The organism is Mesorhizobium sp. B1-1-6 (genome assembly GCF_006443035.1).
In the GTDB taxonomy this organism is placed as follows: Bacteria; Pseudomonadota; Alphaproteobacteria; order Rhizobiales; family Rhizobiaceae; genus Mesorhizobium.
Genome location: NZ_VFWR01000010.1, coordinates 1 through 115,343, shown reverse-complemented (window position 1 = coordinate 115,343; position 115,343 = coordinate 1). Strand labels below are relative to the sequence as shown.

Sequence of the window (115,343 nt, the reverse complement as noted above, 5' to 3'; positions counted from 1 at the left end):
AGGTGGGAAGCGTCGAAATATGGGTCGTTAGATCGAGGAAAGGTACCTTCCTCAGTCAGACGTTCGATAGTAGGGCCGCGGCATCGGAGGCGCTCGGCGAAGATGACAAGATCGTTGATGATAACTCCGGTCGAGAGAACGACGAGACAACCGGGGGTTTTGGTCTTGAGGCAGACAAGCCTTGGGTCGTGATCGAATTTTCACGGGGGAAGACGTCTGTCTATGCCGTGTATGATAGGGATGCAGATGAATTCGGCGAGGAAGGCTCTTTCGATAGACCACAGTCTCAGGAAGTCGCTATCCAATTGAACGAGGAACGTTCCCGCGCTCGGCCATAGCAGCCTTGATCTTCTCCACTTGCTTCGCAGCGGCGACGTAGACGGGGTGCTCCCTGTCTAGCAGGCTGCCCTTGCCATGCTCTCGTTCATATTCATGTGCCCAGAGAAGCCAGCGCTCATAGTCCTCTAGGGACGCTGCGACCCTGTGTGCGTCCGGTCGGCCTTTCACGATTTCGATCAAGCGCCCCACATGCGACACGCGGCCGATCCCGCGCTTGACTTCCAGCCCGACCATTAGATCGTCCAGATCGATCTCTTTTGCCATTCTAGCCTCCAGCCTTCTACCATGGTCCCTGACGCGAGGGTCGACAGCGCAATAGAAAGCAACAAACTCGTTGCCGGCCTTCTCGCACAAGTGAGCAGCGCTGCGACCGGAAGCTTCGCATAGGATTCCGGCGCGAGGCAGCAGGCGGAGCAGGCTGGCGCCGATGCGTTGGCCCGCGCCGTGGCCGAGAAAGCGCGCGACAACGAGACAGTGCGTCAGCAGTAGGCTGAGCAGGGGCGAATGGGTATGGAGCTAAAGCAGCGGGTTCGCGATCTGGAAGAGTACCGTCGCCGCGCCAACACGGGCAGAAGGGTGCCACCGACACTACCCTACGCAACCAATCCAAGCGATATTTCACGACCTTGCACCGAGGAATCACATGCCTGCTTCGAACCAGCCGCCGATTTTCCTGGACCGTTTCCGAGATATTCTAAGGAGCCGAGGCGAGACTGCCGCGCAGTCACCCGAAACCAGTCTTACAAGAATAGGCGGCGATGAACTCTTCTACACGCCGTTCGAGCATGTGAATCCGAATGCCAGTCTCGCCGTGGTCGGCATTACTCCCGGCCCAGAGCAACTGAGGCTTGCCTACCGAATGTTTGGCAGCCGTCTGAAAGTCGGACAAGCGGACGAGCAGATTCGGTTGGAAGCTAAAAAGCAGGCTGCGTTTGGCGGTGCCTCAATGCGTCCGAATCTCCTGAAGATGATGAGGCATTTCGGCTTGGCCGGAATTCTGGGAATCCGTGATGAAGAACAGCTGTGGGGAGACGCGACCGACCTGTTCCATGCGACCTCGGTCATTCCGCACGCGGCCTTCAGGAACGGCCAGATGTTCGCCGGAAGCTTCGACAACGTTCTTCGGTCGGAGGTGTTTCGTGAGGGGTTCGAGCGAGACTTCGTTTCTTCGCTGCGGCTTATGTCGGACCGGACCCTGTACATCGGCTTGGGTCCGACGCCTCTCGCCGCTCTGGACTGGTGCGCGAAGGAGGGGCTGATCCGCGGCGACCAGGTTCTCGGCGCCTTTGCCCATCCTTCAACAAGCGCGGGCAGTCAGGTCGACGTGTACTTAGGACTGAAATCGCCGGACGACCTGAGCGCGGGCGATCCCGTCCGGAAACGGATTCGGTTTCTCCTTCCGGCTTACGCTCGGATGAGAGCGGCGACAGATGCACTCCGCGGGAAACATAGCCTCGCGTCGGCATTATCGTGAGATTTGACCCATAAGTTCCACAAAAGATGATTTTTGACGCATAAGTTAGGTAATTCTTTGTAGGATTGGGTCGGGGATTTCTCAGCAGCGCTTGCCGTTCTCGCTGGGAAGGCTGAAATAGGTCGGCCGCAGGGAATCATCTTGCAGTGTCGCAGTCCGAGCCTTGCGGCGAAGCCGCCCTGATGCGACCCTGCTGGAAGGGAATCCGTTAAAGGGCAAGGGGGGAGTGCTGACATGCCGCTCGACGAAGCATTCCTTCGTCGCCTCTCGGCGGCCTCCGACAAGACGCTCGAGATCTTCGTGCACCATCTGGTCTCGCTCGAGACTCAGATCTATCCCGACCATGAAATCTACGCAGGCTCCGGCGACAAGGGACGCGACGTAGCGGGTTTCCTGACCAACCGCCGGCACGAGGGCGAGTGGCACAATTTCCAGTGCAAGCAGTACCGTCGGCCGCTTGGGCCGGACTACATCCTCCTCGAACTCGGCAAGATGTTTTATCACGCCTCCGAGGACGCGTTCATCCTACCGTCCAGATATGTGTTCGTGGTGCCAGGAAATCTGTCGGGACCTGCGCGGGCGCTTTTCGACCAGAAGAGCCGCATGAAACTGGCTCTCGTCGAGGGGTGGGACACACAGTGTTCCAGGAAGATCGTCAAGGGCGTGGAGATACCTCTCGGTGACGGCATCCGGACGTTCATCGAGTCTTTTGACTTCAACTGCGTGGAGGCTTGGGAGAGCGGCAAGATCATGACGCTGCCAAACGTGGTCTACGCGGCGGCAAAGGCTTTCGACGACGATCCCGGCGACGCTCCGCTCGGCATGGTTCCTGACATGGTCGACCTGCGGTCCGAGCATTACGGCGAGCAGCTCAGGATGGTCTATTCCGAGCACGACGGATGCGTCTATGCGGATGCGGCGGCGATCCTTGCCCACGATGAGCACGGCGAGGATTTCCAGATGCACCGTCGACGCTATTTCGACGCCGTGGAATTTGAAAGGTTCTTCAGCGGCAAGGTTGGGCACGAGGTGGTGGGCGAGTACCAGGACAATCTCCGTTCGGCAGTTCATGAAGCGTACCGCTCTGGCGTGGGCCTGTCTCGAGTTAGGGCTGTGATGGATGCGGCCGGCAGCGCTAGAATCGGGGGACTGTTCGACAGGCATAGTCGCGTAACGACACGCGTCAGGCAGGGTACCTGCCACGTGTTTGCAAATGAGCGATCGATGCCTTGGTGGAAAAAGAAATGAGCGCTTCGCCGTCCCAAGACCTTTTTAACGGCGTCCTCGAAACGGGGATGCGTTCGGTTGTCGTTTTGAACGAATTCAGCCCGATGGAGCTTGATCGAGAACAACTCGGGCTGCTCGACTATTTCGTTGTCCATTCTTCGCAGGCGGGCGGGCCTGAAGACATGCATCCGACCTACAAGTCGAGTTTCACGGAGTATCACGTCCGACGCCGCCGGATCGACGACAGCGTCAAGATGCTGATCCGGCTTCGGTTGATCGAGGTCGTGGCCGACCCGAAGCGAGGGGTTTGTTTTCGCGCGGGCGACGACGCGCCCGGCTTCGTCGACCTGCTCAGCTCTCCGTATAACCGGGAACTGGTCGACCGCGCGCGTTGGCTGCGCTCCCGTCACCAAGAGGATTCCGGCTTTCTCGCTGGGCTAAGGCAGAAGATCGAGCGTTGGGTCGTCGAATTCCAGCAGCGTGAAGCGCCGGGATCAGCTCAGTGACTTCCGCTCCCGCCATGCGCCTGACCCGCCTCAGCTTCACAGGGAAGGGCAAGGAGGTAGCGGCCGTCGATTTCGCGCGCGCCGTGTCACTGTTTTATGGCAGCTCCAACGCGGGAAAGTCGTTCATCCTTAAGGCCGTCGACTACATGCTGGGAAGCGGAGATCCCTTTCCCGGCATCGAGCAGTCAGCGGGATACGAACACGTCTTCCTTTCGTTCGTGCTAGAACCGGTGGGACGGCCCGTCACCCTGCGGCGTTCCACGCGCGGCGGCGATATCGAATGGGTCGAAGGAGCATCGGACGAGGTTTCTGCGGCGTCGATGCCGTCCGAAGCATTGGGTACAAGACACGGCAAGGCCCGCAAAGGGTCCACCTCGCTTTCCGAGAAGCTTCTCGGGCATCTTGGAGTCCATGACGCCAAGATCGCGGTCACCCAGGCAGGGAAGAAGGACACGTTCAGCATCCGTAGTTTCATGCCGTATCTGCTTGTCGACGAAACGAGCATGCTCGGAGACGAAAGTCCGTTGAGACAGCACTCGCGGTCGATGCCCGGCGCCGACAAGAACCTGTTCCGGTTCATCATGACGGGTATGGACGACTCCTCGATCGTCAGGGTGCAGAATTCGAACGAGGCGAAGACCTCCAAGGCAGCCAAGGCCGAACTTCTAGAAACCATGATCGCGGAAGCCGAGGCCCGCATCGCCAGGTTTCCCGAGAATTCTCCGATCGATTTGGCCGACGGCGAAGGATCGGACGATGGCGAGTACGAAGTCCTTTCGTCGCTAGGCGACACTTTCGCGGAAGCGCAGACGGAACTCGACAGGCTGCGCGTGGACCGCAGGAACCTGATGATCGACATCGACGACGTTCGGGACGAAGCGAGCGAAATCGACACGTCCCTGATGCGTTACGGCGACCTGGAGAAAACGTTCATATCCGACATCCGGCGGCTCAAGGCGATCGAGGAAGGAGGCTATTTCCTGCTTCGCTTCGACGACCAGCCGTGCCCGGTCTGCGGAGCCGACCCCGGCCACCAGCACCGGCCTCACGAACAGGGTGAACTGGAGCGGCAGCATCAAGCCTCGGTCGTCGAGATCGCGAAGATCGAACGCGACATCAAGGACCTTCGGGAGTTGATCGTCTCCCTGACGGCGCAGCTCGAGCGGCTGCGCGGGCGGGAACGCCGCCTGAAGGAAGCGCTTGACGATATCGACGCCCAGATAAAGGCGGCGGTGCCGCAGGAAGCATCGTTGCGACGCGGCTACCTGGAACTTCAGTCGAAGTTCAATCAAGCGCGTCTCAGGAACGAAGCCGTCGCCGCCCGTGACGCGCTGCAGCGCCAGCTGGACGACGTGAAGAAGCTGAAGACCTCGCGCGGTCGCGCCGAAGGCATCACAATGGGAATAGCCACCACCGTCGGGCACGAGCTGTCAATGGTGGTCGCCGACGTGCTTCGGAAGTGGGAGTACCCCCGTGTCGACGGCGTGGTCTGGAATAACGATACTGACGATATTCAGGTCAACGGCCATCAGAGACGGCAGAACGGCAAAGGCGTGAGGGCTATCTATCACTCCGCGCTCAAGGTCGCTGTGCTGATCTACTGCCGCCAGAAATCCCTTCCGCATCCGGGCTTCGTGTTCCTGGATTCTCCGTTGCTGACCTACCGAGGACCGTTGCTCTACGAAAAGTACGGCGAACTGGATTCCTACGAAAAGCAACTGGCCGCGACGCCGCTCAGCCGGCGGTTCTACGAACACCTGTCGTCGCTAGCTGACATCGGACAATTCATCGTCGTTGAGAACACTGATCCGCCATCCGGCATCGAGTCTCTGGCAAGGGTCCAGGCATTCGCTGGCGAGAACGGGGACGGGCGACAGGGTCTGTTCCCGTCGCTGAGGTGATCACTGGGCATTGGAAGGACAATGTGGAGAGCCATCGCGGCGCTTGATCGATGGCGGGACGAGGCGCGCCACCGAGACCTGTCGGCTCGAGCAGCGCCCGAAGGCCATCATTGACTTGGTCTGCGAACGAGCTGCGCTCTAGCTGTTCCAGTTCTTGAGTAAGCCTCTTACAGCCGCGCAGCCTTCAAATATGAGCGGGCGATCCGGAACGGCCCTCGCTAAAGCCTTCTTCGACCCCTTTCGTCGTGCCTTTTCTGGTCATGCCGACGCCTTCTGGCGGGGGATGGCTGCAAGTTCGTCCGGGCGTGACCGACGACGGCAAAGGCATCAGCTTCGACCCCCTTCCACCACGGGTCTCCCCTGCTCGACAGTCTTGCCACATCCTCCACAGTGAGTCCCACCACCGAAAGGTTGAAGCCAAGCGCTTCACCATGGGGGCGCAGCCCCTCCCGGATTTCTTGGAGCGCGCTTTCCAGCTTTTCGGAAGATGAAACCACAGCGATGTCGAGATCGCTGTCTGGGCGGTCCTCGCCCCTCGCCACGCTGCCGTAAATCCAGGCCGCGAGTACGTTCGGACGAACTGCGGAGACCACGTCAGCGATTACGGTGAGAATGTTGGAGTACCCAAGCCCCTCCTGCTCAAAGAGGGCTTCCAGTGATGCCCCCAGTGGATGCTTATGGTTGAACCGATAGAGGCGTGCTCTACCAGTCCCCTCTGACGATACGATGCCGATCCCTTTTAAGGTTCCAAGAGCAGACCAGACGCTCGCCCTTGCAAGCCCGCTGCGGTTATCTAAACCGACGTCTTGTTATCTAAGCATAACTGTTGCTGCGCTCAAAAAAATGATCGTGGCCTCTCGGTGAGCTGCGCCGAGGTCCGGCACAGTGACCACCGCAGCCGAAGGGAGACGACAGAGGCCGGAGATTCTGAAATCATGAACGTCAGAGGCGCTCGAAGCCGTTATCAGTCAGTTTGAGGAACTTGCCGCCGTCGAAAGTCAGATAGCCTTCTTGGATCAGGCCGTTGATGGCGCCACCGTATTCTGTCCCACGGACGCCGTGTTTCGAACCGAGCTGGATTTGCAGTTCCGTTGCGTTGGCTGCGATTTCGCCGGAACGGACGCCAGGATTTTTCTCGCGGATATGGTCAAAAATCCATTCCTGGATTTCTTTCACTGTCGGCTCTTTCGCTCGATGGGCCTTCGCACCCAGCTTAAGAAACTTGCCACCGTCCCACGCGAGAACCTCTGCTTCGACGAGCGCCTTCACCGCCTTGATGTATTCGTCGGCGCGGGCGCCGAATTCCCTCGCGGTACGCAGCTGCAGGCTCGTGATGTCGGTAACGATCTCGCCGGGCCGGACAGCCGAATGATTGTTGCGGATGTATTCCTGGATATAGATCTGAATCTCTTCCGTAGTCGGCACCTTGGCCATTGGTAATTCCTCCGTTCAAAAAGTGAAAGGTTATCAAATGCAATCAGCAGGTAGCGTTCGTCGCCGCCGCTTTCAAGATCCGGTTTCCCTTGCTTGGCCTGCGTGTCGCCGCTTGCAGGGCACACGGCCGCGAGGCGCAAGGGAGGAGGCGTCGGCCAACCGAGCCTCCGGCTTCGCGATGATCCACGGCGTGACGCTCCAGGGCCAAAGCCCAATCACTAGGTAGACATTTTGGCGATCGCGATCGCCGATTCAAATCGCTCTCGAGTAGCAGCCCGAATGCGTTGCAAGCCGAACTGCTCGGCTAGCTTTTCAATGACCTGATCGTCGGAGAGCCTGACGCGCAGATACGGCGACGCCAAGCTGGCAAGTTCGGCAAGTGGCGTGTCGCCATGGGATCGGCTTCCATCAGCCGAAACCCGGAAGGGCACCGGGCGATCCGTTACGGATCCTTCTGGCCAGAACACGTCCCGTTCCTCCTCACGAGATCGGGGAAAGCGCGGGTCTACGGCGTCGGTCACCATCTTCTGTATGATTGAACCCGTCCGCTCCATGCCATGTGCTCTCGCGATCCGGATGGCGAGAATATCGCCGTACAGCGGACCCTCGGTCTGAATGACAAGCGCAATCAGCTGTCGAAGCATTGGGCGATAGCTTGCCTCGTAAAAGCGGTCATGATCCGGCCTCAGCCCAGCAACACCGAAATCGGTGACGCTATAAACCCCTTCCGTTTTATTGGCTGGTGACTTGGAAGTCGCAACCTTCACATCGCGTGACATCGCCGGGAAGGATGGCGAGGACTGCACCGAGGGCTTCTGCCCGACCGACGCGCCGATGCGATCGATTACGCTGCAGATGCGATCCAAGTACTGTCTCTTTTCCATCGGGTCGGTACCGGACCTCTGGTAGTGCGGGACGCGAGTGAACCAGTCGTCAGGATCGGTAATCCTTTGGTGGACGAATGTTTCGATCATGGCTTCGCGAAGGATGGAACGATGCGGCTCCCAATTGGAGGCCGACGGCCGGATGATCTTTTCCCTAAATGACGCCAAGGCTTCGTACGCCTGGTCAGCAGTCAAACTACCGCTCCCCTCTAACGGGTCGGCGCGATCGTCTGTTTCGGCCTGCACGTCCGAAATCGCGTGCTCCGCTATGGAGTCAAATAGGGCTTGGCCATCAGTGTCATCGTCGGTTTCTGTTTCTGACAGCTCCGCGATTGTGACCTCGATCGCTGGCAAATATGTGGGGCCAAGTCGATAGTCCTGAAACGCCGACATTGGCTTAGTCCGCAACTCCTCAAGCCGCTTGAGGAGCTTTTCCGTCTGAGCGTCCGGGCTGTCAAACCAATCGGTCGACCAGACCCGAAGGATGTTCCAGCCCAGGCCCCTCAGAACCTCTTCGCGCAACCTGTCGCGGTCGCGCGCACTCTTGCTCGAGTGATACTGAGCTCCGTCGCATTCAATGCCTGCGAGGAACATTTCTGGGTGATCCGGATGCCGTATTCCCAAGTCAATCTTGAATCCGGAAACTCCTACCTGCATGTCCACAGTATGGCCACGAGCGCGAAGTCGGTTGGCCACCTCAGTCTCAAATTCACTGTCGGCCTCGCCGCCAATCAACTGGACCGCAGCACGTCCCTCGGTTTCAGTATATTCGAGATATCGTTTCAAAACATGGACGCCGTCTTTGCTGGTCTCCGTCGGTCTGACGTCTTCGGAGCCAAACGAAGCGAAAAGACCAATGCGGATTCGAGCCCGCGAAAATAGTACGTTGAGACGACGATGACCCTGCTTGCTGTTAATCGGGCCGAAGCGCTGCCGCATGACAGTCGCGCCAGCTTCCTTGCCGTAGGTCATCGATATGAAGATGAAGTCGCGTTCGTCGCCCTGAACGTTCTCCAAGTTCTTCACGAACAAAGGTTCGCCCTTCTTCCCAGCTTTCTCCCTATACGTCTCGACGAGTTCGTCATCGCCCGACATCCGTCGCAGGGTTTCCTCAATGAGGTCTCTCTGGTCCGTGTTGAGCGCGACAATACCCAACGTGGGAAGCGAATCCTCATCGCTGTTCGAGAAGTGCCGCATGAACTCTATCGCCTCTTCAGCGACGCGCTCGGCTTCGGCGACATTCCGCCTAGCCTTGTATTCCCCATTGACGCGAAGCAGGTCGATAGAGAAAGAGCCAGGTTTTGCGGCAGGGAACGTGACGAGGCTGCCCTCGTAAAAGTTGTCGTTTGAGAACCGGATTAGGCTCTCACAACGGCTGCGATAATGCCATTTCAGGCGCCTGACCTCACCGAATACCTTCTGGCATCGTTCAAGGATCGACTCGTCATCGATCTCGTCCGCATCTTCGTCATCAGTGGCCGGATTGTCGCTCGAACGTTCAAAAAAGCTCGTCGGCGGAAGCTGTTTCGGGTCGCCGACCACTACGATCTGCCGCGCACGCAACATGGCGCCCAACGCATCCTCCGGCTTCATTTGGGACGCCTCGTCAATGACGAGCAGGTCAAATTCAAATCTGCCTTGCGGGAGAAACTTTGAAAGCGAGAGGGGCGACATCATGAAACAGGGCTTCAGAGCCCTGACAGCTTCGCCAGCCCTTCCCATTAGACCGCGAACTGGTGTGAAGCGCTTTTGCTTCGGAAACTCGTTCGCCAGAAGGCTCATTTGCGTCCATGTCTTCACCGATCCGTTGCGGAGGCCGTTCGGCGGCTGTCTTGTCAGCAAACGCGCCCGGACAGTCTCGCGGTCACCAAGGATCTTCTGCCTGTCACGCTCGGCAAACGTCTTTCGTTTCGCATCGAGTTCGTTGCCAGTCCGGTTAGCCAATGACGAAGAGAGACGCCGGGCAGCCTTCGCACGAAGTCGGGAAACGACCGCGTCAAATACCGCCGGAAGTCGCGAAGGAGGGACCAGCAGCCCATCTGTCTTGAAAAGGAATTCGACGAGGCCTGCTCCCTCGAGTTCGGCTCGGGAACTGCGGAGGGAGATAAATTCTGAAAGTTCTTCTCTATGGTCCAGGAGGCTTTCAAGATGCGGGATCATGGACCGCAGATCGAAGGCCTCCATGCCACGAACCCCGAATTCATCAAGACGCTTCGCCGAGTGGCTGAGCTGGCCTGTAACGCGGTCATATGACTCCGCCACCTCGCGAAGTCTGTCGCGCCATGCCCGGGCATCAGCCGAGAGAAGTCCTTCAAGGATCGGCCCGGGCAGTCGCGCCGACTTGACCGACCGCACATATCCAATGGCGTCTTTAGTTTGCGCGACCCCGTCGTTGTCAGGCGCCAGCGAGCGCACCGCGACGGCGAATGGAGATCTGTCGACCGCGATCAGCGCTTGCGACGAGCGTGTCCTGGCGGCATCGATCTCGGCAAGGGTCGAGAGCGAAAGCGTGGAAGACGAGAGCCGGTCATCCGGGTCCAGTCCGAGAATGCGTTCGAAAGCCTCCAGATCCTTCGTGCACTGTTCCGCAGCGTCCCCGATCGGGCGCCCGTCAATCAATTCATCGAACCGTGCGCGTCCGGCTCTATACGGATCTGCCGTTCGCGAAAGCTTTGCGAATGCGGAGATAGAACCTGCGGTCAATCCGACTATGGCTTTGGCAACGCTGTTTCCGTCGGAAAGCCCAATGAGCTTATGCTCCACGGCTTCGCGCAGCTTGATCCCTTGATCGATAGCCACGAACGGCGTTGCCATCCCAGCCCAGGCTTTGCCAATCGCGGCTCCCGCGTCGCCATGGGGCGCGAACGCCTCGACCGACCGGACATGTTTGGAGATTCGGGCAAGCATGTCGACGGAGTTTGGTTCTGCCGGAAGCCGGAGCCGCTCCAACATTGCGCTCGCGGCTTTGACGTCTCCGCGTATCGCGCTGAAGAGCCTGCCGATCCCGGTTTTTCGCAATGCAGCGCCGGCCTCGTCAAGCTCCCGCGCGTCCGGCCATTTGGGTTCGTTGAATCCTCTCACCGCTTGGCGAAGTTCCAGCTCTTCGCGAGAAAGTGCGTTCCATTGATCAAATAGCTGGCCGAAAAGAGAGGTATCAATTTGGACAGCGCCGACCCATTGCAGATGCTCAGGGTGAGCGCTCTCGGTGACCTCGAGAGCAGCGGCAACAGCGTCGAGAGCGTGAACGGGGGCGGAGCCTCCCAAGCCTAGCAATTCCATTGCTTGGCCCATCGATTCAAGCGCGTCGAGGAACCCCTTGTTCCGGTGGATCGTGCGGTAGGCATGTGCCCGCAGGCCGACAGGGCTAAGCTCGGCAAGGCCTTGAGCCGGCAGCGCTGACACGATCGCCCGGGCCCGATCAAGAGTCGGCGCGTCGAGATCTCCCGCTGACGGCAAGTCGTCGACTGCTTGAACTGCCGAAAGGTGCGAGGATTGGAGGGACAGCCCATGCTGCAGGCCATCGAGATCGATGGCGGCGATGGTGGCTATCTTCGAAGGGTTCGATGGCTCCGGTATGATCTTGTCGGCGGCCGACACCGCATCTCCATCTTCGTCGGAAAGAAAGCCGAGACCCTCGTGGCGAGCCATGAATTTCGCCAATTCCGCCGCTGCATCTCGAAGGCTTTGGATCGCCGCAAGAAACTGATCGCGCTCGTACGCCGGCAGGTGCCCCGGAGGGGTCGCACTCCATGGTGACGCCGACGGGTGTCCAAAGGAATCATGGAACGCCTGCGCGCTCGCCGCGAAGATCTCTAATTTACCTCTGACGTCCCGCAGGTTGCGTGGGTCGCCTAGCAGATCGTCCGGCATATGGACGTCGTTGAAAAAGTCTCCAAGATCGGCGTTTACCGAACGTCCTCGGATCGACTTCCAAATCAGTTCGAACGGAGTCGCTCCATCTTCGGCTTCGGAGTGCAGATCGTTCAGATATTCAGAGATTTGGGCCCGTGCGAAGGTCCACGTCGTGTCCTCCTGTGCCGTAGCTGCCCTAGCGGACCGCCCGACGCCGATTTCGTATCGGCGGGCGAGGCTTTGGACCACAGCTTTGGGAGACGATCTGTCGGAGTGCAGCTCCAGGCAGAACTCGCCAACTCCGGACTTGTCGAGCCGCCGTTTGACAACGTCGAGGGCTGCCTGTTTCTCAGCCAGGAAAAGTACTGTCTTCCCAGCAGCCAGGGCATTTGCGATGATGTTCGTGATGGTCTGGGACTTCCCAGTCCCCGGGGGTCCTTGGATCACCAAATTCTTTTGCCGCATCACGTCCACGAGAGCGCTGTGTTGCGAGGCGTCGGCGTCTTGGATCAGGATCGGGGCGGACTTCTCGATCTCTGGATCGTCGATAAGGTAATCTTCGGGAGAATGGAACGAGGGCCCGTCACCATCGGCGCCCTGCTCGAAGCCGCTTAGGAGCGACCCGACAAGTGGATGTGCGGCAGGGTGGTTCTGCCACTTCTCCGGCTTGGTGTCCTCGTAGATTGCTATGCGGCTGAAGGCGAAATGGCCGAGCACTAGCCAACGCCGAATCCGCCATCTTTTCAATCCTTCGATGCTTGCCTCGACCTTGGCCAGATAGCTCTCGACGGATCCCCCATCATCGGCGTCGCCGAAATCCGGAAGGTCTCTGCCAAATTTTGTCTCCAGGAATTTCTGAAGGCTGATGTTGGTTTCGGCCGCGCCTTCACGGGCCGCCACCTCGTAGACGTGCTTTCCTCGCACCTTCTGCCGTTCGATCTTGACAGGGAGAAGGAGGAGGGGCGCGTAGATCGGCTTGTCGGAGGCATCACTGTCATACCATTCCAGGAAACCGAAAGCCAAAAAGAGCGTGGACAGGCCCGCTTCCTGTTCGGCGAGCCGGGCCTCAGCGGAGATTTTCTCCATTAGGGCCTCGAGCTCGTCAGGATATTTCAACGTCTGGAGAAAGCGGTCGGAGTGCGTTTTCTTCGTGCCCGCCGGTTGAAGCTCGGGATTGGGGTCTATGCCGAGCGAACGCGCATGTTCGTTGCGATTGACGTCCGCGCGCTTTGGTCGAGGGGGGAGTCCAAGTTGGGCACGCACGCGATCGCGAAGGGTTCTATCGAGTCGCTCGACAGTCATTTCGTCGTCGGTTGCGCTAGCGACCAAATTATCCAGCGCGGTCAGGTAGTCGATGTCGGACACCTTTGCGTGTTCCAACGCGTCAACAAATTCTTCGGTCTTTTCTTCTGGCGGAAGGCCCTCCGGCTCATCGAGATGGGCAATCCTGAACGAACCATCGTCGTCGACGAGTTTCGAGTATGCTTCCTCAAGAACCTCATCGACGATTTGCAGCTGGCGTTTTGAACGGGCGCTGATCGTGTAATTCAGCATCCGATTTTTCTTGGTCAAATCCAGGAGCTTTAGTCGGAGCTGCTCGTAGATATTTCCAAGCCTGTCCAATTCGCCGCGATCAAGCATCCCAAACCTGTCGTTCATTTCCGCCTGACGGACGACGTCCACCGCGGAAACGTTGGTATCACACATGCGATTGGGAAGTGACCCCGGATTCCTCGTTTCACACTGCGAAGATGCTAGATCAGTTCCGGTGAGCTCCAATTGCGTTTGCATGTCGTCGCGCCAATCAGGCGTCTGACTGGACTTTGCTCGTTCGGCCACTTTACGGGCTGCTGCAACATTTCTCTGGAGTTGCCCGGCTCGATGGGTCGACCGGTGCTCTAGTTCTCGCCACAACAGCTCGAGCGAAGGTCCATCGGATCGCATCTCTTTGAAAATGCGTTCGAGTTCATCGATTCTTTTCGATTGGTAGGGTCGGGAGGGCATGATGCATATGGTTCGGTGTTGCAGCCAATTCTTTCTCAAAATTGTTTCCGGCTATCAAGCGCGAGGGGGGTGCCGACAATCGCCTCAGGCCGAAATTTCTTAGAACAATCCCTGGTCATCCGCGTAGCCCTTTTCGATCTGCAGCCAGATGACAGATTCCGTGGCCCTCCTCTGCCGCAACTCGTATAGATCGTCATTATTGTTGTCCGCGTGCGTTTCTTTGCTTAAGAGGTCTCGCACGGGCTGACCATGGGAAAGTGGGCAAGGGGTAAAGAGTTGACGAAGGCGTTTGATGGGCTCAACCGGATCTTGGAAAAGGTCCGCGAGACGAGCCATGACTTTGTGGTCACGACTGAAATATTTCCAAACTTGGATGTAGACAGAGTCGTACGAGACATGAAGCTCGCGGAAGAAGGGCAAGCCCGCGGCGCAGCCGACCAGCCCTCGAAGAGCTCGAAATCGTTTGATGACGTCGAGCTGGCGATCGTCAGCAAGGTCCAGGACACTAGGAACACCGCGTACAATAACCTGGAAGACCAGCTCCATTCGTTCGCCAGCAGGCTTGGCGGCCTGGACTTCGAGGGGCAGTTCTCCGACATCCACAAGGCAAACGCTGAAGGCGTTTCCAACTTCAAGGCGGAGGTCGTCAGGGGACGCAACGAACTCCATGGTTTGCGACGTGCACTGAACGCTGCCGAAGAAGACTATGCCGATTTCCGCAGGCGGCACGGGATCACGCGCGCCCCGCGGCTGTCGGAGGGCCACGTATGGTTCTTCAAGGTGTCGTTCTTGTTCTTCCTCTTTCTCGTCGAGGCGATCATGAACGGCGTCTTCCTCGCGAAGGGAAGCGATATGGGAATTGTCGGGGGCGTTACCGAGGCCATGAGCTTCTCGTTCCTCAATATCGGGATCGCTTTGGTTTTCGCCCTGTTTTGCGTCAGCCTCACCGTCCACCGGTCCTTATTTCTGAAGCTTCTCGGATACCTTTCCATCGGTGGCTATGCTGCGCTAGCCGTCGCGCTGAACCTTGGACTTGCACATTATCGAGAGGTAGCCGGGAGCATTCTCGAAGATGCTGGACCTATCGTTATGGATAGAATCCGGCATGACCCGCTCGGACTCGTGGATATCAAATCCTGGCTTCTCTTCGGCATCGGCCTGATGTTTTCGATCTTTGCCTTTATTGACGGCTGGTACCTGAAAGACCCGTATCTCGGATATGCGGCAGTGTACAAAAGGCTGCTTTCGGCGCGCACGATGTACGCGACCCGTCAGGAAGACCTCATTGAAGAACTGCTCGGCGTACGAGACGATCACAATGAGAAGGTCGACGAAATCATAAGGGACCTCAGCGGCCGCCGCCGGGACCACAATGCGATCATCGCCCATCGGGCGAAGCTGCTCTCCTTGTTTGTCCAATACCAGGAGCAGCTCGAGCGGACCGCGAACGCGCTGCTCAAGCGTTATCGGGAAGCCAATACCAAGGCGCGAACGGAAGCAGCTCCGAAGTACTTCGACGGCGCTTACAAGCTGGACCGCATCCAACCCACGAAAGCAGGCGAGAGCGAACTGACGGACAAGGACGTCGCCGAATCCATACGCAAGGCACAGGCAGACCTATCCGACCAGATCAGAAAAATCGCTGCAGTGTGCGACGACGGCATCGACCAGTACCGCGAACTGGATAAGCTGCATCCGGAGACGGCTCCCAATGGCTAGGACGAGAAGAAGAAAAGGCCGCAAACCGGGCCGATTGGGCACTGTTGTGGCCGGCATATGTTTGCTCGTCCTCTCCGGAGCATTGATCGGTGGATTGGGATACCTTTACGCGAAGGCCAGTTCCCAAACGAAGCTGGCCAAGGAAACCTTGTGTCCGCTTGACGGCCCCGTGGCGGTAAACGTGTTCTTGATCGATACGACCGATCCGATCTCCGACACTACGCTGCTCGATATCAAGAATAGGTTCCAAAAGGCCGTATCGTCGATCCCGGTCGGCGGATTGCTGGAGATTTTTGGCCTTACCGAGAACCCGGGCGAACTCGTCAAGATGTTTGACGGCTGCAATCCTGGTGACGGCTCTTCAGTCGACCAATGGACCAATAATCCTGCAAGACGCCAGCGCCAGTGGGAGGAAGCCTTCAACAAGCCGTTGGATAAGGTTTCGGAGAGCATCCCTAATGGCCAATCCGGCAACCAGTCGCCGATCATGGCCGCCATTCAAGAAATCAAGCTCACGGTTTTCGACAAGTTCACGAAACCCGGTGCTGCGAAGCAGTTGATCGTCGCCTCCGACATGATCGAACACACGAAGCTGTACTCCCAGTACAAGTCAGGGGTCAGCTACGAAGCGTATCTGAACAGTCCAGCGAACGCCAAATACCGGACGACGCTGGACGGGGTCGATGTGGCGATCTGGTATGTCGATCGCGCGGCCAAGCCCTTTGACGGGCGCGATCATCTGCTGTTCTGGGCTAAGTGGGTCTTGGAGAATCGCGGCAACTTTCTGCCGTCGCCACGACTGGAGGGAATGAATTGAACCGTCACACAGTCGGCCAAGAGCTTTCGACGGGTCTTCTCCGGAACCTGCCGCTCTATGCCTTCGCCGCGTTTACCCTCACCGGTTGCATCTTCATCGCGGTCTCGAAGCTGTGGGGGGTGAATCCGTTCGTTTCCATGACGGTCCCGATCATGCTCATGATCGGATATTTGTCGCTGTCCTGGTTTTCGGGGAGGGTCCGGCTCCACGAAGAGCAGACCGGCGACAACCTCTATTACATGGGCTTCCTGTTCACGCTGTCGAGCTTGGGCGTTTCCCTATATCAATTCACCTCAGTGTCTTCGACAGACGACGTCATCCGGAACTTCGGCATCGCGATCACGTCCACGATCTTCGGAATCGCACTCCGCATCCTCTACAACCAGACGCGGCGAGACGTTCTCGATGTCGAGAGGGCGACACGCCACGAACTGGCAACAATGACGCGGCGCGTACGCTCGGAGATGGAAAGCGCCGCGCGCGAATTCGCCGATTTCCGTCGGGTGAGCAATCAGATGATCAGCGAGGGCTTCGACGAGATCGTCAGGCATGCTGATGATACTGGGGAGCAACTGAAGGGCGCTTTGGAGAGGATGGCGAACGAAGCCATCAAGCCAGTTCAGGATGCGTCGGCGAAACTCAGCACTGCGATCGACGCCAGCTTTGGTCAGATTGCATCCAAGCTCTCCGAAATCGCGGAAAAGGTCGACAGCTCCGGTGACGTGTTCGAGAAGGCTAACAGCGGGATGGCCAGCTCGACGTCTCAACTCGGAAGCCAAGTCGACGCCGTGGCCAGGAAACTCGAAGCGGTCATGATACCCGAAGCCGTCCTGAAGAACGAGCTCGGTCCGCTTGTCAGGGAGCTCGGCAAAATCGTCGTCGACTACGGCGCCAGGACCGAGGCCATCAGCAAAGATCAGGCTCACCGCATGGACCTGATCACCAATGCCGTCGCGAAAATCGTGGAGACAAGCGGGAGGTCGCTTCAGATCATGGAGAAGTCGGTAGAGGCGTCGGCTCAAGTTCAGCGGAGCACAGACAGCCTCGCTCGCCATATCCAACAACAGAATGCGGAGATGCAGAAGTTCCTTGAAAGGATGCTCCTCGAAACGCGCGCAGGCTCTAAGCCTGGCGTATTCGAACCTCTATCCGATGGCACTTCAGAGGGGGCAAACGGTGTTCACCATTTCACCGACGGCTTGGGGTCGACTCCGCTTCTCGACGACATCGTTGCTTTGGCCGCCCCCGTCGAAGTTCAAGCGCCGCAGCCAAACGGCCAGGATGCGCCCGAAGCGGCAGGGGATGCAATTTCCCCCGTGAATAAATCTGTCGAGAGTGAATCTGACAGCAAGCGGTGGTGGAACCGTCGTTGAGCACTCAGGGAACGTCCGTCTCAAGCGAGCAGAGAGGCTATGGCCGCGGCCTTATTCTCGGTCTCACCATGGCCGAGTCCATGCTGTTGCTCGTCTTCTGCCTTTTGTTGGCAGCGGGTGCGATCATCGCGAGAGAGCGGTCCACGTCCGAACACATCAAAGCGGACAAGCTGGCGGTCGAGGTTGAACTTCAGAAGCAGGAGGCCTCCAACGCTCTGCTCGAAGAAAAGCTCGAGGTCTTCCGAAAGACAGTTGCTGGTAGCGACGAACTCGAAAAGGAATGGCGGGAACTGGAACTCGCAAAAACGAAGGTGGACCAGATATTGGAGACCGGTCTCACTCTCGAAGAAGTTGTGCCCATGGCAGGACGGCTCCGGGATTCCGGGCTGACTGCCAACGACATCGAAAGGCTTGCCCCAGCGATCAAAGTGCTCCGAGACAAGGTCGTCGTCTCACCCGCGAAGCAGACGCCGGAAGAGCAACTTCTTGAGGTCGTCCGCAAGGCTAAGGAATCTGAAGGCAACGCAAAGCCCCACGAATGGCCGCCGATTATCAGCCTCAGCGAAACGAACGGATACTTCTTCAAGTCAGGCAGCGCGGAACTCAGCCCGAGCTTTGACGCGGCCTTGCGAGAAAACACTGCTGGACAGATTGCGGACATCGCCGCGAAATATGCGGTGGACGTCGTGGAGGTCATCGGGCACACCGATGAGCAGAAGATCTCGCGTCTTGGATCAAACCTTGATGCTGAGCTTCAAGACGTACTCGGCGGCACTGCCCCCGTCGGCGTGCTGCACCCTGCAGACAATGCGGGTCTGGGGTTAGCGCGTGCGATTGCCGTAGCCAAAGTCCTGAAGAGCGTACCAGCGCTCCAGGCGGTTACCATTCTGCCCATGTCGGGGGCCCAACTGATCCTTCCCGACGACACCCTGACCAACGGAACCCAAGCAGGTGACGTGAAATCGCGGCGTCGGATAGAGATCCGGGTCAGGAAACGCAATTCGCCTTCGACAACGGAGGTCGGCGCGAAGATTCAGTGACACGGCTGCAGCACGGGTTGGGGCAGCACGGGCAGACGGTTCCTACGATCAGCGAAGGGCGGGTCGCCACCCTGCCGCCAGTGCTTCGGCCTCCGAACAAAACCATCGCTCGCCCTTGCTCAGCGTGATTTGGGTCCTGTCGTAGTGTTTCTGCCCGGGCACGTGATAGATGCGCTCGCCTGACGAACTGATATTGCCTTTGATGCCGCATGCTTCGGAACCGGACGAGACGCCGACAAGCGGCGCGATCGGCTCGGCTGCACTTTTGCCAGTCCGCCGATCCGACCTCCACTCCCACGGACGCTCGAACGCGCCGATCCATATCCCTTTGCCTTCGGCCTTTGCCGTCGCCTGCAGTTCGGCGTAGGCGCCGTTGCTGTAACGCGGCCAGTCAAGAGCCCAGCCATCCCTGACGAGTGCAGCCTGAACGCTTTCTCCGTCCGCCCTGAAGCAGTTCCCGACGAAACGGCCGTAACGGTCGCGGGCGACGAATACGCATCGGGTCGGAGACGAGGCGGCCAGAAATTGGTCCACCGCTTCGGCGGCCTTTGCACCGCATCGGTATGCTTTGCCATTTCCGTCTGCACAGGTTTGAGACGACTCGGGCGCGTCGATGCCATTGAAGCGGATGCGCTTGCCATGGATTTCGATTGTGTCACCGTCGATGACGGAAGCACGGCCGACCAAATCCTCTTGATCTGAGGAAGCTTTGCCTTGCGCGTAAGAAATGATTTCCGGACTATTTCTTGAGACTAAGCTCCACCCGAAATATCCCGCAATGCCAGCAGCAGCGAGTGCAACTGCCACAGTCCAACGTCCGCTTCCCTTTGAATGCCGTCGCGAACGTCGCGTCACCGACTTTGCTTCGCGCCGTCGCTTAAGTCGGACACGATGGTCCATTGCCGCCCCCGATGCGCTGAACACTATGCGCCAAAACCGTACTTTTCGCCATATGCTGTGGGAAAGGGTCGGCTAACCCGTGCGTTTCAAAACCCGGCTAAGTTCATGCCACTAGGGGTGTTCCTGCTGCGGCACAAGGCCTTCACACGCTTGGATCGCCGAACGAGCACGAATGACACTGACGTCGACTGCTAGAAAAGCCTCAGTCGCTGGCAAAGAATTTGTCGCGGAGCTTCCGAATATGCAATTATTCGGGGAAAGAACATCCAAAGCAAGCCGGGGGCGACGATGGGGTGGGTGCTTGCGGGCGTGGCGCTGGCCGCCTGGTTTTTCTACCGCGCCGTAAAGAATAAGGAACGGAGCGTTCAGTCACCCCAGCTGCGCGAGTTCGCCGCAACGCGTAGCAGCTTCGCCGAAGATCCACCTCAGGCCCGAGCCGGAGAGGCGTGGATCGATCCTCGAATTAACCCCGATCCAAGATTCACCGGAAGCCCAGACCAGTGGGACCGGCGTTTGCCAGGGCCGTCGGCGCCAACTAGTGACAGGCTCCCTGCGATTAGGACTCCCGCCCGATGGATTGCGTCAGGCGAGAGGGTGCGGGTGGGTGGAATGACCATCGACGCTGGCATGTTTTATCTCGGCGGAGCCTTCACTGGAACGAGTTCGGACCGCGGAACCAATTGCCTCGTGGATCCGTCGTGCACGGTCGCGCCATCGGGCAGCGATCTATCGGGCAGCCTCCTACCTTATTGGCCGTCATATTCGAACATTCCACCCATCGCCAGGCGGACTTATCTCGACTGGCTTGCGGGCGGAAGGAACGATCCGCGGATCGGCATAGGATATGTCTTTTTGTTTTTCTACGGCCTTGAGCGTCGTATGCTCGTGGATGCGGCCAAAGAGGAGACGCCTGCCCTAATCGCAGAGGTCCGGCGCCTCCTCGCCCTCCACGGAGAAAATCATTCGTTCAAAAACTATGCGTCGAAATTCCTTGATGTCGCGGAGCTCGTCAAGGGTCCGGAAATCTCTCGCCCGGCACTCTCGCCCGATCTCAGGAACGGATACGAGATGCCGTTGTCCGTCAGGCTCCATCTAGGGCGCAAACTTGCTTCTGCGGTTTCTTTTGACGGCACGGACGCACTCCTCTGGGTCTTGTCACTTCCCGACACTTATCTGCGAACGCCTGCGACGAGATGTTTCGACGAGCTAGCCGAGCTCTGGCAAATGCGGTTCGCATCCCGCTATCCGCAAGGACTCAAGGTCAATCCACCGAAAACTAAGCTCAAGATCGAATATCATGCGGCGAGCGGCGGCTTCGAATGCAGGCTTGACCTGTCCGACAGCGAGACCGGGCCGCTCCCCGACATCGCCGCGATTTCCGCACCCCTCGAAGGCCTGCGGGATCTCCTAAACGCGTGCACTGATGAACTCGCCTCATACAGCCGCCTGCTGGGGAAAAGTCCAGAGGCGAAAGGCACGATCGAGGCCGCCTTCCTGTTGCCGAAGGAGATGTTGACATCGCCTTCGGTAATGGGAAGCGCCGCGCTCGAGCGTGTCGAACTGCTTTTCGGAGGTCGCAACATTGCGGGGGTCAAAGTAGGTCAACTCGCCCAGGCATTGGGAGTGGAGACCCCACCGAAAGGCAAACTTCCCTCAGGATTCTGCAATCAAGTCGGAGCCTTCATGGACAAGCTTGATGTAGGGTTCGAGCCAGATCGCAGATATGGCGCCCGGAATCTCGATGCCGACGGTTATGTCCTGCTGTTCAAGGCGAAAGACGGGGCGCCGGTCGATAGCGAGTCTCCAAGCTACGCTTCTGCCAGGGCCATGGTCGAAGTCGCTGCACTTGCAGCCGCTTCAGACGGGAAGATCGAGACCAGCGAATTCGAATCCATCAAGAGCGACATCAGGGCTGTTCCCGGCCTCGGCGGAATTGAGCGTGCCCGGCTGATGGCTTACGCAAGCACGCTGCTGAAGGATGCTTCCGCCCGGCAATCCGCCATGCAGAGGTTGCGCAGCGTCAAAGCCGAGGCGCGCGACAGCGCGATCCGATCGGCCACGTCGGCGGTGCTCGCGGACGGACATGCCGCCCCGGACGAGGTGAAGTTTCTCGAGCGCTTGTACAAAACGCTTGGGTATCCGGTGGAGGATCTGTATTCCGCGCTTCATCGCGGTTCGGTCGTCGTGGACGAGCCCATAGCCGTCACACCGGAAATACGGACTGGCGGTGTTCCCATTCCTGCCGAAGCCTCGGCACCCAAAGCATCGGGCATACAGATCGACCGTGCTCGGCTCGAACGGATAAAGTTGGAGACGTCAGCGGTTTCCCAACTTCTCGCAGGCATTTTCGTCGAAGACGAGCCGCTTTCTCCGCCGCCGGCCCCGACGGAGACGGCCCTGCGAGGAGACTCGAGGTTTGAAGGACTCGATGCGGCTCATGCCGAACTGCTTTCCTGCCTTCTTGGAGCCGGAGAGCTAGACCGAGACGCATTCGAAGACGTGGCGCGGAAACTGCGGCTGTTGCCGGACGGCGCGATCGAAACGATCAATGAATGGGGCTTCGACAAGTTCGACGAACCGATCCTCGACGGAGAGGAGCACGTGGTGGTCGTGGAACATGTCCGAATGGAACTGCAAAAGGCGGGAGCGGAAAGATGACGGCAGAAACTACCATCAAGGCGCGCGACCGCGACGTCATCCTCCAGGCGCTTGCCGCAGGTGTGGTCCCAAAGACGGGACTTCGCCACGTGCAGGTCGGAAGGATCGCGGAAGTTGGAGCTCTGGTCCGGGATATCGACCGCCTGTCAGATGGCGGTGCGGCGATCCGATTCGTTATAGGCGAGTACGGGGCGGGGAAGACATTCTTCCTGAATCTCGTCCGCTTGATAGCGCTCGAACGGAAATGCGTCACCATCCATGCCGACCTTGGGCCCGACCGCAGGATTCATGCGTCCGCCGGCCAGGCGAGGGGACTCTATGCCGAGGCTGTCCGGAACATGGCCACCAGGACGAAGCCCGAGGGAGGCGCGCTGCCAAGCGTTGTCGAGCGTTTCGTGACTGACTGCATGAACGACGCGGGAAGGAAAAGCGTGCCTGTCGAGCGCGTCATAGACGAACGCCTGGCCCATCTTCAGGAGGAGGTCGGCGGTTATGACTATGCGACCGTGTTGAAAGCCTACTGGCGAGGCAGCGAGGAGGGCGACGAGATCCTCAAGACATCAGCGCTACGGTGGCTGCGCGGCGAATATTCAACGAAGACAGAAGCAAGGCAGGCGCTGGGCGTCAGGAGCATCATCGATGACAATGACATCTATGACGCGCTGAAATTGCTCGCAGCATTCGTCAAGCTCGCCGGGTACGCCGGCCTGCTCGTTGTCTTCGATGAAATGGTGAACTTGTACAAGCTCCAGAGCGCGCAGGCACGCAATCAGAACTTTGAGCAAATTCTGCGCATGCTCAACGACGTCCTTCAGGGGAATTTCGGCGGCATCGGCTTCGTGTTCGGTGGCACCCCCGAATTCCTTATGGACACTCGCCGGGGCCTTTACAGTTACGCCGCGCTCCAGTCGCGTCTCGCGGAGAACGCCTTCGCGACGAACGGGCTCGTCGACCTGTCCGGCCCTGTGCTTCGCTTGCAGAGCCTTACGCCCGAAGACCTCCTTATTCTCTTGTCCAATATCCGGTCAGTGTTCGCACATGGCGATCCGGCAACTCATCTGGTACCGGATGAGGCGCTTCCCGCGTTCATGGAACATTGCAGCAAACACGTCGGCGAGGCTTATTTCAGGACGCCTCGCAACACGATCAAAGCGTTCGTCCAGTTCTTGGCGGTTCTTGAGCAGAACCCTGGAACAGGATGGGAAAGTCTTCTCGGGCGTGTCGAAGTCGCGTCCGACGTCGAGAACCCGTCAGCCGACGAAAGCGAAGGCGGCGCCGAGGGCGGGGATGAGAATCTTGCCAGCATCAGGCTCTGAGGACCGTTCCGGCTTCGACAGGCTACATGAGACGATCCGGCGTTGGATCTGGGAACAGAAGTGGGAGGAACTGCGCGACGTCCAGGACAAGGCGATCGCCGCGATCCTGAACGGCGAGAACGACGTCCTGATCGCTGCCGCTACCGCAGCCGGAAAAACGGAAGCCGCTGTCCTGCCGATCCTCACGAAGGTTGCTGATCGGAACGAACGTGGTTTTTCCGTCCTGTATGTCAGCCCGCTGAAAGCCCTCATCAACGATCAGTTCCGCCGCCTCGACGACCTGTGCGAGCGCATGGAGATCGACGTAGTCCGCTGGCATGGAGACGCTCCGCAGTCCGCGAAGCAGCGAGCGCGGCGTGATCCGCGCGGACTCGTCCTGATCACTCCGGAATCCATTGAGGCAATGCTGCTCCGCCGCCCGGGCGACGCGAAGGCAATGATGGCTTCGCTGGACTTCGTTGTCATCGATGAATTGCATGCTTTCCTCAACGGACCTCGGGGGCTGCACCTCGCGAGCCTTCTCCGTCGGCTGGACGATTTGGCCGGGAAGCCGGCGAGGCGTGTCGGCCTCTCGGCCACGATCGGCGACCTTGCCGTCGCCGCGCGCTGGCTCCGGCCTGAGAACCCCTCTTCGGTAGTGGTCGTCGAATCCACGGCCGATTCACCGGAGCTCCGTCTTCAGGTTAGGGCATACGCCGATTCCGAGGAGGTCGAAGATGCCGACGGCCTAGAGAGCGACGAAGGGCCGCCAACTGCACTGGATCTGATTGCCGACCAAATCTTTGCGAACTTGCGGGGATCCAACAATCTCGCTTTCGCCGGATCGAGAAAGCGTGTCGAGGCTTTGGCCGATCGACTCCGCACGCGGTCCGACAAAGCGGGCGTGCCGAACGAATTCTTGCCGCATCACGGTAGCTTGTCGAAAGAACTTCGAGAGGAGCTGGAGGATCGGTTGAAGAAGGGCGATCTTCCGACCACGGGCGTGGCGACGACAACGCTCGAGCTAGGGATCGACATCGGGTCCGTCAAATCGGTGGCGCAGATCGGCGCGCCGCGGCAGTTGGCGTCACTGCGCCAAAGGCTAGGCCGCAGCGGACGCCGGCGTGGCGTCCCGGCGATCCTGCGGATTTATGTTCGGGAACGCAGCCTAGCTGCCGATGCTGACCCTCTAGACCGGCTGAGGTTGGAGACGGTGCGGGCAACTGCCTCAGTCCGTCTCCTGATTGAACGGTTCGTCGAGCCTCCGTCCTTAGACAGCGCCATCGCGACGGTGGCGCTTCACCAGACGCTTTCAGTGATCGTCCAGGACGGCGGGGCGCGTGCTGACCGGTTGTTCCGATTGCTATGCGGTGCCGGGCCGTTGTCTGCACTCGACAAGACTGACTATGTGGAGCTTCTCCGATCGATGGCCTCGCCGGAACAAAGGCTGATCGAGCAGGCGCCGGACGGGACGATCATGCTTGGCGAGGTCGGCGAAAGGCTCACGAGCGCGCGTGATTTCTACGCCATTTTCTCGACGGACGAGGAGTGGAGGCTGGTCTCAGGAGGGCGCACGTTAGGGACGATCCCTATCTCCAATCCAGTGGGGGCCGGCTCAGTGATTTCGTTCGCGGGTCAGCGATGGCGCATCGTCACGGTGGACGACCGGGGAAAAGTGATTGAAGTCGAAAGGCACCGATCCGGAAAGATTCCGAAATTCGACACCATTGCGAACGAACCGATTCACGACCGGCTCGCGGCCGAGATGCAGGCAGTTCTGTCGTCAATGGAAACCCCCGCTTATCTGGATGTGGCCGCGACCGATTTCCTTGTGCAAGGAAGGGCTGCTTACAAACTGTTGGGGCTGGATGAATCCCGATTTCTGCAAGCAGGCAAGGACACCCATATCCTCACGTGGAGAGGAACCGACGCGAATTCGGTCTTGGCCTTCGCTCTGGTTTCGGCTGGCCTGGAATGCGTGGTTCTCGATGTCGGGGTCACGGTCGTTGAAACGACGCCCGATGAAGCTGTCGCAATACTTCGACAGGTTGCCGAGCGGCCGCCGGACATTGGATCGATCGCGGATTTTGTGGAGAACCTTAGGACAGCAAAATTCGACGAGATGGTGCCGGAAACCTTGTTACGGCGGCTGTGGGCGAGGGCGCATTCAAGAATCGGAGAAGACCTTGGGATGATGGCAGGGGAAGTCCTCGCGTCCAGGATTTGAAGCTTTTAACCGATTGCAAGCATGCAAAGAAAAGACGCCCACACAATCCGAATCGCTTGCTGAGGTCGCCAGTGTGCTGCCGATGTGGACCTTGATAGCTCTGTCGGCATTGGCCTAAGCGCGTTCCGCGAATGGACATACCGAGAGGCCTGCGAGCCTGCTGGGGTTGAGCAACACCTCTGCCTCTCCCCGATGCGATGAAACTGTAAGGATATCGCCTTTGTAAATGACGGCCCTCGCCAGCACGGGACGGGGTACATGTATCCCACGATGACCCTTCGCAAAATCTTCAGCCACATCGATATCCGTTGTCCAAGAGATTCCTTTGACGCGGGTGCGCGAACAGCCTCGATAAACCTTCACCTGCTCCGGTAGGTCGGAATAGAATTGCTTATCCTCGCATCCTAGGAACTCGCCACAATGGCCAGCCCTCTCCAATTGCTGGATGGCTCTTGCTCCGTGTTCCCACGTGGCATCGCAGCTTGACCAAACCTGATGGAAAATCGACCAGAAAACCGCCGAATCTTCGAGATTGGCCAATCCATCCAGATGGTCCAGCAGACCATCGAGACGGGTTGTCGAAGAGTATCGCCGGAAGAGGTGGCGTACCTGGCAATCTACCGTCTCCGAACTCGCTTGCTCTAGGTCGTCATGCTGTTGCACCACTTCCCCTCGTCCCAAGCGAGCACCCTTTCAAAGCAAATCTGATACAATGATGCGGGAGGATTCATTCGACGCAAAGGGGGTAAGCTGCAATTCGGATCGCTGATGCCAGCGTTTCGACGCCTGGGCCGCAAAGATCACGGACAGGATGCCGCTGCGCTACCCAGGTAAGGCCGGGCCTGCAGTCGCTGGTCCGACGCACGGGTCTCCGGGTTGCGACGGGTTTCGCCGAGTCGAGGATCGGCCCGGCGATCCGAAATTCCGCGGCAGTCGGCGTTAGGTCCGGCTCTCCGCCGCAGCGAAGCGCGGGAAAAGAATGTTGTTCTCCAAGTGGATGTGCTTGATCAGATCTTCAGCGAACTGGGCCGTGCCCACATAGAGCGCTTGCCATGAGCGGCAAGCCCCTTCGGGCGTGGTGAAGTTGTCGGTGAGGCTTTCAAGCCGCCCAAGCGAAATGCCCTGCTCGTCGTGCTCGTGCCGCAGTTCCGAAATAGGGATATCAAACTTACCTTCAGTCCACTGCAGCATCGCCGGAAACAAGATGGCCTCTTCCTTGGCCATATGCGGTTCCAGGTCTCTTTGCAGTTGCCGCAACGCTTCGGAAAGCCCGGCCGGCACCTTCGGATGTTCGCGATGCACCGCCTCCACCTTTCGCGACAGCGCTATAAGCTCCTGCAATGCACGCCGGTGCGCCTCGTGGTAGCACGCCTGAATATGGCCGATCAGAACGTCGTTGCTCATTGCGGTAGGCACCGCGCTAGCGCCATCGGGGGTGCCGAGCGCTGCCAGCGCCCGCTCAAGCTCGCCTCGATCGACCCCTCGTCGGTGAGCGGCACTGTCGAGAGTGAGATCGCCGTTGCAGCAGAAATCGATCTTGTAGTTCCGGAGAACCGCAGTGGCGCCGGGTAGCGTGGCGGCTATGTCGCCGACAGTGCGCTGCCAGAGTTCTGGACCAGAGAATTGGGTGTTCATCACGAAGATCCTTGCAGTCGAGTAGGGGCCCTGAAGTTCAGAGCGATTCATCCGACATAACGCCCCGTCGCGCAGGGGCGGTCTGGCGTAGTCGGGGCTGTCTCACCGATCGACGATATTCAAATGGGCGTCTTTGCGCTGGAACAACAAAAACCCAAACCGCTGGCGGACACGCCGCGGTGCGGGCGAACCCGGGTCCGCTATAAAACGGGGAAGACGGACAGATCGCTTGCGTTGGGCTGGAGCAGGATCTTTCCATTGTTGTCGCGGACCACGTGGGTGAGGAGCTCATCGTGGCTGCGGATCGGGCCAAGCCGCTGGCTGAAGTGTGAATGTGCATTTTTCTGAAGCATGTTTGTCCTAGCGCAAAGTACGGGCCGGATGCAGCCGATAGACAGGCGGCCACACGCAAAATCCGCCATTTACACCAAAGAAGGAAATTAGAAGAATGCGCTCGATCAGACTTGTGCCGCTCCTTACCGCCGCCGTTCTAACCTGGGCCAGCGCCGCAAGCGCCGCCGAATTCGAGGTATCCATGTTGAACATGGGCAAGCACGGCATGTTTCAGCTCGAACCATCGTTTCTCAAGGTAGCGCCCGGCGACACGGTTCATTTTGTTGCCAAGGACAAGGGCCACGATGTCGAGTCGATCCCCGGCATGCTGCCGGACGGTGCGGAGCCGTTCAAAGGGCAGATGAACAAGGACGTGACCGTCACGTTTACCAAGCCCGGTGTGTACGGGATCAAGTGCAATCCCCATTACGGCATGGGCATGGTCGCCCTTGTCGTGGTCGGCGATCCGGGCAGTAACCTGAAGGCAGCGGAATCGGCCAATCAGCCCGGCAAGGCCAAGAAGGCTTTCGAGGAACTGTTCAAACAGATTGGCCAATAATGCGCCCGTAAAACAAACAGTTAAGCAGCAGTGATGCTACCGAATCGCTGGCTGCTTTAAGACTGGCGCTGGCTGCTGTGACCGTGCACGTGCAACCGCGCTGCGATAGCAGCGCTCCCCATCGCTCGATCCACTGCCTGTTGGCCGAGCCAGTACAACCTCGCGGCTGTTTTCGACGGCGCCTCATCGCCCAAGACGGCAAGCCGTGAACCAATCCGTCGGTGGAAGCGGCACGCGACTCCAGCCGTCGGCTTTGTCGCACGAAGGCCGGCAATTGATGAGGCATCCAGCATGAAGCTCTCGTCCGCGCCTGCCTTCGCGCCAACAGAGGCTACGCCGCTCTTCGCGTAGCGCTGCAGCGTGGTCGCGACCACTGCCCCTTCGCTCGGACTGTCGCATCGTTGCCGTGTGCTCCAACGTAGGAATGGAAGGCGAAAGCCAGCGTTTATTTGTTCATCGCAACGCCGAGGGCTCGGCGGGGTGAACAGCGCACTGGCATCTGCCTCGTCCCGCGATCGAGCGGTTCGGAAGGCAGCCCGCGCGGATCGGCAAGTGCCGGCGGCGACGCGCCGGTCGGCTGATCAGCTAATTGGAACGGCGGACGATCTCTTCGACAAGGTCGCGCTGCTCTTCGACAGACCCGTCAAATGTTCCGGCAAGCTCATACTCGTTCAGCCTCTCCATATGTGCCGCGACCTTTAGCAGCGGTGTGCAGCGGTCTCTTCCATTGCCGTCGCCAAGCCAATCAGCTGCGGAACATCGCGCAACTGTGCCTCGGGTTCTTTACTCAACCGCTTCATGGGAACGCGCGTCGTGGAGGAGTGATCGCCAATCTGACATCCGCTGACGTCATTTGAGTTTGTGCTAGATCAAAGAGCCGCCAGCGCGATCGTCTAACGGTAGCGCGCCTTCGATCAAGCAAGCGATCGGGCTTTGGTGCAGACAGCTAGCGGCAGAAATGAAATCAGATTTCGAATTCGGATCCGGATGGAGATCGGCGGGCCTGGGTTTCCTGGCTTCCTTCGTCCTCCTGCTTGTCCTCCTGCTGCCGCAGGTCGAGGCCAACGCGTCTGGGCGGTTAGGCGAGTTTCTCGGCCGGATCAAAGCATCTGACGTCGATCCCGCAGCCGACAGCTTCGGTGAGATCGACGGCAACCCGCCTGCGGCGAAGCTCCTCAAGGGCGGTCAACTCGTCGGCTACGCCTTCCTCACGGGCGACGTCGTAGACTCGACCGGCTACTCAGGCAAACCGATCAACATCGTTGTCGGCATTGACCTGGACGGCAAGATCACTGGAGCAAAGCTCGTCGAGCATCACGAGCCGATCGTTCTGGTCGGCATCCCTCTAGCCAAGATCGAGCATTATATCGACGGTTTCGCAGGTCGGCATGTCCTCGATCCGAGCGATGCGAGCCGCATGCCGGTCGACATCGTCAGCGGCGCGACGGTCACGATGATGGTCATCGCCGACAGCATGACACAGTCGGCGGTCAAGATTGCGCGGTCGCGCAGTCTGGGCGCGGGCGCTGTGAATGCCGTTTCGCACCCGGCCCACCGCACGATCGATCAGATGGGCAGCGCCGTCGAAACCTGGCAAGCCTTGCTGGCCGAGGGATCGGTCCGCAGACTTGCGATCACCAACAAGGAACTCGATGACCTATTTCAGCGGACGGGCAATGCCGCGGCCATCGCCCGCCCGCAGGCAGGGGACCCGAATGCCCACTTCGTCGACGTCTACATTGCGCTGGCAAGCGTGCCGTCAGTCGGGCGATCGCTGCTCGGCGACGCCGAATATGATCGCCTTCGCCAGGATCTGAAACCCGGTCAGCAGGCGATCCTCGTCGCCGGCGCCGGGACGTATTCCTTTCGTGGCTCCGGTTATGTGCGCGGTGGCATTTTCGATCGCATCGAGCTGATCCAGAGCGAGAGCAGCATACGGTTCCGCGATCGCAACTATCGGCGGATTGGGGCGGTCGTTGCCGAAGGCGCGCCGGACTTTCCCGAAATCGGCGTCTTCGTCACGCCAGACGGTTCGAATCTCGATCCCGGCACGCCGTGGCGATTCCAGCTTCTCGTGCAGCGGGCTACCGGTGCGCTCGACAAGGCATTCGTCACAACGGGGCTCGACTACCTGACCCCCGACAAGTTCCTGACCGCGCCTGTTGCGCCGCCAGTGGCGGTCGCCCCGGCGCAGGTCGCCACGCAACTGGTGGCAGCAGCGGACGACGAGCCGCCGCTCTGGCAGAGGATGTGGCGGACGCGGATGTTCGACATTGCCATCATGCTCGTCGCGATCGGCGTGCTCACCGGCATCTTCTTCTTCCAGGATTTTCTCGTGAAATGGCCGCGTGCTTACGAACGCATCCGGCTGGGTTACCTTGCCTTCACGCTTCTCTGGCTCGGCTGGTACGAGCACGCGCAACTGTCGGTCGTGAATATCCTCACATTCTTCAACTCGCTGCGCGGCGACTTCCGGTGGGACTATTTCCTGCGCGACCCGCTGATCTTCATATTGTGGTCCGCGATAGCCGCTGCGCTGCTGTTCTGGGGCCGCGGCGCCTATTGCGGCTGGCTTTGCCCGTTCGGTGCGCTACAGGAGTGGACGAACCGGCTGGCACGCTGGGCTCACATTCCGCAAGTCCGCGTGCCGTTCTGGCTCAATCAGCGCCTGTGGGCGTTCAAATACATTATCTTCCTTGCCTTGTTCGGCCTTTCCTTCGGTTCGCTCGGCCTCGCCGAGGAAGCGGCCGAGGTGGAGCCCTTCAAGACCGCGATCGTCCTGCATTTCGCGCGCGAGTGGTGGTTCGTCCTGTTCGCCGTCGGCTGCCTTGCGCCCGGCCTGTTCATCGAGCGTTTCTACTGCCGCTATCTTTGCCCACTCGGCGGCGCGTTGGCTATTCCCGCCCGTGTGCGCATGTTCGATTGGCTGAAGCGTTACAAGGAATGCGGGTCGCCTTGCCAGCGCTGCGCCAATGACTGTCCCGTCCAGGCGATCCATCCGGAAGGGACAATCAATCCCAACGAATGCATCCAGTGCCTCAACTGCCAGGTGCTCTATCACGACGACCAACGCTGCCCGGTGGTTATCCAAAAGCGCATCAAACGGGAGAAGTGGCTGGCCCTTCAGTCCCCGTCGATGCAGCCGGAGCCTAAGCGCAAGCCGAGGGTTCTGGTGACCGTCAACGGTCGCGAACCATCCGTGGAACGGAAACCTGCGGCCAGCCCGGCCGCGTCAATAGAAGGAGACGACCAATGAAAGACGATGATAGGCCGACGGAAGCCGGAGTAAGCCGTCGCAGGCTTCTGACTGGAAGCGGCAAAGCCGCCATATTGGCAGGCCTGGCCAGCGCAGCTGCCGGCGGCGCCGTTGGCGTCGTCGGACTCCCCAGGCCCGCTCAGGCAAAGGAGGCGACCAGCGAAATCCGGCCGGGCGATCTGGATGAATACTATGGCTTCAGCTCGAGCGGCCAGTCCGGCGAGGTGCGCATCATCGGGCTGCCCTCAATGCGCGAACTCACGCGCATTCCTGTTTTCAACCGCTGCAGTGCCACTGGCTGGGGGATCACGAACGAGAGCCGGAAGATCATGACGGAGGGCCTGATGCCGACCACGCAGGCGTTCCTCGCCAAGCGCGGCGGCGTCTACCCCAACGGAGACCTGCATCACCCGCACATGTCGTTCACCGACGGCACCTATGACGGACGCTATCTGTTCGTCAACGACAAAGCCAATTGCCGCGTCGGGCGCATCCGTTGCGACGTGATGAAGTGCGACAAGATCGTCGAGGTTCCGAACGCATCTGACATTCACGGACTGCGTGTTCAGAAGTTTCCACGGACCGGTTACGTGTTCGCCAACAGCGAGCACATCATCCCGATCCCGAACGACGGCAAGATTCTTGATGATCCCAAGCAGTACTGGTCGGTCTTCACGGCGATCGACGGCGATACAATGAAAGTCGCTTGGCAGGTGCTGGTCGACGGTAATCTCGACAATACCGACGCCGACTACCAGGGTAAGTACGCGTTCTCGACGTGCTACAACTCGGAACGGGGCGTTACGCTCGCCGACATGACCTCCGCGGACCGCGACTGGGTAGTGCTCTTCAACCTCAGGCGCATCGAGGATGCGGTCAAGAAAGGCGACTACAAGGAGATCAATGGCGTCCCGGTTGTCGACGGGCGGCACGGCTCACGCTACACGCGCTATGTCCCGGCCGGCAACAATCCCCACGGCTGCAACACGGCGCCCGACGGCATCCATGTCGCTATCGCTGGCAAGCTCTCGCCGACCGTGACGCTTCTCGACGTGCGCCGCTTCGACGACCTGTTTGACGACAAGATCAAGCCTCGCGACGTCGTCGTTGCCGAGCCGGAGTTGGGTCTCGGGCCGCTCCACACGGCATTCGACGGAAAGGGCAACGCTTACACCACGCTGTTCCTCGACAGCCAGGTCGTCAAGTGGAACCTCGACAAGGCGATTCAGGCTTACGGCGGCGCCAAGGTCGACCCGATCGTCCAGAAGCTCGACGTGCACTATCAGCCGGGCCACAATCACACCTCGATGGGCGAAACCAAGGAGGCTGACGGCAAGTGGCTGGTGTCGCTCAACAAATTCTCCAAGGATCGCTTCCTGCCGGTGGGGCCGCTGCATCCGGAGAATGATCAGTTGATCGACATCTCGGGCGACGAGATGCGCTTGGTCCATGACGGGCCGAGCTTCGCGGAGCCGCACGACATCTGCCTGGTCCACCGCTCGAAGGTAAGGCCGGAGACCGTGTGGAAGCGCGACGACCCAATGTGGGAGGAAGCTCGGCAGCAGGCGGCGAAGGACGGCGTCAAGCTCGAGGAAGCCGCCGATGTCATTCGCGATGGCAACAAGGTGCGCGTCTACATGCACTCCGTCGCGCCGGCCTATAGCCTCGACAAATTCACGGTCAAGCAGGGTGACGAGGTCACCATCACCGTGACCAATATGGATGACGTCGAGGACTTGACCCACGGCTTCACCTTGGTGCGCCACGGGGTCGCGATGGAAATCGGGCCGCAGGCGACCGCGTCCGTGACGTTCATCGCGGACCGTCCCGGTGTCCACTGGTACTATTGTCAGTGGTTCTGTCACGCGCTGCACATGGAAATGGCCGGGCGCATGATAGTGGAGCCGCAGCCGGCATGAGTCGGCACCGGCATATCAGGAGCGCAGTTGCGGCGGCCTTCGTCGCCGCCTGCGCCTTCCTCCTCCCAGGGGCGGGGCGGGCAGAAACCGTCGCCGTTCCTTCGGGGGGCGACGGCCTTCGACAGGCGATTGCCGGCTCACACTCCGGCGATACGCTCAGACTCGCCGCCGGCGTGCATCAGGGCCCCATCCGGATCGATCAGGCCCTCACCGTTGAGGCCGAGCCCGGTGCTGTGCTCGATGGGCACGGTCAGGGCCGCACCATCGAGGTGGCTGCTCCTAACGTAGTCGTGCATGGCCTCACGATACGCAATTCGGGCATCGACGATCCCGCGGACGCGGCGGTCTTCCTCGAGGACAGCGCCGTGGGCGCAATTGTTGAGGATAACCGGATCGAGAGCAGCCTGGTCGGCGTCTATGTTCATGGCGCCGCCAACGCGGTCGTGCGGAACAACCGCATCGTCGGGCGGACCGACCTTAGGATCAACGAGCGTGGCAACGGCGTCTACGTCTGGAACGCGCCGGGTGCGCAGGTGATCGGTAACTACATCACAGGCGGACGCGACGGCATCTTCACCAATGCCAGCCGTAACAACGTTTTCCGCGGCAACCGCATCGAGAACGTCCGGTTCGCCGTCCACTACATGTACACGAACGACAGCGAGGTCAGCGACAACGTCTCGCGCAATAACCACGACGGCTACGTTATCATGTATTCGAGCCGCCTGGTGATCCGCCGCAACCTGTCGGAAGACGATCGCGATCACGGCCTTCTGCTCAACTACGCCAATGATGCAGACATCGAAGACAATATGGTGCGGCGGAGCGACCAGTGCGTCTTCATCTACAACGCCAACAAGAACCTGTTTGCCGACAACTGGTTCGAGGATTGCGCGGTCGGCATCCATTTCACTGCGGGTTCGGAGCGCAACCGGATGACGGGCAATGCCTTCGTCCGTAACCGCTCGCAGGTCGTGTACGTAGGGACACGGTCTCTCGATTGGTCGGCGGACGGGCGCGGCAACTACTGGAGCGACAATCCGGCGTTCGACCTGAATGGCGACGGCATCGCCGACACCGCCTACCGGCCGAACGACATCTTCGACAAGGTCGTATGGACTTACCCGACGGCCAAACTTCTCATCAACAGCCCGGCCGTGCAGGTCATCCGCTGGGCTCAAGCGGAATTCCCCGCGCTCCATCCTGGCGGCGTCATCGACAGCGCGCCACTGATGGCGCCCATCCCGCCTGCGCTGGAGGTGAAGCCATGACCACGTCGCCGACGATATTCATGGAGGGCGTATCGAAGCGATACGGGGACACCTACGTCGTGCGCGACGTGGACCTCTCTGTCGCACCAGGCGAGTGCGTTGCCATAGTTGGGCACAACGGAGCCGGCAAGAGCACGTTGGTGAAAATGGCCCTCGGCCTGCTCCCCCCGACCACGGGGCGCGTCACGCTGCTTGGCGAGAACCCAGCTGGGCGCCAGGCCATGGCATTCCGGCGCAGGATCGGCTTCCTGCCCGAGAACGTTGCCTTCTCTCCGGCCATGACCGGCCGCGAGGTGCTGCGTTTCTACGCCCGTCTCAAGCAAGTGCCGTTTGCGGTCGCCGACCAGCTCCTAGAGCGCGTGGGGCTCGCTGCCGCTGCGCGGCGCCGCGTCGGCACCTATTCGAAAGGCATGCGCCAGCGCCTCGGATTGGCGCAGGCTCTCCTCGGCGCGCCGCGCGTCCTCTTTCTCGACGAGCCGACGACCGGTCTCGACATCGAGTCGCGGCAGATGTTCTACGATGTCATGGCGGAGTTGCGAGACGCCGGGGCCACACTGCTGCTTTCCTCGCACGCACTCAGCGACATCGAACAGGCCGACCGCATCGCGGTCATGAAGTCCGGCCGCATGGTCGCAGCAGGCGCGCTTCCGGAGCTCCGTCGCCTGGCGGATCTGCCGCTCAGGATACGGGTGCACGTCGCCGACGGGAATGTGGCGCGGGAATTCGCCGCGCGGCGCACGGTGCAGTGGCTCGATGATGTTCGCTTCGAATTCACCTGCGCCGACGGTGGCAAGATCGAGGCAATCCGCAGCGTGTCGCTGCTCGAGGGCGTCCGCGACATCGAAGTGATGCCACCCACATTGGTCGATCTTTGCGGCGAGCTTACACGGGAGGCTGCGGAATGAATGCCATAGCAACAATTGCCGCCCGCGAGATACGCGACGGCCTCCGCAACCGCTGGGCCCTTGGCGCCGTCCTGCTGATGGCCGGCCTGGCGCTGACCCTCGCGTTTCTCGGCAGCGCTCCCACGGGTGTGGTCGGCGCAAGCCCACTCGAAGTCACGGTCGTCAGCCTGTCAAGCCTGACGATTTTCCTGGTCCCGCTGATCGCGCTTCTCCTTTCCCATGATGCAATCGTGGGCGAACGAGATCGTGGCACGCTGCTTCTCCTCCTTTCCTATCCGCTTTCGCGCTGGCAGATCCTTTTCGGCAAGTTCCTCGGGCACCTCTCGATCCTGACGGTGGCAACCGTGCTCGGCTACGGTGCCGCCGGAGCGGCTCTGGCCCTCGCGGCCGGCGAGTTCGATGCCGAAAGCCTGGGCAGCTTCGCGCGGATGGTCGGCTCATCTGTTCTGCTCGGCGCGGTCTTCATCGCGCTCGGATACTTCATCAGTGCGACCGTGCGCGAGCGTGCGACCGCGGCAGGCCTCGCCATCGGTATCTGGCTAGTTCTGGTCCTGCTCTACGACATGGCGCTCCTTGGCTTGCTTGTCGCGGATCAGGGGAGGACGATCAGCGGCGTTGCATTTAACTGGCTGCTCCTTCTCGACCCCACAGACATCTTCCGACTCCTCAATCTTGCCGGGCTATCGAAAACCAGCTTGTTCGCCGGGATGGCCGGCCTTGCCGAGCAGATGCAGTTCGGTCGCACCGTGCTGCTAACCGCGCTGGCCGCATGGGTGGCGGCTCCGCTCGCCCTCGCTGTCTTTGTCTTTTCGAGGAAAGAACCATGATGCGTGCAACGGTTCTCGGCGTGCTTGTCGCCACCGCCTTGTCCATCCTGCTGGCCGGCTGCAGCCAGGATGTCGCTAGCCTTCCCAAGCCGCCACCGCAGGAGCCGACGGTCGCGTCGGTTGCCTACTTCTGTTCGATGGGGCTCCTTGAGCATGGCGGCCCGAAGGGGCAGGCGTTCTTTGCAGGCAAATCCGAGCCGGTTTGGTTCGCGTCCGTGCGCGACGCCATTGCCTTTTCGATGCTCCCCGGGAAGCCGCAGGATGTCGCCGCCATCTATGTCAATGATATGGCGAAGGCCAGGAACTGGGATCGCCCCGAGGCGGGAGCTTGGGTCGAGGCGCACGACGCCTGGTATGCGATCGGCAGTGACTACAACGCTGGCATGGGTGGCAAAGAAGCCGTGCCCTTCTCCGATGAGAAGGCCGCCCAGTCGTTCACGGCGTCGCGCGGCGGAAAGGTCGTCCGCTTCGGCGAGATCCCGGAGAAATACATTTTGGAAAGTGACGATGACGTCGCCGACGTTTCGGCCGGCGAAGCCCTGACGCCCAAGACCGCGGTGAAGCAATGACAGAGCCTTCGACAATCCTGCGCAACGGAATCAAGCCGGATGGCGAACTGGCTGACCCGATAACCCGACGCCGCTTCATCCGTATCAGCGGCGCGGTTGCAGGCCTGAGCCTTGCTGCGCTAGGGGCGGGCTTTGTGCCGTCGGGCCGGGCCTCACCATTATTCCACGAATGGCGCGGTGTCGCGCTCGGCGCCGACGCCTCACTGCGGATATACCATCCCGATGCCGCCGAGGCCGAGCGCTTGATCGCAGATTCACTTGCCGAGGTGCATAGATTGGAGCGTGTGTTCAGCCTCTACGACGGGACCTCCGCGCTTTCCCGGTTGAACCGCGAGGGCGAGCTGGCCGATCCGCCGCAGGAACTCATCGAGCTTCTGGCGATAAGCGAGCACTATGCTCGCGCAACCGGCGGCGCCTTCGATCCGACGGTGCAGCCGCTCTGGGCCCTCTATGCGAAGCACTTCAGCGCAGTCGGCGCCGACCTGAATGGTCCGGCACCATCCGACATCAGAAGTGCCTTGGCCAAGTGCGGCTACCCGCGGATGACCGTCGGCGCGGGAAAAGTGGCGTTCGACCAATCCGACATGGCGATAACCCTGAACGGCATAGCGCAAGGCTACATTACCGATCGCGTCGCCGAGCTTCTGCGCGCTCGGGGGGTCACGCACACTTTAATCGATATGGGAGAGACGCGTGCGCTCGACACTCATCCGGCGGGACGGCCCTGGTTGATCGGGATAAAGGACCCCCGAGCCGAGGAGCGCCTCTTTGCGACGCTTGCCGTCGACAACCAGGCCATCTCCACGTCAGGCGGCTACGGCACAGAATTCGACACAGCAGGGAGATTCAATCACATCTTCGATCCCGCGACGGGGCTGTGCGCGAACCGCTATCTCAGCGTCTCGGTTATTGCACCGACCGCTACCTGCGCGGACGCGCTTTCGACCGCCTTTTCCGTTATGCCCGTAGACCGCGCCGTTTCCGCGCTCAAGGCTCTCGGAGCAACGAGGGCCTGTTTTGTTTTGGAGGACGGCTCGATGGTAGACCACAGCGCCTGACATTTGCCACGTAGGGCTGGGCTATGCGCATGCGCGTTTCCGCCTTTGCTGGTGCGGTGCAGGGAAGTTTTCAGGGAATTGCCATGAAATCGACGCCAGACAAGCCGCAACCGGATTGGGATCCCCGATCCGATCAGGTCCTTTCCAACCAGATCAAAGCCTATGACGCCATGCGTCGCCGCTGCCCGGTGGCGTATAGCGACTATCTCGGCTGGTCGCTGTTCCGACATGAGGACGTGGTGCAGGCACTGGATGATCACCACACGTTCAGCAGCGTCGTTTCCAGTCATCTGTCAGTGCCAAGCGGCATGGACCCGCCCCAGCATACGGCATACCGACCGCTAATCGAGAGCCATTTCGAGTCCGAGCGCGTGGCAGGTTTCGAACCGCTTTGCCGGACGATCTCAGCCAATCTCGTCTCCGGTTTGCAAAGGGGCGTGGAAATCGATCTGGTGACGCAGCTTGCCCAGCTATTCGCAGTGCATATCCAGTGCGCCTTCCTCGGCTGGCCTGCAAGTCTGCATGAGCCGTTGCTTCTGTGGGTCCGCAAGAACCATGAGGCCACCTTGGTTAGAGACACGAATGCAATGTCTGCCATCGCGCTCGAGTTCGACAGCTATATCAGCGCATTACTGGAAGCGCGTCGTGAGGCCGGTGCGGCCGCGCCAGATGACATCACAACGAATTTGCTCCGGCAAAAGATCGGGGACAGGCCGCTGAACCACGAGGAGATCGTGAGCATCCTGCGTAATTGGACGGTCGGCGAACTGGGCACGATAACCGCCTGCGTGGGGATTTTGGGCCACTACGTTGCGGAAAACCTGCAGGTTCAGCAGCGGCTTCGAGAGAATTTGCACGTGCTGCCCGCTGCCATCGACGAGATATTGCGGATTCACGCACCGCTCATTTCCAACCGGCGGGTGACGACCAGGCCGGTGGAAATCGGCGGACGCTGGATTGCAGCTGGCGAGCGGGTCACTCTCATGTGGGCGTCGGCCGATCGCGACGAAGCGGTCTTTGGCAACTCCGACGAATTCCGCCTCGATCGTGATGCTACGCAAAATCTCCTCTACGGCGGCGGCATCCATGTCTGTCCGGGCGCGCTTCTGGCCCGACTGGAACTACGCGTCGTCATGGAGGAATTGCTGAGACCGACCCAGCAAATCGCGCTGGTGCCCGGTCGGCAGCCCGCAATCGCGAGCTATCCGGCGAGCGGGTTTTCCATGCTGCCCGTGCAAATATCGTAGTTCCAATTCGCCGAGCTTTGCAAACAGGCCCACCGCGAAGCCCGAGACCGAAAGCCCTTTGATGGCGCATCGGTCGGTCTGGTGTGGTTCGCGTCCGCCGCTGACATTCCCTCTGCTTCCGGCCATTCGCTCTCCTTGCAAGCCATTTGATTATACGGTGGGTCTCAAGCGACCAGATCCCAACAGCGCGGCTCGCCTCGCGACGAACGACCACTCGTCCAGCCTCACTTCAAAGGCGAAGGGTAGATCCGTCGGATTGTTCGGGTAGCTTGCGGTGCTCGCTCGGCCACTTCGAACAGACCCGTCCGCCTGCCAGCGAGTCCAGCGGCAATTCCGAGTTGAGGGGACGAAAAATGGCGGCACAAGGCGTCGTGCAAACGCCAGCAAAACTATCTCGTTTTCTACTGCCATCCGAGAGATGCGAAACGCGTTGGGCGTCGGCTCTCGCCGGCGCGGCGACGCGACACATCGAGCCGCAGGATCTTCATGAATAGAGTACTACGGACAGGTGGTCGCTCTGGAAAACGGAGATAGTCATGCAGTCTGGGCAACGACAGTGGTCGCAGGTTGATCGGGTCTGGCGGCAATTCGAGCTTATGGACCTCGTCATGGCGCGGATTGAAGTCGATCCGCTCGTCGCGGCCCGCAAATGCAGAGGAAATGCGATGGCGAATGCACGAAACGCCTGCCTTGGATGCGCTTTCCAGCGCGAATGCGGCGATTGGCTGGAGCGCGACAGCGATCTTGCCGGGCTCGCCGAATTCTGCGCGAACGTCGGGTTCTTCAGGGAAAGCATACTAGGCGGGCAGTCGGCCTGACCGCGGTCTTTGCGGCAAAAGTAGCAAAGGCGCTAATTCGCCGGCAACTGGATCACCGAGCACATCTCGATATATCGGCAGAACGCATTGGCAAGCTGTATCTGTCGTGGCGTCCTGCATTCCGCTTCGAACACCTGGGGTGAAGCCACGAGAATCGACAGGCATTTAGCCCGGGACGTTGCAACGTTGAAGCGATTAAGGCTGTAAAGAAACTCCATGCCTCGCGGGGCATCTGCGTGCGTTGAAGTTGCCATCGAATAAATCGCAATCGGCGCCTCCTGACCCTGGAATTTGTCGACCGTTCCGACTCTGGCGCCGGGCAGGCGCTGCTGGATTTCGAAGACCTGCGCGTTGTAGGGCGTGATGATCAGGATGTCGTGGAGGGTGATGGCCGCTTCTTTGCCAAACCGATCGATCCAACGCGTATCCGATCGGAGCACGTGATCGACGATGCGGTGAATGGCGTCTGCCTCTTCAGGTGAGGAGTTCTGATTTCCACTGTGAGTGATAGGTAAGTATCTCAGGCCGGACCCGTTTATCGGACCACTCGAGATGACCTGGCCCTCAAGGCCGTGTCTTGACCTTAACTTGCCCTCATAGAACAGTTCCGAGGTGAATGCGCAGAGGTCCGGATGGAGCCGCCACGTTTCTTCGAGGAAGAGGCCCTGGTCGGCAGCGATCGTTTTCTCACCATCAAGGATATGGTTGAGGGCAGACACATCGGTTCCATCCGGGTGACTGCCCTGCATCGGCTGATCCAGCTGCTGAGGATCGCCAAGCAAAACGACCGTGTGGGCTGCCTGCGAAACCGCCAGCACGTTTGCCAGGGACATCTGAGCAGCTTCGTCGACGACGAGAACGTCGACGGATGCAAACGCATCGGCCCGTGACCAGAGAAAGCTTGTTCCTCCGGCGACCTTGCATGAGCCGCTGAACGCTCCATACACGTCGGCATTGTTCTTCGCGAAAACCAATCGGTGTTGATTGGCCTCCACCTCTTTCGGCTTCACGATGCACGTCAGGTCGACGTCTAGTTCGTCGGCTGCCTCGATGACCTTGTCGATGAGGTTCCTGATGACCTTGTGGCTGTTTGCGGTGATCCCGACGGTCTTACCTTCGCGAACAAGCGCGCATACCATCCGCGCGCCGGTGAATGATTTTCCAGTGCCAGGAGGGCCTTGTATGGGGAAGATGCCGCCATCGAACAGCGTGGCAACCCGCATCGCTGCTGCCAAGCTTGTTTCCCCATCGATCTTGATCGGCTCACCCCGCAGACGGGGTGCGAGGCGCAACAGCAGATCCCGCGCCGCGCAAAATGGCCCGTCGGCAGCTAGCCCGTAATCCGCCACCTGTTCGGCGATGCGCACCAGGGAATTGGCCTGTTCATCAGAACCGAAATTCTTGGAGCCGTAGATCGCCTGGGGATGAACACCGATGGATGTGCCGGTCTTCTTGATGTCGATCGTAAGGTTCTGCTGCGATACCGCAACCGCGGTTCCAATTTTGTCGCCACCGACATTGTGCAGGTCGTCCTCGACGCGAATGTCTGCTTCCTGCTGAATAAATGAATAGCGGTGCGTCGGCAGCTTTCCGGCCCCAGGGACTTCGCCGACGAACGTGAGGCCCGACAGGCCCCTGCGTTCGTCCGTCAGCTCTTCGGCCGACAGATCGCGAAGGCGAAAGAACTCCCACCACCCAGCCTTTGCTTCGCGCCGATGCCAATCGAGAATGTTGGCGAGTATCCATCGCGCGTGCTGCTCCTCGTCACGTTCCTCCGGACCGGGAGGAACGTCCGCAGTTAGCCGCTCGATGAGTGGACCGATCTTTGCGAGCCATGCCGTGACGTTTTCGCTTGCGACTTCGTCGCCGGGCTGGGGCCGCGCAATCATCTCGCCAGCTGCAATCGCTTGTGAGCGGAGCATTTCCAGCCAGTCGCGAAGAAACTGCGTCGATACGCAGTCGTCGCGGTTGTAGCTCTCGACCACCGAACGGTCTTGTTCGCGAATTTTGTCCGGATGTCCTAGTTCCAGGCTCGACTGGAGACTCAGCAGTGCAATGTTTGCATCCTGAAGAGCTGTTTCGCGGGTGAATCCGTAGAATGGTTCGAGCCTTTTGATCGAATAGCTTTCAACGCTAGCGCGAAGGCCGTTGCGGACAACCCCGTAAAGATCGACGAACAGCTTCGACCGCAGCATGTTGTCGAATTCTTCCTCACGCGTTGCGTAGCGGCCCATTAGTCGTTTCAGAGCCCCAGGCTCGTAAGGTGCGTAGTGGTAGACGTGCAGTTCCGGATACGCCTCCCGACGCTTCGCCACGAAGTCGATGAACGCCTCGAACGCTTGCTTCTCGTCGGTGCGGGAAAAAGCCCAGTCCCCAACGTAACTCCATTCGCCTGCTTCATTTCTGAATCGATACCCAAAGAGGTATTCGAGCCCATGCTCGCCCACGAACGGGTCGCCTTCCAGGTCAAGGAAGACATCTCCGTCCGAAGGTTCCGGAAGGCAAGACAGTCCGAAGCCTGGTTCGACAGGAAGGAGCTCGAAACCGAGGTTTCCGCTGGCTCTCGCCTCCACCTGCAACCGCGCTTGCTCGCGGACGCGCTCATAAGAATGGGCCGAGCCGCGCTCGGGCTTCCATTGTAGGGGCAGGGGCATATGAGCCAGCGATTCCATCGCGCCGACGCCGCGGCTTTTCAGCTCGTTGATTTGCACTTTGGATATGCCGGCGACGAGACACAGGTGATCGTCGGTTCGGCGCCGCTTGTCACATTGCGTACTCCAGCGGCAAACATCGCAGTGACTGTTGGGGTCAGGATAGGTGTCGGAGTCGCCAACAGTATCGACAGTCAGCTCAAGCCCGGATTTAGCTCGGCGATAGAACGCGCCGTAGTCGACGAAGCGATACTGCTGTGGCCTAAAATCCGCCCATGGCGGAACCACGTGCATGAGTTCAGGTGCCAGACCCTGAGCGCCTGCGAGCAGATCGGAATAGAGGCAAAGCTGGAGAACGGTACCCCCCTTTGTCTCGCGCGCCAACTTGGTGTCGACGGCCTCGTAGGACCAGGGTCCAAGCGCTGACGGTGTCTCAACGCGGAGAAGCACGTCCGTTCGACCGCTCCACCGTCCGTTCAATAGAGCTCCTTGGACGATGGCAGGCGTTCCGGCGCGCATTGCATCCAGTGTCTGTCCGGCGGCCTCCACCGTGATGTCAACGCCTTCAATGTGCACCGCGTCCAGGCCAGAATTCTTCAGATGGTCGATATACGCTTGCTCGTGAAGCGCACCTCGTTCCCGAAGGATTTCTAGAAACGGATCGTAAGAAGCTGGCTTGGCAAGCGTGCCTTGAGCGACTGCCAGGTCTAGGCTCGTGAGATGGCGGCAATTCAGATAGCCGACCAAGTCGGTCGCACTCAGCTGGATTCTGTGGCCCGACTGTCTCATGAAGCGATCTCAGAGAAAGCGGCGCTTCGACCAAATGGAGAGAGAGCCTCGACGATGATTTTTGTCGCTGTCATGACAAGACCGCCGAGTTCTCGATTGTTGTGCGTAACACTTGGGAAAATGGAAACCGAGAGCACCTCACCGGAAAGAGCCTGCGTTGCCGGGGAGGGGGGCGATGGTGCCACCGCTGCTGCTCCCTTTCATGTGTCTGGACCCCCGATGACCTCCGGGCGCTTGCAAGGGGAATGTCCCACTTGCCGCAGTCGGGGTTGAACAAGCCGCGGAGCCGGAAATAGCGGTCGATACGGACAAAGTCCTTAGTATTCATGGAGGCGACAACGGCGCGGTGGGCGATCGCCGTCGCTGCGATCGCGAGGTCTTGCCCGGGCTTCTTAGCGTTCTTGCAAGGAACCCAAAGGTCCTGCAACGCAGGAATCAGAGTCATGTCTGCATAGAGTTGGGCAACGGGGGCATCCATCGCAAGAAAGACTACATCGGACTCGAGCAATGATTTCAACCATTTCGCAAGGCTGGCTGCCCGTGGTGCATCCTTAGGCTTGAGCATGGAAATTCCCCTCTGTATTTCAAATACCGCGCTAAAGGGAATGGCGATAGGGGCGCGAAGATTGCTAACCCAGTCCACGACCTTGGGATTGGGCCGCTTGTGGGCCAACGCGCTCAGCACGTTCGTGTCGAGCACGTACATTGTCGATCGTGGGCTCACAGGAACTGTCCGTGGTGTTAAGGTAACCGGACTCATATTTTGGAGTCACCGGCAATCCGTTAATGAGCCGGACGGCAGGAGGTTTTGAATGGGGCGTGCTCCCCGCGATCAGGCGGCGTCGGGCAAGCAGACCAAGGTCTGGAACGTACGCGAGGCCCGCGAACGGTTTGATGACCTTCTCACGGCGGCGGCGCAGAACGGACCCCAGACCGTCCGCGACAACCGGCGTGTGTTCAAGGTTACCCTTGAGCGTGCTGGATCGTCGCCTGTTGGAAAAGGTCTTCTCACGAAGGGTGGCCCGCTGGAGACGACGGACGTTCTGGAAGATTGATGTCGCTCGGCCGCTGAAGCCGAAAATGGCGGTGCCGACCGCGTGCCACGTATGAGGTCCGAAGACTTCGTGTTGATTCTGGAGGAGCGGCCGGGCAACGTCATGCTGATTAGCAATGGCGATAGCTCACACGACTCGACGTACACCTTCAGTGATGCTGCAATCCTGATCGAGATGACGATTTGATGGTGCTAAGGCAATTGTGCAAGGCCACCTTGCACAATTGCCGGCTGAAGGGTGCGGCTGGCGTAAGGCGAGAGCGCACATCCGCTTCATATCCTGAAGTTCTTGACGGCCAACGGTCGATTCAGACTGCTCGTGCTAGGAACCAATGACACTCGCCTCCTTGAAATTAGCATAATCGTGATTATACTAAGCGTAATTATGCTAATTGTGATTATGCTAGGGAGCGGGTGATGAGGTTTATCGGCAGGGAACGCGAGCTTGAACTTATCCGCAAGGAGCTTGCCCTTCCTCGACCATCGTTGATTGTGGCCTATGGCAGGCGGCGAATCGGGAAGTCAAGGCTGCTGCGGGAAGCGGTTGACGGGACAAACGAAATCTATTTCCAGGCGACGCGCGTCTCGTCGACCTTGAACCTCGAAGCTTTCAAAGCCGAAACGGCACGTGCCCTTGGAAGCGACCCGCTGCTCCAGGCTATCGAGTCTTGGGAGGGAGTGCTCCACTATGTGGCGGGCGTCGCCGGCAGCGACCGCAGAGGGCTTGCCGTGATTATCGACGAGTTTCCATACATCGTCGACCAAGAGCAGGCACTGCCTTCGATCCTCCAAAAGTTCTGGGATGGCGGCGCCGCCCGGAAAGGGAACCTCAAGCTTGTCATCTGTGGTTCGGCTATAGCGCAGATGGAAGAACTGCTCGCAGAGCGGAACCCGCTTTATGGCCGCAAGACGATGACGCTCGAGGTCAAGCAGCTTCCGCTGCGGGACGCCGCCTTGTTTTTTCCAGAATACAACTCGCGCCAGGCCATCGAGGCTTATGGCATTTTCGGGGGAATCCCCCACTACCTGCAGCTATGCGACCCGGAGAAGAGCCTCAGGCAAAATGTGGTGGACCTGCTCCTGACGGAAACAGGCGCACTGGTGGACGAACCTATGACGTTGCTCCAAAACGAACTGCGAGACCCGGGCATGTATTCAAGCATCGCGGCCGCGATCGCGGACGGCTGTACGACATCAAGCGAGATCGCAGGAAGGCTTCGGGTGGATGCAGGGAGCCTGCCTCCCTACATCCAGAAGCTTTCGAGGCTCGACCTCGTAAACGTGAACAAATCCTTGGACGCAAGCGAGAAGGCGAGGAACCGCCGCTACACGCTGAACGATCCTCTGATGGCCTTCTGGCATCATTTCGTCCGTCCGAACCTGTCTGCGATCAATAGCGGCTTTGGCGAACAGCTATACCAAGACGTGATCGAGTCCAGGCTGCCTGAATTCATGGGAGGAGCGTTCGAACGCATGTGCGTGGATCATGCCCGCGCGAACGCTCAGGAATCTCTCGGTTCTCCCGCGATGGAGGTCGGAAGCGTCTGGGGCCATGCGGACTTTGACATCGACGTTGCGGGACGGACCCTGAACGGCTCCTTCTTTTACGGCGAATGCAAGTGGCGCTCGGTGGCGATGGATCTTGCGATGCTCGAAACGCTGCGAAATCGTTCGGAGCAGACGACCTATGGCGCAGGGAAAAAAGGCAAGCACTATCTGCTATTCAGCCGGAACGGCTTCCGTGCAGAAGTCGAAGAGCTGGCAAAGGCCGACGGTTCGGTCCACCTTCTGCGACTGGATGACCTAGCAAGGCATCCAAACCGAAAACCAGCGCCCCGTCGATAAGATCGGTTCATGCAGGAAAACGTTCATCCGCTGATAGCGTGAGGTTCGGTAGGCGTTGGTCTTAGCGACATCACGGGCCACGTCGCACGCCGACCGTCAGTGAAACCAACGTGCACATAAATTTGGCGGGCTTTCCCGTTTAAAATCGATCGGTCCTTCGAACTTTATCGACTTCTTTGATGCCGTCGAAGGAGATTGTCATCCACAAGTCCGCTCGCAACCGGAGAGGGGCAACGTGGACTTCAACGAAACTCAGTCATACGAAAACGTGGTCGACCGCCCGGAAGGCGCCAGGCCAGCGCCAGCGGATGCCCAGAGCGAAAGGCTGCACGCAATCAAGGAGCGTGTACACGCTCGCCAGAAAGCAATGACTAAAGCTCTTCTCGATATTGTGTTGGAGCTCGAAGCCGCTCGGACCGAACTGCCGGAATCCAAGCTGAAGGCATTTCTCGTATCCGAGTGCGGCCTGAATAGAAGCGATTTACGGACCTATCTGAAATTCTCCGAAGTTCTGGGAACTCATCGCGAGACGATCATGAAGGCGACCGTTTCTTTCGCCACGATCAAAGCCCTGGTCGCGGCCCCGACAGCTGTCAGGGACGAAGTCGTTGAAAGGATCGCGCAAGGAAATTTCGTGCATTCAAGCGACGTCGCGGCAATCAAGCGACGCCATGCCGACGACGCAAAGGATCCCCATGTCGAGCGGGAACGGAGACGCCGGAAGGCACTGCGTTCAGCGGCGGAGTTGAAAGCGCAGTCGGAAGTCGAGTCCTTCGGCGAGCAGTTTCTGCCGTTCGCTGAATCACTCGTCAATTCTTATAATGACGGTTGCGACGACACCCCCATGGGCGACGATTTGACCGACAAGCGCGCTTCGCTCATTCAGGAAGCTGGCGATTGCTTGGCGCGCTTCGAGGAACTTTTCGATACGGCAGCGCTTCCGGCCGCATGGGAGTTCCATTACCAGGGCAATTCCGACGAGGCTGTTTGGCTTGCTCGAGCACACGACAGCCTGAAGAGTTTGGCCCTCGGAGAATTCCAGTCGGTCGATCCGGACAGCGGCAACCCGTACGATACGAGCCACGACTTCCTCGACCGCGCTGCGGTGGAAAGCGTGCTTTGGCTTTTCAACGACAACGGCATTTCTAAAGAGCAGTTGAAGCACAGCAAAATGCCTGCCTCAGCCGCAAAAGCGGTGATCGACCCTCCCTATCGACTCACCTCGATTGAGATCTGCGCTGGTGCGGGAGGCCAAGCGCTCGGGCTCCACGCTGCCGGTTTCGACGCCGTCTGCATCTACGAGCAAAACAAAAATGCGGTAGCGACCCTGAAAGCAAACAGGGCGCTTGGTCCGGTCCGGCAGGGCGACATTGCAAATGTGGACTTCACAAGCTATCGCGGAAAAGTAGATTTGGTCGCCGGCGGGGTCCCCTGCCAGCCTCACTCGAGCATGGGTTTGCAGAAGGGCCACAAGGATAAACGCGACCTCTTCCTGGAGGCGGTTCGAATTGTCGGCCAGGTCGCTCCAAAAGCTTTCTTCTTCGAAAACGTCGAGGGGTTCTCCTTCCGCGCGAACTCGAACTACCGTGCCGAGCTTCATCGGAAGTTCAAAGAGCTTGGTTACGACACGCAGGTATTCAGCTTCTTTGGCAGCGATTACGGATTGGCTCAAAATCGGCCAAGGGTGGCCTTTGTCGGATTTCGGGATATTCCGATCAGCCGCTTCCGCATGCCTCCCAAATTTCCGGAATGGAGAACCACAGTCGGCGAAGCTCTACTCGATCTTGTTGCAGCAAATGGTTGGGAGGGCGCGGAAGATTGGGCCAGAAAAAGGGCTAACAAGATTGGGCCGACCATTGTCGGAGGTTCCGAACAATCTGGAAGGCTGGCGTTCAGCGCCAATTTGCGGAAGCAGGCCTGGCTGGATCTCGGAATCGACCCCTTAGGCCTCGCAAAAAGTGCACCGTCGGCCGGCCATCCGAAAGATTCGCCGTTTCGTTTCACGATGAAAATGGGCGCCCGGCTTCAAGGTTTTCCTGATGACTGGGAATTCTGCGGCAGGCAACACCCGCAAAAGCGTCAAATCGGTAACGCCCTTCCGCCAGTAATGGCGCGGGCGGTCGGCCTCGCCATCTACAGTGCCCTTACCGGAGTGGATTTTGACTACGCACAGGCCCTTCAGTCGCCGCTACCTGCCCAGCATCACGGTAGGCTGAAGCTCAACATGCTCGCACGGGTAAGCGATCAACTGGGTACCGTTCCAGATCATTGCTGAGGACGTCATCCACATTCGTGGGATGAGCTGAAGCATTGGGATGGCAGCCCTTCATAGCCATCCTAATGTCGAAATGGGGCGCCGAGCTGATTGTTGCAGCTTCCTGGTTCGCTGCTGAGCAGCGAACCATCAGCAAAGAGATTCGCAGGGTGTGCCGTCGCTGTCGCGATCGAGCTTGCCACCCCAGGAACAATTTTCCAGATACCACCGGGCCTCATCACAGGAGCTGATTTGCGAACATGTCAGCCGCGGCTGGCAAGACCAGCTTTGTGCAATTCGCGAGAACGAAGTTCCTTTTACTGAAGTCGGTCTCAGCAACTGCTTACTTTGCCAGAGTGGCGGTTGGCTACTGCTCGACAAAAGGGACATAGCCACGATGAACAAAATTGCTAATTCCTTCACTGTTCCCCCAAGTAGCTAATACATCGACGCGCCCATCTGAGCACTCAGTTCCGCCTAACCTCGTCCCAAGTTTGGGTAGCTATTCGATCGCCGCGAACCGGGAGACCAGTTTGCATTCGTCGTCGATTGCCCCAAATCGTGCCGCGCTGAGTTCAGGTCCGCTTCCACCGAAACTTCGGCGCCGCCATGGTCAATTCTTGGCTGATGATCTCGCCTTCGTGACCGACAATCATCGTCAACTCTCGATCACGATAACGGAAGGATAGGCGGTATCTGCCCTCGTCTCCGCCAATCCCACGCTCAACCCGCCCCTTGATGCCGCCGCACTGCATCTGCCTCATGAAATACTCGACGGCGAACTTCATCGCTTGAGCGGCCACCGCGGCATCAATCTCAGGCGCGCCATCTGCCCATCTAACCGAAATCATCCAAACCTCCAGAAGGGAATTCCGCCAGACCTTTGTCCGGCTTGTTGTCGCAAGCCTTCCGATTCGAGCAACTGATCACCATCCAGCTCCATCGGCAAAGGGAGACTTTGGTCATCAGAGTTCTGCATCTGTCAGGATCGCAATGGATTTCTGAACCACGTGTTTTCACGATTAGCTCAACTTTACTGCTGCAATCGGATCGTTCTTTGCTCTGTCGCAAGCAAAATCCATCTCCAAGCATCGGAACCGCTAGAGCGGGCGCACGGATAGACAATCCAGCAAAAGGGACACCCCTCCCGCCCTGACGCTCACATCCCATGGTTCTGGTATCCGCCCTGAGCACTAACCCCATCGCGGTTCAATTTGCGCGAGCGCAAAGAACAAACGTCCCATGTCCCGTACCTTCTCTTTCAATCGACGACCATCGAGATTGGAGACTGACATGTCCGCGCGACGTGAGGCGCCCTCAGGAGCAGCGATTGGCGCGGCCGTTACGATGCCAGGCATGCCAGCAAGCGAAGTGAGGCGAAAATGAAAATAGATTCCGAGAGTAAAGAAGTGATCGAAGAATGGCCAACCCTTGTATTCAGCACCGAAGCAGCAAGCGGCGCAAAGGCGGACAATACGTTGCTGCCCATGCTTATCGCCGGGCTCGCCCTAATTGTCCTGGGCGGCGTGGTCGTCATGGCATTCGTGTAGAAAACGAAGTCTGATGCTGTCTCCTGGCGATATGCCCGTCGCAGCGATTGCGATGAGTGCTGGTATGTCCGAAATTTGCGGACATCATCATATCGATGACTGGCGATGAACGGCTCAGCCCTCTCTCGCTGGACCATGGCATACTTTGCTGCCGCGCTAGCTTTCCTGATCGCGGCACAAGCGCTGATGATCGCCGGCTTCGGGTTTCCGACCGTCGGCGTGGAAGCTTCAGAAACGCTTGTGATCGTCCATATGATTACAATCGGTTGGCTCAGTCTGTTGATGTGCGGGGCGTTGCTCCAGTTCGTACCAGTGCTCGTTGCGCAGCCCCTTCGCGACGAGTCACTGGCTTTGCCGGCGTTGACCTGTTTGCTTATGGGACTGTTCTGCTTGCTCACAGGTTTCCTCCAGCTTTCAGGCGCGATCGACGTCAATGTCCCCGTTCTCGCATTGGCGGGCCTCTTCCTTCCGGCTGGTTTCTCGTTGATCGTATGGGTGCTTGGGCGGACGTTGTGGAGCGTCCGGCCATCTAGCCTGCAACTGCCCGCACGTTTCGTGGCCGGAGGACTTGCCAGCATAGCGGTCACCGCCGCGTTGGGTGCTTCGTTTGCATTTGTGCTTTCAGGCCAGGCGCCTGGATGGGCGGACTTCGATCTGCGAACACTGGCTCTTCCCATCCATGTGACGGTCGGGCTGGGTGGCTGGCTCGGCCTCACGTCAATCGGCGTCAGCTACCGCTTGCTGCCGATGTTCATGCTTTGCCCGGACAGCGAACGGACCAGCGGGCATTTGGTCTTATGGACTGGTGGGGCGGCCTTGGGTTTGATTGTTCTGGAAGGACCTTTCGAAGCTGTTTCCGGAACAACCGCGTTGCCCATCGTTCTCGCGGGCATTCTGGGTCTCGTCGCGACAGTCTTCTACGGCGTCGATCTCGTGTTCTTTTACCGCAACCGCAGGCGACGCAAGATCGAGTTGAACAGCAGGTCGGCGCTCGGCGCATTCTCCGCTCTCTATCTATCGGTTCTGCTTGTTCTCGCGCTGCTGGCAACAGGGACGTTTGCCGAGCATGCGAGCGCGATTGTTTATCTTGTCTCGTTCGGTTGGCTGACAGGGCTGGGACTTTCGCAGCTCTACAAGATCGTGCCATTCTTGACTTGGCTTGAATGCTACGGGCCGGTGATGGGCAGGAAGCCGACGCCGCGCGTTCAGGATCTCGTCGTCGAAACCCGCGCCAAGTACTGGTTCTCACTCTATTATGTCGGAGTACTGGCTGGAACTGGCGCGCTTCTGGCCGACGCGACAGTCCTGTTCCGCATCGCCACAACCGTGACGTTGACCGCCACCTCAGCAATCGTGGTGGAGCTTGTTCTGGCGCGCTGCCTTGTCAATGTTTCGGCTGCCTTGCGCATGCCCGACGGGAAGTCGCGCCCACGTCTTTTCCTGCCATCCTGACGCCAAAGAGGAGATTCAAATGAGTCAGCCGCATTACGACCTCGATGTTCGGCCGATCCTTCGCGAAGGTGGCGAGCCCTTCACTGCCATCATGGAAGCAGTCGCCGCGCTGGCTCCCGGTCAAAGCCTGCGCTTGCTCGCTTCCTTCAAACCTATTCCTCTGTTCCAGGTGCTTGGTGCAAGAGGGTTCGAGATTTCGGCCCGCGAGATCGGCAATGGCGATTGGGAAGTGATCTTCACCCCCGCCAATACGTTGTCGCCAGAGCCGGGACAAACCCAACGAACGTCACGCCCCGCCAGCGAAGACGACTGGCCCGAGCCAGTCATGGAACTTGACAACCGCGATCTCGAGCCGCCGGAACCAATGGTCAAGGCGTTGGAAGGAGTCGAATCCTTGACGGTCGGCCAAACCATAGCCGTGCTGCTACCACGTGAACCGGTGTTCCTGATCGACGAACTCGAGGCGCGGGGTCATCGCTGGCGAGGTGCTTTTGAACCCGAAGGGCAGTATCGCATTGTCATCCGATCATGTGGACCAGGACTGCGGAAGTCATGACCGACAGGCAAGACGAGACACGGGCGGCTGGCGTGCGGGAAGCGCTTCGCATGGTCATCGATCCCGAGCTTGGTGAAAATGTCGTCGATCTCGGACTGATCTACCAGGTTTCGGTGGGACATGACGGGACGGCGCACATCGAAATGACGACCACGACGCGTGCCTGTCCGGCCACGGGTTATCTCAAGGACGCCGTGGAGTCGGCGGCTTGGATCGTGACCGGAATCCACAGCGTCGAGATCCTGCTCACCTACGAACCGCCGTGGACGCCCGAGATGATGAATGCCGGCGCCAAGAGCCGTCTTGGCTTGGTCGAAACAGGAAGCAATGCATGAACGGGAAGCAACGAAACAAGCCAACGACCGTCGTCGACGGCATGCCGCTGTCGAGCGCGCTTGATGAGAAGATGATCCGCAGGGTCGTGCACGGCTTTTACGAAGAAATCCGTCGCGATCACCTCCTCGGTCCAATCTTCAACGCCGCGATCACACCTGAGGCATGGCCGCGTCATTTGGCGAAGATGTGCGACTTCTGGTCCGCAACGTTGCTGCGGACCTCCCGCTATGAGGGCCGGCCGCTGCCGCCGCACCTGACGATATCGGGCCTTGGCGAGGCGCATTTCCGGCGCTGGCTGGCGCTGTTTCGAGCCACTGTGAAGCGCGTTTGCCCGCCCGAAACCGCAGCGCTGTTCATGGCCCGGGCGCTGCGCATTGCTCACAGCTTCCGCCTTGCAGTCGCTTTCAACCGGGGGGAAGACACCATTCACGTAAAACCAATCCTCGAGGAAAGCCTTTGCTCAGACAGAGCTTCAGAGTGATCGCAAAGCCCATTTGACCATCTGCGAGATCGTCCTTCCTGCCACTGACGGAGGCTCTCTGCCCGTCATTCGTGCAGCAGGCTGCGGGGACTGGTCATCTCCCTCTTTGTTCCAGCGCAACGATCATCTTGCAAAGCGGCTGCATGTTGTTCGCATTGCAACGCGGACAAAAGGTATGAAACCTCGATTCAGCGACGATGTCACGATGGACGCAATCATGCGCGAGTGGCCAGCAACCATCCGCGTTGTTCTCCAGCATGGCATGCTTTGCGTCGGCTGCCCAATTGCTTCGTTCCACTCCATTTCCGAAGCGGCGCGGGAGCACGGGCTGAACGAAGAATCACTTCGTTTCGATCTGCATGCCGCTATTAACCGAACCGAAGCAGATTAGTTTTTTTCAGTTTTTCCCGGTCCGCCCTTCAACGAGTACAAGCAGGCGGTGAGGTTCAACCACGGTCACCTTCTCGCGCCCGCTTTTGACGAGCCCTTTTTCCTCCCAAGATGAGAGCAATCGGCTCACCGTATGCAGCGTCGTTCCTGTCATCTCGGCAATGTCCTGCCGTGAGATCGGGAAGTCGATCATGATTCCTTCGTCAGTCTTCCGGCCTGTCTGCTTGACCAGCTTAAGCAGCGCGTGGGCGACGCGCTGATCCACCTGCTCGGTGGACATCTCGATGACGCGCGTGTGGGCATCCTGCAGCCGGGTGCCCACTGTCTTGTAGGTGTTGGCACCAAAATTGGGGAAAGCTTCCGCAAATCTTGGCCAAAGGTGGCCTGGCCATGCAAGCACGACGCAGTCGGCTGCGGCGATTGCGCTGGCTGGATACGTGGTGCGGCCTATCGCGTGCGCGATCCCCAGTAGTTCGCCAGGGCTGATATATCGTACCGTCACCTCCTGGCCGTCAGGCGTTGTTTTGATGACGCGGACATGCCCGTCGAGCAGCAGGAAAAAAGACTGCGCTTCCTGCTCCTGCTCGAACACGGGTTGGTCCTTGGGTATCCGTAACGACCTGGCTTGGCCGATTACATAATCGAGCTCCGGGGGGGCAATGCCTTCAAAGGCAGATAGCCCGGCAATCAACGAGCGATCGAGGCGGCTCAACTGCAGCGCCTTTTCCAAAGCTTTACTATGATCATGAAAGGCATTCCGTATCCGTCGAACCGCACAATGTCACAGCCAGCCGACTGGCGGCAAGTGGCGCATACCGCGGCCTCTTTGTTTCCCCTTTGTTTGCGCTGCAGCAAAGTTCTCACGTCAAGATAGCCTACAAGAACGAGAGTGGTGGGCGCCGCCGAGAACTTTAGCAGGGAAGATAAGATCATGAGACACGCAATCGTAGTCGCCGCCGCGCTCATGGCATCTATGTTGGCTGAAGGTGCACAGGCTGCCGATCACCAAGTCCAGATGCTTAACAAAGGCGCGAAAGACGTGATGGTCTTTCAGCCTGACTTTGTCCAAGCTGCGCCCGGCGACACCGTCACTTTCGTGCCGACGGACGAGGGTCATAATGCAGAAAGCATCTGGGGCATGATCCCGGACGGTGCAAAGACCTTTAAGGGCAAGGCGAGCGAACAAATCACCGTTACGCTCGACAAGGAAGGTGTCTACGGCGTGAAGTGCGCACCTCACTATGGAATGGGCATGGTGGCGCTGATCGTAGTCGGCAAGCCGGTCAATCTGGCGCGGGCAGCGGGTGTCAAACAGTCGGGCAAGGCGAAAAGAGTGTTCGAGACCCTGTGGGATCAAGTTCAAGTCGCCAATTAGGTTGTGTAAATCTCATTCTGTAAATCAACAGAGTCCTGCAAGCGGACATTAGACCGCCTGACTTCCTCCTTTTTTGAAATGAATTTGATGGCAATTCCTCGCACCCGACCAAGCGCTTATCCGGCGGTTCTGTCTTACGGTTTCCGGCCGTTCTTCCTGCTCGGTTCTCTGTATGCCGGAGCAGCCATCCTCTTCTGGCTGCCGTTGTTTTACGGCCAGCTCACAACCTCCAGCGTCTTTCTGCCCGTTGATTGGCATGTCCATGAGATGCTCTTTGGCTATCTCGCGGCAATCATGACGGGATTCCTGCTGACGGCCATCCCGAACTGGACTGGACGTCTGCCTGTGCAAGGCCTGCCCCTGCTAGCGCTCGTCCTGCTGTGGCTTGCAGGGCGGCTTGCGGTGTTCTTTTCAGCTGACACTGGCTGGCTCGTCGGAGCCGCAGTCGACTGCGCATTTCTCCTGGCGGTAGCAGCCGCTGCGGCGACCGAAATCATCGCGGGCCGAAACTGGCGAAACCTGAAGGTGCTGCTGCCGGTTGCCGTGCTTTTGGCGGCCAACGTGATGTTTCATGCCGAAGCGCACTATAAAGGCATCTCGGACATTAGCCGCCGGCTCGGCCTCGGGGCCGCTGTCGTTCTCATAATGATTATAGGGGGACGCGTTGTTCCCAGTTTCACCCGGAATTGGTTGGCGCGCGAAAATCAGGGACGTCTGCCGTCCCCGTTCAGCCATTTCGACGCAGCAACGATCGCACTGTCCGCGACCGCATTGGCGGCCTGGGCCTTCTTTCCTGAAAGCAACGTAACGGGCGCAATGCTGATCGCCGGAGCGGTCCTCAACGCCATGCGACTTGCGCGCTGGGCTGGTGATCGCACGCTCCGCGATCCGCTGGTGCTGATCCTCCACGTAGCGTTCGTCTTTGTGCCGATCGGTTTTCTGCTGGCCGGACTTGCCGCCGTCCTACCGGAGATCGTTCCTTCTGCGGCTGGGATTCACGCGTTCGGCGTAGGTGCGGTGGCATGCATGACGCTCGCCGTCATGACCCGAGCCACCCTTGGGCATACAGGCCGCGAGTTGCGGGCGGGCATTGGCACATGCGCAATCTTTGTCGCGATCGTGCTCGCGGCCATCCTTCGCATCGGCGCCGCGTTCGTGCCTGCAGAAGAAGTGCTTCTCCATATGTCGGCGACGTTGTGGGTGGTGGCCTTCCTCGGATACGCGGCTCTGTTTGGCGGTATGCTCGTTCAACCCAAATTACGTGCGCGGCAGCCGAACAAAGCGGCTTCATGACGGGCGGACCGCATCGTATCCAAAGGAAACGGGAATAAGGCTGGCATGCTAGGGTTGCGAATCCGAAATCCTGTGATCTTGGAACAGCGCGACGACGAAGGTCGGTATCGGATACTAATCGTCCGGCGATTCTATCGGCCGTTCCTCAAGATATCTCAAAGTGGCCAAGCGTTTGATGGCCGTCGTTGCAAGGATTTGAGCTCGGTCGCGGTCGGCCTGAAATGGAAGGCTTTCCCCCGCATTGAGGTAGGATTCAGCCAGGAGTTCGCAGAGCGCATCCAAGGATTCCGGCGATCGGTTGCTAATTGAATTGCTCGGTCCGAGCGGATTGCCAGTGAGTTGTTTTGCAAGGTCTCCTGCCTCTGCCGCCAGACGGCTAAGAACGGCTTTGTCATGTTTCCCTCTAAAAGCCGCAAACGCGTTCAGCCGGTTCGCGATCTGTTCTTCCATGTTTGCTAGGTCGCCAGAGGTGACAAATGTCGCTTCGGCGTCACGACGGGAAGAGAATGCGCGCCGGCGTTCAATTCGCAGAACACGAGCATGTTCCAGTTCCTCGCTAGCCATCTCCTCGGAAGCGGACCGGACCTCCATTGAAGTCGCATTCGCAGCGACGTAGGACCAAAAGGCAAAAGCGCGCTCTTCATTTCTCACTGCCATCGCGAACGAATGGTAAGCATCCACAAGTTCCGGCGAGACCACGGCCGCATCCTCGTCGTCGAAAACATCTTTTGGCGTCCATCGGAGCTGCCTCAGATCCGGATCGTTGCCGCCGGATTTTCGGGACCAGCGAACGACGTTTTCGATATGGCTTGTTTCCTCCCTGACTAAGCGCTCGAAAACCTCCGCCAGTCTCGCCTGACCGTTATCGCGCATTCGCTTCGCCAGTTCCGCGTACTTTTCCGCAGATTCTGTCTCCATAGCGAATGCGATCGCCATAAGTTCGGCCATCGACCTGACAGCCGCCGCCGGCTCTGCCTTCAAACGGGACATGACTCTCCTCCGATGCCAATTTTTTGACAGTAGGCCAACTGCCTCGAAGTTGTTTGCGCTGCGTCAAAGAACTCTCGTCCAACAACCCCCGACATGTGCGCCAAAGTCCGCTGGCGGACTTGAGGCCTTGGAAATGCTGAGAAACTGAAGAAGCAAGTCGATGCCGGAGGGCATCTCCATTCGATCCTGGCATTCCTCGCTGTCTGGTCCGCGCCTACCTATGTCGCCGGAAGCCTCCGTAGGGTACTGATCGATACGGGGAATTCGAAGGCGTCCGCCGCAGCACCCCGAACGATTGGATATGCCTACCTCGACTCCGATTCTCGAGCGCTGTTGGCTATTCGGGCAAACCGATCGGAATCCCTGTAGGCATTGTCCACGGGATCAAGTTGGTCGAGTACAAAGAAACCCGATTGTCTGTACGCAAGCCGCAGGCGTAGGTCCTCGCGGCGCTCAATTCGCTGATCGGCAAAGGACCTCAGCCGTGGTCGGCTGTGCGAGTTTGAGCGTAGTCGCGCGGGAGGCCGCGACGATTGATGCGCCGAAGACCGCCTTCGATTTGATGGGTTTGGACAACATTGTTGGTGCGATTGAATGATTCGATGACGTCGAAGCCATCAGACGCCAGCATGTGGCACATTAACCCTAGCGGGGACTACGGAAACGGACAGCGATGGCGCTTCAGGCGGCCCTGCCATGGGCCCGCGGCGATTGTTCCAGATAGGTGTCGAAAGCGGAAGCGGCGGCACGGACGAAAAACGGGTACTCCCTGCGCACCCGAATGAGGCCTTCCGTCACCTCCAGCACTCCGTCATTTGCCATTGCCTGGAGGCGCCCTCCGGTGTCGAGTATCGGAGTGGGATCGAAGCCGAATTGAGAGCAGATTGCCGGAACGTCGACTTCGAAATCGCACATCAGCCGCTCAATGATCGCGCCACGGATTCGATCTTCAGCGGTGAGCCGATAACCCTTCGAGGTCGCCAGCCGACCGGAAGTTGTGTGCCGCGCGTAAAGACCGAGCGCAACCTCGTTCTGAACGTAGCCATTGTCGGTTCTGCCGATGGCCGAGGCGCCGAGACCGATCAACGTTTGGCAAGTATCAGTCGTATAACCCTGAAAATTCCGGCGGAGTGTTCCGGCTTCCTGCGCTCGCATGAGATCGTCGGTCGGCAAAGCGAAGTGATCAAGGCCGATTTGCCTATAGCCGGCGGCCGTAAGCACATCGGCGATCGCACGCGCCTGATCATTGCGGTCCATGCTGTCCGGCAGAGCCGTCTCATCGATCATGCGCTGGTGCTTTTTGAATGTGGGAACGTGAGCGTAGCCGAATACAGCGAACCGGTCCGGTCGCATGGTGATGGCCGCGATCGCTGTGTCGACGCATGAACGCACCGTCTGGTGCGGGAGACCGTAGATGAGGTCAAAATTAATTTTCTCTACGCGATTTCTGCGGAGATGGTGCACCGCTTCAGCTGTGATCTCTTCACTTTGGATACGATTGACCGCTTTCTGCACCAAAGGATCGAAGCTCTGGACGCCGAGGCTGGCTCGCCCGACGCCTGCATGCCCCAATGTCTGAGCCATGTCAGACGTCAGCGTGCGCGGATCGATCTCGATTGCGATCGCAGAAGTTTCGTTGAATTCAAACCGGTGGCGCAGGAGATCCATTAGCGCCACAAACTCTGCCGGCTCCAGGATCGTAGGCGTGCCACCGCCAAAATGCACCTCGCCGATGCAAAGACGTCCGGGCACGTGATCGGCTACCAAGTGAATCTCCTCCCGTAAGACAGCGAGATAGTCGAGAATCGGCTCGTCCTTTTTCGTAATCGTGGTGTGGCAACCGCAGTACCAGCACATCGATCGGCAGAAGGGGATGTGAAGATAAAGCGATACTGGCTCACCTTTAGGAAGGTTCGCCAGCCAGTCGGCATAAGTGCCTGGACCCACGGCGGGCGAGAAACGCGGAGCCGTTGGGTAGCTGGTATAGCGGGGGAGGCGGGCATCGCCATATTTTCTCAGGATGGATGATTGCAACGGAACTTTCCTGCTCAGTGTATGGAAGGTCAGTCATGCTAACCGTTCGCCCGCAGGGCTCTTTGCGAAATGGCAACAAGCGGCAATTTCCCGATGTGATCAGGATTCGCGGAGTTGTTTGCGTTTCGACAAATAGGCTGGCTGATCACGGGGTAAGTTTTCGCGCCGGGATCGATCATCGCCGCCGTCTCTTGGCTCCAACCTTTCAGGCGGCCGGGAATCAATCGACATGGCAGACCCAGAACTCGCATCGACGCCTTTGATCGACGTGCGGACCATCCCTCCGATAGATCGCCATCCGAGAATTTTCGGGGTCGCGACTGCACTGACCGAGGGGGCTTCTTTCATCATAGTCAACGACCACGATCCGCGACCTCTGCACTATCAGATCGAAGCCAGATATCCTGGTGTATTTTCCTGGGAGTACCTTGAGCGGGGGCCTGACGTCTGGCGCGTCGAAGTCGGCAGACTGCAATCGTCTGGCTGCGATTGTTGCTGCGGCAGCTGATGACCAGCGTCCGGCAGCACTTTGCAGGCATTCTTGTGCATCGCCGATTGGTCCGGTCGCCGCCGTCCAGTTCAAACCTTCGAAACATCAAAGGCGAGGGGGCCTCGCCGTGAGAATGTCGCTGAAGGTTAACGGTCAGCCGATCGAGACGGAAATTTCGCCAATCTCGCGATTGAGCGGGTTTCTTCGCAACATCCTTGGTCTGACAGGTGTCAAGGAAGGCTGTTGCGAAGGTGAGTGTGGCGCCTGCACGGTGCTGCTGGATGGCCAGCCGGTCGATTCCTGCCTGATGCTGGCATTTCAAGCCGCAGGGCGCGAAATCACCACCATCGAGGGACTCTGTCGGAGCGGCATCACCGATCTGCAACAGGTCTTCTTGGAGATGGGTGCCGTGCAGTGCGGTTATTGCACGCCGGGGATGGTGCTGGCAGCTGAGGCACTCTTGCGCGCCAATCCCACCCCAGGCGAAGCCGAAATCCGACATGCGTTGGCAGGAAACATCTGCCGATGCACGGGGTTCGAGACCATCGTGCAAGCAGTCGCTACCGCAGCTGCCTCGCGCCAGGGGGCAGGACGATGAACGCGCTCGCGGTCGCTACGCCTGTCGATTTGACCGAGCTGCGGGCGACGCTCGCCGCGGACGCTGGGCCGGTGCGTTTCGTTGCCGGAGGGACCGACATGCTGATCTCGGGTCGCCCGTTGCCGGAAACCGGACTGCTGGTTGATCTGGCGCGCGTAGCGGGCATGGCCTTCATTGACAGCTGCGTAGGGGACGTTCGCATTGGGGCTGCCACCACTGTGGCAGCCCTCGCCGCAGACCAGGGACTGAGAACACGACTCGCCGCGCTGTGCGAGGCTGCCGCTCAATGCGGCTCCGTGCAGATACGGAACCGCGCCACTATCGGCGGCAACATCGCCAATGCCGCTCCTGCCGCCGATTTAATACCCGTGCTGGTCGCCGCAGGGGCGCGGCTGGCGTTGCTCCAGCGCGATGGGACACAGTGCGAGATCGCGCTAGGTGAATATGCGCAGATCTCCGGTCAGTTAATCATCGAAGTGATCCTGCCGGAGAGCTGCCTTCTACCGCGAAGTGCCTTCGTAAAGCTCGGATCCCGGCAGGACATGACTATCTCACGCCTCAATCTGGCGTTGCTGGCTGAGTTTCGGAATGATCATTTCGGCCTCGTACGGATTGCAGCTGGAGCGGTCGGTCCCGCCCCTGGCCGATTGCACCTGGCGGAGGCGGCGCTTGCGGGCCGCAAGCTGGAGGCCGCCACGTTGCACAATTTCATTTCGGCATTGGTCGCCGAGGTCGACACGGCCATTCCCGGACGGACCTCGCGGCTCTACAAGCGCCGCGCGATCGCGGGATTGGGGCTTGACCTGATCGCACAGGCCGTGGGGCTGAGCCCGCTTGACCGGCTCTTCGAGGATGCAGCGCAATGAACCAGATATCCCGCCGTGTGCAACTCGTTGACGGCGTGGCCAAGGTCACGGGCGCACTGCAGTTCACGGCGGATTTGAATGTTGAAGAATTGCTGTACAGCGCGCTCGTTTTGAGCCCGCGTCCTCACGCCCGCGTCGCCCATGTCGATGTCACGTCCGCGTTGGCGGTCGAGGGTGTACACGCTGTCTTCTGGCATGAGAATACGCCGCAGCACCACTACAACAGCTCGATCTGGTTCGCCGGGCAGGAGGCGCTGGCGGACGAGCGAATGTTCCCTCCGGTGGTGCGCCACATAGGCGACCGGGTGGCGGCTGTGGTGGCGGACACGGAGGAGATCGCGCGCCACGCGGGACGGCTGATCTCAGTCGAATATGTGGATCTCCCTGCAATATTTGATCCTGAAGCCGCGCTCGCTCATGCCGGACCGGTGATGCGTGACGACGGCATTCCCGCCTTCATGAACCCCGTGGCCGAGGAGAGCTTCACCCATGGCGATCTTGATGCCGGATTTGCCGCCGCCGACCTGATGGTGGAGACACGCGTCACAACTCCGCGCAGCCATCATTGTGCGATCGAACCCCACGCCTGCATCGCCAAGCCCGAACCCGATGGCCGCATCCTGATTCTTTCACCTTGTCAGAGCGTCTTTGCCGTGCAGGCAGTCGTCGTCCAGGCACTGGGAGTGCGGCAAGATAAGATACGCGTGGTGAAGACGCCTATCGGCGGCTCCTTCGGCGGTAAGGCCGAGCCGATTCTCGATCCGTTGTGCGCATTCTTTGCGCAGATGCTGGGGCGGCCGGTGATGATCCGCTACGACCGGCATGAAACCTTCATCGCGACCCGTACGCGGTCAAGCGTCACGGGTTGGATGCGGATCGGGCTCAGCTCCGATGGCCGTATTCTGGCGCGCGAGACCGAGACGCTGGTGGACATAGGCTCCTATTGCACGGGGGGCAACTACCTGCCCAGCTCGATGCTTCAACGGCTGGTCCGGCTCTATGACGTTCCTGCCGAGCGCTACAGGGGCCGCGCAGTCTACACCAACACTGTCCCCGCGGGCGCTTTTCGCGGCTACGGCTCGCCGCAGATACACACGGTGGCTGAGATCACGCTGGATATAGCAGCGCGGCGGCTTGGCATGGATCCAGTGGCGATCCGCCTGAGGAATCTCGTCAGCCCGGGCGCGATTGAACCCTGGCAGGGGCTCGACGTCGGTAACGCCCGTGGGAGAGAATGCCTGATGCGTGGAGCCGATGCCTTTGGATGGAAGGCACGCAGACAGCCGGGCGCCGGGCGAGGGCGGTGGCGAAGAGGAGTGGGGGTGGCTTCAGCCACTCATATCAACGGCTGCTATCCAGGTTTTCACGAGGAGACTACGGCGACGCTACGGCTCCTGCCCGACGGCCGAGCGGAACTGGTTTGCGCTCTCCATGATCTCGGCTGCGGGGCGGATACCACTCTCGCGCAGATTGCGGGCGAAACGTTGGGTTTGAGGGCATCGGACATCGCCATTGTTCCCGCAGACACCGACAGCTGTCCCTACGATCTCGGCACACGCGCCAGTCGCATGACCTATATTTGCGGGGAAGCGATCCGGCGTGCAGGGATAGCGCTAGCGGAGGCGATCCGGACCGCAGCAGTGCTTGAGTTGAATACAGAAGTCAGAGGTTTGCGGCTGGAGGGGGGCGCAGTACGCCGCCCGGACGGCTCGGGACTGGCGCTCTCCGACCTCGCTGCTCGTCTGGGCGCACGGGGGGAAGAGTTACCCGCGGCGACCGAAATCTATCGCGCCCAGGCCAACCCAGGGTCATACGCCGCGCATTTTGCGGAAGTGGAAGTGGACAGGCTCACAGGCCGCGTGCGAGTCACGGACTATCTTGCCGCCCACGATGTCGGTCGAGCGATCAACCCGATGCTGGTGGAAGGCCAGATCCACGGGGGAATCCAAATTGGTATCGGATATGCCCTTTACGAAGATGTTGCGATTGACCCGGTCACTGGCCGGATGCGTGGCGACAGCTTCAGCCGCTATACCTTGGCCAATGCCTCTGAGATGCCGCCGATGCGTGTCCTGCTGATCGAAGAGGGTGAGCCGACCGGTCCGTTCGGAGCCAAAGCCGTCGGCGAGATCGCGACTGTTCCGGTTGCGGCGGCGGTGGTCAACGCCGTCAACAATGCCCTGGGCACCGAACTGACAGATCTGCCGCTTTCGCCAGAACGCATCCTTGCCTCGGTGGGTTGAGAGGGCGGCAAATGGGAAACACTGCGCAGCGCTGTCGGGTGCAACTCTCGGAAGGTTATCCGTTTCGAGTTGGCCAGACGCAGCCCACTTCCCGTGGCCAACATAGAACATTCGTTGCCAGCATAGCAATTTGAATTGCGTTAAAGTCGCTAGATGAGGATACCGACATGCCAGTCAATCAGGCTGTTGTATTGCTAGGATTTCGAGAGGCGAAGGTATTTTTACTTAAAGGGTTCATGAAAAACGACGTCGAGACTAGGATTATTCACGATCGTCGCCTGATAAGAAGCTGCGATGGTCAGAAAGGGAAGGGCACTGAGAGGCACGATTTCTTTCGCGACGTCGTTCGCTCTCTGGACGGCAGCTTGGAATGGTTAATCTTAGGAAATAGGTCGAGCTGTTTTGGGCTGCTCATGTACATTTGCCATCAGAAGTTGGAAAGTCGCGTCGTAGGGGTGGAGGCGATAGATGTGCCCACAGACGCGGATGTGCTTTCGCGCGCACGTGATTATTTTGCGAAACACGACGAGGTTGTTGCTTGGCAGCAATTGCCCGAACATAGTTCGGACCGCTGAGAGAAGGTATCGATCGCGAAAATCGCCACTCGCCGAAACTGTGCTCCAACTTTCGCACGCCCGCAAATCGCTTCGCCGCCTAGCTACGCGCCTCTAAAGGCCCTGTCGGCGCGAGATCATCCGAACAACGCTGGATTCGGTATGATTGGCGCTGCTCCGATCAGTTCGAGGCAGTACGGCACTGCAGGAAAGACGGCGTCCAAGCACACATCGATCGAGGCTGGCTTACCTGGCAGATTAATAATCAGCGAACGGCCGCGCACTCCGGCGGTCTGTCGCGAAAGGATTGCGGTGCGCACATGCCGCAAGCTGGCCTGCCTCATGAGCTCCCCAAAACCAAGAAGCTCCTTGGTGATGACCTGCTGCATGGCTTCGGGAGTCAGATCCCGAGGAGAAGGACCGGTTCCTCCAGTTGTGAGGACAAGATCGACCCCGTGCTGGTCGCAAAGCTCGATAAGCACATCCCGGACGCTCTCCAGTCCGTCTGGGACAATGCGGCGGACGAAATCACAGGGTGTTGCCAAGACATCGCGAAGCCAGCGCTCGATGGCGGGCCCGCCAAGATCTTCGTAGTCGCCGCGGCTTGCACGGTCCGACACCGTGACGATTGCAATCTGAGTCATTTTTCCGTTCGATCGTCTTCTTCAGATTGAAGCGGTCGCCTGCCATCCGGGCTTGGCATGGGAGTATCCATCGACCAGCGTGCCGGGCAAATCGAGGCACGAAAGGACAAAGCGAGCACCCTCGGGATCGTCTCTGCCGTCGACAAGCGCTCTGTACGTCTTTGCCACCTCGACCATATCGCACGTGTGCGGAGACAGACGGATACGCCGAACGCCTCTGGAGGTGAGATCCGCGGGTGCGGGGCAGAAGGCCTGCACCTGGTTAGAGAGCGTCTGCACGCCATTGATCGCGAGGAACTGCTGGTCGTCGAGCGTGTCTACGGCAAGACCATCCGGGTCTCTTTCGCAGGTAAACTGGCAGGAATCCTTATGAAGGCCGTGGATGCGTGCGTGATAGCATCGGCCGGAAAGCGCCAGCGGCAGCCGACCGAAGACGAAAATCTCGAATTCCGCCTCGGGACATGCGCCCGCTATGCCGCCGACAGCGGCGAGCGACAATTCCACGGGCGGGCAAATCGTTCGAGCACCGCGCTGGATCAGGAACTGAGCCGAAGCCTCATTATAGACGTTCAGGAACGGACCGGTCACGAAGGGCTTGCCGGAGCGTGACGGCAGGGCGGTGACGTCGTTGATCTCGACCAGCCGCTCGTCGGTGCAGAGGTCCGCGATGCTTCTGCGCTCTCGAACGGTTGCCGCCGCCGCCAGCGTGGACAGCACCACTTCCTTTCCCGCACGCTCGAGGCGTTCGATGATCTCGGGCCATGCCGGATCCGAAAACGGCATCCGCTTGCCGCATACGACTTCGCCGACATGGACGCGGTCGATCGGAGCCTCGTCTGCTATCCTGCGGTAGAAGTCCAAGAGGCGGTCGGGCGACCAGTGGAAGAACACGGGCCCAAGCGTCAACGCGATTTCAGGCACAGTCCTATCTCCATTTCTTGCTGAAGGCTCCTACCGTCTGCCGGGCGCCTTCCGACTGGCCGGCAAGAATCCGATCGATCTCGATCGCGTCGCCACCTTGCTCGACCGCGTCAACGGCCTTCCGGAAGGCACGGACCACTTCCGTGACGTAACCTTTGCCACGCTGGCGTCCTTCGATCTTCAAGGCGGTTACGCCGGCGGCTTTCAACCCGGCAATCATCCCGCCGGCGTTCAGGCTGACGGGATCCTCGAACAAATAGGAGGTCTTGCCGCCAGCCTTGAACTTGCCCTTGCACAAAGTGGGGTAGCCTACTGGCTCGCCAGGCTGATAGCGCTCGATCGTGAACCCTGAAAGCCGTGCCGCCGTGCTGTTCGGCTCGTCGTCGTAACTCACCATTTCGGGTGGCGAACAGACGCCATTCAGATTTGGCGATTTTCCTGTCGCGTATGAAGAGAGATAGCATCGGCCTTCGATCATCACGCAAAGGCCGCCGAACACGAATGCTTCCGTTTCCACGTCGATCGCACGATTGAGCGCCGCGATCTCCTGGATCGAAAGTACCCGCGGCAGGACGACGCGACGGATGCCGAAACTGGTCGCGTAGAATCCGATTGCTTCCGGCGTCGCGGCCGCGGCCTGTACGGAGAGATGAAGACGAACTTGCTTATGGTTTTTCGCGACGTGATCGAGGACGGCGATGTCCGCCGCGATGATCGCGTTTGCGCCGCATTCGGCCGCCGTGTCCGCGGCCTTCTTCCAAAGGTCGACATCATTGACCCGCGCGAAGGTGTTGATAGCGACCAGAACCTTGCTGCCGTGGTCATCCGCGAAGCGGACGCCCTCGGCCAGTTCTTCCCCGGAGAAGTTGAGTCCCGGGAAATTCCGGGCATTCGTTTCGTCGCGAAATCCGCAATACACTGCGTCCGCGCCTGCCTGAACGGCTGCCCTCAACGTAGCGGGGGTTCCGGCCGGGCAGACAAGCTCCATGCGTCCTCTTGTCATGCCTCTGGCGCCTCGCGTCTGGAATTTCGATTGGTCATTTGGCGCGCGACGCTCAATGCGCCGAGAATGCCCGTATCGGCGAGACGAGCCAGTGCGCCGCGCAAGCCGAGCAGATCCGCCGGGCGAAGCTCGGCATCCTCGATCGTGTTCCTCAGCGCGAGCACCGCCTCCGTGCGGCCGCTGATCGAGATGATCCGGCTGAAGAAAAGCGCGTCGCCATCAAGCGTGCCGTCGAGCAGGCTCAACAGTGTCAGAATAGGTCCCCTGATCTGGACGCTTGATGTCGCGGCCTCACTTTTCCTGACGACACGAACGATCGAGCGCTCTGCGTCCGGTACGATGGTAAATGCGAAGGCGAGGTCGATCGGGTCGATGAAATAGCAAGCTGTTCGATGTTCGCCCAAGCGGTCGAACAATCGGGGCTGTCGCCCGGCCAAAGAGCGTAAGGACTGCGTGAGCAGCGGGCCGAGTGGCCAGCCGGCGAAGGCCGGGAAAAGATGGCGAACGACCGCCGGCAATGTCGGTTCCGTGTTTCCCGTCGCCATTCAATGCATCCTGTCCGTATGGGGGTCGCTCAAGAGGATTTTACGAGAGAGAGGATGGGGCGCCTTTTGCCGAGCAGCTCTGCAAAATTGCCCCTATTCGGACAGAAATCCTGATAATGGCTTTCGAAATCGAAGGCGGCCATGTGACTATGACACTGGCGACGATGCGGGCATGTAATGCAGGTCCGTGACATCAAGCGGTCCCGCGCGATCTGCCGCGAATCAAAGGTGTCCGGATCGATGCCAATTGAGAGCATCGCTGGTGTCAGCATGTCTTCCGAGGCGTACGGCAGTTGCATGGCTGCGTCGAATTCGCCTTGCGTCAGACCGATGTCATTCAAGATGCCTGTGCACTCATCCCAACCCATTGCCCAAAATTCTCTTGTCGCTGCCCTGCTCCGCCGCCGGTCCGCAAGAAGGGAAATAACGGACCGCCAAGCTCCGACAGTTTCGCTGATGAGATTGCCTGCCATGTGAAATCCCCTTTGCCTCGATCGCCTTCCTCGGAAGTGATGTGAGATGGGAAAATAGCGGGGGCGGATCGTTCGCTCTTTGCGCTAGCGCAAAGTTTCTCGTCAGCGCTCATGGCAAAATTGCTCGCCCGACGATCCGGTCGAGCCGGATTTCGCCATGCATCACCGCTGTCTCCCGTCGTTTTCGGACCTCGGCTCATTCCTTTCGTACCTGGAGCGGAATGGACAACTACAGGACGTCGGGGCGCCTGTTTCGACACGGCTCGAACTGACCGAGATACACAGGCGGGTGATTGCCTCGAAAGGCCCAGCGCTTCGCCTGACCACGCCTGTTGACGATCGCGGCGTTAAGTCAGCCTTTCCCGTCGTAGCAAATCTTTTCGGCACCCGGGAACGTGTCGCCTGGGGCCTTGGCACCGACCTTCACGGGCTGGAAACCCTCGGCGCACTCCTTGCATGGATGAGATCGCCCCAGGCCCCGCAGAACCTTCGTCAGGCCCGACAGATGCTTCCTGCGGCGCGCGGTGCACTCGTGGCGCGGCCGAAGATCGTCTCCCCACCCAGAGAGTGGCGGGACGCCGATCCCGATTTTTCGCTTCTTCCTGTCCAGACATGTTGGCCGGGAGACGCCGGCCCCCTCATAACGTGGCCAGTGGTCATTACTCGCCCGCCTGGCGAGGACGACCCGAGCACATACAATCTGGGCATATATCGCATGCAGGTGCTTGCTCGTGATCGGGCCATCATACGATGGCTGCCCATGCGAGGTGGCGCCGCCCACCATCGTATATGGCAGGCGAGGGGTCTTGAGATGCCGGTGGCGGTCGTCATCGGGGCGGATCCCGCGACGCTGATCGCGTCGGTGATGCCGGCGCCTGAAGGCGTGTCGGAGCTGGCACTGTCCGGGATGATCAACAACCGCCGTGTCGGGTTGGCGCCATGCAAAAGCATTATTCTTCACGTGCCTGCCAGTGCGGAAATCGTGCTTGAAGGTGCCGTCTCTTCAACAGAGACAGCGCTGGAGGGCCCTTTCGGCGATCACACCGGATATTACAACGCGGCGGAACGATACCCCGTATTCAACCTCAAGCGCGTTCGCGTTCGCGACGGGGCAAATTACCTGACCACGTTCACCGGACGCGCGCCCGACGAGCCCTCGGTTCTCGGCGAGGCACTGCTCGATGTGTACAAGCCACTCCTGCGCCAGCAGATACCGGAAATCATCGACGTGTGGCTTCCACCCGAAGCCTGCTCCTACAGGATTGCCGTTATCTCGATCGCCAAGAAATATACCGGACAAGCCAGACGCGTGATGATGGGGTTCTGGTCCCTGCTGCCGCAGTTCTCGATGACCAAGATGATCGTCGTGGTGGATGACGACATCGACATTCGATCATGGCCGGACGTGATGTGGGCGGTCGCCACCCGCATGGATCCCTCGCGCGATCTGATGCAGGTGGACCGGACCCCTATCGACCAGCTTGATTTCGCGTCACCGCTCGAGGGGCTTGGAGGAAAGATCGGGTTCGATGCGACGCGCAAGATTGGATCGGAAACTTCCCGCGAATGGGGAAAGGAGCTGACCATGTCAGCCGATATCGAGGAGCAGGTATCCCAACGATGGAACGAGCTTTTTTCGCAAACGATCGCTCAGAGGCAACAATGACCAAACGGTTGATAGTCGGCGTCACAGGTGCATCCGGCGCAGTGCTTGCGCTGGAGACGATACGTCAGTTGGTCAGGGCCGGGGTGGAGACGCATCTCGTCGTCTCCAAGGGCGCGCGATTGGCCATCCCCCATGAACTCGGCTCCGACGGTCTTGCCCAACTGACGTCTGTCGCCAACCACGCATATTCCTATCAGGACTTAGCCGCACCCATTGCCAGCGGCTCTTTCAGAACGGATGGCATGATCGTCGTTCCCTGTTCGATGCGGACCTTGGCGGCCATGGCGCATGGGTTGGGCGACAACCTTCTTACAAGGGCCGCCGATGTCGTTCTCAAGGAAAAGCGCCGGCTGGTCATCGTGCCGCGCGAGGCGCCGCTCCACGAAGGGCACCTTGACGCGATGCTCAGGCTGGCACGGATGGGGGCGATCATCGCACCGCCAGTACCGCCGTTCTATGTCAAGCTGGCCTCGATTGAGGAAATGGTGGTCGAGATGGCTGCCCGACTGGTTGGCTGGGCGGGCGTCGACCCGGGCGAAAAGCTCACGCGTTGGGGCGAAAAGAAAGTCGTCGCCGCGTGATCATCCTGATGGATTGGCTCAACGTGCAAGGATAGCAATGAATTTTCAGACGTCGAAAGGCGCGACATATGACGTACGGAAACTTCCACCTGAAAGGAAGCAGTCCGCTGTATTGTCAATGTTCGACGGACTCAAACCCGGTCAGACATTCGTGGTCGTTCTCGATTTTGATCCTGATAAACTCAGGCGTCAGTTCGAAGCGTTCTTTGCTGGCGAACACATCTGGGTTTGCCTTAGACCGGGGCCGCCAGAATGGCTGATCGAGATAGGAAGACCTCAACCTGCGCAGTGATGTCGAGCTCTACGAAATGAGGTCGCACACGCCGATCAACCGATCTGGTCACCTCAAGACTCAGTTGGCAGTGACCGTGAGGGCCCCCTTCATTCCAAGCTCATAATGACCCGGTATCAGGCAGGCAAACTCGAACCTGCCGACGCTTGTGAAGGCCCAGACGATCTCGCCCTTTCCTTGGGGACCGATGCGAATCGCATTGAGGTCGGCGTGTTCCATGTCGGGAAGCCTCTCCATCCCGACCTTATGCTCCATCACCTGCTCATGCGTATCCATGACAAATTCGTGGTCGTATTCGCCTTCATTGGTGAAGGCGAGACGCACTGTCTCGCCTCTTTTTACGGTGACTGAAACCGGATCGAACGCCATCGATCCATCTTCGTTCTCGATCATGCTTATCCTGATGGTACGGGCTGCTTTGGCAGCCATGCCCGGCTGACCGATAGTCATCAGTTCATGGCCGCCCTCAGTGCCGGAATGCATTCCTGCGGCAAGCGCCGGGGCGGCGAAGAGGACCATGGCGACTGTTGGCATCATGCATTTCTTCACGCGATTTCTCCTTTGTGAAATGTGTTGAGTTTCACCCATGCCGGAGGTGGCCGCGGGCTCTGTTCGGACCGCGATCGGCGGAACCGGGTCGGCCTTCACCAGCTCTTGCGGCTGATCACCTATGGCCCCGTCTGCACCGGGGATAAACTGAGTTGCCGCATCGAAAATGCACCCTCCTTTGCGGTGCTCGCGATATCGTCAAACAGGAGTGCGAGATCCATGTAGACGCTGCGATCCCGTTCGGCTGCGCCCATTTCATCGAGATCCTGCAGGAAGAAGAGAATGGCTTCGATGCGCTCGCGTTGACTGCGGGCGTTGGCAAGATGTTCGCGTGCCGCGCGCCGGACTTCCAGAGCCGTAAATCGCGCCAGCGTCTCGTCGAGCCTGGAACGGCACTCACAATCGAGCCGGGCGTCCTTGATCAAATTTGCCAGCCTCCCGACAACGGCCATGTCAGCAAAGCGCCGGGAACCGTCATCAACACTACTCAATGGAACGTTTTGTTTCATCTTCTTCGCTCCTAGGGCAGACGTTTCGCAGCCGGTCGCAACGCGAACAGACGCCGCGCGCCTTGCCAGTCGGCAAACGCGGTCTCGAAAATTGTTTTGATTATAATCGACCATTTTGCAGCCTGTTTGCGCTGGAGCAAACACGGAGATCGATCATCGACGGTATTGCCTTCGGATTGAGGTTTTTCCGACCGCCGATCATTCGGGTTGCGAAGCGGCACGAGGATGCTGTGTCAGTCATCCCCGTAGAGGAATTCTTGCATGGCTACAGAAGGGAGTGCGCTCACTTTCGATGCGCAGCAGAAGCAGACGTCGGCGCCGTTTCGGCCATTTTTTCTTATCGCCGGGCTGGACGCGATTGTAGGCGCGGCGGTTTGGCTGCCATCGGCGTTCGGAATACCGGGCATCGGCCCGACCGAGATTTCTCGCGGCGATTGGCATCGCGACGTGCTTCTGTTCGGGATGGTTCCAGCCATTTTGACTGGCTTTCTGTTGACGGCGCTGCCCCGATGGACAGGACGACGTGCAGTGACGCCGCTCACCACGCTTTTGCTGGTTGCTCTATGGCTGTGCAGCCGGGGGACTTTCCTGTTCCTGTCGCATTCGGCCGGGCTTGCCCTCTCGGCGCTTTTGGTGCTGACGCTCCTCTTGATCGCGGCGGGCCAAGTGATCGCCAGTCGCGACCGCCGCAACCTGAAGATAGTGTTTCTGCTGCTTATCTTCTATGGCAGCAACGTGCTCGCAGCAGCGTCCTACCAGGCAGAATTTGCACTGCGACTAGCCCTGGCTTCGATCATCGGCCTCCTCATGATCATCGGAGGACGGGTCGTGCCGGCTTTGACCATGGCTTACGTCGAAAGCGCCGGCGGCCGGATCTTCATCGATCGCTCCGCTGTTTTTGAGTACGCGGCAGCGGTCGTGGCGGCATGCGCCCTTGGTTCGTGGGTTGTTGCGCCGCAGGCACAATTCACCGGCCTTGCCTGCGCCCTTGCCGCCTGCAGTCAGGTGATGCGAGTCGCCCAGTGGAGGGGATGGCGGATGGTGGCGTCGTCGTCAGTTCTCGCTCTTCATATTGGGTACGGCTGGATCACCGTCGGTTTCGGGCTTCTGGCGATCCACATTTTCGCGCCTGCAAGGCTGGGGCAGGCCGCTGCCGTTCATGCTTGGACGATCGGCGCCATCGGCACGATGGCTCTCGCCATCATGGCGAGCATGATCCGCAAGCACAGCCGCCGCGCCTTCGCGTCTTCTGTTCCGGCGACCGGCGCGTTTGTAGCGATGACGATTTGCTGCCTGTCGCGCCTCCTGGTCGAATTGTTGCCCGGCGACGGCGGTCCTTTAACGAGTCTTTCAGGCACCCTGTGGGTTGTCGCCTTCGGCCTGTTCCTGGTTGCATTCCGTCGAATGCTCATACCGCAAATATGAGGCAACGCCGGCTTACCAGACCCAGAAAAGCAGAAGCCAGTCGGCGTCGGTGACGATCATGGCCAACCCGACGAAGGATATTGCGAGCACTCGTCGGCCAAGTTCCCGATTATAGAGACCCGTCACCTGCCAACACAGCACTCCGGACCAGATAGTCGCAAGCACGAGCATCATCGCACGAAGCGGGCCGACGAATGGAAGTTCAATGCCGTCCGAACGGAGTTGACTGACCGTGAGTGCGGAAAGGCCGAGAAAGACCCCGACGCCAGCCAAGGGTATCAGTGCCTGGGCAAGGTGATGGAATCGCGCGGGCTGCCAGAGACCAAGGCTGCGCGTGGCAAAGGCCAGCATTGACGTCGTCAACCCACCGCAGGCGAGGGCCGTCGCAAGCACATAGGCGACGAGCAGCGCTCCGTCGAGGAGCGTCATCACATCGCTCCTCTGAGGATAATTGGTTAGCACCCACCAAGGGGCTGTGGCTTCGAGCGGCCAGACCACCCCGCTATCGACCAGCCGCTCCGCTATCCACTGCTTGGCGGCAACGAACCAGGGACTGACAGACCATTGAAATGCGCCAACGGCCAGACCCATGAGGCCGAAGACGATCAGTATCGTCTCCCAGGGTTTGGCCACGTTCCCGGCAACATGAATGATCTCATGGTTCGGCGATCGGCAAGCCAGACGGATTGCTCCACGAAAACCGCTGCACCGTCCGCACATGTGACAGTCGGCGGCACCGCGCATGGTCCGGAACGGCACCAGCGGCGCACAGTTGACAGCCCCCGGCTTAATCTCGGAGAGCTGGGACTGTTGCCAGAGCGGCGGATCTACACGGAAATGCAGCGGAGCCAGCTTAGCCAGTAGGCCAAAGACACCGCTGACCGGACAGAGATAGCGGCACCACACGCGCTTGTTGCGCCCGTAGAGGTAGCCGATCACGGCGGCCGCCAACGTCGAGCCTCCGAGAATCAGGAGCGTTGGACGGGGGTACTGGTAGACGCTCGTCATCTGGCCGTACAACGTTGTGCAGGCGAAGGCGATCGTGGGCCAGCCGGGCCACATCATCCAGCGCGGGATCGCTCTCCCAAGCCCACGTCCGCTGACGAATTCGGTTATCGCTCCTTCCGGACAGAGAATACCACACCACATCCGTCCGACCAGCGCGGTGCTCAAGAGCACGAGCGGCCACCAGACACCCCAGAAGGCAAACTGCGCAAAGCGGGTGAAATTGCTCCACAAATAGGCCATGTCGTCCGGAAGAGGCAGGAAGACGGGAACGACGAGCAGGATGGCGTAGATCAGCACGACGGACCATTGTGCGATCCGGATCGACCGTTGATTGCGCTGCAGCCAATCCCCGAGACTCTGCCAGACGTCGCTCGGCGGGACGGGCTGAACGTGTCGTTGCGGCGCGACCCGTATCGTCATGGCGCGCGTTCTGCGGGATGAGGCCGCCCTGATCGCAGCAGTGCGACGGCGGCGATCCAGTAAAGCGCGTAAACGAGGACCGTCATCAGTTCGGGCCGGGCGCGATAGCCTGTCATGGCAGCAACAATGCCGCCAAGCCTGCCCGTATCGTCCAGAAGCCAGGACGTGTCCCACAGCGATCCGGAGAGCGGCGGAATGAGTTCCAGCCCCATGGCGCGGTCAAGAGCAGCCATCAATAATGATGCGGCCAGCGCCAACAGAAGGATTTCCGTGGCGCGGAAGAATATAGACCAGGGGAAGCGCCTGGCGGCCACTTGAATCAGCCAATAGAATGCGGCAGCAAAAGCAAACCCCGCTACGACGGCCGCAAGGGTCCCGGGCAGCGCCGTTTCGCTCGCCGATGCCAAGAGGCCGTAGAGGAAAACAACCGTTTCACTGCCTTCCCGCATCACCGCGATAGCAGCCAGGAAGAAAAGGCCCAACCAGTTGCGGCCAGTCAGCGCGCGCTCTGCGCCGCGTTCAAGTTCTTGCTTCAGCCCCCTGCCTTGCCTGTGCATCCAGACGACCATCTGCAGTATGAGTAAGGCGGCCAGTCCGGCCATGGCGATCTGAAAATAATCTTCTCGGTCTCCTTTGAGCAGGCTCGCCAAGGACAGGATGACCAAAGCCAGAAGTGCGGCCCCGGCGATGCCTGCGGCGACGCCGGCCCAAAGGAAATATCGTCCGGTTGTGGCTCTCGCGCCAGCGTGATGTGTCAGCCATCCCTGCAGAATGCCGACGACCAGAAGTGCCTCTATGCTCTCGCGCCAAACCACGAAGGCGACCTGTCCGAAGAGAGCGGTCATTGGATCGCAGGCTCCTTGGCGATGAGCATGGCGGGCGGCATGCCGGGATGAAAATCGTCGAAGAAGCGATACTCGCCGGGATTGAGACGCAGGATGACGACGAAGGATGTCACGCCGGGTCCCAGCACCTTCTCCTTGCGCAGCTCAACGCTTTCGAACTCGACAGGACTGGAGCCGGTATTGCGAAGCTCCAGTTTGAAGCGCGCATTGGCCGGCACCTCGATCGATCGCGGCGCGATCGCGCCGTCGCTGAGCTCGATGACAAAGGTCGGATTTTCATCAGCGGCCGCCGGATGCGCGTTTGCCAGAAGGCAGACCGCGATGGCGACCAGTGTCGGATGGGGGAAAAGGGTCATTTTCGGCTGTCCGTCCTGTTTTGCCGCTCTGCGTTGCACTCAACGAGCCGGAAGGCGACAATGCAGAATGAGCTAATACAAATTTCGAAGTGGCAGCTGACCCAGGTCTAGTAACCGCCCTTCTTGCCGACGCCGGCATAGGTGAATTCGTATTCGACGTGAAAGGTCTCAGGCCACGCTCCGACACCCGTCTCCTTGTCGACATGTCTTCCGAAATGCGAGGACGCGTCGGGCCCTTCCGAGGCAACGCTAAACTGAAGGCTGTATTTGCCTGGTCCCATCAGCTTCACGTTGTCGCCATAATGCGGACCGTCGCTGGCGACCATGGGCATGAAAACGCCGCCCACCTTCTGATTCCCATCGAGCTTGGTCAGCACATATTCGATTCTAAGGTTGGGGATCCAATCGCCTTCGGCAAAGCCATTGGCATTGTCACGCGTGGCATGGATATCGGCCTCCAGATGCATATCGGAATCGGCCGCGGGTCTCATGATGTGAGCTGGCTCCATCTCGATCGGCTGCAGATAGACGGCGGCAACCTCCATGCCGTTCATGAGTTTAGGTTCGCCAATGGGGTATTCCAGCGCGCAAGCTCCTGAAGCGGTTACCAGAAGAGCTGCGATGGATGAAAATAAGATCAACTGACGAGACATGACTGCTCCTTGCTATCGACGGCGACGATCTTTGCCTTCGGCTGATATTTCCGGATCGGCAACGAAACGGGTTCCGACAAATCCCGGAACCGGGTCAGGTGAACCGACAAACATGATCGCAATTGTCTACTTATTTGCGGGATCAGCCGCTTCTTTGCGCCAGCGCAAAGAACACAACGTTTTATTGAAACTGGGGGCCGCCTCTGATTTCCACCGATCGCGCCGGTTGCGAAATGGTCCCATGTTCATCCCCAACTCGACGGGTGTTCTGCTGACCGCTGCTTCAAGAAGCTGCTGTGCAACCCAGCTGTCGCCGAACCAGAACAAGCGTCGGATCATCGGGGTAGGCCGTCACAGTGAAGCCCATATCGCGCTCGAGTTCGATAGCGGCGCGGTTTTCGCGGCTCTCGATCGACTCGATGGTGTCGAGGCCTAGCTCCTCAGCATATTTTGCGATGTAAGAGAGCAACTCCCAGCTGACGCCCAGGTGCTTGTGATCTTCCCGAGTGCAGATAGCGACTTCTCCGTGCCGACGAGGCTGATCGCATGCCAACATCGCAACAGCGACCAGCAACCCGTTCACCGAAAAGGCAAGGAAGTTGTGTATATCTGCATCATCGGAGCGCGTCATCGCGACGAGCCGCTCGTGTGAGACCACCTTCAACCCGCCGAGAAAGCGAAACCGCAAATCATCCGGCGTCACATGGGTAAAGAACTCTGCCAAAGCAGGCTCGTCTTCGGGCCGTGCGCGGCGCACCTCGAAGCGAAATCCAGTGCGTGTGGTAAGAGTGCCGTTGCTGTTCGTGGTCATGTGTTGCCTGCAATCTCGAGTTTTTTTTCGATAGGATGGAACTCCGCTTCATCGCCAACACAATGGCAGCCGATGGCAGTTGCGTCCTTGATGCGCATCAAAGACGCGAGTGAAGTTAGGCCGCTCGGGCGAGAAATGTCCGCTCATTTGATCGAGATCAATGGGGTGGCCGAGATCAAAGTGTCTTCGAAGATTCAGCAGTTTATCGAAGAGGTCGCCCCCCCAATGGCCGATGTCGTTTCCAGGCTTGTCAGGGAGTGCAACTTTACGCGCAGCAAAGGTGCGGACTTTCCCACCATCTGGCAGACCATGTTGAAGATGCATCCGTACGTTGCAGGGCCGCCGGTGCAGGACTGGGATGAGCAAGGACCTATCCTCAAGGTTCCCCTGATAACAGGTCGCCATCTCATATTTGGCGCTTCAGGCTTTCGGCTTGACTGAATTCTGGCGAGGTTTCTCGTCCAAATCCATTTTGATCAGCGCACGGCGCTGTTTGCGTGATTTATGACGCGATTCGAAAGAGGCGTAAGCCAGCACAGCGAGGAAGGCAAAGACATCCAACACTAAGATGGTGATCGTCGAGCTGTCCGTTGGCACACCTGTTCTCCTTCCTCAACTGGTTGAGGTGACGGCAAGAGTGACGGACAGGCGTTGACTTGGATCAACCAAAAGCAGTGATTGCCGCGACTTCGGTCAATCAGACTATGAAGTCATCGATATCTGCCCCGTCGATAAGCGGGTCGGGTTTGCATTCTGCAGCAAGGCCGGGAGCGTCAAGGATCGCTATCGTCTGCCCGTTTACCCTAATGCTCGATCTCCCGAGCTTCGCGAGCGCACGCGAAAAGGATTCGCGGGTTATGCCGAGCTCCGAAGCGATGAGTGTCTTCTCAAATGGCAGAACGGCTCGATCCGGCGTGCCCTGCCGCTTCGAAAGGGCCAGGACATAGCATCCGACACGCTGGGTCGAGGATCTTAATTTGAGGCTCTTAACCTGCCGGACCATGCGTCGAAATTGTTGTGCGAGGCTTCCGATGACCGCATGTGCCAACAAAGGGTCTGCCTCCACAGCTGTGCGAAACACCGCCGCATGAATCAACAGAAAGCGCGAGGGCTCAGGTACGCGTGCCTGCATGAGGTAGGGTGCACCTGTCACGACAGCGGCAGGGATGATGAGGTCAGGGGCCCGAACGGCCTCGATCAGCACTTCACGGCCTTCGTTGGATCGTCCAAACAACTGGACTGATCCCGACAGAACGATGAGTTGGAAGTTCGGCACATCACCTTGCTCGAACAAGACGGTGCCGGAGGCCACGCCGTGGACCATGGCGTTTCGCAGCAGGTCGGATCGCTTGGATGAGGATAGCGCCCGAAACAGCGGCAACGCGTCCGGTTCCACTTCCTTGTCCGTCATTCCATGCAACAGATTGTCTCCTCGATCGAGGCTCTCCCAATCACGGCCGCATAATTCGTGACAAAAGTCACAGCAGTCTTTGACCTAGATCAATGTAGCAGGCCGCCAGCTTGGCCATTTTGGCTTCGGGCGGACCGGTTCCGCTCCTAAGGGACCAATGGTCGAAGGGGCCGTCGACGATGCAAACGACCGCGTATCCGAAGTCCGGTCAGATCCTGGGTGCAAGCACGGCCGCATTTACGGTCTGCTTCGCGGTCTGGACCATCTTCTCCATCATCGGCATTCGCATGCGCCAGGAACTTGGCCTCAGCGAAACGCAATTCGGTTTGCTTGTCGGCACGCCAATTCTTACGGGCTCTCTCATTAGGGTCGTGCTGGGTATCTGGACGGACCGCTATGGCGGCCGGATCGTCTTCACGGCGAACATGCTCGCCGCCGCCGTCGCGACCTTTCTGCTGTCCTATGCTCACACCTATCCGCAAATGCTGGTGGCCGCCCTCGGCGTTGGCATAGCCGGCGGCTCGTTTGCAGTCGGTGTTGCCTATGTGTCGCGCTGGTTCCCGCCGGAAAGGCAAGGGACAGCGCTTGGCATCTTCGGCGCCGGCAATGTCGGTGCCGCAGTCACCAAGTTTCTCGCTCCTTTCGTGCTCGTCGCCTTTGGATGGCAGGTCGTCGCGCAAGTCTGGGCAGCAGCCCTCGTAGTCATGGCCGTCATCTTCTGGCTAACGACGGAGGACGACCCCATTATTGTCGAGCGGCGGCGGTCCGGCATAAAGCCGAAAAGTGCCTGGCTCGAACTTGAACCCCTGAAGAATGTGCAGATCTGGCGCTTCGCGCTCTATTATTTCTTCGTCTTCGGCGCCTTTGTCGCGCTCGCGCTGTGGCTGCCGCAATATCTCATCAACGTCTACGGCCTCGACATCAAGACAGCCGGCATGATCGCAGCCTTCTTCTCGGTGCCGGCGAGCCTCTTTCGGGCCTATGGCGGACACCTTTCTGACAGCTTTGGCGCGCGGCGCGTGCTCTACTGGACCTTCCTGGTCTCGGTCGTGGCGACCTTCATTCTGTCCTATCCGCCGACCGACTACGTGGTCCATGGCCTCAAGGGCGCGACCTCTTTCCATCTGGAGATGAGTCTCGTCGGCTTCGTCATCTCGATATTTGTGCTCGGCTTCTTCATGGCTCTCGGCAAGGCCGCGGTCTACAAGCACATCCCCGTCTACTATCCCGCCCATGTAGGTTCGGTCGGCGGTCTCGTCGGGATGATCGGTGGCCTGGGCGGCTTCCTTCTGCCGATCCTGTTCGGCCTGCTGCTTGACCTCACCGGCCTTTGGACAAGTTGTTTCATGGCACTCTTTGTCCTGGTCACTGGTGCGCTCCTGTGGATGCACGTCGCCATCCGCCAGATGGAACGCGGGGTCGCCGGCGAAGCCCTCGCCAAGCTCCCGCCGTTCCCCGAAATGCAGGGCATGCCGAAGCCCGTGATAGGAGCCCGATCGGGCGGTGCTCTCACCGACTGGCGTCCGGAGGACAAGGTATTCTGGGCTGAAAGCGGCCACCGCATCGCACGGCGCAACCTATGGCTTTCGATCCCGGCGCTTCTCCTTTCTTTTGCCATCTGGCAGGTATGGTCCGTCGTCGTCGCCAAGCTGCCGCTCGTGGGCTTCACCTTCACCACCGACCAGCTCTTCTGGCTTGCAGCTCTGCCCGGAATCTCGGGCGCGACGCTGCGCATCTTCTATTCCTTCATGGTGCCGATTTTCGGCGGCAGGCTCTGGACGACCCTAACGACCTGGTCGCTCCTCATCCCGGCGGTCGGGATAGGTTATGCAGTGCAGAATCCTGACACGCCCTATGTCGTGCTGTTGATGCTGGCGTTGCTTTGCGGCCTTGGCGGCGGCAACTTCGCCTCGTCCATGGCCAATATCTCCTTCTTCTTCCCGAAGGCGGAAAAGGGCAATGCGCTTGCGCTTAACGCCGGCCTTGGCAATCTCGGCGTCAGCGTCGTCCAGTTCGTCGTGCCGCTCGCAATCACCGCCGGGATATTCGGCTGGTTCGGTGGCGATCCGGCCATGGTCAAGGGACCGACGGGCGAGGCGCCCTTGTGGCTGCAGAATGCCGGCTTCGTATTCGTGCCGTTTATTGCGATCTCGGCTTTTGCGGCCTGGTTCGGCATGAACGACATCGCTTCGGCCAAGGCATCCTTCACGGAGCAGGCTGTGATCTTCCAGCGCCGGCACAATTGGATCATGTGCTGGCTCTACACTGGAACTTTTGGGTCTTTCATCGGCTATTCGGCCGGATTCCCGCTGCTCACGAAAATGTTGTTCCCAGACGTCAACGCACTTCAGTTCGCCTTTCTTGGCCCGCTTGTCGGCGCCCTGTCGCGCTCGGGCACCGGGTGGCTGGCGGACAAATATGGCGGCGCGCGCGTCACCTTCTGGGTCTTCGTCCTAATGATCGCGGGTGCAGCAGGGGTTTTGTGGTTCATCGGCATCAAGGATCAACCTGGTGCATTCCTTGGCTTCTTCGCCGCGTTCCTGCTGCTGTTCTTCGCCACCGGTGTCGGCAACGCCTCCACCTTCCAGATGATCCCGGTGATCATGGCCAAGGAGATGGGCCGCTTAATGCCCACGGCAGATGCAGAGACGCGCCGTCGGCAGGCGGAGAAGGAGTCCGCCGCCATCACCGGCTTTACGTCAGCGATCGCAGCCTTCGGCGCCTTCTTCATCCCGAAGAGCTACGGCAGTTCGATCGCCTTGACGGGCGGGCCGAGCGCCGCGCTCTGGGGGTTCTTGATATTCTACGTCAGCTGCCTCGTCATCACTTGGGCCGTCTACACCCGCAAGGGCGGCCTTCTTCACGACATCGAGCGTGCCAAGCGTGGCGCGTCCGTCCATCCGGCCGTAGCCGAATAATCAGAGGCAAGAGCAATGTCGCATTTTCTCGACCGGCTAACCTTCTTCCGCAAGACCGTCGACAGTTTCTCCGACGGCCACGGCATCGTCACCAATGAGGATCGCTCTTGGGAGGACGGCTACCGCAAGCGCTGGCAGCACGACAAGATCGTGCGCTCCACCCATGGCGTGAACTGCACCGGCTCCTGCTCGTGGAAGATCTACGTCAAAGGCGGCATCGTCACCTGGGAGACACAGCAGACCGACTATCCACGCACACGGCCCGATCTGCCAAACCACGAGCCGCGTGGTTGCGCACGCGGTGCCTCATATAGCTGGTACCTTTATTCCGGCGCGCGGGTGAAATACCCGATGATCCGCGGTCGGCTGCTGAAGTTGTGGCGTGCCGCGCGCGCCACTATGCCTCCCGTCGCGGCATGGGCCTCGATCGTCAAGGATGCTGACAAGCGGCAATCCTACATCTCCATCCGCGGCCACGGTGGCTTCGTGCGCGCCACCTGGGACGAGGTGAACGAACTCATCGCGGCGGCCAATGCCTACACGGTAAAGGCTCATGGTCCCGACCGTGTCATCGGCTTCTCGCCGATCCCGGCCATGTCGATGGTCTCGTATGCGGCGGGCTCGCGCTACCTGTCGCTGATGGGTGGCGTGTGCATGTCATTCTACGACTGGTATTGCGATCTGCCGCCAGCGAGCCCCCAGACCTGGGGCGAGCAGACCGACGTTCCTGAAAGCGCGGACTGGTACAATGCCGGCTTCATCATCGTCTGGGGTTCCAACGTGCCGCAGACGCGTACACCCGATGCGCACTTCTATACCGAAGTTCGCTACAAGGGCACCAAGAGCGCGGTCGTCAGCCCGGACTACGCCGAGGCGACCAAGTTCGCCGACATCTGGCTCAACCCGAAGCAGGGGACCGACGCTGCACTGGCATTGGCCATGGGCCACGTCATTCTTCGCGAATATTACCTTGATCGTACGGTCCCGTATTTCGACGACTACGCCCGCAAGTACACCGACCTGCCGTTCCTGGTTCGCCTGACAGAACGCGACGGCCGGCTCGTTCCCGAACGGCTCCTGCGGACCTCGGAGATCGCTGGCGGTTTGGGCGAGAGTAACAATCCGGAATGGAAAACGGTCGCGATCGACGAGGCCACCGATGCACTCGTCTCGCCGCGCGGTTCGATAGGCTATCGCTGGGGCGAGGGCGCCAAATGGAATCTTGAGGAAAAGGACGGTAGCGGCCAAGACATTCGGCTCAAGCTGACCCTTGCTGGCAAGAAAGCCGAGATTGCAGCTGTCGATTTCCCCTACTTCGGCGGTCGCGCGACCGAGCATTTTGTCTCGACCGATCACGGTGAAATTCTCACCCGCAATCTTCCGGTCCGGCGGATCAAGCTTTGCGATGGCTCCAAGGTGGCAGTCGCCACCGTGCACGACCTGATGATGGCCAATTATGGTCTCGATCGTGGCTTTGGCGGCGATCACGCGGCCAAGAGTTATGACGAAGACGTGCCGTTCACGCCCGCCTGGGCGGAGCGCATTACCGGGGTAAAGCGCGATGCGATCATCACGGTTGCCCGTGAATTTGCCACCAACGCGGAAAAGACCAACGGCCGTTCGATGGTGATCCTCGGCGCTGGTGTGAACCACTGGTACCACATGGACATGACCTACCGGGGGATCATCAATCTCCTGGTTTTCTGCGGCGCCATCGGCCAATCGGGCGGGGGCTGGTCACATTATGTGGGACAGGAAAAACTCCGCCCGCAGACAGGTTGGACACCGCTCGCGTTCGGGCTCGATTGGAACCGTCCGCCTAGACACATGAATTCCACGTCCTTCTTCTATGCGCAGACCGACCAGTGGCGCTATGAGACCCTGACGGCTGCTGAAATACTGTCGCCGACCGCGCCAGAGGGGGACTGGAACAAGAGCTTCATCGACTACAACGTTCGCGCCGAGCGTATGGGCTGGCTGCCCTCGGCACCTCAGCTGAAGCAAAATCCGCTGACGATCGCCGCCAAGGCCAAAGCCGCCGGCCTTGAGCCGAAGGACTATGTCGTCAAGGCGCTGAAATCCGGTGAACTGGAACTCTCCTGTCATGATCCCGACGATCCGGACAACTGGCCGCGCAACATGTTCGTCTGGCGCTCAAATCTCCTCGGCTCATCAGGCAAGGGGCACGAATATTTCCTCAAGCATTTGCTCGGCACCACCCACGGTGTGATGGGTAAGGACCTCGGCGCGGAAGGGGCGGTCCGCAACACTGAAGTTGTCTGGCACGAGACGGCACCGCAGGGAAAACTTGACCTCCTGGTCACGCTCGACTTCCGCATGTCGACCACCTGCGTCTACTCCGACATCGTGCTGCCGACGGCAACCTGGTACGAGAAGAACGACCTCAACACGTCCGACATGCATCCCTTCATCCATCCGCTGTCGGCGGCAGTGGATCCTGCCTGGGAGTCGCGCTCCGACTGGGAGATTTACAAGGGCCTCGCCAAAGCCTTCTCGGAAGTATCCCAGGAGGTGTTAGGCGTTGAGCAGGATGTGGTTCTCACTCCGATCCAGCATGACAGCCCCGCCGAGATGGCCCAGGCCTTCGACGTGAAGGACTGGAAGCTCGGCGAAGTCGAGCCAATCCCGGGCAAGACCATGCCGTCCGTGACGCTCGTAACCCGCGACTATCCAAATCTCTACGCCCAGTTCACGGCGCTGGGGCCGTTGATGACGAAAATCGGCAACGGGGGCAAAGGCATCGCCTGGAACACCAAGCACGAAGTCGAGGCGCTCGGAGCGCTGAACGGCGTCCATCTCGACGGTGCGGGCAAGGGCTTGCCGAAGATCGAGACCGACATCGACGCTTGCGAGGTCATTCTCATGCTGGCGCCGGAGACCAATGGCGAGGTGGCGATCAAGGCCTGGGAAGCCTTGTCGGAAATCACCGGGCGAGAGCACGCCCACCTTGCCTTGCCGAAGGAAGACGAAAAAATCCGCTTCCGCGATATTCAGGCGCAGCCGCGCAAGATCATCTCTTCACCGACATGGTCCGGCATCGAAAGCGAGAAGGTCTGTTACAACGCCGGCTATACCAACGTCCACGAATTGATCCCGTGGCGGACATTGACCGGCCGCCAGCAGCTCTACCAGGATCACCTGTGGATGCGGGCCTTCGGCGAGGGGCTCGTCACCTGGAAGCCGCCAGTCGATCTCAAGACGATCCCGGGCATCAAGGACGTCCGTCCCAACGGGCACAAGGAAATCGTCCTCAACTTCATCACGCCCCACCAGAAGTGGGGTATCCATTCCACCTATACGGACAATCTGCTGATGCTGACGCTCAACCGCGGCGGCCCGGTGGTGTGGATCTCCGAGACCGATGCCAAGACGGCCGGCCTGGTCGACAATGACTGGGTCGAGGTCTTCAACATCAACGGCGCGCTCACCGCGCGTGCCGTTGTCTCCCAACGCATCAAGCCGGGCATGATGATGATGTATCACGCCCAGGAAAAGATCGTGAACACGCCGGGGTCGGAGATGACCGGCAATCGGGGCGGCATCCACAACTCGGTCACCAGAACGGTGCTGAAACCTACCCACATGATCGGCGGCTACGCCCAGCAGTCTTATGGCTTCAACTATTACGGCACCGTGGGCTCAAACCGCGACGAATTCATCGTCGTCCGCAAGATGGCCAATGTCGATTGGCTCGAAGGGCCGCTCGCATCCGAAGCGCCGAAGGAGGCTGCAGAATGAAAATCCGCGCTCAGATTGCGATGGTGCTGAATCTCGATAAATGCATCGGGTGCCACACCTGCTCCGTCACCTGCAAGAACGTCTGGACCAACCGGGAAGGCGTCGAATACGCCTGGTTCAACAATGTCGAGACCAAGCCCGGTGTCGGCTATCCCAAGGAGTGGGAGAACCAGAAGAAATGGAACGGCGGATGGCGGCGCAAGAAGAACGGCCGCATCGAGCCGAAGATGGGCGCCAAATGGCGCATCCTTGCCAACATCTTCGCCAACCCCGACCTGCCGGAGATTGACGACTACTACGAGCCGTTCACCTTCGATTACGAGCATCTGCACACGGCGAAGGAATCGAAGGCGTTCCCCACGGCCCGCCCGCGTTCGGCGATCACCGGCGAGCGGATGGAAAAGATTGAATGGGGACCGAACTGGGAGGAGATCCTCGGCGGCGAGTTCGAGAAGCGTTCGAAGGACGTGAATTTCGAGGGTGTCCAGAAGGATATCTATGGTCAGTTCGAAAACACCTTCATGATGTATCTGCCGCGATTGTGCGAGCACTGCCTCAACCCGACCTGCGCGGCGGTATGCCCATCGGGAGCGATCTATAAACGCGAGGAGGACGGTATCGTCCTGATCGACCAGGACAAATGCCGTGGCTGGCGCATGTGCGTCTCTGGCTGCCCCTACAAGAAGATCTACTACAACTGGTCGTCGGGAAAATCGGAGAAGTGCATCTTCTGTTACCCCCGCATCGAGGCGGGACAGCCGACGGTCTGTTCGGAAACCTGCGTCGGGCGTATCCGCTATCTCGGCGTGATCCTCTACGACGCGGACCGTATCGAGGCGGCCGCCAGCACTCCGGATGAGAAAGATCTCTATCAGGCGCAGCTCGACGTTTTCCTCGATCCGAACGACCCGGCCGTTATCGCCCAGGCTCGCGCTGACGGGATACCCGACAACTGGCTGGAAGCGGCGAAACTGTCGCCCGTCTGGAAGATGGCGATGGAGTGGAAAATCGCCTTCCCGCTGCACCCGGAATACCGCACCTTGCCGATGGTCTGGTACGTGCCGCCGCTTTCGCCCATCCAATCAGCGGCCGCGGCAGGCAAAATGGGCGTCGACGGCGACATGCCCGATGTGCGCAGCCTGCGCATCCCGCTCCAGTATCTCGCCAATCTGCTCACCGCGGGCAAGGAGGAGCCTGTCGCTCTCGCGCTCGAACGCATGCTGGCGATGCGCAGCTACATGCGGGCAAAGACGATCGACGGCCGCCTCGACGAGTCGATTGCGGCGCGGGTCGGCCTGACGGGCACGGCCATCGACGAAATGTACAAGGTCATGGCGATCGCCAACTACGAGGACCGGTTCGTCATCCCGACGGCACACCGCGAATGGAGCGAGGACGCCCAGGACATGCGCGGCTCCTGCGGCTTCTCGTTCGGAAACGGCTGCTCCGGCGGCTCCACGGAGACGAACCTCTTTGGCACCAAGCAGACCAAGCGACCAACCAACCCGATGGAGATCGCGTGATGACGGTGCCGCGCTCGAACAGGACGTTTAAGGCGCTTTCGGCGCTCCTGGCCTATCCGACGGAGGACCTTTCCTCGGCAATCCCGGAAATTGCCGCGGCGATCGAGGCCGAGGGGCTGATATCGGTCGAAGCAAGGGAGCAACTGCGCCCTCTGCTTGCCGATCTGGGCACACTGGATCTGTACGATCTCCAGGAGTGCTACGTGGAGTTGTTCGACAAGACGCGTCGCCACTCGCTGCATCTGTTTGAACATATCCACGGCGAGAGCCGCGATCGCGGCCAGGCGATGGTCGATCTGCTCGAGCACTATCAACGCGGCGGACTTCTTATCGCGGCAAACGAATTGCCCGATTTCATCCCGCTTTTTCTTGAGTTTCTGTCCGCTCGCCCGCTCGAGGAGGCGCGTGGCCTGCTCAAGGAAACCGCCCATATCTTCTCGCTGCTTGAGGAAAGGCTGGCCAAGCGAACCGGAGGTTATGCCGCCGTGTTCACGGTCGCGCTCTCGATCATAAACGAAACCGCTGCGATCGCCGACACGGTCGAGATCGATGACGAGCCCGACGACCTGGCTTCCATCGATGCCGCCTGGGAAGAAACCGCTGTCACTTTCGGTCCAGGAAATGCGACCGACGGCTGTTCCGTCGATCGGCTGAGAATCCAGATGCGCGCGGCGAACCGCGACGCGCGGCATAACGTGGCCTGACCGGGAGGCAAGCGATGTCCTACGCAATCAACGACGTGCTTTTTGGCTGGTATCCCTATTTCTGCCTGACCGTCTTCCTGCTTGGGAGTCTGATCCGTTTCGACCGCGAGCAGTATACCTGGAAGACAGGTTCCTCCCAGCTTCTGCGACGGCGGCAGCTCCGCTGGGGTTCCAATCTCTTCCATGTCGGTATCCTGGCGATCTTCGGCGGGCATTTCGTCGGCCTGTTGACGCCGATCTGGGTATTTGACGCGCTCGGCATCTCCCACAGTTTCAAGCAGGGGCTCGCTATCACAGTCGGCGGCATTGCCGGCGTCGCCTGCTTTATCGGCATCGCGCTTCTCGCTCATCGTCGCCTGTTCGATGCCCGCATCCGCAACACGTCCGCTCCGGGCGACATCGCCATTCTGTTGCTGCTCTGGCTGCAACTTACTCTTGGCCTTTCCACGATCTTCGTCTCGCTCGGTCACATGGATGGCCACGAGATGGTGAAATTCATGAACTGGGCTCAGGGAATTCTCACCTTGCAGCCAGCGGCCGCAGCCTATGTCGCCGACGTCAACCCGATCTTCAAGGCGCATCTCCTGTTCGGTATGACCATCTTCCTGGTCTTCCCGTTCACAAGGCTGGTCCATGTCTGGAGTGCCCCGATTTGGTATCTCGGTCGCCCCGGCTATCAGGTGGTGCGCACGCGTTTTGCGGGGCGACGGTTGCCCACCCCCATGTCAACAGCTCGATCTCCAGCGTCGGTGCGGCCTGCAGTTGCTCGCCCACCCGCCAACCTGCGGAGTAAGTCATGACCGCTCTCATCATCGATCACGGGGCCAGCCGCGCACCTTCCTGCGAACATCCGCATGAGCACCGACCGGCGACGCCCGACACGACTCCATCGCGCGAGCGCGTGGCGATGCCGCCAGTAACCGTCAATGGTGTGCCGATCTCGCGTAAGGCCATCGCCGCCGAAGTGCAGAACTTTCCCGCTCGCAATCCGGGCGAGGGCTGGAAAGCGGCGACGCGCGCGCTGGTCATTCGCGAATTGCTCCTGCAGGAAGCACGGCGTCTCGATATCGCGGCGGAGCAAAGGACCGACCAGGACGGGCGCCAGCAGACCGATGAGGATGCGCTAGTACGTGGCCTCATCGAACGCGAAGTCCGTGTGCCGGAGGCGGACGAGGAGATGCTGCGTCGCTTCTACGAGAACAATCTTCGCCGCTTCGTGACGCCATCGCTCTACGAAGCCGATCACATCCTCATCGGCGCACGCCGCGATGAAAGCGAAGCTTTCGCCGCAGCGCGAGAAAAGGCGCTGGCTCTGAGATCGGAGATGGCAATTGCACCGGAGGGTTTCGCAGCGCTGGCGAAGGATTGCTCGGATTGCCCATCGGGGGCCATCGGTGGCAGCCTCGGTCAGATCGGGCCGGGCGATACGACGCCGGAATTCGAAGCCGCTCTGATTAATCTCGTCCCCGGTGACATCTCGCCTCCGGTCGAGACACGTTACGGCGTCCATCTCATCCGCCTGACGCGACGGATCGACGGCCGCCAGCTCCCGTTCGAGGTCGTGCGGGACCGCATCGCCGCTTACTTGAGCGAGCACGTCAATCGGCAAGCGACGGCGCAATACGTCTCTTTGCTTGTCGGTCAGGCGGATATCAGGGGCATTGATATCGACGGCTCGTCGTCGCCGTTGGTGCAGTGAGGACGATGCGATGCTTGGAAACCTCATAGCCTCGCTGGAAGATCCGAAAGTCGCCATGGGTCTCGTCGCAGCATTCGACGAGCCCGCCTTGTTGACCCGTTTGGCTACGGCTGCTGATGCGTCCGGTCGCTTGCCAGCCGAGATCGTCGGCTCGGCCGTTCGCAATTTCCTCGATACCGCATCGGACGACCATTGGACGCAGCTCATCGGTCTCATGAATCGAGCGGAGGATCCTGGCCTCGCGGCGATGCGCGCAATTCTCGAAAAGTCCCTGCCAGCGGCGAAGGCTGTCTGACGATGGGTGCGCTACGCAACGACTGCTTCCGCTCAGGCGCCCAGATAATGTCGTTTGAAACCGCTCGAGCCGTCGCCGTCGCGCTTGCTGAACCGCTCAACAGGCAGGAAGACGTGCTGTTGGTGCATGCGGTCGGACGCGTCCTGGCAGCGACGATCGAAGCTCCGTGTGCCCTTCCGCCATTCGATCAGGCGGCGATGGATGGATATGCCTTCCGCCTGTCGGGCAAGAAGGGCGTGCCTTTGGTCCTGCCTATTTCCGGGCGCACGTGTGCTGGCGACAAACCGGACGTGCTGGTACCGGGGACAGCCCATCGTGTTATGACTGGTGCCGCATTGCCAGGCGGCGCGGATACAGTCGTTATGCAGGAGCATGCAACCCGCAGGGGTGATATCGTGCAGTTCGGGCTCGACGTCGAAGCCGGCGCCCACATTCGACGGGTTGGCGAGGACGTAAAACAGGGCACGGCTATCCTTCGGCCAGGCCGCGTGATCGGCTGGACAGAAGTTGCGCTGCTAAGCGCGCTTGGCATTGCGACGGTTTCGGTTGCCCGTCCCCTGCGGATCGTGGTGCTCGCGACCGGTAGCGAACTTCGCAATGCAGGCGAACCGCTTCCCCCTGGCGCCATTTACAACAGCAACGGGCCGATGCTTGGCGCGCTGCTGGCGGCGCCGAACGCACATGTCACGTCCCTAACCGTTCGTGACGACCTGGCTGCCATTGCGCACGCGCTCGAAAGCATCGCGGGAACGGCCGACCTCGTTATCGTCACCGCCGGTATGTCGGTCGGCGAAGAAGATCATGTGCGCGATGCCGTCGTACGTGCCGGGGGCGGCCTCGATGTCGTCAAGGTGGCGATGAAGCCCGGCAAGCCGCTGGCATTCGGCACGCTTGCAGGTGCGTATTTCATAGGACTACCCGGCAACCCACAAGCTGCAGCGTTTGGCGCGCTCGCCTTCGTGCGCCCGATGATGAAAGCCCTTCTCGGTCAAGCTCCATCGAACCGCATCACGGCCGAGATAAACTTCACACATCCCCGCAAGCCGGATCGCACGGAACTGCTGCCGGTCCGCTTGAACGTCGAACAGGGCCGATTGATCGCACATCGCAGCGGGCCGGATGGCTCGCACAGAATGATGCCCATGGTGTTCGCCGACGCCGTTGCCGTTGTGCCTGGCGCATCAACGCCCGTCGAAGTTGGCTCGCTCCTGGAAGTGCTTCCGTTCGACCAGCCGCGATTCGCGGTTAACTGACGCAAATTCCTATCGGAAGGAACTCTCGCATGCAGATCGGTAGACCTGGTTATCCAATCACCGCAATCGTTTATTCAAACGGTTCCCAGTTCGAAGCTTTCTTGCAGGAATTCACCAGCGCCATGGCCGAACAAGGCATGCAACTGGCCGGCCTCATCCAGCGAAGTGAGCCGAAACCAGGTCGCGTGAAATGCGACATGTATCTGCGCGACCTCGCAACAGGTGAGCTTCACGGGATATCAGATGATCGAGGTCCTCAAGCACGAGGCTGCGTTTTGAATGCTGATCGGCTGCTCCGCGCCTGCACGGCTGCCGAAGCAGAGTTGTCCAACCAGACCGACCTTCTGGTCCTCTGCAAATTCGGAAAGACCGAGGCCGAAGGCGGCGGCTTCAGAACTTTGATCGCCAGGGCGCTCGAACTTTCCGTTCCCGTCCTGATCGGTGTTCCCCTCATTAACCTGTCGCCGTTCCGTGAATTCTCTGCCGGGCTGGCACGAGAAATGGACCTGTCCGAGATCGTATCCAATCCGCTTACGGCAGCGGAACGTCTGCTGTCGCATTGGTCGCCGATGAGCGAAACGAAGATAGAGGTTGCATGAATTCCGCGTCAGCGAGTTCCCAATGCCTACCGCCGCTTCCATCCGACGGCAATGTGGTGCTTCGGTCGGGACTTGGTGCGAAGTGAGGGCCTCACGCTGGCTTACGCCCAACACGTACTTAATGACTTCGGTTTGGCCGGGTCGTTCGCCAGCGGTCTGCCCCTCCGAACCTTAGGTGACGCCAAGATAGCGATCAGGCTTGTGATTGATGGCAATGATCATGTTGACGATCGCCGCGCCAAGGATCGACAGCACCAGATGATCGGGTGTCAGGACGAACAAGGCGGCGCCGAGGATTCCGAGATCAACGGCAAGCTGGAAGTAGCCAGCCCTAATCCCCAAGGTCTCCTGGAGAAAGATGGCCAGGATATTGATGCCGCCAAGACCAGTACGGTGGCGAAATAGAATCAAAAGCCCCGTTCCGCACAGGCCACCGCCCACCACGGCTGCGTAGGTGGGATCTAGCAGGGAAAATTCGACCCAGCGTGCCGATAATCGCGACAACAGGGAAACGAGGCTGACGGCGAGAAACGTCCTGACTGTGAAACGCCAGCCCATTCGCCTGATCGCGAGATAGTAAAAGGGCAGGTTGATAAGAGAAAATGCTACCCAGAACTGCATGCCGGTGGCGTATTGCAGTAGAAGGGCCATTCCGGCCATTCCGCCGACCAGAAGCGTCGCTTTGGCGTAGATCACCGTGCCGAGTGCGATGAAGAGCGTCCCCAGGAACATTGCAAAGGCATCCTCATGGAGGCCGTGCCTATCGTGCTCTCGGTGTTCCATTTGCCAGCCCCCCGCTTGCGGGCAGGAGCGGTTTTCCAAATCTGTGCTGAAGAATTGGACCTACTGTTCCTGAAGCCCATGTCGAAACGATCGCGGCCATCCGTACCCGACAAATGGCGCGCGATCTTTGCGCCGGCGCAAACCAGATCACGCGGAGCCCAGACATGCGCAGGAACCTGCGTCACCGGAACATGCAGCCAAAAGGGCACGACGGCAATAGTTTAGAGACATCCGGCGAGCCTATGCGTGGACGCGGCACTTCGACCGAACTTCCCGACAGAAAGCTTGTCCGTCGTTAGAGGAGGAGTGTAACAGGCCCAGAACTGGCGAAGTAGTTAAGCTTTCGCCTTTCGCTTCGCCGTCGTTTTCTTGACACGTGCCGACGGTTTGCGGCCTAGGCCCGATGATTTTGCGAGCACAGAGCGGGCTGCGGAATAGTTCGGAGCCACCATTGGATAATCGCGCGGGAGCCCCCATTTCGTCCGGTATTCGTCAGCGGTGAGGCCAAAGTCCGTCCTGAGGTGCCGCTTCAGCGACTTGAACTTTTTTCCATCCTCTAGGCAGACGATGTAATCGGGAAACACCGATCTTTTCGGATTGACCGCTGGTGTTTGTGGCGGCTGTTCAACGATGTCCGGCCGACCAAGATTTTTGAGAGTGGCGTTCACTGACGATATTAGATCCGGCAGACCAGCCACTGGCACAGCGTTGTTTTGGACAAACGCTGAAACAATATCGGCGGTCAGTCCTATCAGGTCCACGTTCGGGCGATCAGTTTGTTCGCTCAATGTATGAAACTCCAGTTTCTGTTCCGCATTCGTATTGGGGAAAGACGGATGGCGCAAGAAGTTGGCCCGCGGAACGAGCTATCTCTTCTCACTGAGAGTCCTGCCTGCGCTGTTCTAAGTCTCTCTGGCCGTTCTTGGTTTCAATTTATGGCTATCCTGTCGGCTCCGGAGCCGCACAAAGCAGGCGACTACCCCTTGGATTCGCGGCTGGGAAAGATGCCGCTCAACGGTTCACCTCTGCTTTCGTCGGCGGCGAATGATGTGATGTTATTCAAGCCACTGGCTCTCCCGCTGCCCACCTTCGAGAAGTGAGATATGTACGAAGTCGCGCTGGCTCCCGCGTTGTCGCGAAAACAACGTCCGAACGGAATCTGAGAGCGGACCCACATCAGCGTGTGATGAGCCGTCACAAACAGACCAGATCAGGTTGATCTAGATCAAGTTACTCACAGGCGGACGATGGTTTCATGAATCGCGCTCAGAATGGGAGGCTATCACGAAGCGCACACTGCATCTCAAAATAGCGACTCGAACCGAGGATGGCAGCGAACTCATCGCTTTTCTTAAGCACGCGATCCCCTTCTATGAGTCATTGCCAGGTGTTCGGGTGCGATTGCTCCGAAACATCAATGATCCTCGCTGTTTCATTGAGGTGATCGAATATGAAACAATCGAGGCGTTCCGGAGTGACGAAGCCCGCGTTCGAGACGACCCGCAGATGCAGAATCTGCTTCGAGAGTGGCGGACACTTCTCGTTGAGGGCGCGGAAATCGAAACCTATGAGGATTTGACAAACCTTATCTAGACAAGGAGGGCCCAGGTGGCGATGAATCAGCCTGCGGTGACCGAATTCGCGGCTCCGCTCTATGTCGCGTGGGAAATAACCCACCACTGCAATGCTCGCTGTCTCCATTGCTATTCGGCGTCCGGACCCGAGGTCCCGTCGCGTGAATTGCCGCTGCCGGATGCTCTCGACCTCATCGACCAGTTGGCGGATGCCGGGGTGCTAGTGCTGGCTTTTTCCGGTGGAGAGCCCCTCATGCATCGGCATTGGCACGAGCTTGTCGGGCACGCGGTTAGACGCGGGCTCAATGTCAACGTCGGCAGCAACGGCTCGTGCATCAACGATCGGAACGCGGACCTCCTAAAGGAACTTGGTGTCAAGAGCGTCACCATCAGCCTCGACAGCCACGATCCCGCGACACACGATTATTTTCGGCAACTTCCCGGCTGTTTCGACAAGGCAGTGGGCGCCATCGAGCGGCTCATCGCGCGCGATGTACGGGTCGTCGTCGGCTTCACGCCAACCCAGATCAACTGGGAGCATGGTCACGACGTTATCGCGTTGGCCGAGAGGCTCGGAGCAGATGCGGTCAATCTCTCGGAGTATGTGCCGGCGGGCCGCGGGACGCGCGCCCTCGCGCTCGCGCCCGATCAGCTTCACTCCGTTCTGCGCGAATGGGTCGATGCTCGGGAAAAGTACAAGGGCCGCCTTGACATCATGTGGCATGACTGCCGCGTTGGCCTCCTGGTCACGGAGGAAGAGCAGCGGAAATACGTCGGATGCGGCGCCGGACGATTGATCGCGCGCATAATGCCCGATGGAACGGTCACGCCCTGTGTATTTCTTCCAACTACGATCGGCAACATCCCGCGGGACGGCTTCCGAAACCTCTGGGATCGCTCGTTCCTGCTGGCCCAGTTTCGTGATCGACAGGGCCACGTCAGCGGCAATTGCGGAACGTGCAGTCACTTAAAGACATGTGGTGGCTGCCGAGCCGTCGCTTATGCATATAGCGACGGCGACCCGCTCGCCGGCGACCCGCACTGCTGGGTCAACACCATGCAAATTGACGAAGCCGCCGGCATAGCCGCCGGCGAAGGCTTGCCGATTTAAGGAGGCCGCGATGACCAACGTCGAAGCCGACACTGTCCTGCAGCCCACTGAATGGTGCGTGGCGCGGCTGCAGAAGGATGGTCATCTCTTTTACAACTCTCGAACCGACGAGATGCACCTGGTTCCGCCAACTGGCGTGCTCGTTTTCCACCTCTGTGATGGGTTGCGCAGTGTTAACGAGATCGAAGACGAGTTGGCCAGCGCGCTTGATAGTGATCGCGTCGCTGTTCATGGCGCATTGACTGAGTTCCTCGACAAGCTCGTGACCCGCGGCATTGTGGAGCCGGTCCATGCGCAGTGACCTGACGACGGGCGGCGGATTCCGACCTGAAATGCCTTTCCATATGGTGTGGCTCGCCACTGACGCATGCACCGCCCGCTGCCTACATTGCTCGTCCAATTCGGCGAAGCGAAAACCGGACGAACTCGCGACTCCGGAGGTCATCGACCTGATTGATCAGCTTGCGGCGGCCGGTGTGGTCGACTTCGGTATCTCCGGCGGCGAGCCTCTTATACGTCGCGACCTGTTCGAGATCATCGCGCATGCGAAATTACGCGGGATGTCGGTTGGCGTGGCCAGCAACGGGGCGAAGCTGCCCGAACGCGTCGCCCGCAAGCTTGCCGATCTCGGCCTGAATCGGCTTCAGGTGAGCCTCGACGGTCTCCCGCACGCCCACGATGCTTTACGCCTCTGGCCCGGACTTTTCGATCGGGTGCTGATCAGCATCGCAACGGCCCGCCAAGTCGGCTTGCGCGTGCATGTCTGCTGCACGATCAACCGGCTTAACGTGGATCACCTCGAAGCGTTCGTCGAGCGTCTCGCTGGCTTCGACGTTCAGCGTCTGAACTTCTCGCGCTACGTGCCAACCGGTCGCGGGACAGACTCGCTGGATCTTACCGATGACGAGTGGCGCTTTGTGATCGAAACGACTCGCCGGCTGAAGGCCCACTATAAAGGCCGGCTCGAAATCGTCAGCCATCTTGCTCAGCAAATTCTTGTTGACGACGAGGTCGCCGAAATGCCGGGCTTCATTGGCTGCCAAGCTGGTCGCGGACAGGGGTGTATTACCGCGAACGGCACTGTGCTTCCCTGCGTCTTACTACCAGTCGCGGTCGGGAACATCCGGCAGGCCTCGTTTGCCTCGATCTGGAGCACGTCCCCGATCGTTCGATCGCTCCAGGACCGAGACAATCTCGAGGGCCGCTGCGGCTCCTGCGCGGTGCGGTCCCGCTGCGGTGGTTGCCGAGCTGTCGCGTTCGCCAAGACCGGCCGGCTTTTCGCCGCCGACCCACGCTGCTGGCTACCCGATCGCCGGGCCGTCGGCTGCGTTCAACACTGAGGAGGAGAGGAATATGGTACAGGAAATGACATTCGACCCACAGGACGTCGTCACACGCTACTTTGAGTACATCCGGGAACTGCGCAACGGACAACAAGATGCTGTCGACAAGCTGGTCGATCTCTGGGATGACGAGGGGGTATTCGAGTTTGCGGGCGCACCGCCCGTAAGCGGCACCTACAAGGGCAAGAATGCGATCCACGTTCTATACAAAAATCGAGTTGCCGCCTGCGGAATGCCGCTATCCCTAGTCGGTGATGGCTCCTCGGCGCCGGCATCGGCTCTCGCTGCTGACGTCGCGCTCGGCGTCGTGGATACGAAGGTCAATCGCATGCGAACACTTGCGACAGGGCGGCCGACATCGAAGAGCAAGACGGACAGCCGTGGTCAACGCGTGGCCGTGGGCTGGACGACAGTGATCGGAACCGGGGACAAACGCGGGTTCGAGGTTACAGGCAACCACGCCTTCACGTTTATGGACGGGAAGATCAGCTCCCTCAAGGTGACTGTATCACCTAAGGCTGAAGATACGCCCGGGCTCTCGCTACAAGGGCTCGCAGTGGCAGACATTGGGCGTCTGTCGCTTGCTGCATGGGCTGTTGTTTAGGCGGCCGATCAGGCGTTCAGTTCTCGCTGCGGGTCATATCTCCGTTTCGCTGCGGTATCGAGTCGGCCGAGCTACCCGTGATCGTCGAGGAGTTCAGGGTGGACGGGATCGGCCTAGGGAGGCTGGACAATGGACAAGGTGTTCTAAGCGATCGAGGCCCATCAGCCGAGCAGGAAGCCGGCGTAATCGTTGTCACGATCACGGGCCGGAGAACCCCTTCGCCCTGATCTTGCCCGGTGCTCCTAGCATACGATCCATCAAGCCGTTGAACCCGCCGTCCTCCGAACTCCAACAGCATCGGCTCCGATCCATGACCTCGACGTATCTGTAGAATCTAGCGAGGTTCCTCCGTGGCGGCGGGTCGTGCGTGAAACGGCGATGGAGCGCGATCTTCATGGATTCGAGATCGAAATACAGAGCGAAGTATGCGCTCGGAAAAGGCTTCGATCTACTAGCCCGCTCGTACAGCGCCAGTGACCGCGAAAGCAGCCTGTTGATCCCGTGACTCTTATAGACCGCGGCGGCTGTTCCGATCGCCGCCTGCCGCAAGCTCCGATGCCCGGCTTCGTCCGCCTCAGGGAATGCTCGTGCAAGATGGACGGACCAGTAGATGGTCGGAGGCAGCAACAGGTCCGGCGATCGGCTTTCGGGCATGCTTGTCAATTCCGATTCAGACGGATTTGGACCGCTGCGCCATTCGCTTGCTGTGCGTTCGTCGAAGCCTGCACGGCCTGGCTGCGTACGCTGCCAATTCATTTTCGTGGCCATCAGGTGCGGACCGGAACCAGTTCGATGATCCGCTTCCGCTTTGTCCCTGACAGTCTGAACCTGCGGACCGTGATGTCGAGCGCCTCAATGGCCTTGTCGAAACCCTGCGGTATGTCTTCGTCTGTCGGGACAACAAGAAACTTGGCGGCATTGCTGGCAGCAGCATGCGTGACCAGCTGGCCGATCGCGGTGTAGAGTTGCTGCCTACCGACACCCGTTTTGATCTCGTAGACTTCGGTGATCTTTCCGGCCTGCCGCACGTAGCAGTCGATTAGCTGGGTGTTGTAGACCTTCTCGTCCAGCTTGCACGCCGCACGCCTTTCGGCGACGATCATCTCGACGATCTCGCCATGATATGTCTCGTAAGCGAACGTTCCGCCGCGGCGGCCGCGCTTGGTCCCCGAGAATTCCTCGTCATAGCTCTCGGCGTCCTTGACCCGCTTCCGCAGCTCGGCGGGATCAAGTTCGCCTGCGGAAACGGTGCGCTTGAAATCCGCGACCTTGCTGACGTACCGCGCCAGACGGCCCACGAAGCCCGCGTCAGCCATGTTGCCGACGGGAATGGCCTCGCGGACTCGACCGTCTTGGCAAAGGACTTTGACCATCCGGATGTTCGCCGAGAACAGGAAGGCCCTCTGTCCAATGCCAGGACGGCCGCCGCCGACCGCACCGTCGTGCATCAGGTGGACGTCGCCAGTCTCGTCGTCTTCGGCGAACGCCCCCGCGACTTGCCAGCCGTTGGTTTCGGAAGGAACGTTGATCTCGACCGTAATCAGCTGCATTGTTCGCTCTGGCTCGAAGATGCCGAAGGCGTTCCAGTATCTCGAAATCGTCGTGTCCTCAGGAGTTTTGCTGATCGAGGCCCAAAGCTCGCCTTCGCCGGCTGAGAACAGTTCGCGGTCGCGGTTGCCACCCTTGAAGCCAATTCTTCGCGTTCCCTGTGACGGCAGCGAATCCCTCATGATCTGCGCAAGCCTTGCCTGCGCAGCCTTTTTCGCTTTCGCCTCGTGAATAAGCCTGAGCATGTCGTCCCCCCGTCACCGACGACCTAAGCATTTCCAAGTGCCGCGCGCCACTTTGTCGATGGCGATCGCTGCTTTGACTGGCCTCGGATCGGGCGGGACAGGTCTGATTTCTGTGGGCGAAAATTCCGTTGCCAATGACAATCGTCGTCTCGATGGCTGCGCAGCGCTTCGAAACCTCCGGGCGCTGCTCCCGGTATGTTCATCGGCTGCCTGGTTGGCAGATGATTGTCAGCTCAAAGGAGGTCGCATTCGGTCGCCAGGCTGAGAGCCGTCTGCAGCCGGTCGGGGGTCGGACGGGGAGTGAAGACGCTTGACGCTCCCGGCGCCAGTGTCCAGCCGCCCTCGTCCATCACGACCTTCAGGCGGAGGATGAACCTGCCCCGCGCCCGCGCATCCGCCAGTCCCCGTCCGACTGACCAGTACACGTGCTGAGCCAGCACCCAGGTCTCCAGCACATGGCGCGTGAACTCCCTGGCCGGAGCGCCCTCCCAAGCTGCCGCTTCATGCTTGGCTCGGAACAGCGGCAGCCGGTCTCGTCGGTCGAAATTCTCTCCGGCGTCTGGCGCGTTGGCGATGGAAAAGGCCAGCCCGTCGACGATGACGGCGGCGAGGCCAGCTCGGGAAGCGTCGGCCAGAACCTCGGTCATGCGGTTCATCAAGTCGGTCGGGCCGACTCCTGAAAGGTGACCGGCTTCCAGCCACGTCTCCGAGGTGCGCTGTTCATGGCCGATCCCGGCTTCTTCGAGAAACGCAGCGACAAGCTCCTCGGTGGTCTTTGACCTATCGTCGAGCTGGCGCAGGATCCAGGCGAAGAGCGTTTCCAGCGTCAGGCGGAACAGCTGACGGACCTGCAGCCGCCGCCATCTTGTCACGGTTTCTTCCAGGTCAGTCGTCGGATTGAAGGCCGACGGCGCTCCGGCCATCGTACCGCGGATGCGGTCGACCTCAGCCGTGGCAGCATTGGCGACGGCTTCCAGCATGAGCCTGCCTCCATTTTTCCTGACCGCGGGAGCCGACGGTCCGAACAGCATGCTGGCGGCGGCCTTCTTCTCGGGGTCGGTGACCGTTTCGAACGACCATGCAGCGGCCCAGTCCATGGCCTCGTCCGAACTCACGCTGACGCTGCCGAGGCTGCTGAAGGCAGGATGATCGAGCCTGTCAGCGATTAGCGCCTCGAACGCGTCAAGCGCAGGCGCGGTGGCGGCGGTCGGCACCAGTATTCCCAGATGGACAGGATGCTGCTCGACCCAGCCAAGCGACTTCAGTCCCGGCCCGTAGTTCACGGGCGCCGTGAATGCCGTGGAATAGCGCCGCTCTTCCCGGCGCTTCTTCCATGCCGGACCGCCGAACTGGTAACTGGTTTCGCGCAGGAGCGGGCCGAGAACCTGACGGCCAGGCAAATCAGCATTGGAGTCCAGAAGGAACTGCGACCACGCGTAGATGACTTCGATGCGGTCCACGAAATCGAGCAGGAGGTCGATCTTGATGTCCGCGGCTTCCTGTTTTTCCGCGAGCTGGCGCGCCCGGCGCCAAGCCCAGGCGACGATCACGAAGGGCCGGACGTGACGGGCGACATTGTTCAGGCCCGGAAGAACCTGGTCCATCAGGTCGAAATTGGTCTGCCGCAGGCCCAGAGGATCGACGCCGCCTAGTCTGGGCGCGGTCGGAGGCACGAAGACGGGACCTTCGGCCGCGCTTGCGGCCGCAGTCATTTCGGCTAGGGAAGCTTCAGCCATGTTCAGCCTCCTCCGGCCAGATCAGGACGTGGCCGCAGCAGTTCCTGGCTGTCGCCACCGCCGTCGATCGCAGTTTGCCTACCTCGATCTTCGGCAGCGTGCGGTGGCATTTCGGGCAAGCCTCCGACCATTGCTTCATGACTTCGATCTTCTTTCTCGACCGCTCGGACCTGAACGCGTCGGCCATGGTGGCGAACTCGTCCTTTGCAGCGAGGGCGAGCTCCGCGTATCCGTCTGAGGGAAGGCCCGCCGCGAGAGCGTCGAGGTAGGACCTGGCCTGCTCCCGATAAGTGCGGATACCGCGCACCCGGTCCCAAAGTTCGGGAAAAGTCGCATTCTGGTTCAGCACGGAATGAAAGCCGCGCGCGAGTTCGGGCGACGGGCAGTCGCCTTTCAGGTCGGCTTCTAACCCAACCAGCCTCGATCGGGCGGCGCGCAGGTCGTTCTCGTCGATCCGCGTCCCGAGGAGAGTGAGAACGACTGCGGAAACCAGTTCGCGCCTGTCATCGGGAATTTCAATCCTGGTCAACGCGTCGAGCAGCCGCTGGAGCCACCCCTTCGCCCGTTGCTGGTCCGGCTGAAGCCGTTCGCAGATGTACTGCGTCAGGTCCAATGCCCGGAAAGCGTGAAGCTCGACCAGTCCGGGAGAAAGCATCTTGTCGAGGAACTGCTCGAACACAGCCAATGAATGGTCCACGGCCCGATCGACGGCCTGGACCTCTTCCGTGATGACATCGCCTTCGTCTTCGCTGTCGGCATTGCGTATGGCTCCGACTTGCTCCAGAGGGCCGCGCTTCTCCCGCAGCGCGGCGAAGACATATCCCATGAAGCGGACCCAGCCAGCTCCGCCAGCGCCCGGACGATTCGCTCCCAGCACCGAGGCGCGAACGAGGCCCAGGTCAGAAACCGCGACCGTCTGATCCTCGGATGCTGCGCGCACTCCGGCACCGCCGCCGCCGATCGGCATTGCAGCCTGCGCCATTCTACGAGGGTCCTCGTGGAACCAGCTCATCATGGCTGCAACGTCAGCAGGCGTCTCAGTCCCCGCCAGGATAGCCAGCAGGCGTGGTCCGAGCGGTCCGGCGCGCCGTGTCATCTCGGTGAACGCGGCAAGCGAAACGAAGCCTTCGGCGACCGATCCATCGGAAGCTTCGACGCGCACCACCAGCCGGCCGCCCTTCCACGACTGAACCTCCAGTCCCGGCGCGCTGGCGGTGAACGAGCCATCGGCGGCAAGCTCGACGTCGTCCAGCTTGCGAGGACCTTCCGCGGTGACCTGGTAGACCGAGGCCACCCCCGTCATCGCGGGCGCAAGCACTTGGCCGGAGATGTGGTCGCCTTCCAGAGCCGCCCGCAGAATGCCGATCGGCGCGCTTCCGTCGTCAGCATCGTCGACTGGGTCCATCGGCTGGGGAGGCGACGAGGGAACGTATGTCCAGCCAACCATGCGATCCCGCTGCATCCGGGCTACGCAGGCTTCGACGTTGCGCCCGGCACCCAAGGCTGCTGTTGAGGCATTGGGGCTGCCTGAGACAAGCAGACGGCCGCGCCTGCATATGATTTCGAAGGCCTTCGCGTGGAGCTTGCGTGGCTTTTCTTCCTTCAGGACGTCGAGTTCGACCGCGCGGACTTCGACGCTTGTCTGGGATGGCCAGTTTGACCCGATCTTTCCCTGGACCGTGCCGCAGCTGTGCGCATGAATGAAAACGTGATCGAGGCCGACGGTTTCACAAAGGCGGCTGATCGCCTTCCCGTTATCCCAGAATGGCGCGGCCGCGATCAGCCTTGTCGCTCCGCCCAAGCTATCGACAGCGTTGGCGATCTTGCCCGATATCGCCCCATCCAGGCTGTGGAAGAGACGGATGTCCCCGTTGCGGGACCGCCCGAGAGTCGACTTCCGAAGATCGTTGGCGACAAGCTCGCAATGATTGGCGGCGCCGTGGCGGACGTTGTCGGCGAGAGCCAGCAGTTCGAAGAAGCCCGCAGCGTCGTCGATCGCGTCGGCCGCGAAGCCCGGATGCAGGTGCTCGAAGACCTCGAGGTTCCCGCCCCAGCCATTGAAGGTCAGGTTTCCTGAGCCTACCAGCAGGTGGCATTCGTCATCGGCGACCAAGGCAGAGAGCTTCGGGTGGAAAACGCCCGCGGCAACCGAGATAGGCTCGAGCTCGTAGTCCCGTCCCACCCGTCGGGCCCCTTGCTCGCTGAGACCTGCCCGGACTCCCTCGACGTCGGCAAGGATGACCGCCTCCCGGCCTCCGCCGCGCACGAGAGCATCGAGCAGTACAGCCTCGAAGAAGGACAGGCTCAATGCATAGGTCGTGAAGACTGCACGATCCCATGGATGAGCAGATATCAGTTCAAGCGGCGATAAGGCCAACAATTCCCCCCTTGCGCGCTTGGCTGAGCAAGCAAAATACGCGCTACTCGGAGGAATAGCTCATCTGAAGCAGTGTGTCCCAGACTTCATTAGCGCGAGTAGATATTGCTTGGCCAGCGATGCCGGATAGCCCGGATTCTCCCGCCAAGCCCCTTGACAGACTGTCGCATGTTCACTATTCGTTCCCGTACCATGATCAGCCGCCCGCACCTCGCCCCAATACGCTAAGCCGCTTACGCTGCCGCCATCCGGCGGCCGCGCGCGAATGCGTAGGGCCAAGGACGAGACCGTGATCCGCACCTCCAGAAAATCCGAGACGACAACGAGGCAATGCAGCCGTTCGCTGATAGGCGCTGCCGTCGGCGCGTGAGCGCGCCCTTCCTCATCCAGTTTCCGAATTTCATGACCGTGCCGGCCTACCGCCACGGACTACGACCGAGGTGTCGAAATGATCCGTTACACAACCCTGGAGGGCGCCAGGAGCAGCAATGACAGCGCCTTCCACGCCAAGCTCCGCCAATCCTTTCCTCGATTTCTCGCTTATTGCGGGATCATGCGTGCGTGCCGAGCCATTCCGCAGTTTCGACTGATGAAGCCTGTCGTCATCGGCCTCTTGCTTCCAGAAGGAGCGGACGCTGAAATTTATGAAAGCGCAGCCCGCTACGCGGCGCATGGGCCGTCTATCGTATGCGGAGGCCTTGATAGTACCGAAGTGCTGAGGAGGATGAGCGACCGCGGGAAGAAGGCGACCGACGGTGATTTGCCAAAGACACTTTCAGTAAAGCGGCGCGTCGTTTTGGTGGCTGAAAACATGGGATGCGTGCCGGACAGCTTCCATCTCGCTGCCGACGCGGTGATCCAGATCGGCGCCGTTCTACCGCGCCATGTCATTACTGCGGCGAAGTTCTGCCTCCAGATCGACATTACGCCAGAGCAGGCAGAGTTCATCGCCACGGTACCAGTGTCAGTCGTCGCCGCCGCACTCCGCCGGGGGAGGCCGGTCGCGACTGCGATTGAGCGGATGAAGAAGGCTGTCGTCCCAAAACCTCGTGAAGTGTCCGGTCCCACGCTGGACGACCTCCATGGCATCGGAGAAGCCGGAACTTGGGGGCGCGAGCTTGCTACCGACCTCTCGGACTGGAGGGTGGGCAAGATCGGCTGGGCCGATGTCGATCGTGGCATCCTGGTTTCCGGGCCGCCGGGGACCGGGAAGACCACCTTCGCGCGGGCGCTCGCGCGCACATGCGATGTCCATCTCGTGCTTGGCTCGATTGCGCGCTGGCAGGCCAAGGGACATCTTGGCGACATGTTGAAGGCCATGCGTGCAGCCTTCGACGAAGCCAATAGAAATGCTCCCTCAATCCTCTTTCTCGATGAGATCGACGCGGTGGGCGATCGCGAGAAACTCAGCGGTCACAACGCGCAGTATTCCTCCGAAGTAGTGGCAGCACTGCTCGAATGCATCGACGGCGCCGAAGGACGGGAAGGCGTCGTGATTGTCGGCGCCTGCAACCATCCGCATCGGCTCGACGCGGCGCTAGTCCGGGCCGGCCGTCTCGACAGGCATGTCAGGATTCCGCTGCCCGACCTGAAGGGCCGCGAGGGGATTCTGAGATGGCATCTGCAAGGCTTGCTTGTCGACATGGACCTGTCCGGAGTCGCGAGCAGGACGGAGGGCTGGAGCGGCGCCTCCCTGGAGCAGCTAGTCCGACAGGCAAGGCGCCGGGCGCGACGCGAGCGTCGGGGTCTTGTCCTCGACGACATTGCAGCCGAACTACCTGTCCTGGTTTCTCTTCCTGCAGAAATGCGCCGCAGGTTCGCTGTCCACGAGGCAGGGCATGCTGTCGTCTGTATTGCAATCGGCGCGTCCGAGATCGTCCGCGTATCGATCATCGACACATTCGACGTTACGGCAGGCCGCGTACAGGATGGCGGAGGGGTGACTCTCAAAGAAGAGGGCCTGCGTGAACGGACGCCGGCTCAGTTCCTCGACCGGATCGCGCTGGTTCTGGGCGGGCTTGCCGCCGAGGAGGTGCTGCTTGGCGCGAAATCGGCAGGCGGAGGGGGCGTGCGTGGATCGGACCTGCACAATGCAACGATGTCAGCCCTGACGTTCGAAGCTTCGTACGGGCTTGGCGAAAGCCTGGCTTACATCGCCGCCGACAACGAAGACGACCTGTTCACGGCCATGCGGTTCGACCGTGGCCTTCAGGAACGAGTCGATAGGGTGCTGATGGAGCAGTTCGAGCGGGCGAAGCGTATCATTGGTGAGCATCGGAAGGAGGTCGAGCGGATCGTCGAAGCCTTGCTCGCCAAGGGTGCCCTGTCGACTGAGGAGATCAAAGAGATTGTCGAACAGCAGCCGAGGCTGCTGTTCGAGCCCGGAAAGAAGGCAGTATAGCAGGATTCCTTGGTATGCGAGTTGCCTTTCCTTTCAGATATTCGAACAATCATGTAGGGATTACTGGGCGGGGGACAGAACATGAAGCTTATCAAGTACAAGGTTACGAACTTCCGATCGGTCGTCGACAGCGGCTGGGTGGATACGGAACAGGTGACAGCCCTGATCGGCGTCAACGAATCCGGCAAGACGAATCTTTTGCTGCCGCTTTGGAAATTGAACCCCGCAAGGGAGGGGGAACTCAAACCGACCTCAGATTATCCCAAAGGGAACTATGCTGCTGTTCGCGCCAACCCGGGGAACTTCCGCTTCGTTGCGGCGGAATTCGACGTCTCCGAGCACGTCGGCAAGCTTTCGGAAATGACCTCGGTCGGCGGGGAGTACCTCGATGTTGTCGAGGTCAGCCGATATTTTGACGGCCGGCATGAGATTGCGTTTCCGAAACACAAGCCGCAGACGGAAGCGATGTCGGAGGAAATTCGGAAAGCCATCGATGAGGCCAAGAACGAGATCACGGCGATTTCCCCGCTCGCGAAGGAATCTTCTCTGAAGCCGGAAATGCTTAAATCGCTTGAGGAAGCGATCGAGACGGTGAAGTCACAGGAAAAGTGGTCGTCAACGGGCATTGCCGGAGTAGCCGACAGGCTAAAAACAGTGATCCCCGAAACTCCGGCACCCACCAGCTCGATAGTACCCAGGTTCCAGCAACTATTGGACGCGTTGAAGATAAAACGAGGCAGATTGACGGCGCCGGGACCGTCGGAAGTCGCGGAAGTGAAGGAATTCATCCTCTCGAAGCTCCCTAGGTTTGTCTACTATTCCAACTACGGAAACCTGGACTCCGAAATTTACCTGCCCCACGTTGTCCAAAATCTGAAACGCGAAGACCTGGGCGCTCGCGAGGCGGCAAAGGCACGGACGCTTCGCGTTCTATTCAGTTTCGTGACGCTGCATCCTGAGGAAATTCTCGAACTTGGCCTGGACTTTAAGGATCCCCAGGGTCGTCAGCCGGACCCGAGTGAAATCGCAGAAATCGCGACCAAGAAGCGCGACCGGACGATCCTGCTGAATTCGGCCGGGACCGACCTCACCAAGAGGTTCCGGGAATGGTGGAAACAGGGAAATTACACCTTTGAGTTCCAGGCGGACGGTGATCATTTCCGAATTTGGGTGAGCGACAGCAAGCGCCCCGAAAAGGTCGAGCTCGAAGACAGGAGCAGTGGACTGCAATGGTTTCTGAGCTTCTATCTCATATTCCTGGTCGAAAGCAGCCGCGATCACCGCGACGCAATTTTGCTGCTGGATGAACCGGGGCTGTCGCTGCATCCGCTGGCCCAACGCGACCTCTCGGCGTTCTTCGAAAACCTCTCCGGAACCAATCAAATAGTTTATACGACGCATTCCCCCTTTCTGGTCGACGCAGATTCGCTCGACCGTGCTCGTAAAGTTTATGTTGGCGAAGATGGTTCGACCAAAGCCTCGGCCGACTTGCGAAGGGGTAACGATGATCCGCGCAAGAACGGGGCTACGTATGCGATCTATTCGGCTCTGAACATGAATGTCGCCGAGAGCATTCTGCTCGGCTGCCATCCGGTAATAGTGGAGGGGCCTTCAGACCAGCATTACCTGGCGACCATCAAGGCGATGCTGATCGGCGGCAAGAAGATCAGCCCGAAGCGAGAGTTGGTATTCCCGCCGTCCCACGGCGCCAAGAACGCAAAGGTCGTCGCCAGCATTCTGACAGGGCGCGACGAAATCCTGCCTGTGATGATCTTTGACGGCGACGACGCCGGCCGCAAGATGGCTCGGGACATGGAGAACGGCCTATATCAAAACGCGAAGAAACGGGTTCTTTCGACCGACAAATATGTCGGCTTCGCAAATTCGGAAATCGAGGATCTCTTCCCGCCAAACTTTCTTGCGGAGGTGATTGACCGTTGGGAACCTGGACGCGGAGCCGACAAGGCATTCGCCGACGTCGTGGAGTCCGGCAAGCCAATTGTTCCGCAGATCGAATCCTGGGCATCGTCGCAAGAGATTGAGCTTCCCGAAGGTTGGAAAGTTGACGTCGCGCGACTGGTAAAGAAGCGCGCACTGTCACGCGGGGTTGAAAAGTTCGACAAGCAGTTCGTGGATCACTGGACGGAATTGTTCGACGACTTCCAGGCTATGGAACCTGAATAGAACCTAATTTGTGAAGTTCTCGACTGATCACGCTTGCTTCGACGGTCGGTGAAGAGGACCATTTCTCATTGGAAAAATGGGGAAGGGCAGGCCAATGATTGAATCGCAAAATTCGATCATAGCGCCTCGCGGAGGCATGCATTTCGGTCCGCAATGCCCGCTTGGTGAATGAAAGCACTCGGCTCTGCTGGATGATGGGAGCGGCGTGTGTGCAAAATCTGCACACGCAGATTCACCTTTTCTTTTGCTTTCGTTCACGCGACGGGTTGCGATAGAGCTCGCGGGCGCCAGTGTTTCTCGCGATTGCGGTATCAAACGTCATTGATTCCGCCCAGGAATTCGCAGTCGAACGGGAGCTCAAAGCTCGACCCGTCATCGCCGACGACCCTAAGATGTCCGTCGCATCGATCGACTGATCGGTAATTCGTACGGCCGCCCAATAGAGGGCAGGCACCAAGTACCGATCTGACCCGGAACTCGCCGCCGAGCGAAAATGCTGTGGGGTAGCCTGCCACAGACAAATCGTTGGACATCTGAGATGCAGCGTGACCCGCGCCGAAGTAGGTGCGTACCATCTTCGATGGCAAGCACGCCAGTGTGGCGACCGTTCCACGGCTCGTAGTGCCGTCCGCCGTTTGAATACCAGCGCCACTAGTTCCCTGGAGCGCCGTTTGATAGGTAAACCTGAAGAAGGACTAATTTAATTGCTGCCTTGGGGCCCGTTCAAAGTACCGGGTTCTGCTCTACCCGGGAATGACCACAGCATTGAGGCCGGCAGCGCTATCTTTCGGGGTCCGAAAGATAGCGCGTGCTCTCCGAGATAAACGACGAAGCCGACCCCGCGGTAACCCTTGCCTGGTCCATCCGACAGAAACCAATCAATGTGCCGGAAGTCATCGCGACCGATTTTCGACGATGCCTTCATCTCGAAGAGGGCGATTAGCCGTCCAGGGGCTTCAGCGAGTATGTCAATCTCGCGGACGCCGGAGCGCCAATGCCATAGCGACCAACGATTGGACTGGAACGGCAATGACTTTTCTAGTTCGGTGAAGATGAACGTCTCGAACAAAGCGCCGAAGGCAGATGGGTCGCCGTCGATGCCGAAACTGTCAGACCCCTCTCCCCGAAGCGCGGTGGCCAGTCCAGTGTCCATGAAGTGAAGCTTCGGCGCCTTGATCTCGCGTTTCGCCCTCGCCGAGGACCATGCGCCGAGACGCAAAACGATGCCAAGACGCGTGAGCGCGTCGAGGTAATCGCTCACGGTTTCGTACTTCACGGCGAGATCGTTCGCGAGATTAGAAGGATTGAGTTCCTGGGCCGTTCTCGCCGCTGCTTGGTTGATCAACCGCCGTACGGCGTCGGGTTTCCTGACAGGATGAATCGCCGAGACGTCTCGTTCGATAATACTGTCGATGTAACTGGCACAACGGTCCATTCGTTCGCGGTCGGTAAGCAGGCGCATTTCAGGGAAACCGCCGCGGACGATGAGATCGATGCCCTTGGGGCGATCATACGCCTTCGGCGACGGAAGCGACGACAACGGGTTCTCTTGATCGTGCGCGACCGCGTCGAGGATCCTGCAGGGTCCCGCGTGATGTAACTCGGCCGCGCTAAACGGACGCAACATGAGGGTCGTGACCCGGCCTGCCAACGAATCGTATGCCTTTCCGGCGGTGAAGATGTCCGATGACCCTGTCAGAACGAAATGGCCGCGACGATTGTCCTGGTCGACGATCCGCTTGAGGGCAAAGGTGATCTCGGGAAGGCGCTGAACTTCGTCGATGACGACGGGCAATCCGGAATCCCTCGCCTTATCCGAGAGCAGTTTAAGCTGGTTGTAAGGGTCGTCGGCGAGCGCTTGCCGGGCTGCGTCATCGTCCAGCGTCACGTAGGCAGCGGAAGTAAGGAGGTCCCGGACGAGCGTTGACTTCCCGTCTTGGCGCGGTCCGACGACGTTCACGATCCGGCTGCTCGCCAAAGCATCGGTTAAACGGGAGGAGAGGTGGCGCGGCGTTAGCTGCATATGGTCCTGGCGAAATGTCCATTAGGGATGCTGCGATAATTCCATTACATGCTCTACGGAAATTCCGCTAGAGAGTATGTAAAAAATCCACTAGCACCCATGCTAAAAATCCACTAGCAAGCGTGCGAAAATTCCACTAGATGAAGCGGCCAAACGCTAGATTTTCGTGTTCAGCGATGCGGAGTTGCAGGAAAATTGGTGGCGTTAGCTACCTAATGCCGCAAATGCCTGCCCCGGGTGGCGGTATCTTCGCGCGATTTGTGCGCCGATTTTCGCGCTGCCAGCAGCAGGCGGCCAGCGCTCTTCAGGTCCTTCACTGGGACGATCACGCCGGAAACGTTGCCGGCGCTGCGGTTTGCGGCACGATAGTGGGTCACACGTAGCCCTGACTTGTTGCCTTGTCGCAGAGAGGGGTCATCCGAGAATAGCGGACGCTCCGTTGGTGAGCGCCGCAACCTGATCGTCTGAGAGGACATATTGGGGCGAATATCGGAGGCCGGATTTGGGGGCGTCCGCCCAACGGACCATCAGCAATCCACGTCCTTCACCGAACTCCTGTCGAACGTGGGTTGAAAGCAGCGTTGGACTTCGTTGGGAGTAGGCTGTCCGGAAGAGCGAGATGTCGGCGACATAGGGACCAAACATGATCCAAGCGTGGCCATTCCAGCTGGAATTCGACTCGCTAAAGACCTTTTCCCCATCGAAGGGCAGGTCGTCGCCGAACACAAGTTGCCCACGAACCGACAATGAGCCGGCGGCGACGTACACGTGACGCAGGCCAGATTGCTGCAGCCGGGCCGCAAAGACAGCGCTCATCAAGGCGCAGGCTCCAGCAGCTGGCGGGAGGCGCCGAAGCACGTCGCCGCCTGTGTGGGCTAGCGTCTGCTTTTCCTCCTGAGTTGGTTCAAATGTCTTGTAGGCCTTGGCTTCGGCTTTCGTTCGCCATCCCGCGAGGAGTTTCTCGAAGTTCATTCAGGTGCGAACCCAGCTGTCGGCCGCAGCTCTTGAGCAATCTCCGATATTTTACCGACGACCATCATTCGGCTCTTTGCGGAAATGAACCTTCATCAGGCCTTCACTCCTTCTGTGCGGCACGACGAGTCTCGGCCGCTTCAATGATCGCTGCGACGCGCGAGACCATTAATGGACATCACAGGGGAGCGGCCGTTAAACTGCCAACAACATTGCCCCCACTCAGCAATTTGCGCAACCAATGTCCTCAATGCCGCCAGAAGATCTGTTAGAGATCGACCCCATCAGCCCACTAACATTTGGTGCTGTTTCGTTCGAAGCGTCGATGTCCGACTTTGGGCCTATAGCGCAATCCTTCGCTCCATACGATCCGATACGATTGGCTGCCACTTTTGGTGCGCTCCTCACTTTGCCGGAATTGCAAGCCAACAATCATCGGATCGAGGTGCTCACACACCTTGCCCTTCTGACCGCTAGGGGCAAACGCAAGCCGGACGATCATGTAATCGCCCAGGCTTTCAAAGCCATTGGCGAAACAAAGATCGGGCAGCAAGAGGATCCAGCTGAGGACGTCTTCGTATCGTCGGTTTATACGTCGTTAGGGAATTTCAGGGTGCTCGGAGGTTCCTGGGAGTCAGGCGGATTCTACCTGCAGCGTGTAATCAACACCCTGGAGCGACTCGGACCGGGCGACTTCCTCACCTCGGTCCGCAAAAGTGTCTATGCTCTTCTGCGGCTTTCCGATGCAATATGCGAGCGAGCAGAGCTGTCACGTCATCAGCTTGGTGCAGAGATGCCGCTAACAGAACTGCCGGCACGCATACGGCGGCTTTCGGGGGGCGCGCGGAAGACGGTCTGTTTCACGCCGGCTCAACTGGCGGAACTTGATATCTCCCTCGATGACCTCGCACCATTTGGGTTCACTCCGCGGAAACTGCAGGGTCTCGCCAAAGACATGCTGGGCCATACCCAGTTGGAGCGCTTTCCCTTGGTTCACCGGGCAGGCGTCATTTGTGTGCTTCTGCCGTCCGCGGTCAGCGCGGCTGCACGACGGTTCGTGTTGGAGGAAATGTCGGCGGCGGGAGCTACACAGGCCTTCATGGCAGCCATGGCTCACGAATACACGTCGCTGATTTCCAACGCCCCGCTCCTCGGAGACATCGACAGCCACCCAATAGAACTGCGGCGGACCGACGGGGGCTTCATGGCGGGCACGATGACGGAGATCGATCTTGGACTCTACGTGAATTTTATCTTCTTTACAGACGACCTCGACGGCTTTGCCAGCAAGGGGCTGTTGGGGTTCTTTCCGCCGGCTGGCAAGCTGGCTGCAACGGTCGACAAGTGGATCAATGACTCTCGCGCTGCGGCAATGATCCGCCCTGGATTTCGCGCCGGACTCACCCTGTTGGTCCCATGTGGCATAGGTCGTGGTGTGAAGCAGTTCATCGCGGACACTCCGCGCGACAACTGGCATTGGGATGTGGTCAGCGCTCCCGACTTGCTCACCATGAGCTGGTTGCCTGACTTCAAACCCATGTCGCTATGGCGCATGCTTGAGGCGGAAGGGCGCTTAGAAGAACTCGGAGTTCATCTTCAGAACATCAATGGTCTGCTGAACATGGTTGGCTGGACCCGATCGCTAGGCGGCCATCTCGTCCCACATGGCGCATTGCCTGATAGCTTCGGCACGACTGAACAGACCTCAATTATTATGATCCAGCAGAACAGCCTTCGCATTGTACGCCGACAGGCCCTGATTAGCTGGGATGAGCATGTCGTGAAGGGCATGGCAGGATCATGGCGACTGGTCCGGCGAGATAGGCAATCCTTGTTCGAAGAAGACCGGCAGCGCCCACTCTACGTGGTGGAAGAGCGTAACTCTGCGAGGTGGCCTGGCTTCGTCTATGAGGCGCCACAACGGTCTTGGTGGTGTAGCCTGACCACTTCATCGGGGACATCGGGTCATTTCGCCTATGAGCGGTTCAGGGTCCTCAAAACCTGGATCACGCGCATTGCGCCAATCCTGGATAGTGAACTCCAAGGCCTGCCGCCGCGACCTGTGTGCTGGAACGTCATTTTTGAAGGCGACATCGGCGATCATCCAGCGGAACTCGGCGTCGTCCGACTGTCGTTTGAAGACGCCTTAGCTGCACTCTCCGTTGAAGTCAGTCAGGAGGAATGCACCGTGACTGTCACGGCGAAGGCAGAATTCGAAATGACCTTTCTCCATCCTGAAAACATCGCCGAGCGGGCTCTTGTGGAGAAGGCACTTCAGGGATTTCAGGAACTCTCCGGGGAACAGCGAGACGTATCCAAGTTTGCGGAACTCATGAAGCGTATCGTGCCGGATGGAAATGCGCGGCAGCAACACGCGTTCATGGCGCGCCGGTTTCGGGATTGGGTTCGAAATTCGCTTTGGAGCGCTCCAATCACGGTCGACGCCGATGACAGCGCGTACATAAAGCTGGGTTTGGGTTGGAAAAGCCGCGAACGGTCGGAGGGCGGCGAAATCAGCGGGAAGGTCGAGTGCACTGCGTTCCTTAACCGCGCCGTCAAAGGCCTCGAAGTCGAGGTATGCAATGAACTTCGCCAGCTTGATCGTCGGGCAGTGATAGAATTTGCGCTCATCAATCATGAGAGCGCGATCGTCGACCGTGACCAATGGCAAGGCACGGCGGCAGCTGTTCTGTCCCTTCACGACGATCGTGAAGAGGCGCTTAAGGTGATGGCGCACCGCGACTTTCAGCTCAGCGCAGTTCTGCAGTCGTCTCGGCTGATCGTGGAGTTTGCCCTTTGTGAGTGTCCTATTGCGGGCGGACGAAAGCCAGGGCAGCTGGAAATGTCTCGCCTTATGGCCAAGGTGCTGATGATCGCCAGTCTTGGCGGCTGGTCTGATGCGATACGGTGGGATGCAATGCAGCCACGGGTGCGCATCACAGCCTTGGGTGACATCCATGCCAACCTAAGCTTCCACGAAGACGTACTTGCTCCGTACGCCCGTGCCGCGAGCGACCTTCGAGTCCAAGACAGCGTTGAGAGCTATTCCGAGAACGTGCAGGACCCGCCGATGGAGGCCGCCCCATTGGACCAGTTTCCGGATGAGTTCTGGGAGGCTTGGCGCGAGCAATTTGGAGCGAGCTTCGAAGCATCGCGGGAATTCTTGGGCATGATCGAGAACCGTGGAATCGATGCAAGGGAAGCCACATTTTCGATGAAGAAGAGCGAGCTTCTCGCTGCCTGCAATGGCGTATCGGTATTGCAGGACGAAGCTGGCCCCTTGGTAAATGGCCTACTCTTCATCGGGCGGCCGAAGTGGCGAGATCCACCGCCGGGTCTCGACCCGAAAGACATTTTCCCCTGGCGATTCCGGAGGCGACTCTCCGTCTTGCGCCGACCGTTGATACAACTCGACGACCAAGAGGATCCCGAGTTGATAATAGCCCCGGGCCTAGTTGGTGACGCCATCCGATATATGCTTGCGAACTACCACCGCGGTGACTTTCCGCTCTGGCAGCTCACTCCAAAGATGAAACGGTGGGCGGGACAATCCCGCGACCGCCAAGGTCACGAGTTCGCTGTGTCGGTAGCCACCCGGATGAAGGAGCTGGGGTGGGAAATTGAGATCGAAATTCCGATTACCAAGCTGCTGCGGAAGGGCTTTCCGACGAATTACGGCGATGTGGACGTTTTAGCGTGGAGGCCGGAAAACGGCCGTCTTCTCATTATGGAGTGCAAGGACGTTCAGTACCGGAAAACTGACGGCGAGATTGCGGAACAACTTGCGGACTTTCGTGGGCTGGCAACGACCGACGGCAAGCGCGATCTTCTTCGCAAGCACCTAGACCGCGTGGAATTAGTCCAAAGCCACATTCAGGAGTTGAAAGCTTCCCTAGGGCTCTCGATCGATCCGCTCGTTGAAGGCCATCTGATCTTCAAGAATGCTGTTCCGATGCAGTTGGCCTGGGAACAGCTGCGAGGCAAGACCGCGCTCAACGTCTTTTCTGATCTTGGCCGACTCTGACAACAGCCCGCAGGTCGAGTTCCCTACCGGGCCGATGCCTGCAAATCGGACGGCCTTAGTCGCCTTCGCGATCCGCCCTGACGACGATCAGATCGTCGGCCTCTTCATCGTACTCGTAGGCAATTCCGTCCAGTCTGACCCCGCCCTCGTCTGGCGGCAGGGCAGCCGCTCCGTCAGCATGGTCTTCACATGCGACGTATAACATTCGCTTGTCGCGAAGACTTCCCGGCTTGCCGCAAGACTCGCAAAATCGGTAGGAGCGCGAATCTGCGAGTACCTCTGCCTTGTCCAGCGCCAACCTAATCTCGGGAGTGACAATGCCCGCTGCCGTGGCGTCGATCCTCAAGCTCCCGTACTTCTCATAAACCCGATCGAGGTTCAGTCGAGTACCGGCAGGCAACGCCTGAGCTATCTCACCGAAATATTGATCCAGAACCCGTTCCCAGCCGGCACCGCACTGGAATGTCATCGTCGTCGGAATGAGGTCCGGATATTTCGCCTTCAGCCGGATAAAATCGGTCATTCGTCTGCATCTCCCGCGTGACCTCGATGCTTCCGCCCGAAGCCGTAGCAAACAGGAAGTGAAGGTTCCGTTCATCGGCGGATATCGCCAGACAGGTCAGCCGGCCAGAGGCATAGGCACCCGTGTCTATGGCGATCCGGTATGGCCTCGAGTCCGGCATGCTGTCCGACGTCGGGGTGTGGCCGTGCACGATGATGTGCGACAGCTGCCCCTCATGATCGAGGAACCTGTCCCGGATCATCATCAAGTCCTTTGGAGCCTGGTCTCCGATGGAACGGGAAGGATCGATTCCTGCATGAACATAAGCGAAGCGATCGTCGACGACGATCGGTGAAGCATCCGTCAGCGCTTGCAGGTGATGCGGATAGTTGGTGCGAAACATCCTCGCTGCATCCCGGACACTGCCAACGGAAAGGAGGCCATAGGACTCCATCGTCTGGTAGCCGCCGATCCGCATCAGCCATCTCTCGAACCTCTCCTCGTCGACCTGGTCGGTGGTCATGAAGTCTAGGAAATAGGCGTCGTGGTTGCCCCGGATCAGCCGTGACATTGGCCACCGGGCGAGGGTGTCGCAGACGAGATCCATCGCTTCGCGGCTGCAATGGCCGCGGTCGACGATATCGCCGAGGAACAGCACTCGAGGTTCGGCTCCGGACGCAGCTGCGTCCGCGACAATGGCGGCAAGAAGTGGCTTGAGGAGGTCAGCACGGCCGTGAACGTCGCCGATGGCGTAGGTGGTGTGAGGCAAGCGGGTTCCTTTCGGAACGACGCTTACCGGCAGGTCATTGGTTTTCTCTTAAATCCGCTTCATTGGCCATACGGACGAACAGTCAAGGCAGGCTGGCTCAGCAACGGCCGCCCCGGAACCGGGTGTTCATCTTTCCATGCTCAATATGCTTGACGATCACGATATGGGACATGGCAGCAGATGAGCAACGCGCGGCAGTTAATGGCGGAAGTTCGCGCGCGAATGAAATTACGCGAAGAAGCCTATCTGGAAGACCGCCACCGGAGGGTGGCAATCGCCATAGTCGAGATTCCAGTAGTTAACGGGCCCATGCCATTTGCGGAGTCCTTGGCCCTGTTGAAGGCGTTCGATGAACAGCACGGATCGTGTCCCGGGGAGTGGTGTAGCTGACGGCATTGGTCGCCGTGCTCTCCGGCATGGGCCGGGCTGATCAGCGC

The 115,343-nt window shown here is 59.6% G+C and carries 94 protein-coding genes (1 of these 94 running past the window's edge); 60 read left to right on the top strand and 34 right to left on the bottom strand.

Annotated elements, in window-relative coordinates:
• Nucleotides 1–338, top strand: partial view of a hypothetical protein gene (locus tag FJ979_RS20560; RefSeq protein ID WP_140583285.1) — the 3' portion only. 46 nt of this gene lie to the left of the window's left edge; 338 of the gene's 384 nt are visible here — the last part of the coding sequence; its start codon lies off the left edge, out of view; the stop codon is at nt 336–338.
• On the opposite strand, the gene FJ979_RS20555 is transcribed toward FJ979_RS20560, so the two are convergent.
• Nucleotides 298–603, bottom strand: coding sequence for a hypothetical protein (locus tag FJ979_RS20555; RefSeq protein WP_140583281.1), 306 nt, complete (start codon nt 601–603; stop codon nt 298–300). The two genes, FJ979_RS20560 and FJ979_RS20555, sit on opposite strands and share 41 nt — an antisense overlap.
• 379 nt (nt 604–982) lie before the next feature.
• Here FJ979_RS20555 and FJ979_RS20550 point away from each other — a divergent pair, with 379 nt between their 5' ends.
• The 4 genes from FJ979_RS20550 (at nt 983) to FJ979_RS20535 (ending at nt 5,447) form a co-directional block, all read left to right on the top strand.
• On the top strand, nt 983–1,813 hold the full coding sequence (locus FJ979_RS20550; RefSeq protein WP_140583278.1) for a hypothetical protein: 831 nt from the start codon (nt 983–985) through the stop codon (nt 1,811–1,813).
• A 234-nt stretch (nt 1,814–2,047) separates the two neighbouring features.
• Complete coding sequence (locus FJ979_RS20545; RefSeq protein ID WP_140583276.1) at nt 2,048–3,061, top strand: ABC-three component system protein; 1,014 nt, start codon at nt 2,048–2,050, stop codon at nt 3,059–3,061.
• Complete coding sequence (locus FJ979_RS20540; protein ID WP_140583274.1) at nt 3,058–3,546, top strand: ABC-three component system middle component 2; 489 nt, start codon at nt 3,058–3,060, stop codon at nt 3,544–3,546. Before FJ979_RS20545 ends, FJ979_RS20540 begins: the two co-directional genes overlap by 4 nt.
• Complete coding sequence (locus tag FJ979_RS20535; protein WP_181181803.1) at nt 3,543–5,447, top strand: hypothetical protein; 1,905 nt, start codon at nt 3,543–3,545, stop codon at nt 5,445–5,447. The genes FJ979_RS20540 and FJ979_RS20535 overlap by 4 nt, the downstream gene beginning before the upstream one ends.
• A gap of 942 nt (nt 5,448–6,389) precedes the next feature.
• Here the strand turns inward: FJ979_RS20535 and FJ979_RS20525 are convergent.
• Both FJ979_RS20525 and FJ979_RS20520 read right to left on the bottom strand, forming a co-directional pair.
• Nucleotides 6,390–6,881, bottom strand: a complete 492-nt coding sequence (locus FJ979_RS20525; RefSeq protein ID WP_140583269.1) for a hypothetical protein — start codon at nt 6,879–6,881, stop codon at nt 6,390–6,392.
• Nucleotides 6,882–7,099: 218 nt separating this feature from the next.
• A complete protein-coding gene (locus FJ979_RS20520) occupies nt 7,100–13,456 on the bottom strand; it encodes a DUF3320 domain-containing protein (protein WP_181181801.1) in 6,357 nt (2,118 codons plus the stop codon).
• Nucleotides 13,457–13,897: 441 nt separating this feature from the next.
• On the opposite strand from FJ979_RS20520, the gene FJ979_RS20515 reads away from it, so the two are divergent.
• The 4 genes from FJ979_RS20515 to FJ979_RS20500 are packed head-to-tail and all read left to right on the top strand — an operon-like array spanning nt 13,898 to nt 18,570.
• Complete coding sequence (locus tag FJ979_RS20515; RefSeq protein ID WP_246679356.1) at nt 13,898–15,340, top strand: hypothetical protein; 1,443 nt, start codon at nt 13,898–13,900, stop codon at nt 15,338–15,340.
• A complete protein-coding gene (locus FJ979_RS20510; RefSeq protein WP_140583260.1) occupies nt 15,333–16,157 on the top strand; it encodes a hypothetical protein in 825 nt (274 codons plus the stop codon). Before FJ979_RS20515 ends, FJ979_RS20510 begins: the two co-directional genes overlap by 8 nt.
• On the top strand, nt 16,154–17,530 hold the full coding sequence (locus FJ979_RS20505) for a hypothetical protein (protein ID WP_140583258.1): 1,377 nt from the start codon (nt 16,154–16,156) through the stop codon (nt 17,528–17,530). Before FJ979_RS20510 ends, FJ979_RS20505 begins: the two co-directional genes overlap by 4 nt.
• A complete protein-coding gene (locus FJ979_RS20500) occupies nt 17,527–18,570 on the top strand; it encodes a hypothetical protein (protein WP_181181800.1) in 1,044 nt (347 codons plus the stop codon). Before FJ979_RS20505 ends, FJ979_RS20500 begins: the two co-directional genes overlap by 4 nt.
• A gap of 48 nt (nt 18,571–18,618) precedes the next feature.
• Here the strand turns inward: FJ979_RS20500 and FJ979_RS20495 are convergent, their stop codons facing one another.
• A complete protein-coding gene (locus FJ979_RS20495) occupies nt 18,619–19,377 on the bottom strand; it encodes a thermonuclease family protein (protein ID WP_246679354.1) in 759 nt (252 codons plus the stop codon).
• A gap of 381 nt (nt 19,378–19,758) precedes the next feature.
• Between FJ979_RS20495 and FJ979_RS20490 the strand changes: the two genes are divergently transcribed.
• Genes FJ979_RS20490 through FJ979_RS20480 form a run of 3 tightly spaced genes read left to right on the top strand, consistent with a single transcriptional unit; the run spans nt 19,759 to nt 25,650 of the window.
• On the top strand, nt 19,759–22,128 hold the full coding sequence (locus tag FJ979_RS20490) for a TerB N-terminal domain-containing protein (RefSeq protein ID WP_140583253.1): 2,370 nt from the start codon (nt 19,759–19,761) through the stop codon (nt 22,126–22,128).
• The gene (locus FJ979_RS20485) at nt 22,125–23,444 is read left to right on the top strand and encodes an ATP-binding protein (RefSeq protein WP_140583251.1); all 1,320 of its coding nucleotides are present in this window, start codon (nt 22,125–22,127) and stop codon (nt 23,442–23,444) included. Before FJ979_RS20490 ends, FJ979_RS20485 begins: the two co-directional genes overlap by 4 nt.
• Nucleotides 23,425–25,650 carry a DEAD/DEAH box helicase gene (locus tag FJ979_RS20480; protein WP_246679353.1) on the top strand — a complete coding sequence of 742 codons (2,226 nt, stop codon included), beginning with the start codon at nt 23,425–23,427 and terminating at the stop codon, nt 25,648–25,650. The genes FJ979_RS20485 and FJ979_RS20480 overlap by 20 nt, the downstream gene beginning before the upstream one ends.
• A 939-nt stretch (nt 25,651–26,589) precedes the next feature.
• On the opposite strand, the gene ric is transcribed toward FJ979_RS20480, so the two are convergent.
• Nucleotides 26,590–27,285 carry an iron-sulfur cluster repair di-iron protein gene (gene ric, locus FJ979_RS20475; protein ID WP_140583246.1) on the bottom strand — a complete coding sequence of 232 codons (696 nt, stop codon included), beginning with the start codon at nt 27,283–27,285 and terminating at the stop codon, nt 26,590–26,592.
• A gap of 448 nt (nt 27,286–27,733) precedes the next feature.
• On the opposite strand from ric, the gene FJ979_RS20465 reads away from it, so the two are divergent.
• The 10 genes from FJ979_RS20465 to FJ979_RS32605 all read left to right on the top strand — a co-directional run bounded on the left by FJ979_RS20465 (nt 27,734) and on the right by FJ979_RS32605 (nt 40,047).
• Nucleotides 27,734–28,177, top strand: coding sequence for a pseudoazurin (locus FJ979_RS20465; RefSeq protein ID WP_140583243.1), 444 nt, complete (start codon nt 27,734–27,736; stop codon nt 28,175–28,177).
• 958 nt (nt 28,178–29,135) lie between these two features.
• A complete protein-coding gene (locus FJ979_RS20460; protein ID WP_140583241.1) occupies nt 29,136–31,433 on the top strand; it encodes a NosR/NirI family protein in 2,298 nt (765 codons plus the stop codon).
• A complete protein-coding gene (gene nosZ / locus FJ979_RS20455; RefSeq protein WP_140583238.1) occupies nt 31,430–33,352 on the top strand; it encodes a TAT-dependent nitrous-oxide reductase in 1,923 nt (640 codons plus the stop codon). The genes FJ979_RS20460 and nosZ overlap by 4 nt, the downstream gene beginning before the upstream one ends.
• Nucleotides 33,349–34,623 (top strand): nitrous oxide reductase family maturation protein NosD, encoded by a 1,275-nt coding sequence (locus FJ979_RS20450; RefSeq protein WP_140583236.1) that lies wholly within the window; start codon nt 33,349–33,351, stop codon nt 34,621–34,623. Before nosZ ends, FJ979_RS20450 begins: the two co-directional genes overlap by 4 nt.
• The gene (locus FJ979_RS20445; protein ID WP_140583233.1) at nt 34,620–35,528 is read left to right on the top strand and encodes an ABC transporter ATP-binding protein; all 909 of its coding nucleotides are present in this window, start codon (nt 34,620–34,622) and stop codon (nt 35,526–35,528) included. Before FJ979_RS20450 ends, FJ979_RS20445 begins: the two co-directional genes overlap by 4 nt.
• Nucleotides 35,525–36,355 carry an ABC transporter permease gene (locus tag FJ979_RS20440; protein WP_140583231.1) on the top strand — a complete coding sequence of 277 codons (831 nt, stop codon included), beginning with the start codon at nt 35,525–35,527 and terminating at the stop codon, nt 36,353–36,355. Before FJ979_RS20445 ends, FJ979_RS20440 begins: the two co-directional genes overlap by 4 nt.
• Nucleotides 36,356–36,375: 20 nt before the next feature.
• The gene (locus FJ979_RS20435) at nt 36,376–36,924 is read left to right on the top strand and encodes a nitrous oxide reductase accessory protein NosL (protein WP_246679352.1); all 549 of its coding nucleotides are present in this window, start codon (nt 36,376–36,378) and stop codon (nt 36,922–36,924) included.
• Nucleotides 36,921–37,982: an FAD:protein FMN transferase gene (locus FJ979_RS20430; RefSeq protein ID WP_140583228.1), complete on the top strand. Its 1,062-nt coding sequence runs from the start codon at nt 36,921–36,923 to the stop codon at nt 37,980–37,982. The genes FJ979_RS20435 and FJ979_RS20430 overlap by 4 nt, the downstream gene beginning before the upstream one ends.
• A gap of 83 nt (nt 37,983–38,065) precedes the next feature.
• On the top strand, nt 38,066–39,229 hold the full coding sequence (locus FJ979_RS20425; RefSeq protein WP_140583502.1) for a cytochrome P450: 1,164 nt from the start codon (nt 38,066–38,068) through the stop codon (nt 39,227–39,229).
• A 536-nt stretch (nt 39,230–39,765) separates the two neighbouring features.
• On the top strand, nt 39,766–40,047 hold the full coding sequence (locus tag FJ979_RS32605) for a DUF6455 family protein (protein WP_281406006.1): 282 nt from the start codon (nt 39,766–39,768) through the stop codon (nt 40,045–40,047).
• A 32-nt stretch (nt 40,048–40,079) separates the two neighbouring features.
• On the opposite strand, the gene FJ979_RS20420 is transcribed toward FJ979_RS32605, so the two are convergent.
• Both FJ979_RS20420 and FJ979_RS20415 read right to left on the bottom strand, forming a co-directional pair.
• Nucleotides 40,080–43,487, bottom strand: a complete 3,408-nt coding sequence (locus FJ979_RS20420; RefSeq protein WP_140583226.1) for a TM0106 family RecB-like putative nuclease — start codon at nt 43,485–43,487, stop codon at nt 40,080–40,082.
• A gap of 70 nt (nt 43,488–43,557) precedes the next feature.
• Nucleotides 43,558–44,193 (bottom strand): PIN domain-containing protein, encoded by a 636-nt coding sequence (locus FJ979_RS20415; RefSeq protein ID WP_181181797.1) that lies wholly within the window; start codon nt 44,191–44,193, stop codon nt 43,558–43,560.
• Nucleotides 44,194–44,299: 106 nt separating this feature from the next.
• Here FJ979_RS20415 and FJ979_RS20410 point away from each other — a divergent pair, with 106 nt between their 5' ends.
• From FJ979_RS20410 to dcm, 3 genes are all read left to right on the top strand, one after another.
• Nucleotides 44,300–44,542: a hypothetical protein gene (locus FJ979_RS20410; protein WP_140583220.1), complete on the top strand. Its 243-nt coding sequence runs from the start codon at nt 44,300–44,302 to the stop codon at nt 44,540–44,542.
• A 416-nt stretch (nt 44,543–44,958) separates the two neighbouring features.
• Complete coding sequence (locus FJ979_RS20405; protein ID WP_140583218.1) at nt 44,959–46,386, top strand: ATP-binding protein; 1,428 nt, start codon at nt 44,959–44,961, stop codon at nt 46,384–46,386.
• A 235-nt stretch (nt 46,387–46,621) separates the two neighbouring features.
• On the top strand, nt 46,622–48,661 hold the full coding sequence (gene dcm, locus FJ979_RS20400; RefSeq protein ID WP_140583215.1) for a DNA (cytosine-5-)-methyltransferase: 2,040 nt from the start codon (nt 46,622–46,624) through the stop codon (nt 48,659–48,661).
• A gap of 554 nt (nt 48,662–49,215) precedes the next feature.
• Here dcm and FJ979_RS20390 read toward each other — a convergent pair.
• On the bottom strand, nt 49,216–49,491 hold the full coding sequence (locus tag FJ979_RS20390) for a DUF6522 family protein (RefSeq protein WP_140583212.1): 276 nt from the start codon (nt 49,489–49,491) through the stop codon (nt 49,216–49,218).
• Nucleotides 49,492–50,022: 531 nt separating this feature from the next.
• Here FJ979_RS20390 and FJ979_RS32600 point away from each other — a divergent pair.
• The 6 genes from FJ979_RS32600 to FJ979_RS33475 all read left to right on the top strand — a co-directional run bounded on the left by FJ979_RS32600 (nt 50,023) and on the right by FJ979_RS33475 (nt 53,406).
• Nucleotides 50,023–50,190: a hypothetical protein gene (locus FJ979_RS32600; protein WP_181181805.1), complete on the top strand. Its 168-nt coding sequence runs from the start codon at nt 50,023–50,025 to the stop codon at nt 50,188–50,190.
• 105 nt (nt 50,191–50,295) lie between these two features.
• Nucleotides 50,296–51,642 (top strand): hypothetical protein, encoded by a 1,347-nt coding sequence (locus FJ979_RS20385; RefSeq protein ID WP_140583210.1) that lies wholly within the window; start codon nt 50,296–50,298, stop codon nt 51,640–51,642.
• 19 nt (nt 51,643–51,661) lie between these two features.
• Nucleotides 51,662–52,198: a DUF2249 domain-containing protein gene (locus FJ979_RS20380; protein WP_140583207.1), complete on the top strand. Its 537-nt coding sequence runs from the start codon at nt 51,662–51,664 to the stop codon at nt 52,196–52,198.
• Nucleotides 52,195–52,533, top strand: a complete 339-nt coding sequence (locus FJ979_RS20375) for a metal-sulfur cluster assembly factor (RefSeq protein ID WP_140583204.1) — start codon at nt 52,195–52,197, stop codon at nt 52,531–52,533. The genes FJ979_RS20380 and FJ979_RS20375 overlap by 4 nt, the downstream gene beginning before the upstream one ends.
• Entirely contained in the window at nt 52,530–53,015 is a 486-nt protein-coding gene (locus FJ979_RS20370) for a group III truncated hemoglobin (protein ID WP_140583201.1), read from the top strand. Before FJ979_RS20375 ends, FJ979_RS20370 begins: the two co-directional genes overlap by 4 nt.
• A 13-nt stretch (nt 53,016–53,028) precedes the next feature.
• On the top strand, nt 53,029–53,406 hold the full coding sequence (locus FJ979_RS33475) for a DUF1858 domain-containing protein (RefSeq protein ID WP_348640422.1): 378 nt from the start codon (nt 53,029–53,031) through the stop codon (nt 53,404–53,406).
• A 6-nt stretch (nt 53,407–53,412) separates the two neighbouring features.
• Here FJ979_RS33475 and FJ979_RS20360 read toward each other — a convergent pair whose 3' ends face one another.
• Nucleotides 53,413–54,117, bottom strand: a complete 705-nt coding sequence (locus FJ979_RS20360; protein WP_140583199.1) for a Crp/Fnr family transcriptional regulator — start codon at nt 54,115–54,117, stop codon at nt 53,413–53,415.
• Nucleotides 54,118–54,336: 219 nt separating this feature from the next.
• Between FJ979_RS20360 and FJ979_RS20355 the strand changes: the two genes are divergently transcribed.
• Both FJ979_RS20355 and FJ979_RS20350 read left to right on the top strand, forming a co-directional pair.
• Nucleotides 54,337–54,780 (top strand): pseudoazurin, encoded by a 444-nt coding sequence (locus FJ979_RS20355; RefSeq protein ID WP_181181796.1) that lies wholly within the window; start codon nt 54,337–54,339, stop codon nt 54,778–54,780.
• 87 nt (nt 54,781–54,867) lie between these two features.
• Nucleotides 54,868–56,073: an NnrS family protein gene (locus tag FJ979_RS20350; RefSeq protein ID WP_140583196.1), complete on the top strand. Its 1,206-nt coding sequence runs from the start codon at nt 54,868–54,870 to the stop codon at nt 56,071–56,073.
• Between the two features lie 114 nt (nt 56,074–56,187).
• On the opposite strand, the gene FJ979_RS20345 is transcribed toward FJ979_RS20350, so the two are convergent.
• The gene (locus tag FJ979_RS20345; protein ID WP_140583194.1) at nt 56,188–57,063 is read right to left on the bottom strand and encodes a ferritin family protein; all 876 of its coding nucleotides are present in this window, start codon (nt 57,061–57,063) and stop codon (nt 56,188–56,190) included.
• A gap of 681 nt (nt 57,064–57,744) precedes the next feature.
• A complete protein-coding gene (hemN, locus tag FJ979_RS20340; RefSeq protein ID WP_140583191.1) occupies nt 57,745–59,097 on the bottom strand; it encodes an oxygen-independent coproporphyrinogen III oxidase in 1,353 nt (450 codons plus the stop codon).
• 229 nt (nt 59,098–59,326) lie between these two features.
• Between hemN and FJ979_RS20335 the strand changes: the two genes are divergently transcribed.
• The 5 genes from FJ979_RS20335 (at nt 59,327) to FJ979_RS20315 (ending at nt 63,869) form a co-directional block, all read left to right on the top strand.
• The gene (locus FJ979_RS20335; RefSeq protein ID WP_140583188.1) at nt 59,327–59,605 is read left to right on the top strand and encodes a DUF2249 domain-containing protein; all 279 of its coding nucleotides are present in this window, start codon (nt 59,327–59,329) and stop codon (nt 59,603–59,605) included.
• A gap of 115 nt (nt 59,606–59,720) precedes the next feature.
• Nucleotides 59,721–60,185: a (2Fe-2S)-binding protein gene (locus tag FJ979_RS20330; protein WP_140583185.1), complete on the top strand. Its 465-nt coding sequence runs from the start codon at nt 59,721–59,723 to the stop codon at nt 60,183–60,185.
• Entirely contained in the window at nt 60,182–61,051 is an 870-nt protein-coding gene (locus tag FJ979_RS20325) for an FAD binding domain-containing protein (protein ID WP_181181795.1), read from the top strand. Before FJ979_RS20330 ends, FJ979_RS20325 begins: the two co-directional genes overlap by 4 nt.
• Nucleotides 61,048–63,294, top strand: a complete 2,247-nt coding sequence (locus FJ979_RS20320) for a molybdopterin cofactor-binding domain-containing protein (protein WP_140583179.1) — start codon at nt 61,048–61,050, stop codon at nt 63,292–63,294. Before FJ979_RS20325 ends, FJ979_RS20320 begins: the two co-directional genes overlap by 4 nt.
• Nucleotides 63,295–63,461: 167 nt before the next feature.
• Nucleotides 63,462–63,869: a hypothetical protein gene (locus tag FJ979_RS20315; RefSeq protein ID WP_140583176.1), complete on the top strand. Its 408-nt coding sequence runs from the start codon at nt 63,462–63,464 to the stop codon at nt 63,867–63,869.
• Nucleotides 63,870–63,985: 116 nt separating this feature from the next.
• Here the strand turns inward: FJ979_RS20315 and mog are convergent, their stop codons facing one another.
• From mog to FJ979_RS20290, 5 genes are read right to left on the bottom strand one after another with little or no spacing between them, the layout of a single operon-like run.
• On the bottom strand, nt 63,986–64,492 hold the full coding sequence (gene mog, locus FJ979_RS20310; RefSeq protein WP_140583173.1) for a molybdopterin adenylyltransferase: 507 nt from the start codon (nt 64,490–64,492) through the stop codon (nt 63,986–63,988).
• Nucleotides 64,493–64,513: 21 nt separating this feature from the next.
• A complete protein-coding gene (locus FJ979_RS20305; RefSeq protein ID WP_140583170.1) occupies nt 64,514–65,413 on the bottom strand; it encodes a U32 family peptidase in 900 nt (299 codons plus the stop codon).
• Nucleotides 65,414–65,417: 4 nt separating this feature from the next.
• Entirely contained in the window at nt 65,418–66,401 is a 984-nt protein-coding gene (locus FJ979_RS20300; protein ID WP_210241475.1) for a peptidase U32 family protein, read from the bottom strand.
• Between the two features lie 11 nt (nt 66,402–66,412).
• Entirely contained in the window at nt 66,413–66,961 is a 549-nt protein-coding gene (locus FJ979_RS20295) for an SCP2 sterol-binding domain-containing protein (protein WP_140583164.1), read from the bottom strand.
• 29 nt (nt 66,962–66,990) lie between these two features.
• Nucleotides 66,991–67,434: a hypothetical protein gene (locus FJ979_RS20290; protein WP_140583161.1), complete on the bottom strand. Its 444-nt coding sequence runs from the start codon at nt 67,432–67,434 to the stop codon at nt 66,991–66,993.
• Nucleotides 67,435–67,591: 157 nt separating this feature from the next.
• Between FJ979_RS20290 and FJ979_RS20285 the strand changes: the two genes are divergently transcribed.
• Genes FJ979_RS20285 through FJ979_RS33135 form a run of 3 tightly spaced genes read left to right on the top strand, consistent with a single transcriptional unit; the run spans nt 67,592 to nt 69,973 of the window.
• Complete coding sequence (locus FJ979_RS20285; protein WP_140583159.1) at nt 67,592–69,100, top strand: UbiD family decarboxylase; 1,509 nt, start codon at nt 67,592–67,594, stop codon at nt 69,098–69,100.
• Complete coding sequence (locus FJ979_RS20280; protein ID WP_140583156.1) at nt 69,097–69,681, top strand: UbiX family flavin prenyltransferase; 585 nt, start codon at nt 69,097–69,099, stop codon at nt 69,679–69,681. Before FJ979_RS20285 ends, FJ979_RS20280 begins: the two co-directional genes overlap by 4 nt.
• A gap of 37 nt (nt 69,682–69,718) precedes the next feature.
• Complete coding sequence (locus tag FJ979_RS33135; protein ID WP_281406005.1) at nt 69,719–69,973, top strand: DUF2249 domain-containing protein; 255 nt, start codon at nt 69,719–69,721, stop codon at nt 69,971–69,973.
• A 60-nt stretch (nt 69,974–70,033) separates the two neighbouring features.
• Here FJ979_RS33135 and FJ979_RS20270 read toward each other — a convergent pair whose 3' ends face one another.
• Entirely contained in the window at nt 70,034–70,510 is a 477-nt protein-coding gene (locus FJ979_RS20270) for a plastocyanin/azurin family copper-binding protein (RefSeq protein ID WP_140583491.1), read from the bottom strand.
• A 131-nt stretch (nt 70,511–70,641) separates the two neighbouring features.
• Entirely contained in the window at nt 70,642–71,031 is a 390-nt protein-coding gene (locus FJ979_RS20265; protein WP_140583151.1) for a hypothetical protein, read from the bottom strand.
• 261 nt (nt 71,032–71,292) lie between these two features.
• Here FJ979_RS20265 and FJ979_RS20260 point away from each other — a divergent pair, with 261 nt between their 5' ends.
• Nucleotides 71,293–72,456, top strand: coding sequence for an NnrS family protein (locus FJ979_RS20260; protein WP_140583148.1), 1,164 nt, complete (start codon nt 71,293–71,295; stop codon nt 72,454–72,456).
• Between the two features lie 12 nt (nt 72,457–72,468).
• Here FJ979_RS20260 and FJ979_RS20255 read toward each other — a convergent pair whose 3' ends face one another.
• The 5 genes from FJ979_RS20255 to FJ979_RS20235 form a co-directional block, all read right to left on the bottom strand.
• On the bottom strand, nt 72,469–73,884 hold the full coding sequence (locus tag FJ979_RS20255) for a 4Fe-4S binding protein (RefSeq protein WP_140583146.1): 1,416 nt from the start codon (nt 73,882–73,884) through the stop codon (nt 72,469–72,471).
• Nucleotides 73,881–74,729 (bottom strand): FTR1 family protein, encoded by an 849-nt coding sequence (locus FJ979_RS20250; protein WP_140583143.1) that lies wholly within the window; start codon nt 74,727–74,729, stop codon nt 73,881–73,883. The genes FJ979_RS20255 and FJ979_RS20250 overlap by 4 nt, the downstream gene beginning before the upstream one ends.
• On the bottom strand, nt 74,726–75,085 hold the full coding sequence (locus tag FJ979_RS20245) for a cupredoxin domain-containing protein (RefSeq protein ID WP_140583141.1): 360 nt from the start codon (nt 75,083–75,085) through the stop codon (nt 74,726–74,728). Before FJ979_RS20245 ends, FJ979_RS20250 begins: the two co-directional genes overlap by 4 nt.
• 107 nt (nt 75,086–75,192) lie before the next feature.
• Nucleotides 75,193–75,738 carry an iron transporter gene (locus FJ979_RS20240; RefSeq protein ID WP_140583138.1) on the bottom strand — a complete coding sequence of 182 codons (546 nt, stop codon included), beginning with the start codon at nt 75,736–75,738 and terminating at the stop codon, nt 75,193–75,195.
• Between the two features lie 283 nt (nt 75,739–76,021).
• The gene (locus FJ979_RS20235; RefSeq protein ID WP_140583136.1) at nt 76,022–76,549 is read right to left on the bottom strand and encodes a GNAT family N-acetyltransferase; all 528 of its coding nucleotides are present in this window, start codon (nt 76,547–76,549) and stop codon (nt 76,022–76,024) included.
• A 90-nt stretch (nt 76,550–76,639) separates the two neighbouring features.
• Here FJ979_RS20235 and FJ979_RS20230 point away from each other — a divergent pair, with 90 nt between their 5' ends.
• On the top strand, nt 76,640–76,990 hold the full coding sequence (locus FJ979_RS20230; protein ID WP_140583133.1) for a hypothetical protein: 351 nt from the start codon (nt 76,640–76,642) through the stop codon (nt 76,988–76,990).
• Here FJ979_RS20230 and FJ979_RS32595 read toward each other — a convergent pair.
• Together FJ979_RS32595 and FJ979_RS20225 are read right to left on the bottom strand one after the other, a co-directional pair.
• Nucleotides 76,970–77,146, bottom strand: coding sequence for a hypothetical protein (locus FJ979_RS32595; protein ID WP_181181793.1), 177 nt, complete (start codon nt 77,144–77,146; stop codon nt 76,970–76,972). The two genes, FJ979_RS20230 and FJ979_RS32595, sit on opposite strands and share 21 nt — an antisense overlap.
• Before the next feature lie 100 nt (nt 77,147–77,246).
• Nucleotides 77,247–77,960, bottom strand: a complete 714-nt coding sequence (locus FJ979_RS20225; RefSeq protein WP_140583489.1) for a cyclic nucleotide-binding domain-containing protein — start codon at nt 77,958–77,960, stop codon at nt 77,247–77,249.
• A gap of 179 nt (nt 77,961–78,139) precedes the next feature.
• On the opposite strand from FJ979_RS20225, the gene FJ979_RS20220 reads away from it, so the two are divergent.
• The 9 genes from FJ979_RS20220 to FJ979_RS20180 are packed head-to-tail and all read left to right on the top strand — an operon-like array spanning nt 78,140 to nt 90,710.
• Nucleotides 78,140–80,878, top strand: coding sequence for an MFS transporter (locus tag FJ979_RS20220; protein WP_140583130.1), 2,739 nt, complete (start codon nt 78,140–78,142; stop codon nt 80,876–80,878).
• A 15-nt stretch (nt 80,879–80,893) separates the two neighbouring features.
• The gene (locus FJ979_RS20215) at nt 80,894–84,637 is read left to right on the top strand and encodes a nitrate reductase subunit alpha (protein ID WP_140583127.1); all 3,744 of its coding nucleotides are present in this window, start codon (nt 80,894–80,896) and stop codon (nt 84,635–84,637) included.
• Complete coding sequence (gene narH, locus FJ979_RS20210; RefSeq protein WP_140583124.1) at nt 84,634–86,160, top strand: nitrate reductase subunit beta; 1,527 nt, start codon at nt 84,634–84,636, stop codon at nt 86,158–86,160. The genes FJ979_RS20215 and narH overlap by 4 nt, the downstream gene beginning before the upstream one ends.
• Nucleotides 86,160–86,864, top strand: coding sequence for a nitrate reductase molybdenum cofactor assembly chaperone (gene narJ / locus FJ979_RS20205; protein ID WP_140583122.1), 705 nt, complete (start codon nt 86,160–86,162; stop codon nt 86,862–86,864). The genes narH and narJ overlap by 1 nt, the downstream gene beginning before the upstream one ends.
• Before the next feature lie 14 nt (nt 86,865–86,878).
• A complete protein-coding gene (narI, locus tag FJ979_RS20200; RefSeq protein WP_140583119.1) occupies nt 86,879–87,664 on the top strand; it encodes a respiratory nitrate reductase subunit gamma in 786 nt (261 codons plus the stop codon).
• Nucleotides 87,661–88,563 (top strand): peptidylprolyl isomerase, encoded by a 903-nt coding sequence (locus FJ979_RS20195; RefSeq protein WP_140583116.1) that lies wholly within the window; start codon nt 87,661–87,663, stop codon nt 88,561–88,563. The genes narI and FJ979_RS20195 overlap by 4 nt, the downstream gene beginning before the upstream one ends.
• Before the next feature lie 55 nt (nt 88,564–88,618).
• Nucleotides 88,619–88,858, top strand: a complete 240-nt coding sequence (locus FJ979_RS20190; protein ID WP_246679350.1) for a hypothetical protein — start codon at nt 88,619–88,621, stop codon at nt 88,856–88,858.
• Nucleotides 88,859–88,905: 47 nt separating this feature from the next.
• Nucleotides 88,906–90,111, top strand: a complete 1,206-nt coding sequence (glp, locus tag FJ979_RS20185) for a gephyrin-like molybdotransferase Glp (protein WP_181181792.1) — start codon at nt 88,906–88,908, stop codon at nt 90,109–90,111.
• A gap of 29 nt (nt 90,112–90,140) precedes the next feature.
• Nucleotides 90,141–90,710: a DUF2478 domain-containing protein gene (locus tag FJ979_RS20180; RefSeq protein ID WP_140583110.1), complete on the top strand. Its 570-nt coding sequence runs from the start codon at nt 90,141–90,143 to the stop codon at nt 90,708–90,710.
• 171 nt (nt 90,711–90,881) lie between these two features.
• On the opposite strand, the gene FJ979_RS20175 is transcribed toward FJ979_RS20180, so the two are convergent.
• Both FJ979_RS20175 and FJ979_RS20170 read right to left on the bottom strand, forming a co-directional pair.
• On the bottom strand, nt 90,882–91,442 hold the full coding sequence (locus tag FJ979_RS20175) for a YitT family protein (RefSeq protein WP_246679349.1): 561 nt from the start codon (nt 91,440–91,442) through the stop codon (nt 90,882–90,884).
• Between the two features lie 386 nt (nt 91,443–91,828).
• Entirely contained in the window at nt 91,829–92,281 is a 453-nt protein-coding gene (locus FJ979_RS20170; protein WP_140583104.1) for a MucR family transcriptional regulator, read from the bottom strand.
• A gap of 48 nt (nt 92,282–92,329) precedes the next feature.
• Here FJ979_RS20170 and FJ979_RS20165 point away from each other — a divergent pair, with 48 nt between their 5' ends.
• The 5 genes from FJ979_RS20165 (at nt 92,330) to FJ979_RS20145 (ending at nt 96,125) form a co-directional block, all read left to right on the top strand.
• A complete protein-coding gene (locus tag FJ979_RS20165) occupies nt 92,330–92,593 on the top strand; it encodes a hypothetical protein (protein WP_140583101.1) in 264 nt (87 codons plus the stop codon).
• 514 nt (nt 92,594–93,107) lie between these two features.
• The gene (locus tag FJ979_RS20160; RefSeq protein ID WP_246679360.1) at nt 93,108–94,178 is read left to right on the top strand and encodes a radical SAM protein; all 1,071 of its coding nucleotides are present in this window, start codon (nt 93,108–93,110) and stop codon (nt 94,176–94,178) included.
• A gap of 10 nt (nt 94,179–94,188) precedes the next feature.
• The gene (locus tag FJ979_RS20155) at nt 94,189–94,479 is read left to right on the top strand and encodes a PqqD family protein (RefSeq protein WP_140583096.1); all 291 of its coding nucleotides are present in this window, start codon (nt 94,189–94,191) and stop codon (nt 94,477–94,479) included.
• Nucleotides 94,469–95,518, top strand: coding sequence for a radical SAM protein (locus FJ979_RS20150; RefSeq protein ID WP_140583093.1), 1,050 nt, complete (start codon nt 94,469–94,471; stop codon nt 95,516–95,518). The genes FJ979_RS20155 and FJ979_RS20150 overlap by 11 nt, the downstream gene beginning before the upstream one ends.
• A gap of 13 nt (nt 95,519–95,531) precedes the next feature.
• Nucleotides 95,532–96,125: a hypothetical protein gene (locus tag FJ979_RS20145; protein WP_140583090.1), complete on the top strand. Its 594-nt coding sequence runs from the start codon at nt 95,532–95,534 to the stop codon at nt 96,123–96,125.
• 767 nt (nt 96,126–96,892) lie between these two features.
• Here the strand turns inward: FJ979_RS20145 and FJ979_RS20140 are convergent.
• From FJ979_RS20140 to FJ979_RS20130, 3 genes are all read right to left on the bottom strand, one after another.
• Nucleotides 96,893–97,918, bottom strand: a complete 1,026-nt coding sequence (locus tag FJ979_RS20140) for a hypothetical protein (protein ID WP_140583087.1) — start codon at nt 97,916–97,918, stop codon at nt 96,893–96,895.
• Nucleotides 97,919–98,151: 233 nt separating this feature from the next.
• Nucleotides 98,152–99,654 carry a septum formation inhibitor-activating ATPase gene (locus FJ979_RS20135; protein ID WP_140583085.1) on the bottom strand — a complete coding sequence of 501 codons (1,503 nt, stop codon included), beginning with the start codon at nt 99,652–99,654 and terminating at the stop codon, nt 98,152–98,154.
• The gene (locus FJ979_RS20130; RefSeq protein WP_140583082.1) at nt 99,647–101,962 is read right to left on the bottom strand and encodes a hypothetical protein; all 2,316 of its coding nucleotides are present in this window, start codon (nt 101,960–101,962) and stop codon (nt 99,647–99,649) included. The genes FJ979_RS20135 and FJ979_RS20130 overlap by 8 nt, the downstream gene beginning before the upstream one ends.
• Nucleotides 101,963–102,479: 517 nt before the next feature.
• On the opposite strand from FJ979_RS20130, the gene FJ979_RS20125 reads away from it, so the two are divergent.
• Together FJ979_RS20125 and FJ979_RS20120 are read left to right on the top strand one after the other, a co-directional pair.
• Nucleotides 102,480–104,432 (top strand): AAA family ATPase, encoded by a 1,953-nt coding sequence (locus tag FJ979_RS20125; RefSeq protein ID WP_140583080.1) that lies wholly within the window; start codon nt 102,480–102,482, stop codon nt 104,430–104,432.
• Nucleotides 104,433–104,513: 81 nt separating this feature from the next.
• A complete protein-coding gene (locus FJ979_RS20120; protein ID WP_140583077.1) occupies nt 104,514–106,616 on the top strand; it encodes an AAA family ATPase in 2,103 nt (700 codons plus the stop codon).
• Between the two features lie 700 nt (nt 106,617–107,316).
• Here FJ979_RS20120 and FJ979_RS20115 read toward each other — a convergent pair.
• Entirely contained in the window at nt 107,317–108,576 is a 1,260-nt protein-coding gene (locus FJ979_RS20115) for an ATP-binding protein (protein ID WP_246679348.1), read from the bottom strand.
• Between the two features lie 477 nt (nt 108,577–109,053).
• The gene (locus FJ979_RS20110) at nt 109,054–109,611 is read right to left on the bottom strand and encodes a hypothetical protein (protein ID WP_140583072.1); all 558 of its coding nucleotides are present in this window, start codon (nt 109,609–109,611) and stop codon (nt 109,054–109,056) included.
• A 241-nt stretch (nt 109,612–109,852) separates the two neighbouring features.
• Here FJ979_RS20110 and FJ979_RS20105 point away from each other — a divergent pair, with 241 nt between their 5' ends.
• A complete protein-coding gene (locus FJ979_RS20105; protein WP_140583070.1) occupies nt 109,853–113,635 on the top strand; it encodes a hypothetical protein in 3,783 nt (1,260 codons plus the stop codon).
• 55 nt (nt 113,636–113,690) lie between these two features.
• Here FJ979_RS20105 and FJ979_RS20100 read toward each other — a convergent pair whose 3' ends face one another.
• A complete protein-coding gene (locus FJ979_RS20100) occupies nt 113,691–114,158 on the bottom strand; it encodes an iron-containing alcohol dehydrogenase (RefSeq protein WP_140583067.1) in 468 nt (155 codons plus the stop codon).
• Nucleotides 114,049–114,906: a metallophosphoesterase gene (locus FJ979_RS20095; RefSeq protein ID WP_181181791.1), complete on the bottom strand. Its 858-nt coding sequence runs from the start codon at nt 114,904–114,906 to the stop codon at nt 114,049–114,051. Before FJ979_RS20095 ends, FJ979_RS20100 begins: the two co-directional genes overlap by 110 nt.
• Nucleotides 114,907–115,343: the final 437 nt, after the last annotated feature.

Excerpts from the sequence above, each read along its gene's own strand:
- FJ979_RS20265 (WP_140583151.1), bottom strand. The coding sequence starts at position 71,031 with ATGAAACAAAACGTTCCATTGAGTAGTGTTGATGACGGTTCCCGGCGC.
- FJ979_RS20430 (WP_140583228.1), top strand. The coding sequence starts at position 36,921 with ATGACAGAGCCTTCGACAATCCTGCGCAACGGAATCAAGCCGGATGGC.
- FJ979_RS20335 (WP_140583188.1), top strand. The coding sequence starts at position 59,327 with ATGGCAGACCCAGAACTCGCATCGACGCCTTTGATCGACGTGCGGACC.
- FJ979_RS20460 (WP_140583241.1), top strand. The coding sequence starts at position 29,136 with ATGAAATCAGATTTCGAATTCGGATCCGGATGGAGATCGGCGGGCCTG.
- FJ979_RS20375 (WP_140583204.1), top strand. The coding sequence starts at position 52,195 with ATGACCGACAGGCAAGACGAGACACGGGCGGCTGGCGTGCGGGAAGCG.
- FJ979_RS20325 (WP_181181795.1), top strand. The coding sequence starts at position 60,182 with ATGAACGCGCTCGCGGTCGCTACGCCTGTCGATTTGACCGAGCTGCGG.
- FJ979_RS20155 (WP_140583096.1), top strand. The coding sequence starts at position 94,189 with ATGACCAACGTCGAAGCCGACACTGTCCTGCAGCCCACTGAATGGTGC.
- FJ979_RS20415 (WP_181181797.1), bottom strand. The coding sequence starts at position 44,193 with ATGTACGTGCTCGACACGAACGTGCTGAGCGCGTTGGCCCACAAGCGG.
- FJ979_RS20465 (WP_140583243.1), top strand. The coding sequence starts at position 27,734 with ATGCGCTCGATCAGACTTGTGCCGCTCCTTACCGCCGCCGTTCTAACC.
- FJ979_RS20420 (WP_140583226.1), bottom strand. The coding sequence starts at position 43,487 with ATGAGACAGTCGGGCCACAGAATCCAGCTGAGTGCGACCGACTTGGTC.
- FJ979_RS20320 (WP_140583179.1), top strand. The coding sequence starts at position 61,048 with ATGAACCAGATATCCCGCCGTGTGCAACTCGTTGACGGCGTGGCCAAG.
- FJ979_RS20245 (WP_140583141.1), bottom strand. The coding sequence starts at position 75,085 with ATGACCCTTTTCCCCCATCCGACACTGGTCGCCATCGCGGTCTGCCTT.
- narH (WP_140583124.1), top strand. The coding sequence starts at position 84,634 with ATGAAAATCCGCGCTCAGATTGCGATGGTGCTGAATCTCGATAAATGC.
- FJ979_RS20380 (WP_140583207.1), top strand. The coding sequence starts at position 51,662 with ATGAGTCAGCCGCATTACGACCTCGATGTTCGGCCGATCCTTCGCGAA.
- FJ979_RS20110 (WP_140583072.1), bottom strand. The coding sequence starts at position 109,611 with ATGAACTTCGAGAAACTCCTCGCGGGATGGCGAACGAAAGCCGAAGCC.
- FJ979_RS20555 (WP_140583281.1), bottom strand. The coding sequence starts at position 603 with ATGGCAAAAGAGATCGATCTGGACGATCTAATGGTCGGGCTGGAAGTC.
- FJ979_RS20250 (WP_140583143.1), bottom strand. The coding sequence starts at position 74,729 with ATGACCGCTCTCTTCGGACAGGTCGCCTTCGTGGTTTGGCGCGAGAGC.
- FJ979_RS20355 (WP_181181796.1), top strand. The coding sequence starts at position 54,337 with ATGAGACACGCAATCGTAGTCGCCGCCGCGCTCATGGCATCTATGTTG.
- FJ979_RS20235 (WP_140583136.1), bottom strand. The coding sequence starts at position 76,549 with ATGACCACGAACAGCAACGGCACTCTTACCACACGCACTGGATTTCGC.
- FJ979_RS20105 (WP_140583070.1), top strand. The coding sequence starts at position 109,853 with ATGTCCTCAATGCCGCCAGAAGATCTGTTAGAGATCGACCCCATCAGC.
- FJ979_RS20545 (WP_140583276.1), top strand. The coding sequence starts at position 2,048 with ATGCCGCTCGACGAAGCATTCCTTCGTCGCCTCTCGGCGGCCTCCGAC.
- narJ (WP_140583122.1), top strand. The coding sequence starts at position 86,160 with ATGACGGTGCCGCGCTCGAACAGGACGTTTAAGGCGCTTTCGGCGCTC.
- FJ979_RS20285 (WP_140583159.1), top strand. The coding sequence starts at position 67,592 with ATGCATCACCGCTGTCTCCCGTCGTTTTCGGACCTCGGCTCATTCCTT.
- FJ979_RS20540 (WP_140583274.1), top strand. The coding sequence starts at position 3,058 with ATGAGCGCTTCGCCGTCCCAAGACCTTTTTAACGGCGTCCTCGAAACG.
- FJ979_RS20290 (WP_140583161.1), bottom strand. The coding sequence starts at position 67,434 with ATGGCAGGCAATCTCATCAGCGAAACTGTCGGAGCTTGGCGGTCCGTT.
- FJ979_RS20425 (WP_140583502.1), top strand. The coding sequence starts at position 38,066 with ATGAAATCGACGCCAGACAAGCCGCAACCGGATTGGGATCCCCGATCC.
- FJ979_RS20385 (WP_140583210.1), top strand. The coding sequence starts at position 50,296 with ATGAACGGCTCAGCCCTCTCTCGCTGGACCATGGCATACTTTGCTGCC.
- FJ979_RS33135 (WP_281406005.1), top strand. The coding sequence starts at position 69,719 with ATGAATTTTCAGACGTCGAAAGGCGCGACATATGACGTACGGAAACTT.
- FJ979_RS20485 (WP_140583251.1), top strand. The coding sequence starts at position 22,125 with ATGACGGCAGAAACTACCATCAAGGCGCGCGACCGCGACGTCATCCTC.
- FJ979_RS20445 (WP_140583233.1), top strand. The coding sequence starts at position 34,620 with ATGACCACGTCGCCGACGATATTCATGGAGGGCGTATCGAAGCGATAC.
- FJ979_RS20145 (WP_140583090.1), top strand. The coding sequence starts at position 95,532 with ATGGTACAGGAAATGACATTCGACCCACAGGACGTCGTCACACGCTAC.
- mog (WP_140583173.1), bottom strand. The coding sequence starts at position 64,492 with ATGACTCAGATTGCAATCGTCACGGTGTCGGACCGTGCAAGCCGCGGC.
- FJ979_RS20350 (WP_140583196.1), top strand. The coding sequence starts at position 54,868 with ATGGCAATTCCTCGCACCCGACCAAGCGCTTATCCGGCGGTTCTGTCT.
- FJ979_RS20180 (WP_140583110.1), top strand. The coding sequence starts at position 90,141 with ATGCAGATCGGTAGACCTGGTTATCCAATCACCGCAATCGTTTATTCA.
- FJ979_RS20255 (WP_140583146.1), bottom strand. The coding sequence starts at position 73,884 with ATGACGATACGGGTCGCGCCGCAACGACACGTTCAGCCCGTCCCGCCG.
- FJ979_RS20150 (WP_140583093.1), top strand. The coding sequence starts at position 94,469 with ATGCGCAGTGACCTGACGACGGGCGGCGGATTCCGACCTGAAATGCCT.
- FJ979_RS20345 (WP_140583194.1), bottom strand. The coding sequence starts at position 57,063 with ATGTCCCGTTTGAAGGCAGAGCCGGCGGCGGCTGTCAGGTCGATGGCC.
- FJ979_RS20330 (WP_140583185.1), top strand. The coding sequence starts at position 59,721 with ATGTCGCTGAAGGTTAACGGTCAGCCGATCGAGACGGAAATTTCGCCA.
- FJ979_RS20120 (WP_140583077.1), top strand. The coding sequence starts at position 104,514 with ATGAAGCTTATCAAGTACAAGGTTACGAACTTCCGATCGGTCGTCGAC.
- FJ979_RS20225 (WP_140583489.1), bottom strand. The coding sequence starts at position 77,960 with ATGACGGACAAGGAAGTGGAACCGGACGCGTTGCCGCTGTTTCGGGCG.
- nosZ (WP_140583238.1), top strand. The coding sequence starts at position 31,430 with ATGAAAGACGATGATAGGCCGACGGAAGCCGGAGTAAGCCGTCGCAGG.
- FJ979_RS32600 (WP_181181805.1), top strand. The coding sequence starts at position 50,023 with ATGAAAATAGATTCCGAGAGTAAAGAAGTGATCGAAGAATGGCCAACC.
- FJ979_RS20195 (WP_140583116.1), top strand. The coding sequence starts at position 87,661 with ATGACCGCTCTCATCATCGATCACGGGGCCAGCCGCGCACCTTCCTGC.
- FJ979_RS20220 (WP_140583130.1), top strand. The coding sequence starts at position 78,140 with ATGCAAACGACCGCGTATCCGAAGTCCGGTCAGATCCTGGGTGCAAGC.
- FJ979_RS20370 (WP_140583201.1), top strand. The coding sequence starts at position 52,530 with ATGAACGGGAAGCAACGAAACAAGCCAACGACCGTCGTCGACGGCATG.
- FJ979_RS20135 (WP_140583085.1), bottom strand. The coding sequence starts at position 99,654 with ATGGCTGAAGCTTCCCTAGCCGAAATGACTGCGGCCGCAAGCGCGGCC.
- FJ979_RS20125 (WP_140583080.1), top strand. The coding sequence starts at position 102,480 with ATGATCCGTTACACAACCCTGGAGGGCGCCAGGAGCAGCAATGACAGC.
- FJ979_RS20440 (WP_140583231.1), top strand. The coding sequence starts at position 35,525 with ATGAATGCCATAGCAACAATTGCCGCCCGCGAGATACGCGACGGCCTC.
- FJ979_RS20160 (WP_246679360.1), top strand. The coding sequence starts at position 93,108 with ATGAATCAGCCTGCGGTGACCGAATTCGCGGCTCCGCTCTATGTCGCG.
- FJ979_RS20260 (WP_140583148.1), top strand. The coding sequence starts at position 71,293 with ATGGCTACAGAAGGGAGTGCGCTCACTTTCGATGCGCAGCAGAAGCAG.
- FJ979_RS20175 (WP_246679349.1), bottom strand. The coding sequence starts at position 91,442 with ATGTTCCTGGGGACGCTCTTCATCGCACTCGGCACGGTGATCTACGCC.
- FJ979_RS32605 (WP_281406006.1), top strand. The coding sequence starts at position 39,766 with ATGCAGTCTGGGCAACGACAGTGGTCGCAGGTTGATCGGGTCTGGCGG.
- FJ979_RS20525 (WP_140583269.1), bottom strand. The coding sequence starts at position 6,881 with ATGGCCAAGGTGCCGACTACGGAAGAGATTCAGATCTATATCCAGGAA.
- narI (WP_140583119.1), top strand. The coding sequence starts at position 86,879 with ATGTCCTACGCAATCAACGACGTGCTTTTTGGCTGGTATCCCTATTTC.
- FJ979_RS20270 (WP_140583491.1), bottom strand. The coding sequence starts at position 70,510 with ATGATGCCAACAGTCGCCATGGTCCTCTTCGCCGCCCCGGCGCTTGCC.
- FJ979_RS20550 (WP_140583278.1), top strand. The coding sequence starts at position 983 with ATGCCTGCTTCGAACCAGCCGCCGATTTTCCTGGACCGTTTCCGAGAT.
- FJ979_RS20215 (WP_140583127.1), top strand. The coding sequence starts at position 80,894 with ATGTCGCATTTTCTCGACCGGCTAACCTTCTTCCGCAAGACCGTCGAC.
- FJ979_RS20230 (WP_140583133.1), top strand. The coding sequence starts at position 76,640 with ATGCGCATCAAAGACGCGAGTGAAGTTAGGCCGCTCGGGCGAGAAATG.
- FJ979_RS20165 (WP_140583101.1), top strand. The coding sequence starts at position 92,330 with ATGGCGCAAGAAGTTGGCCCGCGGAACGAGCTATCTCTTCTCACTGAG.
- FJ979_RS20390 (WP_140583212.1), bottom strand. The coding sequence starts at position 49,491 with ATGATTTCGGTTAGATGGGCAGATGGCGCGCCTGAGATTGATGCCGCG.
- FJ979_RS20280 (WP_140583156.1), top strand. The coding sequence starts at position 69,097 with ATGACCAAACGGTTGATAGTCGGCGTCACAGGTGCATCCGGCGCAGTG.
- FJ979_RS20450 (WP_140583236.1), top strand. The coding sequence starts at position 33,349 with ATGAGTCGGCACCGGCATATCAGGAGCGCAGTTGCGGCGGCCTTCGTC.
- FJ979_RS20410 (WP_140583220.1), top strand. The coding sequence starts at position 44,300 with ATGGGGCGTGCTCCCCGCGATCAGGCGGCGTCGGGCAAGCAGACCAAG.
- FJ979_RS20140 (WP_140583087.1), bottom strand. The coding sequence starts at position 97,918 with ATGCTCAGGCTTATTCACGAGGCGAAAGCGAAAAAGGCTGCGCAGGCA.
- FJ979_RS20295 (WP_140583164.1), bottom strand. The coding sequence starts at position 66,961 with ATGGCGACGGGAAACACGGAACCGACATTGCCGGCGGTCGTTCGCCAT.
- FJ979_RS20300 (WP_210241475.1), bottom strand. The coding sequence starts at position 66,401 with ATGGAGCTTGTCTGCCCGGCCGGAACCCCCGCTACGTTGAGGGCAGCC.
- FJ979_RS20100 (WP_140583067.1), bottom strand. The coding sequence starts at position 114,158 with ATGACCGATTTTATCCGGCTGAAGGCGAAATATCCGGACCTCATTCCG.
- ric (WP_140583246.1), bottom strand. The coding sequence starts at position 27,285 with ATGAACACCCAATTCTCTGGTCCAGAACTCTGGCAGCGCACTGTCGGC.
- FJ979_RS20510 (WP_140583260.1), top strand. The coding sequence starts at position 15,333 with ATGGCTAGGACGAGAAGAAGAAAAGGCCGCAAACCGGGCCGATTGGGC.
- FJ979_RS20490 (WP_140583253.1), top strand. The coding sequence starts at position 19,759 with ATGGGGTGGGTGCTTGCGGGCGTGGCGCTGGCCGCCTGGTTTTTCTAC.
- glp (WP_181181792.1), top strand. The coding sequence starts at position 88,906 with ATGTCGTTTGAAACCGCTCGAGCCGTCGCCGTCGCGCTTGCTGAACCG.
- FJ979_RS20240 (WP_140583138.1), bottom strand. The coding sequence starts at position 75,738 with ATGTCTCGTCAGTTGATCTTATTTTCATCCATCGCAGCTCTTCTGGTA.
- FJ979_RS20315 (WP_140583176.1), top strand. The coding sequence starts at position 63,462 with ATGCCAGTCAATCAGGCTGTTGTATTGCTAGGATTTCGAGAGGCGAAG.
- FJ979_RS20190 (WP_246679350.1), top strand. The coding sequence starts at position 88,619 with ATGGGTCTCGTCGCAGCATTCGACGAGCCCGCCTTGTTGACCCGTTTG.
- FJ979_RS20405 (WP_140583218.1), top strand. The coding sequence starts at position 44,959 with ATGAGGTTTATCGGCAGGGAACGCGAGCTTGAACTTATCCGCAAGGAG.